This is a genomic window from Microlunatus parietis (assembly GCF_013407955.1).
Classification (GTDB): domain Bacteria; phylum Actinomycetota; class Actinomycetes; order Propionibacteriales; family Propionibacteriaceae; genus Microlunatus; species Microlunatus parietis.
Genome location: NZ_JACCBU010000001.1, coordinates 1 through 111,340, shown reverse-complemented (window position 1 = coordinate 111,340; position 111,340 = coordinate 1). Strand labels below are relative to the sequence as shown.

Annotated in this window: 114 protein-coding genes, 4 tRNA genes, 1 riboswitch and 1 other annotated feature; of the genes, 71 read left to right on the top strand and 47 right to left on the bottom strand. The window is 69.0% G+C overall.

Annotation, left to right across the window (positions count from 1 at the left end):
* Positions 1–33: 33 nt before the first annotated feature.
* The 9 genes from BKA15_RS00580 (at position 34) to BKA15_RS00540 (ending at position 7,248) form a co-directional block, all read left to right on the top strand.
* Positions 34–513: a fluoride efflux transporter FluC gene (locus tag BKA15_RS00580; RefSeq protein ID WP_179747664.1), complete on the top strand. Its 480-nt coding sequence runs from the start codon at positions 34–36 to the stop codon at positions 511–513.
* The gene (gene crcB, locus BKA15_RS00575) at positions 510–896 is read left to right on the top strand and encodes a fluoride efflux transporter CrcB (protein WP_179747663.1); all 387 of its coding nucleotides are present in this window, start codon (positions 510–512) and stop codon (positions 894–896) included. Before BKA15_RS00580 ends, crcB begins: the two co-directional genes overlap by 4 nt.
* Positions 897–1,032: 136 nt before the next feature.
* Positions 1,033–1,392: an SPW repeat protein gene (locus BKA15_RS00570; RefSeq protein WP_179747662.1), complete on the top strand. Its 360-nt coding sequence runs from the start codon at positions 1,033–1,035 to the stop codon at positions 1,390–1,392.
* Between the two features lie 100 nt (positions 1,393–1,492).
* On the top strand, positions 1,493–2,056 hold the full coding sequence (locus BKA15_RS00565) for a TetR/AcrR family transcriptional regulator (RefSeq protein WP_179747661.1): 564 nt from the start codon (positions 1,493–1,495) through the stop codon (positions 2,054–2,056).
* A 20-nt stretch (positions 2,057–2,076) separates the two neighbouring features.
* Positions 2,077–2,796, top strand: a complete 720-nt coding sequence (locus BKA15_RS00560) for a dihydrofolate reductase family protein (RefSeq protein ID WP_246322234.1) — start codon at positions 2,077–2,079, stop codon at positions 2,794–2,796.
* Positions 2,781–3,953: an ABC transporter substrate-binding protein gene (locus BKA15_RS00555; RefSeq protein WP_179747660.1), complete on the top strand. Its 1,173-nt coding sequence runs from the start codon at positions 2,781–2,783 to the stop codon at positions 3,951–3,953. Before BKA15_RS00560 ends, BKA15_RS00555 begins: the two co-directional genes overlap by 16 nt.
* 10 nt (positions 3,954–3,963) lie before the next feature.
* Positions 3,964–4,839 (top strand): branched-chain amino acid ABC transporter permease, encoded by an 876-nt coding sequence (locus tag BKA15_RS00550; RefSeq protein WP_179747659.1) that lies wholly within the window; start codon positions 3,964–3,966, stop codon positions 4,837–4,839.
* Positions 4,840–4,847: 8 nt separating this feature from the next.
* Positions 4,848–6,527 carry a branched-chain amino acid ABC transporter ATP-binding protein/permease gene (locus BKA15_RS00545; protein ID WP_179747658.1) on the top strand — a complete coding sequence of 560 codons (1,680 nt, stop codon included), beginning with the start codon at positions 4,848–4,850 and terminating at the stop codon, positions 6,525–6,527.
* Positions 6,520–7,248, top strand: a complete 729-nt coding sequence (locus BKA15_RS00540) for an ABC transporter ATP-binding protein (protein ID WP_179747657.1) — start codon at positions 6,520–6,522, stop codon at positions 7,246–7,248. The genes BKA15_RS00545 and BKA15_RS00540 overlap by 8 nt, the downstream gene beginning before the upstream one ends.
* A 3-nt stretch (positions 7,249–7,251) precedes the next feature.
* On the opposite strand, the gene BKA15_RS00535 is transcribed toward BKA15_RS00540, so the two are convergent.
* From BKA15_RS00535 to BKA15_RS00520, 4 genes are all read right to left on the bottom strand, one after another.
* Complete coding sequence (locus BKA15_RS00535; RefSeq protein ID WP_312878778.1) at positions 7,252–7,542, bottom strand: VOC family protein; 291 nt, start codon at positions 7,540–7,542, stop codon at positions 7,252–7,254.
* A 79-nt stretch (positions 7,543–7,621) separates the two neighbouring features.
* Positions 7,622–8,464, bottom strand: a complete 843-nt coding sequence (locus BKA15_RS00530; RefSeq protein WP_179747655.1) for a class I SAM-dependent methyltransferase — start codon at positions 8,462–8,464, stop codon at positions 7,622–7,624.
* 12 nt (positions 8,465–8,476) lie between these two features.
* Positions 8,477–9,136: a Type 1 glutamine amidotransferase-like domain-containing protein gene (locus BKA15_RS00525; RefSeq protein ID WP_179747654.1), complete on the bottom strand. Its 660-nt coding sequence runs from the start codon at positions 9,134–9,136 to the stop codon at positions 8,477–8,479.
* Between the two features lie 44 nt (positions 9,137–9,180).
* A complete protein-coding gene (locus tag BKA15_RS00520) occupies positions 9,181–9,909 on the bottom strand; it encodes an AraC family transcriptional regulator (protein ID WP_179747653.1) in 729 nt (242 codons plus the stop codon).
* A gap of 29 nt (positions 9,910–9,938) precedes the next feature.
* On the opposite strand from BKA15_RS00520, the gene BKA15_RS00515 reads away from it, so the two are divergent.
* A complete protein-coding gene (locus BKA15_RS00515) occupies positions 9,939–10,640 on the top strand; it encodes a dihydrofolate reductase family protein (RefSeq protein WP_312879659.1) in 702 nt (233 codons plus the stop codon).
* Between the two features lie 86 nt (positions 10,641–10,726).
* On the opposite strand, the gene BKA15_RS00510 is transcribed toward BKA15_RS00515, so the two are convergent.
* A tRNA-Val gene (locus tag BKA15_RS00510) sits at positions 10,727–10,798 on the bottom strand.
* A 167-nt stretch (positions 10,799–10,965) separates the two neighbouring features.
* Here BKA15_RS00510 and BKA15_RS00505 point away from each other — a divergent pair.
* Positions 10,966–11,874, top strand: coding sequence for a DMT family transporter (locus tag BKA15_RS00505; protein WP_179747651.1), 909 nt, complete (start codon positions 10,966–10,968; stop codon positions 11,872–11,874).
* Here the strand turns inward: BKA15_RS00505 and BKA15_RS00500 are convergent.
* Positions 11,871–12,737 (bottom strand): aminotransferase class IV, encoded by an 867-nt coding sequence (locus BKA15_RS00500; RefSeq protein ID WP_246322233.1) that lies wholly within the window; start codon positions 12,735–12,737, stop codon positions 11,871–11,873. The two genes, BKA15_RS00505 and BKA15_RS00500, sit on opposite strands and share 4 nt — an antisense overlap.
* A gap of 105 nt (positions 12,738–12,842) precedes the next feature.
* On the opposite strand from BKA15_RS00500, the gene BKA15_RS00495 reads away from it, so the two are divergent.
* From BKA15_RS00495 to BKA15_RS00485, 3 genes are all read left to right on the top strand, one after another.
* Positions 12,843–12,914: transfer RNA gene (locus BKA15_RS00495), tRNA-Gly, on the top strand.
* A 42-nt stretch (positions 12,915–12,956) separates the two neighbouring features.
* Positions 12,957–13,027: transfer RNA gene (locus BKA15_RS00490), tRNA-Cys, on the top strand.
* A 1-nt stretch (position 13,028) separates the two neighbouring features.
* Positions 13,029–13,100 (top strand) — tRNA-Val (locus BKA15_RS00485).
* 711 nt (positions 13,101–13,811) lie between these two features.
* Here the strand turns inward: BKA15_RS00485 and BKA15_RS00480 are convergent.
* Positions 13,812–14,078: a hypothetical protein gene (locus BKA15_RS00480; RefSeq protein WP_218870999.1), complete on the bottom strand. Its 267-nt coding sequence runs from the start codon at positions 14,076–14,078 to the stop codon at positions 13,812–13,814.
* 57 nt (positions 14,079–14,135) lie between these two features.
* Here BKA15_RS00480 and BKA15_RS00475 point away from each other — a divergent pair, with 57 nt between their 5' ends.
* From BKA15_RS00475 to BKA15_RS00465, 3 genes are read left to right on the top strand one after another with little or no spacing between them, the layout of a single operon-like run.
* Positions 14,136–14,639 carry an NUDIX hydrolase gene (locus BKA15_RS00475; RefSeq protein ID WP_179747650.1) on the top strand — a complete coding sequence of 168 codons (504 nt, stop codon included), beginning with the start codon at positions 14,136–14,138 and terminating at the stop codon, positions 14,637–14,639.
* Positions 14,636–15,103 (top strand): P-loop nucleotide/nucleoside kinase family protein, encoded by a 468-nt coding sequence (locus tag BKA15_RS00470; protein ID WP_179747649.1) that lies wholly within the window; start codon positions 14,636–14,638, stop codon positions 15,101–15,103. The genes BKA15_RS00475 and BKA15_RS00470 overlap by 4 nt, the downstream gene beginning before the upstream one ends.
* 33 nt (positions 15,104–15,136) lie before the next feature.
* Complete coding sequence (locus tag BKA15_RS00465; RefSeq protein WP_179747648.1) at positions 15,137–16,534, top strand: exopolysaccharide biosynthesis polyprenyl glycosylphosphotransferase; 1,398 nt, start codon at positions 15,137–15,139, stop codon at positions 16,532–16,534.
* Here BKA15_RS00465 and BKA15_RS36185 read toward each other — a convergent pair.
* Together BKA15_RS36185 and BKA15_RS36180 are read right to left on the bottom strand one after the other, a co-directional pair.
* A complete protein-coding gene (locus BKA15_RS36185; protein ID WP_179747647.1) occupies positions 16,469–17,152 on the bottom strand; it encodes a carboxylesterase family protein in 684 nt (227 codons plus the stop codon). The genes BKA15_RS00465 and BKA15_RS36185 overlap by 66 nt on opposite strands.
* Positions 17,043–18,050 (bottom strand): carboxylesterase family protein, encoded by a 1,008-nt coding sequence (locus BKA15_RS36180; protein ID WP_179747646.1) that lies wholly within the window; start codon positions 18,048–18,050, stop codon positions 17,043–17,045. Before BKA15_RS36180 ends, BKA15_RS36185 begins: the two co-directional genes overlap by 110 nt.
* A gap of 91 nt (positions 18,051–18,141) precedes the next feature.
* Here BKA15_RS36180 and thrS (BKA15_RS00450) point away from each other — a divergent pair, with 91 nt between their 5' ends.
* From thrS (BKA15_RS00450) to BKA15_RS00430, 5 genes are all read left to right on the top strand, one after another.
* Positions 18,142–20,142, top strand: a complete 2,001-nt coding sequence (gene thrS, locus BKA15_RS00450; RefSeq protein WP_312878777.1) for a threonine--tRNA ligase — start codon at positions 18,142–18,144, stop codon at positions 20,140–20,142.
* Between the two features lie 94 nt (positions 20,143–20,236).
* Positions 20,237–20,809, top strand: a complete 573-nt coding sequence (locus BKA15_RS00445) for an HIT family protein (RefSeq protein ID WP_312879658.1) — start codon at positions 20,237–20,239, stop codon at positions 20,807–20,809.
* A 7-nt stretch (positions 20,810–20,816) separates the two neighbouring features.
* Positions 20,817–21,485, top strand: coding sequence for a phosphatidylinositol phosphate synthase (pgsA, locus tag BKA15_RS00440; protein WP_179747644.1), 669 nt, complete (start codon positions 20,817–20,819; stop codon positions 21,483–21,485).
* The gene (locus tag BKA15_RS00435; RefSeq protein WP_179747643.1) at positions 21,469–22,365 is read left to right on the top strand and encodes a phosphatidylinositol mannoside acyltransferase; all 897 of its coding nucleotides are present in this window, start codon (positions 21,469–21,471) and stop codon (positions 22,363–22,365) included. Before pgsA ends, BKA15_RS00435 begins: the two co-directional genes overlap by 17 nt.
* Positions 22,362–23,549 carry a glycosyltransferase family 4 protein gene (locus BKA15_RS00430; RefSeq protein WP_179747642.1) on the top strand — a complete coding sequence of 396 codons (1,188 nt, stop codon included), beginning with the start codon at positions 22,362–22,364 and terminating at the stop codon, positions 23,547–23,549. The genes BKA15_RS00435 and BKA15_RS00430 overlap by 4 nt, the downstream gene beginning before the upstream one ends.
* Positions 23,550–23,594: 45 nt before the next feature.
* On the opposite strand, the gene BKA15_RS00425 is transcribed toward BKA15_RS00430, so the two are convergent.
* Entirely contained in the window at positions 23,595–23,762 is a 168-nt protein-coding gene (locus BKA15_RS00425) for a hypothetical protein (RefSeq protein ID WP_179747641.1), read from the bottom strand.
* A gap of 268 nt (positions 23,763–24,030) precedes the next feature.
* On the opposite strand from BKA15_RS00425, the gene BKA15_RS00420 reads away from it, so the two are divergent.
* The 9 genes from BKA15_RS00420 (at position 24,031) to BKA15_RS00380 (ending at position 29,832) form a co-directional block, all read left to right on the top strand.
* Positions 24,031–24,807 carry a DUF881 domain-containing protein gene (locus tag BKA15_RS00420; RefSeq protein ID WP_179747640.1) on the top strand — a complete coding sequence of 259 codons (777 nt, stop codon included), beginning with the start codon at positions 24,031–24,033 and terminating at the stop codon, positions 24,805–24,807.
* A complete protein-coding gene (locus BKA15_RS00415) occupies positions 24,804–25,136 on the top strand; it encodes a small basic family protein (RefSeq protein ID WP_179747639.1) in 333 nt (110 codons plus the stop codon). The genes BKA15_RS00420 and BKA15_RS00415 overlap by 4 nt, the downstream gene beginning before the upstream one ends.
* On the top strand, positions 25,129–25,947 hold the full coding sequence (locus BKA15_RS00410) for a DUF881 domain-containing protein (RefSeq protein ID WP_179747638.1): 819 nt from the start codon (positions 25,129–25,131) through the stop codon (positions 25,945–25,947). The genes BKA15_RS00415 and BKA15_RS00410 overlap by 8 nt, the downstream gene beginning before the upstream one ends.
* 66 nt (positions 25,948–26,013) lie before the next feature.
* Entirely contained in the window at positions 26,014–26,409 is a 396-nt protein-coding gene (gene gcvH, locus BKA15_RS00405) for a glycine cleavage system protein GcvH (RefSeq protein ID WP_179747637.1), read from the top strand.
* A gap of 125 nt (positions 26,410–26,534) precedes the next feature.
* Positions 26,535–27,047, top strand: a complete 513-nt coding sequence (locus BKA15_RS00400; protein ID WP_179747636.1) for a double zinc ribbon and FHA domain-containing protein — start codon at positions 26,535–26,537, stop codon at positions 27,045–27,047.
* Positions 27,048–27,109: 62 nt separating this feature from the next.
* Positions 27,110–27,853 carry a transcriptional regulator FtsR gene (gene ftsR / locus BKA15_RS00395; RefSeq protein WP_446685535.1) on the top strand — a complete coding sequence of 248 codons (744 nt, stop codon included), beginning with the start codon at positions 27,110–27,112 and terminating at the stop codon, positions 27,851–27,853.
* Between the two features lie 62 nt (positions 27,854–27,915).
* Positions 27,916–28,398 carry a bifunctional nuclease family protein gene (locus BKA15_RS00390; protein ID WP_152363846.1) on the top strand — a complete coding sequence of 161 codons (483 nt, stop codon included), beginning with the start codon at positions 27,916–27,918 and terminating at the stop codon, positions 28,396–28,398.
* Positions 28,399–28,494: 96 nt separating this feature from the next.
* Positions 28,495–29,058 carry a dihydrofolate reductase family protein gene (locus tag BKA15_RS00385; protein WP_179747634.1) on the top strand — a complete coding sequence of 188 codons (564 nt, stop codon included), beginning with the start codon at positions 28,495–28,497 and terminating at the stop codon, positions 29,056–29,058.
* 240 nt (positions 29,059–29,298) lie between these two features.
* A complete protein-coding gene (locus BKA15_RS00380; protein WP_218871700.1) occupies positions 29,299–29,832 on the top strand; it encodes a MerR family transcriptional regulator in 534 nt (177 codons plus the stop codon).
* Positions 29,833–29,906: 74 nt separating this feature from the next.
* On the opposite strand, the gene BKA15_RS00375 is transcribed toward BKA15_RS00380, so the two are convergent.
* Positions 29,907–30,734 carry an LLM class flavin-dependent oxidoreductase gene (locus tag BKA15_RS00375; RefSeq protein ID WP_179747632.1) on the bottom strand — a complete coding sequence of 276 codons (828 nt, stop codon included), beginning with the start codon at positions 30,732–30,734 and terminating at the stop codon, positions 29,907–29,909.
* A gap of 45 nt (positions 30,735–30,779) precedes the next feature.
* A complete protein-coding gene (locus BKA15_RS00370) occupies positions 30,780–32,696 on the bottom strand; it encodes a YncE family protein (RefSeq protein WP_179747631.1) in 1,917 nt (638 codons plus the stop codon).
* A 161-nt stretch (positions 32,697–32,857) separates the two neighbouring features.
* A riboswitch (glycine riboswitch) is annotated at positions 32,858–32,958 on the top strand.
* Positions 32,959–33,049: 91 nt separating this feature from the next.
* Between BKA15_RS00370 and gcvP the strand changes: the two genes are divergently transcribed.
* Positions 33,050–35,944 (top strand): aminomethyl-transferring glycine dehydrogenase, encoded by a 2,895-nt coding sequence (gene gcvP / locus BKA15_RS00365; protein ID WP_179747630.1) that lies wholly within the window; start codon positions 33,050–33,052, stop codon positions 35,942–35,944.
* A 1-nt stretch (position 35,945) separates the two neighbouring features.
* On the opposite strand, the gene BKA15_RS00360 is transcribed toward gcvP, so the two are convergent.
* Entirely contained in the window at positions 35,946–36,230 is a 285-nt protein-coding gene (locus BKA15_RS00360) for a 4a-hydroxytetrahydrobiopterin dehydratase (protein ID WP_179747629.1), read from the bottom strand.
* A 134-nt stretch (positions 36,231–36,364) separates the two neighbouring features.
* On the opposite strand from BKA15_RS00360, the gene BKA15_RS00355 reads away from it, so the two are divergent.
* Positions 36,365–37,459: a YhjD/YihY/BrkB family envelope integrity protein gene (locus BKA15_RS00355; protein WP_179747628.1), complete on the top strand. Its 1,095-nt coding sequence runs from the start codon at positions 36,365–36,367 to the stop codon at positions 37,457–37,459.
* Between the two features lie 562 nt (positions 37,460–38,021).
* Here the strand turns inward: BKA15_RS00355 and BKA15_RS00350 are convergent.
* The 5 genes from BKA15_RS00350 to BKA15_RS00330 all read right to left on the bottom strand — a co-directional run bounded on the left by BKA15_RS00350 (position 38,022) and on the right by BKA15_RS00330 (position 44,296).
* Positions 38,022–39,242 carry a pyrophosphate--fructose-6-phosphate 1-phosphotransferase gene (locus tag BKA15_RS00350; RefSeq protein WP_179747627.1) on the bottom strand — a complete coding sequence of 407 codons (1,221 nt, stop codon included), beginning with the start codon at positions 39,240–39,242 and terminating at the stop codon, positions 38,022–38,024.
* Positions 39,243–39,339: 97 nt separating this feature from the next.
* The gene (gene soxR / locus BKA15_RS00345) at positions 39,340–39,810 is read right to left on the bottom strand and encodes a redox-sensitive transcriptional activator SoxR (protein WP_179747626.1); all 471 of its coding nucleotides are present in this window, start codon (positions 39,808–39,810) and stop codon (positions 39,340–39,342) included.
* Positions 39,811–39,842: 32 nt separating this feature from the next.
* On the bottom strand, positions 39,843–40,496 hold the full coding sequence (locus BKA15_RS00340) for an HAD family hydrolase (RefSeq protein WP_179747625.1): 654 nt from the start codon (positions 40,494–40,496) through the stop codon (positions 39,843–39,845).
* A gap of 1,235 nt (positions 40,497–41,731) precedes the next feature.
* Positions 41,732–43,213 carry a methionine--tRNA ligase gene (gene metG / locus BKA15_RS00335; RefSeq protein ID WP_179747624.1) on the bottom strand — a complete coding sequence of 494 codons (1,482 nt, stop codon included), beginning with the start codon at positions 43,211–43,213 and terminating at the stop codon, positions 41,732–41,734.
* Between the two features lie 177 nt (positions 43,214–43,390).
* On the bottom strand, positions 43,391–44,296 hold the full coding sequence (locus tag BKA15_RS00330; RefSeq protein WP_179747623.1) for an aminoglycoside phosphotransferase family protein: 906 nt from the start codon (positions 44,294–44,296) through the stop codon (positions 43,391–43,393).
* Between the two features lie 92 nt (positions 44,297–44,388).
* Here BKA15_RS00330 and BKA15_RS00325 point away from each other — a divergent pair, with 92 nt between their 5' ends.
* The 3 genes from BKA15_RS00325 (at position 44,389) to ku (ending at position 46,861) form a co-directional block, all read left to right on the top strand.
* Entirely contained in the window at positions 44,389–45,234 is an 846-nt protein-coding gene (locus BKA15_RS00325) for a PP2C family protein-serine/threonine phosphatase (protein ID WP_312878776.1), read from the top strand.
* A gap of 63 nt (positions 45,235–45,297) precedes the next feature.
* A complete protein-coding gene (locus BKA15_RS00320) occupies positions 45,298–45,918 on the top strand; it encodes an L-threonylcarbamoyladenylate synthase (protein ID WP_179747621.1) in 621 nt (206 codons plus the stop codon).
* Between the two features lie 10 nt (positions 45,919–45,928).
* Positions 45,929–46,861, top strand: coding sequence for a non-homologous end joining protein Ku (gene ku, locus BKA15_RS00315; RefSeq protein WP_179747620.1), 933 nt, complete (start codon positions 45,929–45,931; stop codon positions 46,859–46,861).
* 277 nt (positions 46,862–47,138) lie between these two features.
* On the opposite strand, the gene BKA15_RS00310 is transcribed toward ku, so the two are convergent.
* The gene (locus BKA15_RS00310; protein WP_179747619.1) at positions 47,139–48,164 is read right to left on the bottom strand and encodes an IS30 family transposase; all 1,026 of its coding nucleotides are present in this window, start codon (positions 48,162–48,164) and stop codon (positions 47,139–47,141) included.
* Between the two features lie 18 nt (positions 48,165–48,182).
* Between BKA15_RS00310 and BKA15_RS00305 the strand changes: the two genes are divergently transcribed.
* Positions 48,183–49,426 (top strand): IS3 family transposase gene (locus tag BKA15_RS00305; protein WP_179747618.1). Its coding sequence is split into 2 segments (ribosomal slippage): positions 48,183–48,471 and positions 48,471–49,426, totalling 1,245 coding nucleotides; the frame shifts between segments, so codons are not numbered across the junction.
* Positions 48,470–48,598: a sequence feature (AL1L pseudoknot), on the top strand. (Overlaps the previous gene by 129 nt.)
* Here the strand turns inward: BKA15_RS00305 and BKA15_RS37170 are convergent.
* The 3 genes from BKA15_RS37170 to BKA15_RS00290 form a co-directional block, all read right to left on the bottom strand.
* Positions 49,390–49,686, bottom strand: a complete 297-nt coding sequence (locus tag BKA15_RS37170) for a helix-turn-helix domain-containing protein (RefSeq protein ID WP_376766823.1) — start codon at positions 49,684–49,686, stop codon at positions 49,390–49,392. The two genes, BKA15_RS00305 and BKA15_RS37170, sit on opposite strands and share 37 nt — an antisense overlap.
* Before the next feature lie 212 nt (positions 49,687–49,898).
* Entirely contained in the window at positions 49,899–50,660 is a 762-nt protein-coding gene (locus BKA15_RS00295) for a TrmH family RNA methyltransferase (protein ID WP_179747616.1), read from the bottom strand.
* Positions 50,661–50,682: 22 nt separating this feature from the next.
* Complete coding sequence (locus BKA15_RS00290; RefSeq protein ID WP_179747615.1) at positions 50,683–51,423, bottom strand: nucleotidyltransferase domain-containing protein; 741 nt, start codon at positions 51,421–51,423, stop codon at positions 50,683–50,685.
* A gap of 212 nt (positions 51,424–51,635) precedes the next feature.
* Between BKA15_RS00290 and mraY the strand changes: the two genes are divergently transcribed.
* Entirely contained in the window at positions 51,636–52,730 is a 1,095-nt protein-coding gene (gene mraY / locus BKA15_RS00285; RefSeq protein ID WP_179747614.1) for a phospho-N-acetylmuramoyl-pentapeptide-transferase, read from the top strand.
* A gap of 10 nt (positions 52,731–52,740) precedes the next feature.
* Here the strand turns inward: mraY and BKA15_RS00280 are convergent, their stop codons facing one another.
* The 3 genes from BKA15_RS00280 to BKA15_RS34655 are packed head-to-tail and all read right to left on the bottom strand — an operon-like array spanning position 52,741 to position 54,753.
* Positions 52,741–53,910, bottom strand: coding sequence for an anhydro-N-acetylmuramic acid kinase (locus BKA15_RS00280; protein WP_312878775.1), 1,170 nt, complete (start codon positions 53,908–53,910; stop codon positions 52,741–52,743).
* A gap of 34 nt (positions 53,911–53,944) precedes the next feature.
* Complete coding sequence (locus BKA15_RS34660; protein ID WP_218870998.1) at positions 53,945–54,196, bottom strand: hypothetical protein; 252 nt, start codon at positions 54,194–54,196, stop codon at positions 53,945–53,947.
* On the bottom strand, positions 54,193–54,753 hold the full coding sequence (locus tag BKA15_RS34655) for a serine hydrolase domain-containing protein (RefSeq protein ID WP_218870997.1): 561 nt from the start codon (positions 54,751–54,753) through the stop codon (positions 54,193–54,195). Before BKA15_RS34655 ends, BKA15_RS34660 begins: the two co-directional genes overlap by 4 nt.
* A gap of 101 nt (positions 54,754–54,854) precedes the next feature.
* Here BKA15_RS34655 and BKA15_RS00270 point away from each other — a divergent pair, with 101 nt between their 5' ends.
* From BKA15_RS00270 to BKA15_RS00245, 6 genes are read left to right on the top strand one after another with little or no spacing between them, the layout of a single operon-like run.
* A complete protein-coding gene (locus BKA15_RS00270; protein ID WP_179747613.1) occupies positions 54,855–57,284 on the top strand; it encodes a polysaccharide lyase 8 family protein in 2,430 nt (809 codons plus the stop codon).
* A gap of 44 nt (positions 57,285–57,328) precedes the next feature.
* Positions 57,329–57,880: an NUDIX hydrolase gene (locus BKA15_RS00265; RefSeq protein WP_179747612.1), complete on the top strand. Its 552-nt coding sequence runs from the start codon at positions 57,329–57,331 to the stop codon at positions 57,878–57,880.
* 21 nt (positions 57,881–57,901) lie between these two features.
* The gene (locus tag BKA15_RS00260; RefSeq protein ID WP_179747611.1) at positions 57,902–60,286 is read left to right on the top strand and encodes a S8 family serine peptidase; all 2,385 of its coding nucleotides are present in this window, start codon (positions 57,902–57,904) and stop codon (positions 60,284–60,286) included.
* Positions 60,287–60,306: 20 nt separating this feature from the next.
* Positions 60,307–62,637: a S8 family peptidase gene (locus BKA15_RS00255; RefSeq protein ID WP_179747610.1), complete on the top strand. Its 2,331-nt coding sequence runs from the start codon at positions 60,307–60,309 to the stop codon at positions 62,635–62,637.
* A 59-nt stretch (positions 62,638–62,696) separates the two neighbouring features.
* Positions 62,697–64,523, top strand: a complete 1,827-nt coding sequence (locus BKA15_RS00250; protein WP_179747609.1) for a S8 family peptidase — start codon at positions 62,697–62,699, stop codon at positions 64,521–64,523.
* Positions 64,490–65,071, top strand: coding sequence for a hypothetical protein (locus tag BKA15_RS00245; protein WP_179747608.1), 582 nt, complete (start codon positions 64,490–64,492; stop codon positions 65,069–65,071). Before BKA15_RS00250 ends, BKA15_RS00245 begins: the two co-directional genes overlap by 34 nt.
* Here the strand turns inward: BKA15_RS00245 and thrS (BKA15_RS00240) are convergent, their stop codons facing one another.
* Complete coding sequence (gene thrS, locus BKA15_RS00240; RefSeq protein ID WP_179747607.1) at positions 65,072–66,316, bottom strand: threonine--tRNA ligase; 1,245 nt, start codon at positions 66,314–66,316, stop codon at positions 65,072–65,074.
* A 259-nt stretch (positions 66,317–66,575) separates the two neighbouring features.
* Here thrS (BKA15_RS00240) and BKA15_RS00235 point away from each other — a divergent pair, with 259 nt between their 5' ends.
* Positions 66,576–67,649, top strand: coding sequence for a DUF222 domain-containing protein (locus tag BKA15_RS00235; RefSeq protein ID WP_179747606.1), 1,074 nt, complete (start codon positions 66,576–66,578; stop codon positions 67,647–67,649).
* 38 nt (positions 67,650–67,687) lie between these two features.
* Positions 67,688–68,071, top strand: coding sequence for a hypothetical protein (locus BKA15_RS00230; RefSeq protein ID WP_179747605.1), 384 nt, complete (start codon positions 67,688–67,690; stop codon positions 68,069–68,071).
* Between the two features lie 37 nt (positions 68,072–68,108).
* Here BKA15_RS00230 and BKA15_RS00225 read toward each other — a convergent pair whose 3' ends face one another.
* On the bottom strand, positions 68,109–69,131 hold the full coding sequence (locus BKA15_RS00225) for a LacI family DNA-binding transcriptional regulator (protein WP_179747604.1): 1,023 nt from the start codon (positions 69,129–69,131) through the stop codon (positions 68,109–68,111).
* 17 nt (positions 69,132–69,148) lie between these two features.
* Between BKA15_RS00225 and BKA15_RS00220 the strand changes: the two genes are divergently transcribed.
* Positions 69,149–70,324: an enolase C-terminal domain-like protein gene (locus BKA15_RS00220; protein ID WP_179747603.1), complete on the top strand. Its 1,176-nt coding sequence runs from the start codon at positions 69,149–69,151 to the stop codon at positions 70,322–70,324.
* 121 nt (positions 70,325–70,445) lie between these two features.
* Positions 70,446–71,369, top strand: coding sequence for a dihydrodipicolinate synthase family protein (locus BKA15_RS00215; RefSeq protein ID WP_179747602.1), 924 nt, complete (start codon positions 70,446–70,448; stop codon positions 71,367–71,369).
* Positions 71,370–71,372: 3 nt separating this feature from the next.
* On the opposite strand, the gene BKA15_RS00210 is transcribed toward BKA15_RS00215, so the two are convergent.
* Positions 71,373–72,296 (bottom strand): alpha/beta hydrolase family protein, encoded by a 924-nt coding sequence (locus tag BKA15_RS00210; protein WP_179747601.1) that lies wholly within the window; start codon positions 72,294–72,296, stop codon positions 71,373–71,375.
* A gap of 105 nt (positions 72,297–72,401) precedes the next feature.
* Between BKA15_RS00210 and BKA15_RS00205 the strand changes: the two genes are divergently transcribed.
* Complete coding sequence (locus BKA15_RS00205; RefSeq protein WP_179747600.1) at positions 72,402–72,974, top strand: TetR/AcrR family transcriptional regulator; 573 nt, start codon at positions 72,402–72,404, stop codon at positions 72,972–72,974.
* On the opposite strand, the gene BKA15_RS00200 is transcribed toward BKA15_RS00205, so the two are convergent.
* Positions 72,975–73,763, bottom strand: a complete 789-nt coding sequence (locus tag BKA15_RS00200) for an aldo/keto reductase (RefSeq protein WP_218870996.1) — start codon at positions 73,761–73,763, stop codon at positions 72,975–72,977.
* A 107-nt stretch (positions 73,764–73,870) separates the two neighbouring features.
* Here BKA15_RS00200 and BKA15_RS00195 point away from each other — a divergent pair, with 107 nt between their 5' ends.
* Positions 73,871–75,553, top strand: coding sequence for a DUF4091 domain-containing protein (locus tag BKA15_RS00195; protein ID WP_179747599.1), 1,683 nt, complete (start codon positions 73,871–73,873; stop codon positions 75,551–75,553).
* 7 nt (positions 75,554–75,560) lie between these two features.
* On the opposite strand, the gene BKA15_RS00190 is transcribed toward BKA15_RS00195, so the two are convergent.
* The 6 genes from BKA15_RS00190 to BKA15_RS00165 all read right to left on the bottom strand — a co-directional run bounded on the left by BKA15_RS00190 (position 75,561) and on the right by BKA15_RS00165 (position 79,124).
* On the bottom strand, positions 75,561–75,953 hold the full coding sequence (locus tag BKA15_RS00190; protein WP_218870995.1) for a VOC family protein: 393 nt from the start codon (positions 75,951–75,953) through the stop codon (positions 75,561–75,563).
* A gap of 16 nt (positions 75,954–75,969) precedes the next feature.
* Positions 75,970–77,091: a ScyD/ScyE family protein gene (locus BKA15_RS00185; protein WP_179747598.1), complete on the bottom strand. Its 1,122-nt coding sequence runs from the start codon at positions 77,089–77,091 to the stop codon at positions 75,970–75,972.
* A gap of 107 nt (positions 77,092–77,198) precedes the next feature.
* Complete coding sequence (locus BKA15_RS00180; protein ID WP_179747597.1) at positions 77,199–77,906, bottom strand: cation efflux transmembrane domain-containing protein; 708 nt, start codon at positions 77,904–77,906, stop codon at positions 77,199–77,201.
* A complete protein-coding gene (locus BKA15_RS00175) occupies positions 77,906–78,241 on the bottom strand; it encodes an ArsR/SmtB family transcription factor (RefSeq protein WP_179747596.1) in 336 nt (111 codons plus the stop codon). The genes BKA15_RS00180 and BKA15_RS00175 overlap by 1 nt, the downstream gene beginning before the upstream one ends.
* A gap of 44 nt (positions 78,242–78,285) precedes the next feature.
* A complete protein-coding gene (locus BKA15_RS00170; RefSeq protein WP_179747595.1) occupies positions 78,286–78,810 on the bottom strand; it encodes a dihydrofolate reductase family protein in 525 nt (174 codons plus the stop codon).
* An 11-nt stretch (positions 78,811–78,821) separates the two neighbouring features.
* Positions 78,822–79,124, bottom strand: coding sequence for a DUF1905 domain-containing protein (locus BKA15_RS00165; RefSeq protein WP_246322230.1), 303 nt, complete (start codon positions 79,122–79,124; stop codon positions 78,822–78,824).
* Between the two features lie 65 nt (positions 79,125–79,189).
* On the opposite strand from BKA15_RS00165, the gene BKA15_RS00160 reads away from it, so the two are divergent.
* Entirely contained in the window at positions 79,190–81,541 is a 2,352-nt protein-coding gene (locus tag BKA15_RS00160) for a glycosyl hydrolase family 95 catalytic domain-containing protein (RefSeq protein ID WP_179747594.1), read from the top strand.
* Between the two features lie 84 nt (positions 81,542–81,625).
* On the opposite strand, the gene BKA15_RS00155 is transcribed toward BKA15_RS00160, so the two are convergent.
* The gene (locus BKA15_RS00155) at positions 81,626–81,994 is read right to left on the bottom strand and encodes a nuclear transport factor 2 family protein (RefSeq protein ID WP_179747593.1); all 369 of its coding nucleotides are present in this window, start codon (positions 81,992–81,994) and stop codon (positions 81,626–81,628) included.
* Between the two features lie 267 nt (positions 81,995–82,261).
* On the opposite strand from BKA15_RS00155, the gene BKA15_RS00150 reads away from it, so the two are divergent.
* From BKA15_RS00150 to BKA15_RS00135, 4 genes are read left to right on the top strand one after another with little or no spacing between them, the layout of a single operon-like run.
* Positions 82,262–83,284, top strand: coding sequence for an acyltransferase domain-containing protein (locus tag BKA15_RS00150; protein ID WP_179747592.1), 1,023 nt, complete (start codon positions 82,262–82,264; stop codon positions 83,282–83,284).
* Positions 83,281–84,078 (top strand): sugar phosphate isomerase/epimerase family protein, encoded by a 798-nt coding sequence (locus tag BKA15_RS00145; RefSeq protein WP_179747591.1) that lies wholly within the window; start codon positions 83,281–83,283, stop codon positions 84,076–84,078. Before BKA15_RS00150 ends, BKA15_RS00145 begins: the two co-directional genes overlap by 4 nt.
* Positions 84,079–84,111: 33 nt before the next feature.
* Positions 84,112–84,714 carry an SGNH/GDSL hydrolase family protein gene (locus BKA15_RS00140; RefSeq protein ID WP_179747590.1) on the top strand — a complete coding sequence of 201 codons (603 nt, stop codon included), beginning with the start codon at positions 84,112–84,114 and terminating at the stop codon, positions 84,712–84,714.
* A 35-nt stretch (positions 84,715–84,749) separates the two neighbouring features.
* Positions 84,750–86,240 (top strand): B12-binding domain-containing radical SAM protein, encoded by a 1,491-nt coding sequence (locus BKA15_RS00135; protein ID WP_179747589.1) that lies wholly within the window; start codon positions 84,750–84,752, stop codon positions 86,238–86,240.
* A 72-nt stretch (positions 86,241–86,312) separates the two neighbouring features.
* Here the strand turns inward: BKA15_RS00135 and BKA15_RS00130 are convergent, their stop codons facing one another.
* A complete protein-coding gene (locus tag BKA15_RS00130) occupies positions 86,313–87,242 on the bottom strand; it encodes a hypothetical protein (RefSeq protein ID WP_179747588.1) in 930 nt (309 codons plus the stop codon).
* A gap of 70 nt (positions 87,243–87,312) precedes the next feature.
* Positions 87,313–88,287 (bottom strand): hypothetical protein, encoded by a 975-nt coding sequence (locus tag BKA15_RS00125; RefSeq protein ID WP_179747587.1) that lies wholly within the window; start codon positions 88,285–88,287, stop codon positions 87,313–87,315.
* Between the two features lie 67 nt (positions 88,288–88,354).
* Here BKA15_RS00125 and BKA15_RS00120 point away from each other — a divergent pair, with 67 nt between their 5' ends.
* Positions 88,355–89,047 (top strand): IMP cyclohydrolase, encoded by a 693-nt coding sequence (locus tag BKA15_RS00120; protein WP_179747586.1) that lies wholly within the window; start codon positions 88,355–88,357, stop codon positions 89,045–89,047.
* A 9-nt stretch (positions 89,048–89,056) separates the two neighbouring features.
* Here the strand turns inward: BKA15_RS00120 and BKA15_RS00115 are convergent, their stop codons facing one another.
* Positions 89,057–89,959, bottom strand: a complete 903-nt coding sequence (locus BKA15_RS00115; protein ID WP_179747585.1) for a phosphotransferase family protein — start codon at positions 89,957–89,959, stop codon at positions 89,057–89,059.
* Positions 89,960–90,043: 84 nt separating this feature from the next.
* On the opposite strand from BKA15_RS00115, the gene BKA15_RS00110 reads away from it, so the two are divergent.
* Entirely contained in the window at positions 90,044–91,066 is a 1,023-nt protein-coding gene (locus BKA15_RS00110) for an NAD(P)/FAD-dependent oxidoreductase (protein ID WP_179747584.1), read from the top strand.
* Positions 91,067–91,092: 26 nt separating this feature from the next.
* On the opposite strand, the gene BKA15_RS00105 is transcribed toward BKA15_RS00110, so the two are convergent.
* Complete coding sequence (locus tag BKA15_RS00105; protein WP_281385179.1) at positions 91,093–92,181, bottom strand: sensor histidine kinase; 1,089 nt, start codon at positions 92,179–92,181, stop codon at positions 91,093–91,095.
* 122 nt (positions 92,182–92,303) lie between these two features.
* Here BKA15_RS00105 and BKA15_RS00100 point away from each other — a divergent pair, with 122 nt between their 5' ends.
* Positions 92,304–93,410, top strand: coding sequence for a hypothetical protein (locus BKA15_RS00100; RefSeq protein ID WP_179747583.1), 1,107 nt, complete (start codon positions 92,304–92,306; stop codon positions 93,408–93,410).
* On the opposite strand, the gene BKA15_RS00095 is transcribed toward BKA15_RS00100, so the two are convergent.
* Positions 93,411–93,983, bottom strand: coding sequence for a DinB family protein (locus BKA15_RS00095; protein ID WP_179747582.1), 573 nt, complete (start codon positions 93,981–93,983; stop codon positions 93,411–93,413).
* Positions 93,984–94,087: 104 nt separating this feature from the next.
* Between BKA15_RS00095 and BKA15_RS00090 the strand changes: the two genes are divergently transcribed.
* Positions 94,088–94,918: a class I SAM-dependent methyltransferase gene (locus BKA15_RS00090; RefSeq protein ID WP_179747581.1), complete on the top strand. Its 831-nt coding sequence runs from the start codon at positions 94,088–94,090 to the stop codon at positions 94,916–94,918.
* Here BKA15_RS00090 and BKA15_RS00085 read toward each other — a convergent pair.
* On the bottom strand, positions 94,893–95,711 hold the full coding sequence (locus BKA15_RS00085; RefSeq protein ID WP_179747580.1) for an oxidoreductase: 819 nt from the start codon (positions 95,709–95,711) through the stop codon (positions 94,893–94,895). The two genes, BKA15_RS00090 and BKA15_RS00085, sit on opposite strands and share 26 nt — an antisense overlap.
* 73 nt (positions 95,712–95,784) lie before the next feature.
* Between BKA15_RS00085 and BKA15_RS00080 the strand changes: the two genes are divergently transcribed.
* Positions 95,785–96,366, top strand: coding sequence for a TetR/AcrR family transcriptional regulator (locus BKA15_RS00080; protein WP_179747579.1), 582 nt, complete (start codon positions 95,785–95,787; stop codon positions 96,364–96,366).
* Here the strand turns inward: BKA15_RS00080 and BKA15_RS00075 are convergent.
* On the bottom strand, positions 96,346–97,392 hold the full coding sequence (locus BKA15_RS00075) for a phosphotransferase enzyme family protein (RefSeq protein WP_179747578.1): 1,047 nt from the start codon (positions 97,390–97,392) through the stop codon (positions 96,346–96,348). The two genes, BKA15_RS00080 and BKA15_RS00075, sit on opposite strands and share 21 nt — an antisense overlap.
* Between BKA15_RS00075 and BKA15_RS00070 the strand changes: the two genes are divergently transcribed.
* Positions 97,373–97,990, top strand: a complete 618-nt coding sequence (locus tag BKA15_RS00070; protein ID WP_179747577.1) for a DEAD/DEAH box helicase family protein — start codon at positions 97,373–97,375, stop codon at positions 97,988–97,990. The genes BKA15_RS00075 and BKA15_RS00070 overlap by 20 nt on opposite strands.
* A 262-nt stretch (positions 97,991–98,252) precedes the next feature.
* Positions 98,253–99,206: a phosphotransferase gene (locus BKA15_RS00065; protein ID WP_179747576.1), complete on the top strand. Its 954-nt coding sequence runs from the start codon at positions 98,253–98,255 to the stop codon at positions 99,204–99,206.
* A 15-nt stretch (positions 99,207–99,221) separates the two neighbouring features.
* On the opposite strand, the gene BKA15_RS00060 is transcribed toward BKA15_RS00065, so the two are convergent.
* The gene (locus BKA15_RS00060; RefSeq protein ID WP_179747575.1) at positions 99,222–99,764 is read right to left on the bottom strand and encodes an SGNH/GDSL hydrolase family protein; all 543 of its coding nucleotides are present in this window, start codon (positions 99,762–99,764) and stop codon (positions 99,222–99,224) included.
* Between the two features lie 102 nt (positions 99,765–99,866).
* Between BKA15_RS00060 and BKA15_RS00055 the strand changes: the two genes are divergently transcribed.
* Entirely contained in the window at positions 99,867–100,592 is a 726-nt protein-coding gene (locus tag BKA15_RS00055; RefSeq protein WP_179747574.1) for a class I SAM-dependent methyltransferase, read from the top strand.
* 52 nt (positions 100,593–100,644) lie between these two features.
* Here the strand turns inward: BKA15_RS00055 and BKA15_RS00050 are convergent, their stop codons facing one another.
* The 3 genes from BKA15_RS00050 to BKA15_RS35150 all read right to left on the bottom strand — a co-directional run bounded on the left by BKA15_RS00050 (position 100,645) and on the right by BKA15_RS35150 (position 103,102).
* Positions 100,645–101,610, bottom strand: a complete 966-nt coding sequence (locus BKA15_RS00050; RefSeq protein WP_179747573.1) for an SDR family NAD(P)-dependent oxidoreductase — start codon at positions 101,608–101,610, stop codon at positions 100,645–100,647.
* 135 nt (positions 101,611–101,745) lie between these two features.
* The gene (locus tag BKA15_RS35155; protein ID WP_312878774.1) at positions 101,746–102,360 is read right to left on the bottom strand and encodes a GNAT family N-acetyltransferase; all 615 of its coding nucleotides are present in this window, start codon (positions 102,358–102,360) and stop codon (positions 101,746–101,748) included.
* 73 nt (positions 102,361–102,433) lie between these two features.
* The gene (locus tag BKA15_RS35150) at positions 102,434–103,102 is read right to left on the bottom strand and encodes a hypothetical protein (RefSeq protein WP_246322229.1); all 669 of its coding nucleotides are present in this window, start codon (positions 103,100–103,102) and stop codon (positions 102,434–102,436) included.
* Between the two features lie 321 nt (positions 103,103–103,423).
* Here BKA15_RS35150 and BKA15_RS00040 point away from each other — a divergent pair, with 321 nt between their 5' ends.
* The 8 genes from BKA15_RS00040 (at position 103,424) to BKA15_RS00005 (ending at position 111,022) form a co-directional block, all read left to right on the top strand.
* Entirely contained in the window at positions 103,424–103,924 is a 501-nt protein-coding gene (locus tag BKA15_RS00040) for a class I SAM-dependent methyltransferase (protein WP_218871695.1), read from the top strand.
* Between the two features lie 348 nt (positions 103,925–104,272).
* Positions 104,273–104,806: an AAA family ATPase gene (locus tag BKA15_RS00035; RefSeq protein WP_179747571.1), complete on the top strand. Its 534-nt coding sequence runs from the start codon at positions 104,273–104,275 to the stop codon at positions 104,804–104,806.
* A 255-nt stretch (positions 104,807–105,061) separates the two neighbouring features.
* Entirely contained in the window at positions 105,062–105,565 is a 504-nt protein-coding gene (locus tag BKA15_RS00030; RefSeq protein ID WP_179747570.1) for an NUDIX domain-containing protein, read from the top strand.
* A 344-nt stretch (positions 105,566–105,909) separates the two neighbouring features.
* Positions 105,910–106,914, top strand: a complete 1,005-nt coding sequence (locus tag BKA15_RS00025; RefSeq protein WP_179747569.1) for a phosphotransferase family protein — start codon at positions 105,910–105,912, stop codon at positions 106,912–106,914.
* 220 nt (positions 106,915–107,134) lie between these two features.
* A complete protein-coding gene (locus tag BKA15_RS00020) occupies positions 107,135–107,737 on the top strand; it encodes an ATP-binding protein (protein ID WP_179747568.1) in 603 nt (200 codons plus the stop codon).
* A gap of 199 nt (positions 107,738–107,936) precedes the next feature.
* On the top strand, positions 107,937–108,866 hold the full coding sequence (locus BKA15_RS00015) for a phosphotransferase family protein (protein ID WP_179747567.1): 930 nt from the start codon (positions 107,937–107,939) through the stop codon (positions 108,864–108,866).
* A 125-nt stretch (positions 108,867–108,991) separates the two neighbouring features.
* Positions 108,992–109,834: an alpha/beta hydrolase gene (locus BKA15_RS00010; RefSeq protein WP_246322228.1), complete on the top strand. Its 843-nt coding sequence runs from the start codon at positions 108,992–108,994 to the stop codon at positions 109,832–109,834.
* Between the two features lie 297 nt (positions 109,835–110,131).
* The gene (locus tag BKA15_RS00005; RefSeq protein WP_179747565.1) at positions 110,132–111,022 is read left to right on the top strand and encodes a phosphotransferase; all 891 of its coding nucleotides are present in this window, start codon (positions 110,132–110,134) and stop codon (positions 111,020–111,022) included.
* Positions 111,023–111,340 lie beyond the last annotated feature (318 nt).

The window sequence follows — 111,340 nt, the reverse complement described above, 5'->3', positions numbered from 1 at the left end:
CCAGACCTCGGCCTGCCCGGAGATAGGAGCACCATGCCCGAGTTCGATCACGAACAGGCGGCCGAGCCGGTCGATCCCGACCTCGCGCCGGCCCACCCGCCGGCGGTGTCGGTCGCCCTTGTCGCCCTCGGCGGCACCCTCGGCACCGCGGCCCGGGCGCTGATCGCCGAGGCCGTGCCGCAGTCCGCCGGGATCCCGCTCGGCATCCTGGCGATCAACCTCGGCGGCGCCTACCTGCTCGGCCTGTTGCTGGCCGTGCTGCACCGGTTGGGGCCCGACGTCGGCCGGCGCCGGGCGGTCCGGCTGCTCTGCGGTACGGGCGTGCTCGGCGGCTTCACCACCTACAGTGCGCTGGCCACCGACTCGGGACTGTTGCTCCTGTCCGGGGATCTGTTGCCGGCGCTCGGCTACGCCCTGGTCACGGTGCTGGCCGGCGCCCTCTGCAGTTGGGCTGGGCTGGCCACCGGCAGTCTGGTCCGGGTGCCGGCTGCCGATCCGGGGGAGCCCCGGTGACGCCCGGCCTGCCGCTCCTGGTGGCGATCGCCGGCGGGGTCGGGTCCGCTCTGCGCTACCTGGTCGACACCGCGGTCCAGGCCAGGATCGACGGTCCGGGTGCGTACCCGGTGGGCACCACGGTGATCAACCTGACCGGGTCCCTGCTGCTCGGCCTGCTCACCGGCTACGCCGCCGCGCACGCCCCGGGCGCGCCCTGGCTGACCATCGCCGGGACCGGCCTGCTCGGCGGCTACACCACCTTCAGCACGGCCAGCGTGGAGACCGTACGACTGCTGCTCCGGCGGCGATACGGAGCCGCCCTGCTGAACGGCCTCGGCCTGCTGGCCGGCTGCCTCCTGGCGGCCTGCGCCGGCCTGGTCATCGGCCAGTCCGTGCCCTGAGCCGTCGGTGGTTCAGGGAGCGTTGTGGCCCGGCATCACAAGGTCTTGACCGGGCGGTCAATCAAGGATCTACACTGAGGGTGACAGTGATCCGCCGGAGGTCGACGGATCTCCTCATCAGAAGGAGAGATCTCCCATGCGCAAGTGGAATCGATGGCAGGACTGGGCGGCCGTGGTGATCGGCGTCTACGCCTTCCTCTCGCCGATCTGGACGCAGACCACGATGATGGCCACCACGTCGATGATCATCCTCGGGGTGCTGCTCGCGGCCAACGCCCTGTGGTCGCTGGCCATGCCGGGTGCCATCGCTTCGGAGTACGTGCACGCCGGACTCGGACTGTTGATGTTCGTGTCGCCGTGGGTGCTCGGCTTCGCCGGAGTGATGCCGATGGCCTTGACTGCCTGGATTGCCGGCCTGCTCGCGCTGGCCACCGGAATCTGGGCGATCCCGTACAGCATGAGGGCCCATCACGATCGGACGGTGCCGCAGGGCTGATCCGGGAACCGCCGAGCGGGAAGGAGCAGGTCGACTTGCGGGCCGGATCCCCGGCCCGCAAGATCATTCCCACCGAAACCCGTCGCGGGAGGAGCCGAGCATGGAGCCGGACCGGAGCGAGGCCCGGAAACGCATCCTCGACGCGGCCGAGGAACTGTTCGCCGGCGGCGGCTTCGACGCGACGCCGACAGCCAAGATCGCCGGCGAGGCGGGCATCCCGAAGGGCCTGCTGTTCTACTACTTCCCGAAGAAGATCGACATCCTGACCACCCTGTTCGCGGAACGGATGCCGGCCCAGCCGCTCTGCGAGGCCGCCGAGGTGGCCCGGCGCGGTGACGTGGCGGGCTCGCTGCGCCGGCTGGCGGCGCGGCTCGACCTCGGCCGGCACGAGTCGGTGCTGCTGCGGACCGTGCTGATGCGGGAGATCGACACCCACCCGGAGGTTCGCGGCCACCTGCGCCAGCTCACCGACTCCCTGATCCGGCTGACCGAGGCCGTGCTGGACGCGGCGGCGCCGGTGGCCCTGGCCGCGCGGCGGCGCCGGGACGCGGCCCGTACCTTCGTCTCGGTGATGCTGTTCGATGCGAACCACCGGCGGTTCGACGGCGGCCAGCCGGACCTGGCGCCGGCCGCGCGCGTGATCGCCGCCAGCCTGGCCGACTGAGTCGGCGCTATCCTGCGGCGATGGGATCCATCGTCGTGATCAACTTCATGTCGCTGGACGGCGTCGTCCAGGCCCCGCTGCGGGCCGACGAGGACACCGACGGAGGATTCCGCCACGGCGGCTGGACCGATCCGTACCAGGACGAGACGGTCGGCGCGTTCATGGGCGGTGCGACGACGCGGGCGGCCGGCCTGCTGCTCGGCCGGCGGACGTACGAGAACTTCGTCACCGACTGGATGCAACCGGACGCGACCGAACCCGCGATCGTCGCGATGAACCGGATGCCGAAGTATCTGGTGTCGCAGACCCTGACCGATCCCGTGTGGCAGAACACGATCCGGCTCGGCGCCGATCTGCCGGCCGAGGTGGCGCGGCTGCGCGCCGAGGTGGACGGGGAGATCGTCGTCTTCGGCAGCACCGAGCTGGTCCGGGCCCTGCACCGGGCCGACCTGGTGGGACGAGTACCGGCTGTTGATCTTCCCGCTGCTGCTCGGCGGCGGCAAGCGGATGTTCGACGACGGCGCCGGCCTGGCCCGGTTCGAGCTCGTCGACAGCGTGATCACCGACTCGGGCGTGACGATCAACAGCTACCGGCGGGACCGAACCGACTCCCGGTGATGCGGGCATTGTCGTTGGCTATGGCCTGGAGCGGGGTCGGTTGTTGCCGCGTCCCGGGCCGTGGCCCATACTCAGACGGATCATTCACCTGGACCGGAGGAGTTCCATGCGCAGCCGTCTGACCGTCATCGCCGCCGCCGCGGCGGCCGCGGCCCTCGTCCTCGCCTCGTGCGGGACGACCGGGCAGACCGGCGGTGGTGGCGGGAACCTCACCGGCGAGGGCACCGGCGACACCTGCACGATCGAGGGTCCGGTCAAGATCGGTGCCGCGCTCAGCCTGACCGGCGGGGCCGCCAGCTACGGCGCCTCCCAGCAGAAGGGTCTCGATCTCGCCGCGGAACACCTGAAGCAGAAGGGCGGCGTCAACTACGAGCTCAAGGTCGAGGACGACGCGACCGATCCGCGGCAGGGGATCACCGTCTTCGAGAAGTTGATCGACGATCAGGTCAGCGTGATCATCGGCCCGACCCTGTCCAACGGGGCGTTCCAGGCGCAGCCGATCGCGCAGGAGGAGAAGGTGCCGGTGCTGGCGATCTCCAACACCGCCGAGGGGATCACCGCGCAGGGCGACTACATCTTCCGCGACTCGCTGACCGAGGGCCAGGTGATCCCGCAGACGATCGCGACCGCCAAGGAGCAGTACGACCTGAAGCGCGTGGTCGTCATGTACAGCAATGACGACGCGTTCACCGAGTCCGGCTACAAGGTGTTCGCCAGTTCGCTGGACCAGGAGGGCGTCGAGGTGGCCGACACCCTCACGTTCTCCAAGGCAGACACGGATTTCCGGGCCCTGCTGACCGAGGCGAAGGGGCTCAATCCCGATGCGATCGTGGTGTCCGGGCTGATCGAGGCGGCCGTGCCGCTGGTCACCCAGGCCCGGGAACTCGGCATCGAGGTGCCGATCATCGGCGGCAACGGCTTCAACAACCCGGCGCTGATGAAGCAGGCCGGCGCGGCAGCGGAGGGTGTCGTCGTCGGCGCGGCCTGGAACTCGGCGTCGGATAACCCGGAGAACACCGCCTTCCTGCAGGCGTTCCAGGGCAAGTACCAGGCGGCGCCGGACCAGTTCGCGGCCCAGGCCTATGCCGGGATGACGATCATCGACGCCGCCGTACGGTCGGCCTGCAACGGCGAGCGGGAGGCGATCAAGACCGGTTTCGGCACGATCGACGACCTGCCCACCGTGCTCGGCGAGGTCACGCTGAACGATCAGCGCGACGCCGAGCACGACGCCGTGGTGCAGGTCGTCAAGGACGGCAAGTTCACCGTGCTCGAGTGACCCGCCGGCCATGCAGCAACTCCTCAACGGCCTGTTCATCGGCTCGATCTACGCGCTGTTCGCGATCGGGTTCACCTTGGTGTTCGGCATCCTGGACCGGCTGAACCTGGCCCATCCGGCGGTCTTCGCGGCATCGGCGTTCGTCGGCATCGAGCTGGTCGAACGCGGCGGCCTGTCGATCTGGCTGGCGTTGCCGCTGGTGTTCGTGATCGGCGGCATCCTCGGCTTGATCATCGAACGGGTGGCGTTCCGGCCGCTGAAGGACAGACCGGACGCGCACTTCGCCGGCCTGATCTCCTCGATCGCCCTGTCCGGGGTGTTCATAGCCCTGCTGCAGGCGAGGTACGGGCCGGACACCCGGCGCTTCCCGGCCGGATCCTTCCCGGACACCCGGTTCGAGATCCTCGGCGCGCAGGTCACCCTGGTCCAGGTCGTGATCACCGCCGTCTCCGTCCTGCTGATGGTCGGGCTGACCTGGCTGGTGTCGAAGTCCCGGCTCGGCCGCGGGATGCGCGCGGTCGCCGAGAATCCCACCGCGGCCCGGGTGCTCGGTCTCAACGTGGACCGGATCACCGCGATCACGTTCGCGATCTCCTCGGCGCTCGGCGCCGTCGCCGGCGTCCTGTTCGCGATGAACGTGAACAGCGCCCAGCTCACCATGGGCACCGCGATCGAGCTGAAGGGGCTGGCGGTGATCATCGTCGGCGGCATGGGCTCGCTGCCCGGCGCCCTGATCGGCGGGCTGATCCTCGGCCTGACCGAGGTGTTCGCGGTGCAGTACATCGGCTCGTCCTGGCGCGACCTGATCGCGTTCGGCCTGCTGTTCGTGATCTTGCTGATCCGGCCGCAGGGGCTGTTCGGCAAGCGCCGCGCCCGCGAGGTCTGAGTCCGTCCATGATCACCGACTCCACGCTGGTCTTCATCGCCCTCGGGGCGATCTTCGCGTTCTCCTTCTACGCGGTGCTGGTGGCCGGTCAGCTGTCCCTCGGCCAGGCCGGGTTCGCTTCGCTGGCGGCGTTCACGGCAGCGGCCCTGACCCCGGACCCGGACCAGATCGGCGACCTGCCGGCGCTGCTGATCGCGATTGTGATCGGGATGGCCGTCGGGTCTGCGGCGGCGTTGCTGCTCGGCCTGCCGACCATGCACCTGCGCAGGGTGTTCCTGGCGATCGCCACCCTCGGGTTCGCCGAGGCGGTCCGGATCGTGATCTTGAACCAGTCCTGGACCGGCGGCGCGAACGGGATGAACGTGCCCAAGATCCTGACTCCGGGCATCGCCTGGGTGATCTTAGTCGTGGTCGCCTACTGGTTCTGGCGGATGGCGCCGTCGCGGTACGGGCGCGCCCTGGTCGCGATCCGCGAGGACGAGCTGGCGGCGCGGGCAATGGGCGTCGACGTCGGCCGGCACCGGCTGTCCGCCTTCGTCACGGCCGGCGCGGTGGCCGGGCTGTACGGCGTGCTGTGGGCCTTCTTCGTCCGGCTGATCGCGCCGGAGGACTTCAACTTCGCCGCCGCGATCGACGGCCTGGTCACCGCGGTGGTGGGTGGCTCGACCCTGTTCGTCGGGCCGTTGCTGGGCAGCGGCTTCCAGACCCTGCTGCCGGAGGTGCAGCGCTGGCTCGGCATCGAAGCCGGCTGGATCCGGCCGTTCCTGTCCGGGCTGTTGCTGCTGGTGGTGATCATCTTCCTGCCCGGCGGCCTGGCCAGCCTGATCCCGCGCCGGCGGTTGGTCCCCGAGCCTGCCGAAGGGCCTTCCACCCTGGGCCGGCGGCGGCATCCCGAGCGCGGGGACGTCGTCGCGACCCTGGCCGGCGTCAGCAAGGAGTACGGCGGCGTGCATGCCGTCGAGGGCGTCGATCTGCAGCTGCACAGTGGCGACGTGCTCGGCCTGATCGGGCCGAACGGCGCCGGCAAGACCACCCTGATCAACCTGATCACCGGCCTGGTGCCGCCGTCGTCCGGGACGATCACCGTGCTCGGCGTGGACGTGGGCCGGACTCCGGTGCACCGGGTGGCGGCCGCCGGCGTGAGCCGTACCTTCCAGCACTCCAAGCTGTTCGGCCGGATGACGGCACTGGAGAACGTGCTCGTCGGCGCCCACCAGGTGACCCGGCCGACGTTCCTGCGCCGGCTGTTCTGGCTGCCCTCGGCGCGCCGGGACGAGCGGCGTGCGCTGCAGCACGCGGCCTCCTGCCTGGCCCGGGTCGGGCTGGCGGAGCGCGGCTCGGCGCGGGCCTCGGCGCTGTCGTACGGTGATCAACGGCGGCTCGAGATCGCCCGCGCGCTGGCCTCGGACCCGACGCTGTTGATCTTGGACGAACCGGCCGCCGGGATGAACCATGTCGAGGCGGACGCGCTGTCGGAGTTGATCACGTCGCTGGCCGCGGACGGTCTGACCATCCTCTTGATCGAGCACAATGTGGGGATGGTCCTGCGGACCTGCGACCGGATCGTCGTCCTCAACTTCGGCGAGGTGCTGGCCACCGGCACACCGGCCGAGGTCTCCGGGAACGCCGCCGTGGTGGAGGCCTACCTGGGTCGGCGGGACGTGGACGGGGCTGATGATCATGGCTGACCCGATCCTCGAGGTCCGCGACCTGACGGTGAGCTACGGCCGCGTCGAGGCGGTCCGGAACGTGTCGTTCAGCGTCGAGGAGGGCTCCCTGGTGACGCTGGTCGGGGCCAACGGCGCCGGCAAGTCGTCGATCATCAACGCCGTCTCGGGCATCCTGCGCCCACGCTCGGGCAAGATCAACTTCGCCGGCCGCGACATCACCAGGACGCCCGCGCACCGGCTGGTCGGCAGCGGCCTGGTCCAGGTGCCGGAGGGCCGGCAGATCCTGGCCACGCTCACCGTGGAGGAGAACCTGCGGCTGGGCGGCTGGCATCGAGGCCGTACCACCGCGGCGTCGATCGGCGAGATGTACGGCCGGTTCCCGGTGCTCGCCGAACGGCGGTCGCTGCCCGCCGGCACCCTGTCCGGCGGCGAGCAGCAGATGCTCACCATCGCCCGCGCGCTGGTGGCCCGGCCGAAGCTGCTGCTGATGGACGAGCCGTCGATGGGCCTGGCGCCCAAGATCGTCGACGAGGTGTTCGACGTGATCCACGAGATCCGCGCCTCCGGCACTACCGTGCTGCTGGTCGAGCAGAACGCCCGCCGGGCCCTGCGCGCGGCCGACCACGGCTACGTGCTGGCCTCGGGCGAGATCGTCGCCGAGGGCCCGGCCGTCGAGCTGCTGGCCGACGACGCGATCGTCCAGGCCTACCTCGGCATCGAGCGCCCGAACCTGGAGTGAGCCTCAGGTGCCGATGACGCAGAAGAGATTGCCCTCGGTGTCGGCGAGGACTACGAAGTCGGCGCCCTCCGGGTAGGTCCACTCGACCCGGGTGGCGCCGAGCGCGACCAGCCGCTCCGCCTCCGCTTCCCGCTGACCCTCGTCGGCCCACAGGTCGAGGTGGGTCCGGTCGGTGCCGTCCAGGTGCAGCCGGACCCCTTCGCCGCTGGCGTCGAAGAGGAAGTCGGGATTCTCGTCCTGTTGGTAGCCGAGCGCGCTGGTCCAGAAGGACGCCGCCCGGGATTGATCCGCCACGTTCCACACGATCGATCCGATTCTGAGCATGTTCCACGGTTGCACACCGTGGAACCCGGCCACCAGGTTTCCGCGAGCCTCAGGTGTGGGCCGGTTCTGCGCTGGCGGTGACGAGGCACCACCGGGCCGGCTCCCGCGGGCCGGGCACGACGCGCTGCACGGCGAGCTCGAGCGCCCGCCGCTGCTGCGGGTACGGCAGCCCCGGGCAGACGTTGTCGGCGAAGATCGGCACCTCGAGCCAGGCCTGGATCAACTCGGGCGGATCGTCGTACTCGACGTCCTCGGCGGCCAGCTGGCGGAACCCGGCCCGTTCGAGTTCGGTCCGGATGCCGTCCGGGGTCAGTGGTTGCCGGCGCCGCGGCAGCGGCTGCGGCTGGTAGCCGAACTCCTCGATCGCCGCCTGCCGCATCAGCGCGACCACGTTGGCGGTCTCGGGCGGGAGCTCGCGGGGCTGCTGGCCCGGGTACCGGAGGAACTGCGACCCGATGTTGAACACGAACCGCCCGCCCGGCCGCAGTACCCGGCGCACCGCCGCGAACGTCACCGGAAGCTCGGTCTGCCAGATCGCCGAGTTGCAGACGACCGCGTCCACCAGCGGAGCGGCTGCTGCCCGGCACCGGTCGACCTCCTCCGCGGCGGAGCGGATCCAGGTCACCCGCGGATCGGCCGTCTCGGCCTTGGCGACGTCGATCATGGCCGGTGACCCGTCGACCGCCCAGACCTGGGCCCGGTCCGGCAGCCGGGGGAGCAGGACCCGCGTCGTGGCGCCCGTACCGCAGCAGAGATCGAGCACGCCGTCGGCCGCCGAGACGTCCGCCCGCTCGACCACATCGCGGCTGGTGTCGGCGTACATGGGAAAGCGGTGGGTGAACGCCGCATAGGCCTCGGCGTTCTCCGTCTCGTTCCAGCGGCTTGCTCTCACAGGATCACTCCTTCAGTGGCGGGCTCGGGGGAGCAGCGCCCGGTTGTCGTCGGTGATGAGCAGGACATCGCCGTCCCGCAGCTCGATCAGCGTCCGGCCCGCGCCGCGGAGCTCGTCCGCGACCGAGGTGAGCACCGCCGATTCGGGGTGCTCGGGGGAGTCGAGATGCGGCACCACCGTCCCGTCGAGGATCCCGAGACCGTCGATCACCGGCTCCGCGCCGGGCGCCACCTGTTCCAGGTCGGCGAGCGGGTCACAGGCCTCGAGACCGGCCAGCGTGGTGCCCAGCACGCAGACACCGGCGCTGTAGCCGCCGACCACGTACCGATCCGCGCCGAGCACCTCGAGCAACAACTGATCGAACCCGGACTCGGCCAGCCGGTGGCGGAGCACGAACACGTTCCCGCCCCGCAGCCACACGATCCCTACACCGTCCAGCGCCTCCCGCAGCGAACCCGGCCGGCCGGAGAACCGCCGCAGGTCCAGCTCGTACGGCTCGAGCCCGACCTCCCGCAGCCTGCCCAGCTCCTCCTCGACCCGCGCTGTCCTGACCTCGGCTGGCAGGTGGTCGATCGCGTTGGCGATCATGGCGGTCCGGCGGTGATCACCGGCCAGCTTGATCAAGATCTCGGGATGATCACCGATCCGGAACGACGACAGATAAAGGCGCACGGGAAGCAGCATCGCAGAGTGCCGGACCTCCCGGGCCGAGTTGATCAGGTCGGGTAGAGCAGCGACAGCGGTTCGGGATGATCACCGAGCCGGAGTTGGGTCGGGGTACGGCCCAGGTAGCGGCGCAACGCCCGGACCAGGTGCGAGTGGTCGTAGAAGTCGAGTTCTGCGACGACCTCGGCGGGAGCAGCACCGGCCTCGAGTCGTACGGCTGCGTTGCGGGCCCGATCGATCTGGCGGGCGACCGACCGGGGAAGCCCGGTGGCACTGAGGAAGCGACGCTGCACGGTCCGCGTGGAGAGGTCGGTGGTGGCTCCGCGGTGGACCTCCGCCACGAGCCGGTCCCGGACCAGGATCTCCTCGCGCACCAGGCCGGCGACGAACGCCTCGGCGTTGTCGAACGTCGGCAGTGACCAGGACGTCCCGGCGAGCCGGACCTTGCGGCGGCTCACGTCGGGCAGCCGGAGGATGCCGTCGACCTGCCGGGTGGCCGGCAGCTGACCGAGCACGGTGCCGAACGCGAAGTTGATGCCGAACGTCTCGCTGGCGTCCGGGATCGGCACCCGGCGCGGTCGGGCGGAGGGACCGACCACGGAGCCACACAGTTCGCCGCGTTCCTCCCAGAACACCAGATCCCACCGGGACTCGGCGATGGCGAGCATCTCCTCGGCCACGCGTGCTCCGGTCGTACGCCAGACGCAGGCGATGTAGGCCGATTCGGACGACCGGTGCTCGACCGGGAGCCGCGCGCCGCGATCCCGAGTGGGTGTCATGGGCCCATCCTGGTGGCGGGCCGGTGCCGATGGCATCCGTCGCGCGACGTCACTCCGCGTACGTCGGCCTGCGTATCGGCTGTCGCGTCCGTCCAAGACAGGGCCCGGGCGGGGTCCCTACGATCCCCGCCATGCGAGTCAAGGTGAGTGAATTCATGAGCATGGATGGCGTCGTGCAGGCGCCTGGCGGGGCCGACGAAGATCCCAGCGGCAACTTCCGGCACGGTGGCTGGTCGATGCCGTACTTCGACCCCGAGGTGATGGCCCCGGCCCTGATGTCGGACCTGCAGCAGACCGAGGCGTCCCTGTCCGGGCGCGTGACGTACCAGATCTCGGCGGCGTCCTGGCCCGAGCGGACCGACGAGGACGACCCGTTCACCAGCACCCTCAGCCGGATCCACAAGTACGTGGTGTCGGGCACCCTGTCCGAGGCCGACCTGACCTGGGGCCCGGCCACCCTGGTCCGTCCGGGCGACCTGATCGAGACCGTATCCGAGCTGAGGAGCCGGCCCGGCGACAAGTACCTCTCCGTGAGCGGCAGTACCGAGGTCACTCGAGCCCTGCTGGCCGCCGGCCTGGTCGACGAACTGTCGCTCTACGTGGAACCGATCGTCCTCGGCGGCGGGAAGTCGATCTTCCCCGCCGACGGCGTCAAGCACCGTTTTGAACTGGTCTCGTCGCAACCGGCCAAGACCGGCGTTGTGATCAATCGGTACCGCCGGGCGGACTGATGTCGTCCCGAGAGGAGGCCGAGGAGGATCTGGCCGTCCCCGAGACTTCGTCATGGGGACGCCGAAGGCGACGAGCATGCAGCGGGTGGGCGATACTGGGTTCGAACCAGTGACCTCTTCGGTGTGAACGAAGCGCGCTACCACTGCGCCAATCGCCCGTCGAACCTGAATCCTCCGGAGGTGGATCCCGGCCAACGCGGTGATCAGGATAGCGCATCGGTACGGCGAACGACGACTCGGTTCCGGAGCGTCGAAGCTCCGTGCCGGCGGTAATCCGGCCCGCAGTGTCGGAGGCCGGTGTTAGCGTCGGGCTCGTGATGCTGCGATGACGCGGCGCGGCTGGATCCTGTTCGCTGCGCTCAGCTTGTTCTGGGGGATTCCGTACCTGTTCATTCGGGTGGCGGTGGTGGAGATCGATCCGCTGCTGCTCGCGTTCGGGCGGACGTTCCTCGGTGCCCTCCTGCTGCTGCCGATCGCCCTGCGCCAAGGGGCGTTCCGGTCGCTGCTCAAGCACTGGCGCTGGATTTTGCTCTTCACGGTGATCGAGATCGTGGTGCCGTGGTTCATGCTCGGCACGGCGGAGACGCGGCTGAACAGCTCGACGACCGGACTCTTCATCGCGGTCGTTCCGCTGATCACGGCGATCCTGCTGGGCGTGCTCGGCCATGATCGTTTCGACGCGCGCCGGATCACCGGCCTGCTGCTCGGCTTCGCCGGTGCCGCGCTGTTGGTCGGCCTGGACGTGCACGTCGACGATCTGCTGGCCGTCGGGGCGCTGGGACTCGTGACCATCGGGTACGCGATCGGCCCGATCATCATCAGCCGGAAGCTCGATGATCTTCCGCCGCTCGGCGTGATCACGGCCTCGCTGTTCCTCGCGGCGGCCGTCTACGCGCCGTTCACCCCGCTGGTCTGGCCGGACCGGATGGTGTCCGCGCAGGCGATCAGCTCGGTCGTCGTGCTGGCCGTGGTCTGCACGGCCGGCGCGTTCCTGGTCATGTTCGCGTTGATCAAGGAGGTCGGGCCGAGCCGGATGACCTTCATCACCTACATCAACCCGGCGATCGCGATCATCCTCGGCGCCGCGATCCTGCACGAACCGCTGACGATCGGGCTGGCGATCGGCTTCCCGCTGGTGATCATCGGCTCGATCCTCGGCACCTGGAAGTCCAAGCCGGCGCCGCCCGAAGCCGTCGCAACCGGACCCGACCTGGCGGAGGAGCGGGGCTCCTAAGGCTCCAGATCGGCTGCCGAGCGCTCGGCGAAGATCTTGGCCAACTCGGCCGACCGGGTCGTCGGGTATTCCTTGTCGTCCCAGCGGTGCACGCCCTGGACGTCGCGCAGCGACGATGTGATGAACACCTCATCGGCAGCCCGGGCCTCGACCTCGGTCAGGTCGGCTTCCCGGACACCACACCATTCGATCACCAGCGCGCGGGTGATTCCGGCCAGCGGACCCGCCTCCAGGGTGGGCGTGACGAGGTCGTCGCCGAACACGAAGAAGATGTTGGAGCCGGTGCCCTCGCAGACGTGACCGGCGTTGTTGATCAAGATCGCCTCGGTCCCGCCACGCTCGGCGGCGTACGCCAGCGCCCGCACGTTCTCGGCATACGAGATCGACTTCACGCCGGCCAGGGCGCCGCGTTCGTTGCGGGTCCAGGGCGCGGTGACGATCGCCGTCGTCGGCTCCAGCGGCTCGATCGAGTCGGCCGCGACGACGAGCGTCGGCGGGCCGAACGGAGCCTGCGAGCCGAGCGGCCCGCGGCCGCCCGTGTACGTGATCCTGATCTTGCCGAGCTCGTACGCACGATCGGCCAGCACCGCGTCGATCGCTTCCCGTGCCTGGTCATGATCGGGATCGGGCAACCCGAGCAGCCGGGCCGACCTGGTCAGCCGGTCCAGGTGGCGGCCCACCGTGAACGGTCCTGCGGGCAACACCTTGAGCGTCTCGAAGACACCGTCGCCGACCACCAGGCCGTGATCGGCAGCGCCGATCGTCGCCGCTGAAGGGTCGTCGTAGAGGGTTCCGTTGACCCAGATCCGCAGGTCGCCGGAGGCCGCTGCCGTCGCTGAGGGGTCGGCGCTCGTGGTCGTCATGCAGCCACGATAGTGCGCCGGAAACGACACCGGTGGAACCCAGTTGGACTCGCGCCTGCGGCTAGGCTAAAGTTCCTGAACGCACCGCCCCTCCGGGAGCGGCGCGCGGACGTGGCTCAGGGGTAGAGCATCACCTTGCCAAGGTGAGGGTCGCGGGTTCGAATCCCGTCGTCCGCTCGGAGCGGGTCCTACTTTCGGGTAGGGTTCGCCACGCTCCTCGGTGGAGTGGCCGAGAGGCGAGGCAACGGACTGCAAATCCGTGTACACGGGTTCGAATCCCGTCTCCACCTCGGGCGATTGGCGCAGCGGTAGCGCGCTTCCCTGACACGGAAGAGGTCACTGGTTCGAACCCAGTATCGCCCACCCCCGAACCTCCGCCGACCCCTGCTCGTTGCCCTGTCGGGCGACTTCGCGAGTCGGTTCGGTTGTGTCTGTTGGGGGACCGAGTCCCCCAAACCCCCTGCGTTCCTGATGGTCGCGTTCCTGCGTGGTGGCGTTGGGGGGACCGAGCCTTCCAAGCCCTGGTCGTTGTGTTCCTGTCCGGAACGCTCAGACGTCTGGACGACCGTTCAGCCCGAACCGAAACGGCTAAGCCGGGTTCCCGACGAACCGCGCCCGTCGTGTGCCAGTTCACTGAGCGGACTACTTGACCTCACTTTCGGCTCGTTCTGCCGGTCAAGCGGTCCGTTCGGCGATGTCGAGGCTGCGATGGTGATGCGACGGGCGTGTCGCGATTTCTCTTCGCACCAAAGGCTGCAACGTTGTACCGGTCTGTTGCGGTCGATGCCAAGAGGTTTCGCGACATCACCCGGGCAGGAACAGCGGCCGGTGGTCCGAGGCCGGCAGCGACTGGTAACGGTGGATTCGGGTTCAGGGTCAGTTGCGTCCCGATCTGGGCAGATCGGCATAACCTTCTGGATCGATTCGTCGCGTAGGTCGTCGTCTCGTCCATGATTGATCATGGGTATCGGTCGGGCCGCGCTTCGAAAGCTACTGGGATCGGATGACGAGCAGGTGCGGCTCAATGCTGCGGTTCGGCTCGCATACTTGGGCTGCGCCATCCCGAGGCTGCGATCAGGCGGGGTGAGGGGAGCTCTTCGCTGCGCGGCGTTTGTTCAGATAGGGGAGGGCGAAGAGGTAGAGGCCGGTGATCAGTTGCAGGGCCAGCGGCAGCAGCGGCGCGTAGACGAGGGCGAACGGCAGGACCGGCTGGGTGACGGTCGCGATGAACGCGATGATCACGGTGACCGTGAAGATGATCGACAGCCAGCGGTGGAACTGTCGGATGCGCTTGCTGGCCTTCATGGTTGAGCCCTTTCTCGGAATGATCTTGGTGAGCATCACGCTAGGGCGGGCACGGCGGGCGGGGCTTCTCGATTCCTGATCTATTCTTCGGCCATGCGTGGATACGCGGGTGTCGTGGTGATCGCCGGCGACGGCGTCCTGATGATCCGGGAACCGGACTTCTTCACCCGCGAGCCGATCTGGTCGGTGCCGAGCGGGAAGATCGAGGCGGGGGAGTCGCCCGATCAGGCGGCGGTACGGGAGCTGGCCGAGGAGGCCGGCTGCCGGCTCGAGTGCACCGACCTGGAACTGATCGCGACGACGACCGTGGCCCACCGGGGCGAACAGCTGTCGACCAGCTGGACCTTCACGGCCGCGGTCGACCCGGGCACGGCCCTGCAGCCCGCGGACCCGGACGAGTTGATCTTGGAGGCTCGGTGGATTCCGCGGGACGAGGCGATGATCAGGTTGACTCGGCGGTCCTACGCTCCGCTGCGCGAGCCCGCGTTGCGTTATCTGCGGACGGGTGAACTCGGGCTGGCCTGGACGTTCGAGCTGATCGATCCGGCGGCCGCCATCCCGTCCTTCCGCTGGGCCGAACCGGAGCTGGCCGGATGACGCTCCATCTGATCTGCGGGCTGCCGGGAGCCGGGAAGACGACGCTGGCCAAGAAGCTGGCCGCGGTGACCGGGGCGGTGCGGCTCTGCCCGGACGAGTGGCTGGCCGACCTCGAGATCGACCTGTACGACGAGCCCGCCCGGGACCGGCTGGAACGACGGCTGGTCCGGCTGGCCACCGAGCTGCTGACCGCCGGGCTCAGCGTGATCTTGGAGTACGGGTTCTGGTCCCGGCTTGAGCGGGACCGGCTGCGCGACCTCGCCCGGGAGCTCGGCGTCCGGGTCGAACTGCACGCGATCGTGCTACCGGTCGACGAGCTGTGGTCGCGGATCGAGCGGCGCAACACCTCCGGCGAGTGGCGGGCGGCGCCGATCACGCGCGCGCACCTGGACGCGTGGGCCAGGTTGTTCGAGGCTCCGACCGCCGACGAGCTGGCCCTCTACGACGCACCGACACCTCACTGACCGCGTGCGGGGGCGGGTGCAATCATGGGCCGCATGACTGTGCCGGCGCACGACGGAACCCCTGACCGCGCCCTCCTCCCGACCGGTGCCAGAGCCCGGGCCCAGGTGGTCGTGGTACGGGCCATGAACCGGCGCGGCATCCGGTTGCTGCACGTGGCCGACCTGGTCCTGGTCTACGCCCTGCTGCTGTTGATCAGCGCCGGCATGGGCGTCCTGCGGCCCAACTTCAAGGCGTTCGCCCACTTCGACGAGTACGTCTGGAAGTACGCCCTGGTCGCCGTGATCAGCCTGGCCGTCTTCTCGATCGGCGGGCTCTACGACCGGGAACGACGGGTGGTGGTCCGGCCGGCGCTGCCGAGGATGGTGACCCTGGTCTGGACCGCGTCACTGATCGTCGGCCTGATCAGCTGGCTGCTCGGCGACTTCCTGATCCCGCGGAGTGTCCTGCTGGGGTACGCGATCATCGGCCCGATCGCCCTGTCCGCGACCCGGCGGATCTCCCGGTCGCTCCGGGAACGGATCGAGGGCCCGCCGCGGGTCCTGCTGGTCGGCTCGGCGGAGGCGACGGCGCTGGCCGAACGGCACCTGACCGAGGCGTCGGCCGTCGCGGTGGCCGGCCGGGTCGGCGGTGTCACCGGCCTGGAACGGCAGGTGATCGAGTACGCGGCGACCGACGTGCTGCTGCTGGACGGGGACGCGCTGCGCGACCTGTACGCGGATTCCCTGTCCCGGTTGGAGAACGACGGCGTCGAAGTCCTGCAGTTGGTCCGGCCGCACGACTCGCTGCTCGGGCTGCGGACGGTGGGGGAGATCGGCGGGATGCCGGTGGTGTCGCTGTCGGCGCACGTACTGACCCGGTCGCAGCAGCGGCTCAAACGCTGGATGGACGTGGTCGTCTTGTTGATCACCGCGCCGATCACGATCCCGCTGACGATCATGACGGCGATCCTGGTCGCAGTCCGGGCCGGCCGGCCGTTGCTGTTCATCCAGGACCGGGTCGGCCGTGGCGAGGCGTCCTTCCCGATGCTCAAGTTCCGCACCATGCGCCCCGACGCCGAAGCCGGCACCGGCCCGGTCCAGGCCGCGACGAACGACCCGCGGGTGATCAAGGGACTCGGCTGGCTGCGCAGCACCCGGCTGGACGAGCTGCCGCAGTTGATCAACGTCCTGTTCGGCCAGATGACGATCGTCGGGCCGCGGCCGGAGCGGCCGGAGGAGATGGAGGAGTACGAGCGGCTGATCCCCGGCTATCGCCGGCGGCACCAGATCGAGCCGGGCATCACCGGCCTGGCCCAGGTGTACGGCCGCTACCACACCCACCCGGAGTTCAAGCTGGGTCACGACCTGCAGTACCTGGCGAACTGGTCACCGATGGTCGACCTGCAGATCATGGTCCGGACCGCCTGGGTGATCTTGACCCGCCGCCTCTAGGCAGCCGAGCCCCAAGGGCGCGTCGTGGGCGAGCAGGGTCCGGAGTTCGCCGCGCGGATCGCCGACCACCTCGAGCCGGTCGCCGATGATCATGGTCTTCCGATCCTCGATCCGATACTGCGGCCAGTCCGGGCCGTCCGGCAGCACGGGTCGGCCGGTCGCCGCGAAGGATGTCCAGGCCGCCGACAGCGCGTCGGCCAGCCACTCGGGCGGCTTCGGCCCCAGCACCTCGGTGACCTGAGGATGATCTTGGTGCCGGAACAGGAACGAGACCTCGCCACCGTGCACGGCGCCGACCCGCGGCCGCGCCTCCCGCGGCTCCCAGCGGAACAGGTAGCCGTACGTGGCCCCGGTCGCCAAGGAACGGGCGGCCAGCAGCCGGTTGGACGGTTGCCGATAAGTCCGGTCGGTCAGATAGCCGCCGACGACCTCGGCCTGGCTGGCGCCCGGCGCCGCAACCTCGAAGGCCTTCCGGTAGTCGGCCGCGAGTCCCGGCCGGTCGGGGAAGTCATCGGCGATCAAGTCCTCCAGCCGCTCGGGCAGCGCCGCGACCTCGGCGTCGGACCACGCCAGCGGTACGCCGAGCCCGGCGAACTCGTGCTCGTTGGTGCCGACCATCACGTCGACACCGGCGTTCGTCCCGCCCGCCCACCGACCGGTACGGCAGCGTGGTCAGCAGCCGGCCGTCGATCGTCGGCTGGAACGCGAACACGGGCGCCAGCCGCCCCTCACTGCGCCGCTCGATCAGTCGGGTCTGCGCCCGCACGATCGTCTCGACCGGCAGCTCCAGCAACCGCTCCGCCTCGGCTTCCGGAAGGCCGAGCAGGTCCAGCAGTTCGGCGGTCCGCTCGAGCCCGAACGACGGCGGCTGGGCCCGTTCGGCCGTACCGCTCTGCACGATCGCCCGCCGGAACAGCCCCTCGGTGGCCGGCATCCCGAGCAGGGTCGAGACCGCCGCACCGCCCGCGGACTGGCCGAACACGGTGACCCGGTCCGGGTCGCCGCCCAGCTCGAGAGCATGATCACGAATCCAGCGCAGCCCGGTGATCAGATCGAGCAGCGCCAGGTTCGGCGAGTCCCGGAACTCCTGCCCCAGCAGGTGTTCCAGGGACAGGAAGCCGAGCGCGCCGAGCCGGTAGCCGACACTGATCACGATCACCCCGTGCCGCGCCGCCAGCCTGTCGCCCGCCGTGATCGGGTCGGTGGCCGATCCGCCGACGTACCCGCCGCCGTGGATCCAGACCATGATCGGCAACCCGGCGGCACCGACCGGCCGCCACACGTTCAGCGCCAGACAGTCCTCGCTGCCGACCACCCCATCGTCGCCGACCTGAGGTGCCGCCGGCGCGCCCGCCCGAGCCTCCCGGATCCCGGTCCAGGGCGGCACGTCTACGCCGAGCCGGAACCGCTCCGCCACCGCGTACGGCACCCCGAGGAACTCCTCGATCTCACCGTCCGCGGTGTCCCGTCGTACCCCGCTCACGATGCCGGCCGACGTCACCACTTCAAGCCCCATGTCCCCATCCTTGCGCGATCCGCGGGGTGACCTGGGACTAGTCTTTACCTTCGGCCGCAGCCCAAGGCCGATCAACACCGAAAGGAACACCGTGTCTACCACGTCGACCACGAGCCCCGGCAGCAGCGAGTCCCGGGTGGTCGACGGCACGACTACCGGTCTCGACCTGTACGGCGACGACCGGACCATCGTCGCGGTCCGGGTGGACGGCGAGACGTGGGACCTGCACCGGGAGCTCCCGGCCGGGGCGTCGGTCGAGCCGGTCATGATCGACTCCGAGGAGGGCCTGGCGATCCTGCGGCACTCGGCGGCCCACGTCGCGGCTCAGGCGGTCCAGGCGCTGCACGCCGACGCCAAGCTCGGCATCGGCCCGCCGATCACGGACGGGTTCTACTACGACTTCGACGTCGCGGAGCCGTTCACGCCGGAGGATCTGAAGGCCATCGAGAAGCAGATGACCAAGATCATCAAGGAGCGGCAGCGGTTCCGTCGCCGCCCGGTCAGCGACGACGAGGCCAGGGCGGAGCTGGCCGCGGAGCCGTACAAGCTGGAGTTGATCAGCGACAAGGGCGGAGCCACCGCCGACGACGGGGCCAGCGTCGAGGTCGGCGCGGGCGAACTGACCATCTACGACAACCTGCGCCGCGACGACTCGGTCGCCTGGAAGGACCTGTGCCGCGGCCCGCACGTGCCGCACACCGGCTACATCCCGGCCTACGCGCTGATGCGGACGTCGGCCGCGTACTGGCGCGGCAACCAGGCAAATCAATCCCTGCAACGGCTGTACGGCACCGCGTGGCCGAGCCGGGACGACCTGAAGGCGTACCAGACCCGGCTGGAGGAGGCCGCCAAGCGCGACCACCGCAAGCTGGGCCGGGAGCTGGACCTGTTCTCGTTCCCGGACGAGATCGGCTCCGGCCTCGCCGTGTTCCACCCCAAGGGCGGCATCCTGCGCACGGTGATGGAGGACTACTCCCGGAAGCGCCACCTCGAGGCCGGGTACGACTTCGTCAACACGCCGCACGTCACCAAGGCGGAACTGTTCGACATCTCCGGCCACCTCGGCTTCTACGCCGACGGCATGTTCCCGCCGATGCACCTGGACGAGGAACTCCATGAGGACGGCACGGTCAAGCGGCAGGGCCAGGACTACTACCTGAAGCCGATGAACTGCCCGATGCACTGCTTGATCTTCCGCTCCCGCGGCCGGTCCTACCGGGAGCTGCCGCTGCGGATGTTCGAGTTCGGCAGCGTCTACCGCTACGAGATGTCCGGGGTGGTGCACGGCCTGACCCGGGTCCGCGGGATGACCCAGGACGACGCGCACATCTACTGCACCGAGGACCAGGCGCAGGACGAGCTGATCTCGCTGTTGAAGTTCGTCCTCGAACTGCTCGCCGACTACGGCCTGGACGACTACTACCTCGAGCTGTCCACCCGGGACCCGGAGAAATCGATCGGCAGCGACGAGGACTGGGACCGGGCCACCGAGATGCTGCGCAAGGCCGCCGAGGCGTCCGGGCTCGACCTGGTGCTCGATCCGGGCGGCGCGGCGTTCTACGCGCCGAAGATCTCGGTCCAGACCCGGGACGCCATCGGCCGTACCTGGCAGATGTCGACGATCCAGGTCGACCTGATGCTGCCGGACCGGTTCGGGCTGGAGATCACCGCGCCGGACGGCACCCGGCAGCGGCCGATGATGATCCACCGGGCCCTGTTCGGTTCGATCGAGCGGTTCATCGGTGTCCTGACCGAGCACTACGCCGGCGCCTTCCCACCCTGGCTGTCGCCGGTCCAGGTGATCGGCATCCCGGTCGCCGACGAGTACAACGACTACCTGGGCCGGATCGCCGGCAAGCTCCGTGCGCAGGGCGTACGGGTCGAGGTGGACACCTCGGACGACCGGATGCAGAAGAAGATCCGCAACGCCAGCAAGGAGAAGGTGCCCTACGTGCTGATCGCGGGCGGGGAGGACGCCGCCGCCGACGCGGTCTCGTTCCGCTACCGGGACGGCACCCAGAAGAACGGGGTACCGATCGACGACGCGGTGGCCGAGATCGTCACCGCGATCGCCGAACGCCGCCAGGTGTAGGAGGGTGGCGTACGACGCGCACTGAGCCTGTCGAAGTGCCAAGTCACATCGGGCCTGCCCTTCGACAGGCTCAGGGAACGAGTCGGGCCGGACGATAGGGAGGGACCGAGTGGAGCAGGCCGAGGAGCTGCCCGGCGTGCCGGACGCGTTCCAGCGGCTCTGGACGCCGCACCGGATGGTCTACATCCGCGGCGAGAACAGGCCTGAGTCGGACACCGCGCCGGCCTGCCCGTTCTGCCGGATCCCGTCGCGGACCGACGCCGACGGGCTGATCGTGCACCGCGGCGAGCACGCCTACGTGGTGCTCAACCTCTATCCGTACTCGCCGGGGCATCTGCTCGTCTGCCCGTACCGGCACATCGCCGACTACACCGACCTGACCGCCGACGAGGGACGTGAGTTGACCGAGCTGACCCAGGACGCGATGCGGGCCCTGCGCTCCGCGAGCAGCCCGGACGGGTTCAACCTGGGCGTCAACCAGGGTTCGATCGCCGGCGCCGGGATCGCCGCCCACCTGCACCAGCACGTGGTGCCGCGCTGGGCCGGCGACGCGAACTTCCTGCCCGTGGTCGGCCAGACCAAGGCCCTGCCGCAACTCCTCGGCGACACCCGGGAACTCGTCAGCCAGGCCTGGCGCGAGCTTCGGACCACCACGAGCCCGGACTGATCACGCCGTGCTGGAACGATTTCGCGGGCTCGCCGCTGCCGCCCTCACCCCGGCGGCACGGTTCCTGCTGCGGATCGGCGCCACCCCGGACCTGATCACCTGCATCGGCACCCTCGGGGTGCTGCTCGGCGCGTTGATCTTCTTCCCCAACGGCTGGTTCCTGCCCGGCGTGATCATCGTCACCTTCTTCGTCCTGTTCGACATGCTGGACGGCCAGATGGCCAAGATCAGCGGCCGGACCACCCGCTGGGGCGCGTTCCTCGACTCGAGCCTGGACCGGATCGGCGACGGCGCCGTCTTCGGCGGCGTGGTGCTCTATTTCGTCGGCCGTGATCAACCGTTGATCTGGCCGGTGATCGCGGTCTGGGCCCTGGTGGCCGGCCAGTTGACCTCCTACGTCAAGGCCAGGGCGGAGAGCCTCGGCTTCAGCGCACCGGGCGGTCTGGCGGCGCGCGCGGACCGGCTGCTGGTGATCTTGATCGCGTTGTTCCTGGCCGGCTTCGGGATTCCGTACGTGCTCGAGGTCGGGCTCACCGTGCTCGCCGTGATCAACACCGTCACCGTGGTGCAGCGGATGCTGCTGGTCCGCAACCAGGCCCGGCAGGACGGCGATCTTGATCAGCGGAATGATCATGATCCATCCTCAGGTGGGGAGCCGGATGCGCCGACGTCCTGACCGGTCGATGGTGGACAGCCTGCTTCGCGGTGTGTACGCCCTCGGCTGGCGGGTCGCGGCCCGGATCCCGGACCGCGTCGCCGAGGTGATCATCGCGGCCGGGGCCAGGCTGGCCACGGCGGCGGGTTCCGCGGCACTGGCCACCTGGCGGCACAATGTCACCGTGCTGACGAGCCGCCCCTGCCCGGACGACCTGGTGCGCCGTGGCGTCGCCTCCTACCTGCGCAACTTCCACCAGGTGCTCGCCCTGGCCCGCTGGAGCCGCGCCGAGATCGATCGCCGAGTGGTGCTGATCAACGACGCCGCGCTGCGGGCCGCGCTGGACGCCGACGGCGCGGTGGTGGTGCTGCCGCACAGCGGCAACTGGGACCTGGCCGGCGCCTGGGCCTGCCTCAACCTGCGGCCGGTCAGCACGGTCGCCGAGGAGCTGGGGGAGGGCGAGTTCGCCGCCTTCGTGAAGTTCCGCGAGGGCCTCGGCATGGAGGTCATCGCGCACACCGACCCGAACGCCCTGTCGACGTTGATCGCCGCGGTGAAGGCGGGCCGGCTGGTCTGCCTGATCGGCGACCGGGACCTGGCCGGGAGCGGCGTCGAGGTCACCTGGCGGCTGCCGTACGGGAAGACGGCGACGACCAGGATGCCCGCCGGGCCAGCGGTGGTGGCCCGCCGGACCGGCGCCGCCCTGATTCCGGCCGTGACCCGGTTCGCCGGCCGCGGCCTGGAGGTCGTGCTCGGCGATCCGGTGGAGCACCGGCCCGGCCGCGACGGGTTGGTGGCGATGACCCAGCAGGTCTGCGACTTCTTCGCCGCCGAACTGCCCCAGCAGCCCGAGGACTGGCACCTGTTCCAGCCCTTCTTCCCGGCCGAGGCGGCTGCGTGAGCCACGGCACTCCGAGGATCGGCCTGGTCTGTCCCTATTCCTTCGACCAGCCCGGCGGTGTGCAGAACCACGTCGTCGGACTGGCCGGCTTCCTGGCCCGCAACGGGTACCGGCCGAGCATCCTCGGGCCCGGCCGGCCGGACGCGCTGATCGCGTCCAGCCTGGCCGAGGCCGGGCTGCCGCCCGAGACGTTCACCTCGGCCGGTCCGGCGGTGCCGGTCCCGTACAACGGCTCGGTGGCCCGGGTGAACTTCGGCCCGTTCAGCGCGGCCCGGGTCCGCGGCTGGCTCCGCGACGGCCGGTTCGACCTGCTGCACCTGCACGAGCCGATCACCCCGAGCGTTTCGATGCTGGCCCTGTGGGCCGGTTCGGTGCCGGTGGTGGCGACCTTCCACACCGCGACCCCGCGGTCCCGCTCGATGCGGATCGCCGGCGGCCTGCTGCGCGGCTCGATCGGCAAGATCAACACCGGCATCGCGGTCTCCGAGTCGGCCCGCGAGGTGGTCGTCCGCTACCTGGGCCGGGACGCCGTCGTCGTACCCAACGGGTTCAGTCACGCCGAGTTCACCGCCGACCTCGGCCGGACCCCGACCCGGACCGGCGCCTGGCGCGGCGGCGACCGGCCGCGGCTCGCGTTCCTGGGCCGGCTGGACGAGCCGCGCAAGGGCCTCGACGTGCTGCTCGCCGCGCTGCCCAAGATCAGATCCGGGGCCCGGGAGCTCGGCATCGGCGAACTGGAAGTGGTGATCGCCGGCCAGGGCGACCGCGGACTGCCCCGGGACTGCCGCGGCGTCGGCATGATCAGCAACGCCGAACGAGCGCGGCTGCTCGGCACCACCGACGTGTTCGTCGCGCCGCACCGGGCCCGGGAGAGCTTCGGCATCGTGCTGCTGGAGGCGATGGCCAGCGGGGCGCCGATCGTGGCCTCCGACCTGCCCGCCTTCGTCGATCTGCTCCGCGACGGCGACAGCGACCAGCTCGGCGCGCTGTTCCCGGCCGGCGACCCGGAGCGGCTGGCGGCCGCCGTGATCGCGACCCTGGCCGACCGCTCGGCGGTACGGCAGCGCGCCGGCCGGGCCCGCGCCGCGAGCCGCGGCTACGACTGGGCCATGGTCGGCCCGCGGCTGGCCGACATCTACCAGAGCACCCTGGCCGGTGAGCGGATCCCCAGCCTGACCGGCTGACGCCGCGGTGCCGTTCCGGGGTCGACCCAACCAACTGGCGACCAACTAGCGGGGCCCACAGCGGCAGGGCGGTTCGGTCCGCCGCGACAGCTCCGGCACGACCTGGTCGGCCTGGGCCACCGGTGCCGGCGGTTGCGGTGCGGGAGGATCAACGGGCATCAGCAGGGCGACCACGGTCGCCGGGTAGGCCAGGACCTTGATCAACGCGCTCATGGCCGTCACCGTGTGAACACCACGTCGTCTTCACCCTCCCGCTCCCGCGACCCTCGCCGGTCTCGGGGATTCTCTCGCTCGAGCGCGCCGGGCGTAAAGCCCGGACCCTCCGAGCCGGTCGTCAGGATCGCCCGTGACCGGGTACTAACCTGGTGCGATGCCGTCGCCCGGAACCGAACCACGGGGCGGTCGGGCGCCCAAGCCACGACCGTCGCAAGCGATCGTGCCGCCGCACGCGCGCCGTTATGTTCAGGATCCCAGGGCGAGCATGGACCTGCTGCTGCAGATCGTCAAGGAACCCGTCGACCCCGGTTACGCCGAAGCGGCGGCCGCCGGCCGCACGGACCGGCCGCGCTGGCGGCTCGGCTTTGCCGTAGTCGCGATCTTGATCGGGATCATGGTCAGCGTCTCGGTGGTGAAGAACTCCCAGGCCGCGCCGGAGATCGCCGACGAGCGCCGCGAGTTGATCACCCGGATCGCCCAGGCCGAGGCCGAGCAAGATCAACTCCGGGCGCGGGCCGACGCTCTGGACGCCGAGATCGAAGGCCTGCGGGCGAGTGTGCTCGGCGGTGACGCCGAGGCCAAGGAACTGGAGCGGCGGATTGCCCTGGCCGACGCGGCCAACGGCGCCGCGCCGGTGACCGGGCCCGGCCTGACCGTCGTGGTCGACGACGCGCCGGGCGACAGCGAGGACTCCCGCGACCGGGTGCTCGACCTGGACCTGCAGATCCTGGTCAACGGACTCTGGCAGGTCGGCGCGGAGGCGGTTGCGGTGAACGGGCACCGGCTGTCGGCGCTGACCTCGATCCGCGGGGCCGGCGAGGCGATCACCGTCGACTACCGGTCGATCACGAGGCCGTACCGGGTGGAGGCGATCACCGATCCCGAGGTCTCCCAGCAACGCTTCGTGCAGACCCACGCCGGCGTCTGGTGGAACGAACTGGCGAAGAGCCGTGGAATGCGGTACGAACTGAGCACCGTGAAGGAGATCACCATGGACGCCGACCCCGGCATCAACCTGCGTCACGCACGGGGGACCGGATGATCCCGGTCATCGGCCTGCTGCTCGGCATCATCGCCGGCCTGCTGCTGGAGCCGACCCTGCCGCAGGTGCTGCAGCCGTACCTGCCGATCGCGATCGTCGCCGCGATGGACGCGATCTTCGGAGCGTTCCGGGCCTATCTGGACGGCACGTTCACCGACCGGGTGTTCGTCGTCTCGTTCATCTCGAACGTCCTGATTGCCGCGTTGATCGTCTTCGTCGGCGACCAGATCGGCGTCGGCTCCCAGCTGTCGACGGCGGTCGTCGTCGTGCTCGGCATCCGCATCTTCACCAACGCTGCGGCGATCCGGCGGGCGCTGCTCCATGCCTGAGTCGAAGAGCCGAGGCCCGGAGGAGCCGGACGAGGCTCCGGTGCCGAAGCGCTCCCGACCCGCCGAACCGGAGGAGGCGCCGCTGCGCCGGCTCGGCAGGGCCATGATCAGACCGGGCAAGGCGCAGTTGATCGCGGCCGTGATGCTGTTCCTGGTCGGGCTCGGCGCGGTGATGCAGATCCGGGCCAACTCGGCCGACGACACGTACCGCAACCTGAACCGCGAGCAGCTGTTCATCCTGCTCGACGGACTGGGCCAGAAGTCCAAGCAGTACGAGGCCGAGATCGCCGACCTGGAACAGAAGAAGAAGGACCTGGCGTCCGGCGCCGACAGCTCCAAGAAGGCGCGGGAACAGCTGGAGCAGAACCTCGAGAAGGCCTCGATCCTGGCCGGCACCATCCCGGCGCAGGGCCCCGGCATCCGGATGACGATCGAGGACCCGCAGAACAAGGTGGACGGCGACGTCCTGCTCAGCGCGATCGAGGAGCTGCGAGACGCCGGCGCCGAGGTGATCGAGATCAACAACTCGATCCGTGTGGTCGCGTCGACCTGGTTCGCCGGCGGCGGCGACCAGCTCGTCGCGGACGGCCGGCCGATCAGCCGGCCGATCACGATCAGCGTCATCGGCGACCCGCACAGCCTCGAGGAGGCGTCCCGGTTCCGCGGCGGGATCGTGAGCGAGATCACCGGCCCCCAGATCGGCGGCACGGTGGAGATCTCGCAGCTGAGCAGGCTGGTGATCAGTTCCTTGCATCGGGCCGAACCGAATCAGTACGCTCGCCCCGCGTCGAGTCCGCCGACCCCACGCTGATCATCCCGCGCACGAGCCCGTACCGGCCCGCGGGCCACCACCCGAGAACCACCAAAGGAGTGCGGAATGCCCACCTTCCCGGAGGACCTGAAGTACAGCACCGAACACGAGTGGGTGCGCACCGGCAACTCGTCGACGGTCCGGGTCGGGATCACCGATTACGCCGCCGAGCAGTTGGGCGACATCGTCTATGTCTCGCTGCCCGAGGTCGGCGCGACGGTCGCCGCCGGTGACGCGTGCGGCGAACTGGACTCGACCAAGAGCGTGTCCGATGTCTTCGCGCCGGTCAGCGGCGTGGTCAGCGCGGTGAACCAGTCCCTGGACGGCGCCCCGGAGCTGCTCAACTCGGACCCGTACGGCGACGGGTGGCTGTTCGAGGTCGAGGTCGAGTCCGACAACGAACTGGACGACCTGCTCGACGCGGACGGTTACGCCGAGTTGACCGAACAAGGCAACCAGTAGCTCATCGCCTGCCGAAACGGTTCGCCGACGGGCCGGGGAACGGAGTTGTTTCCGGGGCGTCGTGCCCTAAACTCTCCATGAATCCTTGAGCACTCTCAGGGGAAGACCGAGCCGATTGAGGTTTCATGCCGTACTGCACCAACTGTGGCCACGACAACCCCGAGGGGAGCAACTTCTGTGGCCAGTGCGGTACCCCGCTCACGTCGGTGACCGCACCCGTCGTCGACCGTACGTCGGCCTCGGACACCACGAAGACGATGCCGGCCGCGATCGACGACCGCGACGGCGAGTCGCTCACCGCTGAGGACGAGGCCGCCGTCAAGGCGCTGCCGCGCGGTTCGGCCCTGCTCGTCGTCCGGCGCGGCTCCAACGCGGGCAGCCGGTACCTGCTGAACACCGACGTGGTGACCGCCGGCCGGCACCAGGATTCCGACATCTTCCTCGACGACATCTCCGTCTCCCGCCGGCACGCCGAGTTCACCCGGTCCGCCGAGGGCATCACGATCAAGGATCTGGGCAGCCTGAACGGGACCTACGTCAACCGCGAACTGGTCGAGCAGCGGCTGCTGGCCCAGGGCGACGAGGTGCAGATCGGCAAGTTCCGTCTGGTCTTCTTCACGGGGCAGGACACGGCCTAGGCCGTACGGGATCGATGGCGGACCAACCGCAGCCCGCGAGAACTCCGGACCACGTCTCCCCGGTGAGGGGTGGCGGGTCGGGAGGCCAGCGACTCCGCAGCATCGGGCAGGCCTTGAACGCGCTTCGCCCGGAATTCCCCGACATCTCGATCTCCAAGATCCGGTTCCTGGAGAGCGAGGGCCTGATCGCGCCGGTCCGGTCGCCGTCGTCGGGTTACCGGCGCTACTCCGAGTCCGACATCGAGCGGCTGCGCTACATCCTGTCCGTGCAGCGGGACCACTACCTGCCGCTGAAGGTGATCCGGGAGCACCTGGAGAAGCTCGACCAGGGCGAGCCGCCGCCGTCCGTACCGACGCTGGCCGAGCCCGCCCCGGGCGACTCGAAGCAGACGCCGAACGCGAACCCGGCCGGCGTGAACAACGCCGCCGCGCAGCAGCAACAACAGCAACGGCAGTCGATCCGGCTGACCCGGTCCCAGCTGCTCGAGGCCAGCGGCCTGTCCGAGCCGGCCCTGACCGAGCTGGAGCGGATGCTCATCGTGCAACCGCGGCGGGGCACCGCGCACTACGGCCGGGACGCACTGACAATCGCGATCGCGGCCCGTCGGATGTCGGAGTTCGGGATCGACACCCGGCACCTGCGGGCGTTCAAGATGTCGGTCGACCGCGAGGTCGGCCTGGTCGAGCAGGCGATCGCGCCGCACGTCCGGCGGGGCGGCGGGAACAACGAGGTGTCGAAGGAGATCACCCAGCTCGTGATCAGCTTCCACGCGGCACTGGTCCGAACCGCGATGGAACAGCGCTGACACGCATCCGTGGACGGCCCCCGAACCTTTGGGCGGACAGCCGAGAGAAGTAGTGTGGAGTTATGCGTGAACTCGAGGTCGTCGGCGTCCGGGTGGAGATGCCGTCGAATCAGCCGATCCTCCTGCTCCGAGAGGTCGGCGGGACCCGTGCGCTGCCGATCTTCATCGGTGCGAGCGAGGCCTCGGCGATCGCCAGCGCCCAGGAAGGGCTGGAGCCGCCGCGGCCGATGACGCACGACCTGATGGTGAACGTGCTGGAGGCGTTGAACCACCGGCTCACCGAGGTCCAGATCACCGAGGTCGACGACGGGACGTACTACGCGGTCCTGCTGATCGACGGCGTCGAGATCAGCGCCCGGCCGTCCGACTCGGTCGCTCTCGCGGTACGGATCGGCTGCGACATCTACTGCGCCGAGGAGGTCCTCGACGAGGCCGGGATCGAATGGCCGGAGGCCGAGGAGGACGAGGTGGAGAAGTTCCGCGAGTTCCTCGACCAGGTCAATCCGGACGACTTCGTCACCGGAGAGGGCCCCAAGCAGCCCTGATCCCGCCGGGCCGGGTTTCCGCGGTCCGGCCGATGAGTTTCCGGTGCGTGCGGGGTCTGCCTTCTGGACGAAGTCCCGTTCACCAGGAGGCACGCCATGTCCGGCAGCAAGCTCGTCGTCGCCCAGAACATCACCGCCAACGGAGTCATCGAGTTCGTCGAGCCCTGGTTCGATCCGGGCGAGCAGGACGACACCGACGACCTGGTCGCGGTCATGCAGGACCACATGCGGCGCGAGGAGGCGCTGCTGCTGGGTCGGCAGACGTTCGAGGACTTCCGCGGCTACTGGCCGCACCAGACCGCCGACAGCACCGGCATCACCGAGCACCTGAACCGCGTGCCGAAGTACGTCGTGTCCTCGACCCTGACCGATCCCGCCTGGGAGCACAGCACGGTCCTGTCCGGGCCGCTGACGGAGCAGGTGGCCGCGCTCAAGGCCGGGGGTTCGGGCGGGGACCTGGGCGTCACCGGCAGCATCAGCGTGGTCCACGAACTCATCCGCGCCGACCTGGTCGACGAGTACCGGCTGTTCGTCTTTCCGGTGATCACCAGCCGGGGCCGGACGCTGGTGCCCGACGGTGTGACCCTCCGCAACCTGACCCTGGCCGAGGCCGTACCGTTCAGATCGGGCGTCGTCCTGCAGGTCTACACCACGCGTTGAGGACAGCCCGCCGAGAACTCTCAGGCTGGTCTTGAGAGCTGGTCCGCATTCGGCCCGCCTATCGGCGTGTCGTTGACCCTCGGCGGAAGCGGCCCGTAAATTCATCTGAGTAATGCCATGCCTGGGATTCGTCCCGGGCCCGCCCGACTTCCCCAAGCTGACTGGCATCCGGAGGCAGACGTGAGCACAACCGAGCAGCATCAGGCACCAGGAAACGATGCCGAGCCGCGTCCCGGCGAGCTGCAGGAACTGCTGTTCGACGGCGACTTCTCGCCGATGCCGGCCGACCTCGGGTTCCGCGGCCCGGTGGCCTGCAACGCCGCCGGCATCACCTACCGGCAGCTCGACTACTGGGCCCGTACCGGCCTGGTTACCCCGGAGATCCGCGGCGCCAAGGGCTCCGGCAGCCAGCGGCTGTACAGCTTCCGGGACATCCTGATCCTCAAGGTGATCAAGAGGCTGCTCGACGCCGGCATCTCGCTGAACCAGATCCGCACCGCGATCGAGCACCTGCGGGCCCGCGGCGTCGAGGACCTGACCGAGGTCACCCTGATGAGCGACGGCGTCAGCGTCTTCGAGTGCACCTCCGACGACGAGGTGATCGACCTGCTGCGCGGCGGCCAGGGCGTCTTCGGCATCGCCCTCGGCGGCGTCTGGCGCGACATCGAAGGCACCCTCTCCGCTCTCCCGGCCGAGCGCGCCGAGGAGGAGGTCGCGGCACCGACCGTCGACGACGAACTCTCCCGCCGTCGCCGCGCCCGCGCCGTCAGCTGACCGACCCGTACCGAACTCCAAGACGCGACCGGGATCTCCGGTCGCGTTTTGCATGCCCTGACCTGGGTCCGGGTTCATGGAGCAGGCCGGAGCGGGCCGCCCTCGATCCTGCTCCGCGCCTCCTCGTACGCCAGCTTCGGCGGAACGTACTCGACGAACCAGTCGGCCCCGGCCGAGCGGAGACCGGCCAGATAGCGCAGGTCGGCCGCCCGGTCGTCGGCCCGCTGCCGCCCGCCGACCGCGATCGTGAAGCCGGGCTTGCCCAGCGCCTCGGCGTCGGAGCGGAGTGCGGCGACGTCGGCCGGGGTCACGTCCTCCCAGCCGGAGCCGGGCGGGACGCGGTAGAGGCACGAGCCGTCCCAGCGCAGCGCGCGGGCCCGCGGCCCGCGCCGGGTGATCGCGCCACCGACCCAGATCGGGATCCGCGGCCGCTGCACCGGCGGCGGCCGGAGCGCCGGGCCGTCGGCGCCGTCCGACCAGAGCCGGTCGATCCGGTCCAGATCGCGGTCCAGCTGCTGCGCCCGTTCCTTCGCCGCCGGCGCCGGCTCCACCAGGGTGGCGTCGAAGTCGTTGTCGGCGCCGATCCCGACGCTCAGCACGGCCCGGCCGCCGGACAGGTGGTCGAGCGTCGTCGCCTGACCCGCCACGGTCGCCGCCCGGCGCCAGGGCAGCGGCGTCACCATCGTGCCCAGGGTCACTCGCTCGGTCGCCTGGGCGACCAGGGCCAGGGTCAGCCAGACGTCATGACAGCCCAGGTCGTCGTAGAAGACCAGATAGTCCTCGCAGAAGACCCCGTCCCAACCGCTCCGCTCGGCCAGCGCCGCCAGCTCGGCGATCCGGCCCGGTTGCCCCCACGGCCCGGCCGGTGAGATCGCGAGCCCGTACCTCATCGTGTCGGTCATGCCAGCATCAGAGCATCCGGCACTGACAGCCGCCCGCGGAACGGCTCAGAGCCTGACCTGGAGCAGGTTCCGGCCGGTGATCGTGTAGAGACTGCTGTTGTCCTCGTCGAAGCCGAGCATCGGGAAGCTGGTCGGATCCGTGGCCAGCCCGTCGACGACGACCTCCGCCTCGAGGGTGGTCCGGGCGACCCGGAGCAGCCGCTGGTGACTGACGGCGTACAACCGGTCCCGCGCGGCCACCAGGTCGACCCGGCCGGTGCCGAGGGTGGCCCGCCGGAGCACCTTCTGGGTGCGCACGTCGAGGGCGAAGATCACGCCGGCGTTCGTGGTGCCGTACAGCACGTCACCGACGACCAGCAGGTGCGGGATCGCCACGGCGCCGGGCACCGGCACCACCGTGCCGACCACCTTCCGGGAAGCCAGGTCGAAGATCGCCACCGTCGCCGAGCCGGCGGCCGTCGGGCGCTCGCTGCCGGCGAAGGCGAGCCCCAGTCCACCGTGCGCGGCGGTGCCGACGATCGGGTGTCCGTCGACGATGTTGCGATGGACATCCAGCCGGCCCGACCTGAGGTCGAAGATCGACAACGCGCCGCCGATCTTGCCGTAGTCGGGGCTCGAGCCGATCAGGATCAGTCCCCGGCGGGGCTCGACGGTGAGGTCGTTGGGCCGGTTCTGTCCGTTGCCGATTGCCGCAAGAGTCCGGAATTCTCGGGTGGCCGGGTCGAGCCGGACCAGGGTCGCGGACGGATACATCGCCAGGTAGAGGTGCCGGCCGTGCGCCTGGATCGACTTGGCCTCGCCGCTGAGCTTGAGCCGCCGGGTGGCGCCGGGTTCGGCCAGGTCGTGCACCTCGATGCCACCGTGGCCGCCGACGTAGACCCAGTCGCCGCCTCGCCCGCAGATCGACTGCGGCAACTCGGGTGCCGGCGGCATCCCGGCCGCCCGGAAGTCGAACTCGGCCAGCTGCTTCGTCGCGAGGTCGTACGTCCACAGGGTGGCCGTGTTGCCGAACATCGCGACCGTGTCGCCGCGGACGTGCAGCGAGGCGGCGAAGCCGCCGACCAGCTGCTGGGTCAGTTGGGCCAGTTCGCCGCTGGCCACGGTCAGTCGCCACAGTCCCGTGCCGGCGGCGAAGAACACCTCGTCGGCGGTCCGGGCGGCGAGCTTGCCGATCGTGATCACGCCCTCGGGATGGACGACCCGGCAGTCGGCCGGGTCATTCTTGGCGATGATCGCGAGTTTGCCGTTGCCGTGGGTGCCGGCGATCACGTGGGTCTCGGTCTGGGTCAGCTGATAGACGAAGGACTCGCCCGCGAACTCGGCGGGGGTCAGGTCGCGGCGCTCGCCGGTGGCCCGGTCGATCGCGATCAGGCCGGCGCGGTTGCCGACGCCGGCGTACACGGTGGTGTCGTCGGCGACGATGCTCCGGACGTACGTCTGGCCGGTCTTGGCGACGCCGAGATCGCGCAGCGCCCCGGTCGCCGGGTCGTACTCCCAGACCTTGCCGTCCGGATAGGTGCCCAGGAAGAGCTTCCCGTCGGAGGTCTTGCTGATGTCCCAGATGTACGTCGCGCCGGGCAGCGAGTGCAGCCGGGTCAGCTCCCCGGACGCGGTGTCCCAGCGGTACAGGTCGGCCACCGTGTGCGTCCCGATGTAGATCAGGTCGCCGTCGGTGACGCTGGCCCAGGCGCCGCCGCCGGTGGGCAGGTCGGCGAGGGCGGCGAGTCGGGTGACGCCAGCGTCGAAGAGGCCGACCCGTGCCGGCTGCAGCAGATGGGACACGATGTAGGGCCGGTCACCGACGAAACCGCCGCTCAGCGTGTTGCAGGCCATCGAGGCCGGGCCCAGGTCCACCGTCGCCTGGGCGGTCTCGGCGCTGGCGGGCAGCGCGCCGCCCAGCAACCCGCCGCCGAGAACGGGTGCGGTGACGGCGGCGGTTCGAAGCAGGGTACGGCGGTCCATGCGGGGCTCCTCTGCGGCACGTACTCTGTGCGAACGTGGGACTTTCGCCTGTCCGGAACCTAGGTACCAGCGTGTCCGTATGTCAACGTCGCTGTCCGGCTGGTGATCGGCCTGTCCGTTCGCCGATCCCGGACCGGGAGCGTTAGGCTGGGCCCTGCCGCAACAGCAGTGCGGGAGAGTCCGTCGGGATCAAGGCCGGCCCGGCGGCGCCGAAGGGGCAACCTCCCCGGAACCTCTCAGGCACCCAGACCGCACTGTGCTGGCAACTCTGGAGCCGGAGGGGCGACAGAGGGGGAGTGCACCGGACGAGTCCGGGCACCACCCGACGGAAGAGAGCCCCATCCATGGCCGTCATGACTGATCACAGCACCGTCGCCGGCACGGGCGACCCGGACCGCCCGTTCCGGGACCGGCACATCGGGCCGGACCAGGCGGAGAGCGCGGTGATGCTCGCCGCGATCGGGCAGCCCAGCCTGGACGCCCTGGTCGCCGCGTCGCTGCCGGAGTCGATCCGGGAGCGCGCGCCGCTGGACCTCCCGCCGGCCCTCAGCGAGGCCGAGGTTGCGGTACGACTGCGTACCCTCGCCGAGCAGAACCAGCCGCTCACGGCCATGATCGGCTTGGGCTACCACGGCACCGTGACCCCGCCGGTGATCCGGCGCAACGTGCTCGAGGATCCGGCCTGGTACACCGCCTACACGCCCTACCAGCCGGAGATCAGCCAGGGCCGGCTGGAGGCCTTGATCAACTTCCAGACCGCGGTGGCCGACCTGACCGGGCTGGCGACCGCCGGGGCCAGCCTGCTGGACGAGGGCACCGCCGTCGCCGAGGCGATCACGCTGGCCCGTCGCACCAATCGGTCCGGCTCCGTGGTGATCTTGGACGCGGACACCCTGCCGCAGACGATCGCCGTGGTCCGGACCCGGGCCGAGGCGGCCGGCCTGGACGTCGTCGTGGCCGAAGCTGATCTTGCTGCGGCGATCGCGGCGCACGACCCGTTCGCTGTGGTGGTGCAGACGCCGGGGGCCTCGGGACGGCTTGCGGACACCGAGGAACTGCGGGCGCTGGCCGACGCCGCGCATGCCGCGGGGGCGCAGGTGATCGCCGCCTGCGACCTGCTCGCGCTGACCTTGATCACGCCGCCCGGCGAGTGGGGTGCCGACATCGCGGTCGGCTCCAGCCAGCGGTTCGGCGTTCCGTTGTTCTACGGCGGCCCGCACGCCGGGTTCATGGCGGTCCGGTCCGGGTTGGAACGGCAGCTGCCCGGGCGGCTGGTCGGACTCTCCAAGGACACCGCCGGTACGTCCGCGTACCGCCTCGCGCTGCAGACCCGGGAGCAGCACATCCGCCGCGAGAAGGCCACCTCCAACATCTGCACCGCGCAGGTGCTGCTGGCCGTCGTGGCCGGGATGTACGCCGTCTACCACGGTCCGGACGGCCTGCGGTCGATCGCCGGCACCGTGCACCGCAACGCCGCCGCGCTGGCCGACGACCTCGGCCGGGCCGGCTTCGAGGTGGTGCACCGGTCGTTCTTCGACACGGTCCTGGTCCGGGTGCCCGGCCATGCCGCCCGCGTGGTCGAGGCGGCCCGCCGGCACGGTGTGCACCTGCGGCTGGTCGACCATGATCAGGTCGGGATCTCGGTCGGCGAGGACGCCGACACCGGCGCCCTGCGGGCCGTCCGGACGGCGTTCGGGCTCGACAACGCGCCGGGTCAGACCGGGCCGGACCGGCTGGCCGGCAGCCACCGGACCAGCGACTTCCTGACCCACCCGGTGTTCCACAGCTCGCACAGCGAGACCGGGATGCTGCGCTACCTGCGGGCGCTGTCGGACCGGGACTTCGCGCTGGACCGGGGCATGATCCCGCTCGGCTCTTGCACGATGAAGCTCAACGCGACGGCCGAGATGGAGCCGATCTCGCTGCCCGGGTTCGCGAACCTGCACCCGTTCGCGCCGGTCGCCGACGCGCAGGGCTACGCGACCATGATCAACGAGCTGGAGACCTGGCTCGCCGAGATCACCGGCTATGCGAAGGTCTCGGTCCAGCCGAACGCCGGCAGCCAGGGCGAGCTGGCCGGGCTGCTCACCATCCGGGCCTACCACGATGCCCGCGGTGATCATGATCGCCGGGTCTGCCTGATCCCGTCCTCGGCACACGGCACCAACGCCGCTTCGGCCGCGATGGCCGGGATGAAGGTGGTCGTCGTCGGCGCCACCACGGACGGCTCGGTGGACCTGAACGACCTGCGGACCAAGATCGACAAGCACCGTGATCAACTCGCGGCGATCATGGTCACCTACCCGTCCACGCACGGCGTCTTCGAGGAGGGCATCGCCGAGCTGTGCGCGCTGGTGCACGACGCCGGCGGCCAGGTGTACGTCGACGGCGCCAACCTCAACGCCCTGCTCGGGCTCGCTCGGCCGGGCCGGTTCGGTGCCGACGTGAGTCATCTCAACCTGCACAAGACGTTCTGCATCCCACACGGCGGCGGCGGTCCGGGCGTCGGGCCGATCGGCGTCGGTGCCCACCTGGTCCCGTACCTGCCGACCCATCCCTTGTCCGAGGTCGGCGGTGATCATGGCATCGGCCCGATATCCGCCGCCCCGTACGGCTCGGCCGGGATCCTGCCGATCAGCTACGCCTACATCGCCATGATGGGCGCCGACGGCCTGACCTCGGCCACCCAGCATGCGCTGCTGGCGGCCAACTACGTGGCGGCCCGGCTCCATGATCATTACCCGGTGCTCTACACCGGCCGCGGCGGGCTGGTCGCGCACGAGTGCATCATCGACCTGCGGCCGCTGACCAAGGCGAGCAAGATCACCGTCGACGACGTGGCGAAGCGCCTGATCGACTACGGCTTCCACGCGCCGACGATGAGCTTCCCGGTCGCCGGCACCCTGATGGTCGAGCCGACCGAGTCGGAGGACCTGGCCGAACTGGACCGGTTCTGCCAGGCCATGATCGACATCCGGGCCGAGATCGCCCGGGTCGAGGCGGGGGAGTGGCCGGCCGACGACAACCCGCTGGTGAACGCCCCGCACACCCAGGGCGCGGTGATCGACGACGAGTGGACGCATCCGTACTCGCGGAAGACCGCGGCGTTCCCGGCCGGGCTGCACGGCGGCCCGATCGGCGGCGGCGGCCGGGACAAGTACTGGCCGCCGGTCGGCCGGATCGACGGCGGCTACGGCGACCGGAACCTGGTCTGCTCCTGCCCGCCGCCGGAGGCGTACGAGGACTGAGTCAGAGGGCGGCGATCTGGTGGGCCAGCTCGACGTCGGCCTGGGTCAGGCCGCCCTCGGAATGGGTGGACAGGGTCAGCGTGACCTTGTTCCACCGGATGTCGATGTCCGGATGGTGGTTGGCGGCCTCGGCCAGGTCGCCCACCTTGTTCACGTACGCCAGCGCGGCCGCGAAATCGGCCAGCTCGGTCGTGGTACGGATCGCCGGCTCGCCCTCAACCCTGGACCAGTCGTCCAGGTCCGCCAGCTGGGTGTCCACTTCGTCGTCGGTGAGCAGTCGGGTCATGCCTGCCAGCCTTGACCGGCCGCCCGGGCCTGTCAAGGATCCTCGGGTCAGGTCGACTCGGCGATGCCGAGCCGGTTGGCCGTCGCCGTCGCGTTGCTCGCCGTCATCGGGGCGCCAGTCGCTACCCTGACCGGGTGAAGGAGTGGATCGAACGCGTCAAGGCACGTCCAGGCATCGCCCACCTGCTGCGGACCGGTGAGCGGTACACGACCCGGCTCGGCGACCAGTTCGGGGCGGCGATCACGTACTTCTCCGTGCTCGCGCTGGTGCCGATCCTCATGTTCGCGTTCTCGATCACCGGGTTCGTGCTGAGCAGCCGCGAGGATCTGATGCAGGCCGTCGTCGAGGCGGCGACCGCCGCTGTCGGTGCCACCGGCGGCGAGAGTGGCCAGAAGATCGCCGACATGATCGAAGAATTCCTGCGCAACTGGCCCGCCGTCGGCGCGGTCGGTCTGCTATCGGCCATGTATTCCGGCTCGGGCTGGATCGGCAACCTCAAGCAGGCCGTCCAGGGCCAGATGCGGGAGAACTTCGACTACGCGGAGAAGAAGGAGAACTTCCTGATCAAGCTCGGGGTCAACCTGTTGATCTTGATCGGCCTGCTGATCCTGATCGCGCTGACCTTCTCGCTGGCCAGCCTGTCCACCTCATTGAGCGGCACCGTAATCGGCTGGCTCGGGCTGGACGACCTGCCGTGGCTCCGCCCGGTGCTGTCACTGGTCCCGGTGATCATCTCGGTGGGTGCCGGTTGGGTGCTGTTCATGTATCTCTACACCGTGCTGCCGGAGTACCGGTTCCCGTGGCGTACGGTCCGCCGCGGCGCCCTGATCGGGTCGATCGGGCTCGGCGTGCTGCAGTATCTGACGAGTTTCCTGGTCGGCATCTTCACCGGGAACGCGGCGGCCGCCCTGTTCGGGCCGGTGATCGCCCTGATGCTCTTCTTCAACCTGTTCGCCCGGCTGATCCTCTTCGTCGCCGCCTGGATCGCGACCGCGCACCAGCCGGCGATCGCCCCGGTCCAGGTGGAGGAACGGGTACGGTTCGCGCTGCACTCCGAGCCCGCCGAGCCGGAACCGGTCCTGGTCCCGCAGGAGGTCGCGGTCCGCTCGGTCCGAGTCGGCATGGGCGCCGGCTACGTCACCGGCGCCGCGACCGGAGTCGGTATCGGCGCCGTGATCGCCGCCCTCGCCGCCCGCCTGGCCCGCCGCCGAGCCGACAAGAGTTCGTAACCGCGGCCGGCCGCAGTAACCCGCGAGCCTCCGCGCCCGGATCGGGACAGTTGGGGCCGCACCACTCGGACGAAGATCCGCCGTGTGGCCGACTCCACCACACGGTCAACTCCCGCACTCACTGAGTGGGAATGGCACGGAAGTCGCCTCCCGCCGTCCAGCTGATGGCGTCCACCTCACGATTCGACCGCAGTGGATCTCCGTCGTGACTGGAGCCCGTTGCAGCTTCGCACGGCGACGGGCTGCGTCGGCGCCCGCACCCGGACGGCGCCGACCTGAACCCTGCGCGTCCCGTGCGGTTCGCACCCGTGCAGGCAGGAGGTGGTGACACAAATCTGCAACGCAACCATCGCTCGTAGGCTGTGAAATCGATTGCGGGGACTGTTCCATTGCAGATTTGTGTCACCTGGCCAATACGAGGCCTGACCATCCACGCTCGACGGCGGGCCGCCCGGCACCGGGCCGCCCTTGCAACTCGGTGCCGCTCCGGCCGCTGTCCGCAGCAGCCAGTGAGCAGAATTGGAGCAGGTGCCGGGGGCTGGCTGCACCCTCTGCCGCGCGGTCAGTGCGCCGCGGCGGGTTGCGGGGCGGCCTGGCCGATGCCGGCAAGGAGATCGGTGAACCAGGGCTGGGCGATGTCGAACGGCTTGCCGCCCTTGATCCGCTCGAACTCGATCGCCCGCAGTTCGTCGCCGCGCTCCTCGTCCTGGCCGATCACGCCCGGCTCGCCGCGCAGGGCGGAGTCGACCGCGAGGTCGGTCATCGACTTGATCAGATCGAGGTCGCGCTGGTTGGCGGCGGCGGAGCGGGAGAAGTAGCCGGACTTCTGCACCATCACCTTCTCGGCGCCGATCTTCTCGGCGAACTTCGCGGCGAACCAGGCGCCCGGGTTGATCGTGTCGATCTTGACGTGGCCGAACGGGTCCCGCTCGACCTCCTCGCCGGAGCGCTCCAACTCGGCGACGATCGTGTCCAGGCCGGCGCCCTCGGACAGGAAGATGGTCACGTTGCCGACCTCGTCCATGATCGACCTCAACCGGACCGATTCCGCGTCGAGATCGATCACGGCCTCGGGAACGTACACGCCGTGCACCTCCCAGGCCGCCCGGCTGAGCCCGATCTCGGGCAGCCACTCGCGGGTGTCCAGCCAGTCCCGGTACGCCTGCGCGGTGGCCGCGGTGAGCCAGCCGCAGTGCCGGCCCATCACCTCGTGCACGATCAGCATCCGGGAGGCGGAGTTGTGCTCGCCGACGATGTTCTCGGCGAACCGGGCGCCCTGCTCGGCCGCGGTCCAGGCACCGAGCGACTGGCGGATCGGCACCACGTCGTTGTCGATCGTCTTCGGCAGCCCGACCACGGTGAGCGGGTAGTCGTGCTCGGCCAGATAGGCGGCCAGGTCGGCCGCGGTGGTGTTGGTGTCGTCGCCGCCGATGGTGTGCAGCACGTCCACGCCGTCGGAGGTCAGCCGCTCGGCCGCCGCCTGCAGCGGATCGACGCCCTCGGCCACCAGCCCGCGCTTCACCAGGTCCTTCGCGTTGGTCAGCTTGACCCGCGAGTTGCCGATGGGGGAGCCGCCGTACTCGTGCAGCAGGCCGGCCTTGGCCCGGACCTCGGGCGTGACGACGAGCGAGTCACCGGACAGCAGCCCCTGGTAGCCGTGCCGGTAGGCGATGATCTCGACCTCGGGGGCGAGTTCGGTGTAGCGCTGAATCAGCCCGCCGATGGCGGAGGAGAGGCACGGGGCGAACCCGCCGGCGGTGAGCAGTGCGACCTTCTTGACCATGGCGGTCATCCTAGGGTCCCCGGTCGTCGGTACGGTGACGACCCCGGACGCCGCGCGTCTCGGCCGGCGGGCTGCCGCAGCGGTCCGCGCGGAGTGATCAGGCGGGCTCGCAGAGCCGGGAGCTGCCCGGCTCGAGGTAGACCGCGCCGGGCCCGTCCGCGGCGACGGTGTCGTTCGGGTTCTGCAGGGAGCAGCGCTTCAGGCTGAGGCAGCCACAGCCGATGCAGTTGTCCAGTTCGTCCCGGAGTTTGATCAACCGGGCGATCTGCGCGTCGATCCGGGGCCGCCAGTCCCGGGACAGCCGCGCCCAGTCGGCCCGGGTCGGCGTCCGGTTGTCCGGCAGGCTGTCCATCGCCTCGGTGATCTCGGTCAGTGACAGGCCGACGCGCTGTGCCGACCGGATGAACGCGATCCGGCGCAGCATCGCCCGTTCGTAACGGCGCTGGTTGCCGGTGGTTCGACTCGCGGTGATCAAACCTTGCGATTCGTAGTAGCGCAGGGCCGACGGTGCCACCCCGGACCGGGCCGCCAGATCGCCGATGGTCAGCTGATCGCTCTTGTGCAGCATGATCACCAGACTAGTTCAAGCTGAAGCAAGCTTTAAGAGTGGTACGGATGACGGACAGAGATGGCGGCCTCGATCACTGCCGGGGCGGTGACGGCCTGGACGGTGGGCGGGTCGTCGCCCAGCCAGCGACGGCCCCGATCGACCCAGCCCGTCCGCAGGCCGACCCGTGCGGCACCTCGTACGTCCGCGTCGGGGTGATCACCGATCATCCAGGCTTCGCCGGGCGTCGGCGACCGGTCGAGGGCGATCCGGAAGATCTCTGGGTCGGGCTTCTTGCAGCCGACCGCCTCGGAGATGATCACGTCGTCCACCAGGTCGGCCAGCCCGGTCACCCGGAGCTTGCGCTGCTGCTGCCACTCGCTGCCGTTGCTGACCACCACCCGCCGGACGCCCTGCTCACCCAGCGAGGCGAGCTGCTCGGGGACCCCGGGAATCGGCGCGATCTCCTCGACGTGCTCGCGGAGCAGCCGTTCGACCAGCCGATCCCGGCTCTCCGCCAGCCCGAACCGCTCCCGGAGCGCCGCCGCGACCCGGTCCCGCGCGGTGTAGCCGTCCGCGTCAAGCTCGATCAACCAGTCCACGTCGCCCGGCCCGCCGCCCCGCTCGGCGACGAACCGACCGGCCCACGCCGAGAAGGCGGCCTCCCGGTCGACCAACGTGTTGTCGAGATCCATCAACAAGAGCACCCCCGAACCCTCCCCAACCCGCCGACCAGTCACAACCGCAGCCGTACTGTCGGCGTGTCGCTGCAGAAATGACCTGTCGGTGGGGCGCCGGAGTCTGAGGTCGGCGGAGTGCTGGCGAGGTCGGTTGGGCGGTGGCCGAGAGGCAGGGGTCGGGTCCGCTGGGAGGTGGCCGGGCCGGAGGTCGCGAGACGGGCTGGCATGGCCGCGCCGGAGATCGGGAGACGCTGGGAAAGGGTCGAGCGCGAGGGGTCGGCTCGATAGCTGGGAGATGGCCGCGGCGGAGGTCGAAGGCGGTTGGAATGGTCGAGAGACCCAGGGTTGACCGAGTGGCTGGGTGATGGCCCGGCGGCCGGGGTCAGGCTCGGTTGGGCGGCGGCCGAGCAGCCGGGCCAGGGGGAGGGCCCGGTGATGGCCGAGCGCCGGAGTTGGGGACGGTCGGGCGAGGGCCGAGTCCAGGGACGAGGGACGCCCGGGGACGGCCTGGCTGGAGGTCGGGGTCAGCTGGGTTGGCTGCGCCAGGGTCGGGGACGGCTGGCATGGCCGGGCGGGGACGGCTGGGTCAGGCCAGGTGCAGGCGGAGGAGGCGCAGGGAGGAACGGGGATTGTCAGTCGGCGGATGCGGAACTGTTGGTGGCCGAGCGACGGGGTCCGCTGGGAGGTGGTCGGACCGGAAGTCGGGGTCGGCGGGGAGGTGTCGGATCGGAGGTCGGAAGTAGGCGGAGAGGTTGAGGTCGGGGGTCGGCTGTGAATGGTCGAGCGCCTGGGGTCGGCTGGATGGTGGGAATGACCGCGTCGGGGGGAGGGTCGGTTGGCTCGTCGAGCGCTCGGTTCGGGGTCGGTTGGTTGGGAGTTGGCCCGGGGTTCGGGCGCGTACGGCCGCACGGCGCGGCCAGTTGCCGAATGCCGGCAATCCCCGGGCACGACCGAAGATTCTTCGGCTTCGACCCAACGGCCCGTTACCCAGGCCGAACGCGGTTTGTCGAGTGGCGACATAACGACCCATCTGGCGCGAATCGCGGTCGTAAACGTCACTCTCGATGAACCCCAAGAACCGCCACGGACACGGTGCGGGTAGCGGACGCGAAATCTTGCGGTTTGGCCCACTGCGATCCGGATTCGGCAGCCACCTCCGGGCTGCGGAGGCGGGGAGCGGTCGCGGATCCAGCGCGGACACCGTAGGAACCCCGGTTGGGGCTGAGCAGGCGGGATGCGCGGGCTGAGGGCGCTGTCCGGGGTCAGTCGGCGAGTTGGGGGAAGGCGGCTTCGGGGGTGCCGACGGTGTGGCCGGTGCCGAGTTGGCGATGGAGGCGATCGGCGCCGTCCGGGACGAACGGGGTCAGTTCGGTGGCCAGGGTCCGACAGACCGTGAGGGCGGTGGCCAGGATGAGGTCCAGGTTCGGGTCGGGCTCCGGAAGTCGCCAGGGTTCGGTCTGCTGGAGATACCGGTTGGCGGTACGGGCGACGTCGATCAGCGCCGTGGTCGCCGCTCGCAGGTCGAAGCGGGCGAGCGCCGCGTCGATCTTGCCGGGCAGGGCTTCGGCTCCGGCCAGCAGGTTGCTTCCGGCGGGACCCGGATCCGGGTCCAAACTGCCCAGCCGGCAGGACCGCCGCCGATTGATCAGAGTGACGGTTCGGTTGACCAGGTTGCCCACGCCGTTGGCGAGGTCGGAGTCGTGCCGCTCGATCAGGGCTCGTTCGGTGAAGTCGGTGTCGCCGATCCGGGCCACCCCGGCGGCCAACCACCAACGCACCGCGTCAGCTCCGTACGAATCAACGACCGCTGCGGGATCGGCCGAACCGCCGGTGGACTTGGAGATCTTGGCGCCGTCCACGGTGAGGTAGTCGTGGACGAAGATCGCGGTCGGCAGCGGCAGTCCCGCGGACAGCAGTTGGCCGAGCCAGGTCAGCGCGTGGAACCGGACGATGCCCTTGCCGATCACGTGGATCCGTTCGGCAGAGCTCTGCCACCAGCGCCGGTAGTCCGGGCCGTCGTCGGCATACCCGAGTGAGGTCAGGTAGTTGGCCAGGGCGTCCCACCAGACGTAGATCACCTGACCCGGATCACCGGGCACGCCGATGCCCCAGCCGTCGGCGCGCGCGGCCGGGCGGGACACGCTGACGTCGGGCAGCCCGGCGTCGATCAGGCCGAGGATCTCGTTGCGCCGCGGCTCGGGCTCGATCCGCACCTCGCCCGAGCTGATCAAGGTCCGGATCGCCGCCGCGTACCGACTCAGGGCGAAGAACCAGTTCTCCTCCTCGACCGGCTCCGGCTCGACGCCGTGTTCGGGGCAGCGGCCGTCGACAAGATCATCGTCGACGTAGAACTGCTCGCAGCCGGCGCAATACAGACCGCGGTACGTGCGCCGGGTGAAATCGCCGGCCTCGGCACAGCGGCGCCAGATCCGTTGCACGCCCGGCGCGTGCCGGGGATCGCTGCCGGTCCGGATGAAATCGTCCAGGCTCAGCCCGAGCGGCTCGGCCAGCCGTTGGAAGGCGTCCGCGTTCTCGGCGACGAAGGTGGCCGGGTCCACGCCGGCCTGGCGGGCGGCGGTGACGTTCTTCAGGGCGTTGTCGTCGGTCCCGCTGAGCAGGCGTACGGAACGGCCGCGGTGGCGGTGGTGCCGGGCGAGCACGTCGGCCTGGACGAACTCCAGGGCGTGGCCGAGATGGGGCCGCGCGTTGACGTACGGAATCGAGGTGGTCAGGTAAACAGTCATCGTGAACTCCCGGAAGGTGGCGACACCTCGGAGTTCGGCCACCCCGCGATGCCGCGGGGTGGATGGGCGCAGGCCGGATTACCCCGTGGGCGGGGTCATCATGATCGGCGTGCGGAACATGTCGACCAGCCTAACCAGGTCGCACCCGCAGCCGCCCACCCTTTTCCGCCGGTACGGTCAGCGCAGCCGCTCCGCCGACGCGAGGAACCGGCGGCCCAGCTCCGGCGCGCCGTAGCGCAGGCAGTACAGACCGGTTGACACGCGCTCCAGGAAGCCCCACTCCCAGATCACCTCGGCGTCGACCCCGGCTCGCCGCGCCAGCAAGCGGCAGTACCCGCGGAGCAGCGCGTCCGGATCGTCCGTCCCGGCCAGCTCGGGGAGCCAGTCCCGCAGCACCACGCCGAGGTCGTAGCCGGGATCGGCGAGGAAGCCGTCCGGGTCGACGAACACGTATCCGTCGCCACGGCGGAGCAGCGCGTTGGCCGGATGCGGATCGCCGTGCACCACGACCGAGCGGTCCGGGTCGTACGCGGCCGCGCGCCGCTCCGCGTACCCCAGAGCCGTCTCGATCACCCGCTCCGGACCCGGCCGCCCGAGCGCCGGCCAGGCCTCGCCGATGAACGCACCCAAGGAGGCGGCCTTCTCCGGCGCGCCCGGCGGAGCGGCCGGCCGGGGCACCAGCCAGGCCTCCCGCAGCAGGGCGCAGAGCACCTCGATGGTGCGCTCCGGCGATGACCCGGCCGTTTCCAGCGACGGCCCGAGACCTTCCACCAGCAAGGCGTTCCGGGCCTCGTCGAAGCGTTGCAGCCGGGCGTAGCCGCGACCGCCGGCCCGGCGCAGCGTGTCGGCCTGCTCGGCCAGCGGGCCGTCCGGCTGCCCGAGCTTCAGCACCACCGGCTCACCGTTTCCGTCCGTCGCCCGCAGCACCAGCGACGCGCTGCCACCGGACAGCGGTTCGCCGATGGTGAGTGCCCAGTCGGCGGCCAGTCCGGCCACCAGGTCTGGCAGCCCGGCCAACCAGGCGGCGCCGCTCGGCCCGAGCGAACACGCCCGGTCGCGGACCCGGTCCGGCAAGGTGAACATGAGCCGAAGACTAAGCGAGTGCGATCATCGTCACAGTGTCTTAACGCGCCGACGCGGCGACAGTCTCGATCAACGCCGCCGGGCGGGTTAGTATGCCGCTCATGACGGAGGCGGACCGCTTGAGGTTCAGGTACGCCGCCCGAACCGATGTCGGTCTGGTCCGCCCGCATAACGAGGATTCCGGCTTTGCCGGCCCGTATCTGCTTCTGGTCGCCGACGGCGTGGGCGGCGCTGCAGCCGGGGAGATCGCATCGGCGAGCACGGCATTTGCTTTGAGTTCGGCTGCGATCGTTCATGATCATCCCGATCTGACCGGTTTCCTGGCCGAGGTGATCGAGGTCGCCCACCGGCAACTGCGCGACGACGCCGAGTTGCATCCGGAGCGTCGCGGGATGTCCACGACGCTGACCGCGATCATGTCCGACGGCGAAACCTGCGCCATGGCACACGTCGGGGACTCGAGGGCTTACCTGCTCCGGGACGGCTTCCTGACCCAGCTCAGTCATGATCACACGCTCGTGCAGCGGTTGATCGACACCGGCGAGCTGACCGAGGAGGAGGCGCTGAGCTACCCGTACCGAAGCGTGGTGCTGCAGGCGGTCGACGACCGGCAGCCGCCGGTGCCCGACCTGTGCGAGCTGGAGCTGATGGTGGGGGACCGGCTGCTGATCTGCAGCGACGGCCTGAGCGACCTGGTCGACGATCAGCAGATCGCCGACCTGCTCTACATCCACGACCTGGACGACGCGGCGAAGGCGTTGATCGCGGCGGCAGTGGACCGCGGCGGGCGGGACAACATCACCTGCGTGATCGGCGAGGTCGAGACCGGTCCACTGATCCGCCGGCACGGTCACTTCGTCGGCGCCTGCGGCCCGGACAACCTGATCGATCCGACGCCGGTCCGGCTGTCCTCAGCGCCGGTTCGGATGGGCGCCTAGCCAGGTCGCGCGGCCGAACCGGTCGCCATTCCCGCGCGCCGGCTTTTCTACTAGGGTCGGACGATGGCGAAGTACTTCGATGTGCACCCGGACAATCCCCAGCCCCGCGCCATCGGACAGGTCGTCGACCTGGTACGCGACGGCGCGCTGATCGCCTATCCGACGGACTCCTGCTACGCGCTCGGCTGCCAGCTCGGCAACCGGGACGGGCTGGAGCGGATCCGGCGGATCCGGCAGTTGGACGACAAACACCATTTCACGCTGGTCTGTCGGGAGTTCGCCCAGCTGGGCCAGTTCGTCCACATCGACAACGCCGTGTTCCGCAGCATCAAGGCGGTCACGCCGGGCAGTTACACGTTCATCCTGCCGGCCACCAAGGAGGTGCCGCGGCAGATGCTGCACCAGAAGAAGAAGACCGTCGGGGTACGGATTCCGGACCACACCACCACCCAGGCGCTGCTCGCCGCCCTGGGCGAGCCGATGCTGTCCAGCACCCTGCTGCTGCCCGGCGAGGAGGACCCGCTGACCCAGGGCTGGGAGATCAAGGACCGGCTGGACCCCGACCTGGACGCGGTCGTGGACTCCGGTGACTGCGGCGCCGAGCCGACGACGGTGATCGACTTCTCCGACGGAGCGCCGGAGGTGGTCCGGGTCGGGGCGGGCAACCCGGCCCCGTTCGAGTGAGGAGGCCGCGATGCGGTCGATCTGGAAGGGCGCGATCTCGTTCGGTCTGGTCAATGTGCCGGTCAAGCTGTACAGCGCGACCGAGGACCACGACCTGTCGCTGCACCAGGTGCACGACGCCGACGGCGGCCGGATCCGCTATCAGCGGCGCTGCGAGGTGTGCGGCAAGATCGTCGAGTACGAGAACATCGACAAGGCCTACGACGACGGCAGCACCACCATCGTCCTGACCGAAGATGATCTTGCCTCGCTGCCGGAGGAGCGGAGCAAATCGATCGACGTGTCGCAGTTCGTGCCGAGTGATCAACTCGATCCGATCACCTTCGACCGGAGCTATTTCCTCGAGCCGGACAAGGCTGCCGTGAAGCCGTACAAGCTGCTCCGGGACGCGCTCGCCGAATCGGACCGGACCGCGATCGTCACCTTCGCGCTACGGCAGAAGACGCGGCTCGCCGCGCTGCGGGTCCGGGACAAGGTGATCATGCTGCAGACCCTGCTCTGGGACGACGAGGTACGCGAAGCCGACTTCGACGTGCTGTCGTCGAGCGCCTCGGTGACCAAGCAGGAGAAGAAGATGGCCTCGTCGTTGATCGACAGCCTGTCCGGCGATTTCCGCCCGGACGCGTTCACCGACGAGTACCAGGAGCAGCTGCGGATCCTGATCGAGGCGAAGAAGGCCGAGGGTGAGGCCCTGGACACGGCGGCCACGTTCGGCGTCGAGGAGGGCGAGGGCGAGCCCGGCGCCGAGGTGATCGACCTGGTCGAGGCGCTCCGGCGCAGCGTCGAGTCGGTCGGCGGTCGCCGTACCGGGAAGAAGGCGGCCAAGAAGACGACCGGCAAGAAGACGACTGCCAAGAAGTCGTCGGCGAAGAAGAGCAGCAAGAAGACGGCTGCCAAGAAGTCCTCAGCCAAGAAGCCGGCGGCGAAGAAGAAGGCCAGCTGACGAACGTTCCCTGAGCCGAATCCAACCGAACCCCGCCGAAGCGGCTGGGCCGAAGTCGCGGCTGTCGCGGCAAGGTGCGGGCGCGCGGCTCGCCGAGCGGACGATGGGACCTCGATTCCGGGCGAGGTTCCCCGGTCAAGCAGTCCGCTCGGTGCTGCAGGGGCTCCGAGCGTGACGCAACGGGCGCGGTGAACGGGAGTGATGCGCGCACGGCCGGGCCGGAGTGTCGCGATTTCTCTTCGCATCGGGGAGTGCAACGTTGCATCGGGCGGCGGATTCAAGCTGCTGTCGCAACAGTGAGTAGTTGATCAAGCTTCTCAGCGGGGGTCTGGTAGTTCAAGACTTTGCGGGGGCGTGTGTTGAGCAGGCGCTCGACTTCGGCGACTTGCTGGTCGGTGATCTTGGTGAAGTCGGTGCCTTTGGGGAAGAATTCTCGGATCAGTCCGTTGCCGTTCTCGTTGGTCGGGCGTTGCCAGGGCGAGTGGGGATCGCAGAAGAACACGGGGCAACCGGTCGCGATGGTGAACCGGGCATGTTCGGCCATCTCCACGCCCTGGTCCCAGGTCAACGATCGCCACAACGCTGCGGGGAGCCGGGCGGCCATCTCGGTGAGCCGGTCGGTCACGGTCGCGGCGTCATGGACGGTGATGCGGCTGATCAGGCAGAACCGGGTGTTGCGTTCGAACAGGGTGATCAGCGCCGAGCGCTGGTCACCGCCGATGATCAGATCGCCTTCCCAGTGGCCGGGCACGGCCCGGTCAGCGGCCTCGGCTGGTCGGGCCGTGATCTTGGCCTCGCCGATCCAGGACCGGTTGGACCGTGGTCCGAGTTTGGACCGGGGACGGCGGCTGGTCCGGCCCGACCGCAACGCCTTCTCCACGGCCAGCTCGTGCCGCAACGCTCCGGCGCCCTGGACATACAGGGCCTGGTAGATCGTTTCGTGGCTCACCTGCATAGCGTCACGCCCGGCGAAGTCTCGGGCCAGCCTGCCGGCGATCTGCTCGGGTGACTGCTTGGCGTTCAACCGGGCGATCACCTCGTCCCACAGCTCGGTCCCGGGCCTGAGCTTGACCCGGTCCGACTTCGGCCGCCGCCGCCGCTCGTCGGCCCGCCGCTGAGCGATCTTGCACCGGTAACGACCGTCCACGCTGCCGGCCTCGACCTCACGCTTCACCGTCGACCGGTGCACCCCCAGCTCTCGGGCGATCGCAGCATGCCGCCGGCGTTCCCGGAGCCGGATCGCGATCACCACCCGCCCGGCCAGCGTCAACCTGAACCGCCCCGGGGTGTCGGGAGGCTTCATTAGTTGGAGGATGAAGTCATGGCACGTCCGTCGAAGTATCCCCGCGAGGTGCGGGAGCGTGCGGTCCGGCTGGTCGCTGAGGCGCTGGAGCGCGGCGCTTACCCGTCCGAGTTCGAAGCGATCCGCACGATCGCGGACCAGCTCGGGATCGGGTCGGCCGAGACCGTCCGGAAGTGGGTCCGCCGGGCCGAAGTTGATCATGGTCAGCGGCCGGGCAAGACCAGCGAGGAAATCGCTGAGATCAAGGCGTTGAAGAAGGAGAACGCCGAGTTGCGCCGAGCGAACGAGATCCTCAAGAGCGCGTCGGCTTTCTTCGCGGCGGAGCTCGACCGCCCACCCAGGTACTGATCGTGTTCATCGACGAACACCGGGACCGGTTCGGGGTCGAGCCGATCTGTCGCGTGCTGACCGAGCACGGGATCAAGATCGCCCCGTCCACCTACTACGAGGCCCGTAACCGGCCGCCATCTCGGCGGGCGTTACGAGACACCGAGATCGTCGAGTTGATCAAGACCGCCCGGCAGCAGCGGTTCGTCGACGGGTTCGGTGCTCGGAAGCTGTGGCTGTATCTGCGCCGACAGGGCCACGACGTGGCCCGGTGCACGGTCGAGCGGTTGATGGCACAAAACGGCTGGCACGGCGCACTCAGGGGCAAGCAGGTGCGAACCACGATCGCCGACCCCAAGCAAGCCCGAGCGGCTGATCTGGTCGACCGGGACTTCACCGCGCCGGCGCCGAACCGGCTCTGGGTCGCCGACTTCACCTACGTGCCGACCTGGGCCGGCACCGTCTACGTCGCGTTCATCATCGACGTCTACTCCCGGATGATCGTCGGCTGGCGAGCCGCCACCACCATGACCACCGAACTCGTCCTGGACACCCTCGAACACGCGCTCTGGACCCGCCATCAAGCCGGGATCACCGACCTCACCGGCCTGGTCCACCACACCGACGCCGGCTCCCAATACACCTCGTTCGCCTTCACCAGCAGGCTGATCGAGGCCGGCGTCGACCCCTCCGTCGGTTCAGTGGGCGACGCCTACGACAACGCCCTCGCCGAGTCCCAGATCGGCCTCTACAAGAGCGAAATGATCCGACGCTGCGGGCCTTGGCGCAATGTTGATCATGTCGAGATCGAGACCCTGCACTGGGTCCACTGGTTCAACCACGAACGCACCCACGAAGCCATCGACGACCTCACACCCATCGAGGTCGAAACCGCGTACTACGCTGCAAGAAACCGTCTCAGCCCGACCGGGTAGAGACACAACCCGAAGCGTCCGGAAAACCCGGGGCGGTTCAACCGGCCGTTCTCATCCAGATAGTCACCCTCGGGCAGCACCCGCGGCTGCCGCGACCGCGGCGACCGCCGAAACGCACTGACCCCAGGGATCCCACCGATCCGACCCGGCTGCAACTCCATGCCCGCCAGATTGGCCCACCGCATCGCGCTCCGCCGGTTAACACCGACCCGGCGCGCCGCCTCCGAGCACGACTCGCCCGCCGCCACCAACTCCAACACCCGCGCCCGCAAACCAGCATCGACCGCCACAACAACCTCCAAGATCGTTGTTGCGACGACCGTCTGAGCCCGCCGGCCGTTGCGGTCGATGCCAAGAGAAATCGCGACATCTCACGAACGGGGTCGGTGGATCCGGGCTGAGCAAGGCGGAAAGGCCAGGCCGGATGTGCCCTGGCCCTTCGACAGGCTCAGGGCAGGGTGGTGGGTTGGCTTCAGGGCGCGGTTGAGCGGCGGACGAGTTCGAAGCAGGCGACGGCTGCCGCGCTGGCGACGTTGAGCGACTCCACGGGGCCGGGCATCGGGATGGTGACCCAGTCGGTGATCAATTCGGCGACGTGCGGGGTGACGCCGTCGGTCTCGCTGCCGAGAACGAGCGCGACGGCCGGACCGAGTTCCACGGTGAAGATCGAATGATCACCGGACGCGGCGAGGCCGACCAGTTGGAAGCCGGCGTCGCGGAGCTGCCGGGCCGCCTCGGCCGCGGTGCCCGACCGCAGCACGGGTGCCCGGAACGCGACGCCGGCGGAGGCCTTGATCACCAGCGGGTCGATGCTGGCGACGCCGCGGTGCGGGACGACGATGCCGTCCAGGCCGGCGGCGGTCGCGGTGCGCAGGATCATGCCGACGTTGCTCGGCGTACGCACTCCGTCCAGCAGCAAGATCCGGCTCGGCCGGTCCGGTCCGTCCAAAGCGGCGGCCAGTGTCCGCATGCCGGGGGCGATGACGTCGGCGAGCACCCCGTTGTCGTGCTTGCCGTTGCCGGACAGCAGCTTGATCCGGTGCGCCGGGGCCCGCTGCACCTCGACGCCGCGGTCGCGGGCGGTCGACTCGATCTGGCGGGCCGCCGGGCCGCGCTCGCCGTCGGCGATCATCACCTTGTCGATGGCCAGGCCGGGGTCGTCCAGGGCCGCCTGCACGGGCCGATGGCCGTACACGGTGATGAAGCGGTCCTTCGGTGAGTCGGCCCTGGGCATGGCGGAGAGCCTACGCCGGGGCTCAGAAGGACGCGGGCGGGATCCTCGCCTCGGCCCGGTAGCCCTCGAACAAGGGGCCGCCGAACTGGTCCAGGATCTGCTCCGCCAGCTTGGCGATCGGGCCGGGGTCGCCGGTCCAGGCGGACCGTGCGGCGCCGAGCAGGTCGTCCTGCCAGCGGCTGCCGGTCTCGGCGTCGAACCGCTCCAACTCGGTCACCAGCGCCTTGCCGCGGCCGACCCAGCGCTTCGAGCCCGCCAGCAGCAGGTCGGCCGAGGATTCCAGCAGACCGGTGCCGATCATCCCGATCCGGTCCTGGTCCGTGGCGCCGCGCAGGTCGTCCAGCAGGTCGGTGATCCGGTACCGGCGGGAGTCCAACTCGGACTGGCTGAGCGGCTCGGGGCCGGTCCGCAACCAGTCCAGGCAGCGCCGCTGCCAGATGGCGCCGGAGCCGTCGCTGTCGGCGAGGACGATCGACTCGCCTATCAACCGGATCGTGGACGGCCGACGGCTCTCCAGACTCTGCTCACAGAAGTACGTCAGCGAGTCCTCGGTCTGGACGAAGAACTCGACCGGATAACCCTCGTACCGCTCGGCGGAGCGATAGGGGGCCGGCGGACCGGGCAGCAACACGGTCAGGTCGAGGTCGGAGGTGGGCGTCGCGGTTTCGGACACGAAGCTCCCGCCCAGCCAGGCGGCCCGGAGGTTGGGGAAGCGATCCCGGACCAGCGCGCGGGCGAGGTCGACGAGCTGGAAGTCGATCACCCGGTACATTCTGCGGCCTTTTCGTGATTTTGGTACCGGAAATCGTGATTCCGTCTCATTGGACACGCCTCTGAGCAGGGCGGATCGTCGGTTTCCGGGTGCGGCGTCATCCGTCCGCCGTCGGGTACCACTAACATCGGCGCAATGACGTCCTGGCCCGGTCTGCCGCTCAGCAAGTTCGCCGCTACGACGGTCCGGGTGGTCGCCTCCGCATGATCGCTCTGCTCTCGGCCGGCGCTGTCGGCCTGCTGTTCAGCCTGCTGGTCACGCCGGTCGCGATGCGGCTGTACGCCCGCTGGGGCTGGGGCCAGCCGATCCGGGTGGACGGCCCGACGACCCACGAGGTGAAGCGCGGCACGCCGACCATGGGCGGGCTCGTCTTCATCACCGGGTCGCTGGTGGGCTACTTCATCGGGCACCTGGTCGGCCCGGGCGTGCCGATCTCGCCGAGCGCCCTGCTGGTGATCCTGATGCTGGTCGGCCACGGCATCGTCGGCTTCCTGGACGACTTCACCAAGACCCGGCTGCAGCGCAGTCTGGGCCTGACCGGCTGGCAGAAGATCGCCGGCCAGGTGACGGTCAGCACCCTGTTCGCGATCCTGGCGTTGCAGTTCGCCGACCCGCTGACCGGGCTGACGCCGGCGTCGACGGCGATCTCGTTCACCCGGGACATCCCGTGGCTCAACCTGGCCGGGCTCGGCCTGGTCGGCGTCGTGCTGGTGCTGATCTGGATCAACCTGCTGGCGGTCGCGACCTCGAACGGGGTCAACGTCACCGACGGTCAGGACGGCCTGGCCACCGGCTCGACGATCCTGGCCCTGTCGGCGTTCATCTTCATCGGCTTCTTCCAGTCCAGCCAGGCCTGCCAGAGCGCGACCAGGTCGCTGGAGCACGCCTGCTTCCAGGTCCGGGACCCGCTCGACCTGGCGATCGTCGCGACGGCCCTGTCCGGCAGCCTGATCGGCTTCCTCTGGTGGAACGCGCCGCCGGCCAAGATCATTATGGGCGACACCGGCGCCCTCGGCCTCGGCGGCGCACTCGCCGCGCTGGCCGTGCTGAGCCGGACCGAGCTGCTGCTGATCATCATCGGCGGACTGTTCTGCGTGATCACCGGCTCGGTGATCGTGCAGCGGGCGTACTTCAAACTGACCAAGGGCAAGCGGATCTTCCTGATGAGTCCGTTGCACCACCACTTCGAGCTCAAGGGCTGGGCCGAGGTGACGATCACGATCCGGTTCTGGATCATCGCCGGCGTCTTCATGATCATCGGCGTCGGCATCTTCTACGTCAGCTGGCTCGGCACCTGAGCCTGGCCGGTCAGGACGCCGGCCGGATCTCGAGCGCGCGGGGCGGCACCGGCTCGGCGAGCGTACGCAGCGGTCGGCGGCCCGGGGTGATCGAGCCGAGGACGGACGGGTGCCGGGCTCCGGTCGTCGACGGCAGGGTGCCGGGCAGCCCGTGCACGGTGAGGAAGCCGAGCAGCGCGAACAGGATCGCCTCCTTGGCCGCCGACGGCAGCCCGAGCTCGTCGGCGGACCGCAGCGGCACCGGGCCCAGCAGCGCCGCCAGCCGGCCGGCCAGCGTCGGGTTGCGCAGCCCGCCGCCGGCCGCGACCACCTCGGTCGGGTCGTGCCGCAGGATCGCCTCGGCCACGGTGCGCGCGGTCAGTTCGGTCAGCGTCGCCAGCGCGTCGTCCAGGGAGTCCTCGTCCAGGCTGAGGATGCCGTCGAGATGGCCGAGGTGGAACAGTTCCTTGCCGGTCGACTTCGGCGGTAGCCGGCGATAGTACGGCGCCGCGAGCAACCGGTGCAGCGCCTCCGGCAGCACCCGGCCGCGGGCCGCCCGGGCCCCGTCGCGGTCATACGGTTCGCCGGTGACGGCCCGGACCGCCGCGTCGAGCAGGGCGTTGGCCGGCCCGGTGTCGTACGCCAGCGGACGGTCGGTGCCGAGGTCGACGGTGATGTTCGCGATCCCGCCGAGGTTGAGCGCGACCGGGTTGCCGGGCCGGGACCGCAGCCACAGCACGTCGAGCAGCCCGACCAGCGGAGCGCCCTGGCCGCCGGCGGCGATGTCGCGGGTCCGGAAGTCGGCCACCACGGGCAGCCCGGTCCGTTCCGCGATCCAGGCCGGCTGGCCGATTTGCAGGGTGCCGCGGGCGGCGCCGTCCTCGACCCAGTGGTAGACGGTCTGCCCGTGCGACGCGACCAGGTCGGCCCGGCCGTCGCACAACTCGTCGACGGCCGCGGCGGCGACGTCGGCGAAGCACCGGCCGATCTCGGTGTCCAGCCGGCAGACCGTCTCCAGGTCGACCGGGTGCGGCGGCAGTGCGGCGGTGATCGCCGCCCGGAGCGGTTCCGGGTACGGACGGGAGATCAGCCCGAGCGGCCGCAGCACGATCACGTCCCCGTCGAACGCAAGCTCGACCGCTGCGGCGTCGACCGCGTCGAACGAGGTCCCCGACATCATCCCGATCACCCGTAGCGGCACTGAGTCACCGTAACCGACAAACCTGCCGGCCCTCCTAGGCGACGTCGGGCCGGGTCAGCAAGGGCGCCCGCAGGTGCAGGATCAGGTCGGGGCTGGTCAGCGGCACGGTGCTCCAGGTCGCGGTCGCCCGACCGTCCCGGATCGGCGGTGCCGACACCATCGGGAACGCCAGCCGGCCCAGCCGATCGTCGTCCGCGGCGTCGTCCGGGTGATCGATGCCGGGCAGCAGGCAGTCGTGGACGGCGGCGGTCGTCGTCCCGTCCGGCCCGTCGCCGGCGGTCGTCACGACGACCAGGTCGTGCTCCGGATAGACCAGGTGGAACCGAACGCGGCGCCGCCGGCCACCCGGTCCCACTCGGCGTGGTCGATGCCCAACGGCCGGAACAGCCGCGCGTTCAGGAACTCCGGCAGGCCGCGGCCGGTCACGCGTTCCACCATCCGGGCCAGCACGTAGGTGGTCGCGTTGAGGCTGTCGTCCGGGTGCCCGGCCGTCATCGACAGCAGATGGTGAACGGTGAGCCGGCGGCCCTGGTCGGCCATCTCCGCCGGAACGTGATCGGGCAGGACGTCCACCACTCGGTCGTCCAACGACAACAGCCCGTCGGCGATCGCGAGCCCCACCGCCGTCGAGGTGAACGACTTCGTCAGCGAATACAACAGGTGCGGACGATCGGCCGAGTACGGTGCCCACCAGCCTTCGGCGACCACGTGGCCGCGGCGGACGATCATGATCGAATGAGCTTCGACAGCTCCGTCGTCGAGCCGGTCGAGCAGCTCGGCGATCGACCGGGAGGACACGCCGCACGCTGCCGGCGTCGACCGTGGCAACAGGGCTGGCAACACGGCGTCACGGTAGCCGACGACGGCAACTGCTTTTAGCCTTGGACGGGTGCGCCCGCCGACGTACAGCCCGTGACAGTGATGTCAGAGAAGGAGCTCCGTCCATGATCAACGACACTCCGCAGAACCATCCGGACGTCTGGTCCCGGCGCCGGGTGCTGGCCCTCGCCGGTACGGGTTTCGCCGGTACCGCCTGGCTGGCGGCCCGCCCGCTGGACCCGCTCACCGCGGCCGCCGCGACCGGCTTCGAGGCACTCCGTGATCGCTTCCGCGCGCTGCATCTCGGCCCGCCGTTCGACGCGACCGCCGAACCGTTCAAGTCCGCACTGGCGACCATGATCACCACGGCGTCGGGCTACGCCGACACGTTCGCGCCACGCCCCGGAGCGCTCTGGCCGGACCTCGACTACGCTGATCCGAAGCCGGACACGGACCCGGAGTCGTTCGGCTACTCGGCCCGGGTCACCAGCTCCTACACGCGGCTGCTCACGCTCGCCGAGGCCTATGTCAGGTCGGGCACGACGATGTCGGGCGACGCGGCCGTGCTGGGCAAGATCATCGCCGGGCTCGATCAGCTGGACGCGGAGGTGTACGGCGCCGACCGGCCCAGGTTCGGCAACTGGTGGGACTTCCAGATCGGTTCGCCGCAACGGCTCGCGAGCACCGCGGCGTTGATCTTCGACCAGCTGACCGCTGATCAACGAGCCCGCTACGCCGCGGCGATCAAACGCTACGTTCCCGATGACGCTGTCGCCCACTACACCGGCACCAGCACCGGGGCGAACCGGGTCGACCTGTGCCGGGCGATCATCGGCGGCGCCCTGCTCACCGATGACGCGGCCCGGATGGCCGTCGCGCGGGACGCGTTCTCGCCCGTGTTCCCGTACGTGATCACGGGGGACGGCTATTACGCCGACGGCTCGTTCATCCAGCACACCACCGTTCCCTACATCGGCGGTTACGGCTCCGTGCTGATCGCCGGGCTGGGCTGGGCGTTCGCGCTGCTGTCCGGGTCGGAGTGGGAGATCGTCGACCCGAACCGGGAGCTGTTCCTGGCCACGATCGACACGGCGACGGCGCCGTTGATCTTCAACGGGCTGATGATGGACAACGTGTCCGGCCGCGGGATCAGCCGCAGCGGGAGCAGCGAGTTCGGCCGCGGCACTCCGGTGCTCGGAGCGATCGCGGTGATCGCGGACGGCGTCGACGCGGAGCGGGCCGCCCGGTGGCGTTCCATGATCAAAGGCTGGCTGGACCGCAACGACGTCGCCCCGCCGCTGACCGATCCGCGCCAGCCGCTGGTCCGGTTGAGCAACCTGAAGTCGATCATGGACGACGCGGCGATCACGCCGGCGCCGGAGCCGGTCGAGCACCGGGTCTTCGGCAGCATGGACCGGGTGACGCACCGCCGGCCGGGGTGGGCGGCGGCGATCTCGATGTCGTCCCGCCGGATCTCGTACTACGAGGTGGGCAACGGGGAGAATCTGCGCGGTTACCACACCGGCTCGGGCTGGCTGCAGTGGTGGACCGACGCGACGATCGGCCAGTTCTCCGACGCCTTCTGGCCGACCGTCGACCCGTACCGGCTGGCCGGGACGACCACGTCGCTGAAGCCGCTGCCGGACGGCGCCGGCGGGAATTGGGGCGCGGCGAAACCGGACACCGCCTGGGCCGGCGGCTGCACCGACGGCGAGTTCGGGGTGGCCGGCCAGGAGGTCCGTGGGCTGGAGTCGACGATGCGGGCCCGGAAGTCCTGGTTCAGCCTGGACGAAGGAATCGTCTGCCTCGGCGCCGGCATCGAGGCCGGCGACGGCCACGAGGTCGACTCCGTGATCGAGAACCGGCAGGTCGACGACGACGCCGGACTGGTCGTCGACGGCGAACGGCTGGCGCTCTCCGACGGGGTGCCGGCCCGGCTGCGCCGGCCCCGCTGGGCCCATCTCGACGGCCACGCCGGCTACGTGTTCCCGGCGCCGGTCCGGGTCACCGCCCTCGACCAGCGGCGGACCGGGCGGTGGCGGGACATCAACAACGGCGGGCCGACCGACGCGATCACCCGGCGGTATCTCGCTCTCTATGTCGATCATGGGGTCGACCCGGCCGGTGCCGACTACGCGTACCTGATCTTGCCCGGTGCCACGGCGAAGCGCACCGCGGAACTGGCCGGTCCGGCGCAGCGTGGCCGGATCAAGATCATGGCGAATTCGGCTGCGGCTCAGGGGATCGAGGTCGCTCACCTCGGCCTGACCGCGGCGAACTTCTGGGCGGCGGCCCGGGTCGGATCGCTCGCCTCGTCCGGGCCGGCCTCGGTCATGGTCCGGGGCGGCGACGATCGGACGGCGCTGATCTGCGTCTCGGATCCGACCCGGTCCGGCACCGGCCTGACGATCACCTGGGACCGGCCGGTGGCCGCGGTGATCGACCAGCCCGAGACGGTGACCAAGATCAGCACCGGTGGTCGGCTGGTGATCGAGTTCGCCTCGCTGGCGGACCGGGCCGGCGGCACCCAACGGATCCGGGTCCGGCTGCCCTGACGGTGCCGGGCCCGCCGCCGGGCGGGCGTGAGAGCATGCGGTCCATGACCGTACGACCTGCGCCGGAGGAGTTGGCCGCCCGGTTGCCGCGCTTGTTCGCGCCGAGCCGGATCGACTACGCCAACTGCGAGATCACGTTCACCGTCGATCCGGTCCCGGACGACGCGATCAACCGGCTGCACCTGTTGGCGATCACCGCGGACGGCGGCGTCGTCGTCTGCGAGAGCGTGGAGGGGTGGCGGTTCCTGCCCGGCGGCCGCCGTGAGCCGGGGGAGTCGGTCGACGAGCTGGCCCACCGGGAGGCGATGGAGGAGGCCGGCCTGCGGCTGGACGGCCCGCCGGTCGTGTTCGGGGCGCACGTCGCGGTCAGCGGTGACCCGGTGCCGCATCGTGATCATTTCGCGCATCCGCTCGGCTACTGGGCGTACGCGCACGCGCCGGCCACCGTCGTCGCGGCTCCGACCAGCCCGCCGGACGCCGAGCAGATCACCGGCGTGCACACGCTGCCGGCCGACCGGGCGATCGACTTCTTGGAGCAGCACGACCCCGACCACGCCGACGTGGTACGGCTTGCCGTGTTGACCGGGATCCTCTGAGGCCTGACAGACTGAGCGGCCGTGAAGCGTCCTTGGGTGATCGGAGCGGTCGCGCTCGGCGTGGTGATCATGGTCGTCGCCGTGATCGCGGTGGTCGGGGTCGTCGGCGACCAGCCGGCGGCGCAGCCGGACCGGCCGGACCTCCCGGTGAACAGCGCACTGATCGAGCAGGCGCATCCCGATCCGGGCTGCGCGAAGGTGCCGCGGCCGAAGCCGTCCGGAGCGGGAGACGTGCGCCTCGGGGTGATCCGGCTGCGCGGTCATTGTCTGGTGTCGGAGACCGTGCTGGTCGCCGCTGCGGACGCGGAGCCGAAGTTGGCCGAGCTGCGCCAGCAGCCCGACGTGGTGGCGGCCGACCGGGTGCAGTCCGCGCTGCCGCCGCCGCGGCGGCCGGAGGACCCGCATCCCGCCGTCGACGGGCAACCGGAGCGGCAGTGGGGCCTGGACAGCCTGGGTGGCGCGGCGGCACTCCGGGACCTCTGGCCCGACGACGCACCGGAGATCCGGGTCGGCGTCGTCGACAGCGGGATCGACGCCGGGCATGCCGAGTTCGGCGACCGGGTGATCAAGGTCAAGGACACCGAACTCGGCACCGACGACTACGCCTCCCACGGAACGACCGTGGCGGGCGTGATCGGGGCCGCCGACGACGGCACCGGTGTCACCGGGGTGGCACCGAACGTGAAGTTCCTCGATGCGCAGTACTGGCGCAACGGTGACGATGTCGGCGAGGTGGGCATCCACGACGAGATCATCTGGGCGGTCGATCAGGGCGCCCGGGTGATCAATGCCTCGGCCGGCGCCCACGACGACTCGCTGCTTCGCTCCGCCTACGCGTACGCGGAGCTGAGCCGGGTGGTGATCATCCCGGCCGCCGGCAACTGCGGCGGCACCGGCCGGCGGATCACACTGCCCTGGGAGCGCGAGTACGACCGCAAGAACTGTGCCCGGCCGAACGCGGTGTCCGGCCAGGCCGACCAGCCGACCGCGCTCGCCGTCGGCGCGCACACCGAGGACGGCGAGCGGGCCGATTTCTCCACCGCGAACCGGACCGTGATGATCAGCGCGCCCGGCCAGGACATCCTGTCCGCCTGCGTCACCACGGAGGCGGGGCCACGCACCCTGTGTACGGATACGGGCACCTCGTTCGCCGCGCCGTTCGTGGCCGGTGCGGCGGCGATCCTGCTGGCCAGGCATCCGGAAGCCCGGCCGGCCGACGTCCGGCAGGCGTTGATCATGACCGCTGACCCGGTCGGCACCGAACGCGGCCAGCGCAACGATGAGTACGGCTACGGCAAGCTCAACGTGATCGCCGCCGCGAAGTACCTCGATGATCATCCGCCGGAGCCGCTGCCCGAGCCGCCGGTGATCACCGCGGCCCAGATCACCGGGATCGAGTCCGCCGCTCACCGTACCGAATTGATCTTGGACTCGGGCAAGAAGATCGCGGTGCAGCAGCTGGATCCGGAAGGCGCGACGCCGGACCTCGCGTTCAGCGCGGACGGCGCCTGGTTCGCCGCCGTCGACGGGAAGAGGTTGACCGTCGTCGACGCGTACACCGGACGGCAGCAGTCGACCGCCTGCGACTGTGGCGGGGTCGCGTTCAACACGAAGAACCAGGTGCTCACCGCCCAGGTCGGCGGCGGCTCGGTCAAGGTCGCCCAGTACGACCCGCTGACCACCGACTGGACCGGTACCACGTACGCGCCCGAGCTCCACCCGAGCGAGAGCGGGGCCGCCAAGATCGTCGGGGCCGCCGGGGACGTCGCCCTGCTGGCCGTCGGACCTGAGCAGGTCAATCTCGACGAGCTCGTGGCGGTCTGGCCGGACAGCACGACCATCAGACTGCTCAGCACGCAGGAGGGCATCGGCAGGGTTGCCGCCTCACCCGACGGCCGGTACGTGGTCGCCGCCGGAATGCCGTACTGCTACAACGATCCGCGCCAGTTCCGGCTGATCGATCTGGAGCGGAGCAGGGCGGCTGGCCGGGCGTACGCGAAGTGGCTGACGCCGTCGGCGATCTTGTCCTGCGCGGCGACTTCACTGCACTTCGAGGGCAACAAGCTCTACGCCGCCTGGATCGCCGCCACGGACGGCGTACGGGACAGCTGCCCGAAGCCGAGCAAGGACAACCTGGGCAGCGAGCCGGTCGCTTCGCACCTCGAGATCGGCGAGTTCGAGGCGTCCGACGCCTACACCAACGATCCGTGGGCGAAGCTCACCTGCGGGTCAGCCGGCGTCTGGCACCTGTCCAACGGCGAGCAGCTCCGGCTGGAGCCGGGCCCGCTGATGCCGTCCACCGACCGGACGCCGTACAACTACCGGCTGGTCCGGGTCCAGCCGGGCGGCAAGCCCGACCGGGAGCTGGCCGAGCGCGCCGAGGTCATCGTCGTCCGACCGCGCTGAGCCTGGCAGACTGACCCGACGTGAAGCGTCTCTGGTTGATCGGAGCGATCGCGCTCGGTGTCGTGATCGTCGTCGTCGCCGTGATCGCGGTGGTGGGAATTGTCGGTGATCAGCCGACGGCACAACCGGACCGGGAGGAGCTTCCGGTCAACATCGAGTTGATCAAGCAGGCCCGGCCCGAGCCCGGCTGTGCGAAGGTTCCGCGGCCGAAGCCCGCCGGTTCGGGCGACGTCGAGCTCGGCGTGATCCGGCTCCGCGGCCACTGCCTGATCTCGGAGACCGTCGTGGTCGCGGAAGCCGATGCCGCGGCCAGGCTGGCCGAGTTGCGGCAGCAGCAGGACGTCGTCGCCGCCGATCGCGCGGACGTGCCGCAGCCGCCGGCCGAGCCCAGAGATATCCGTCCCGCAGTGGACGGGGTCGAGGAGAAGCAGTGGGGGCTGGACGCGCTCGGCGGTGCCGCGGCGCTCCATGACCTGTGGCCGGCAGACGCACCGGAGATCAAGATCGGCGTCGTCGACAGCGGGATCGACCCGAAGCAGGCCGAGTTCGGGGACCGGGTGATCGCGATCAGGGACACCGTGCTCGGCAGTGACAGGTACGAGTCCCACGGGACCGCGGTCGCCGGCATCATCGCGTCCGCCGCAGACGGCACGGGGGTGACGGGCCTGGTGCCGAAGGCGAAGCTGCTCGACGCCCAGTACTGGCGCGACGGGGTGGCGGTGGGTGAGTCCGGGATCCATGACGAGATCATCTGGGCCGTCGACCAGGGTGCAAGGGTGATCAACCTGTCCTCTGGGGCCAACGACAGTTCGCTGCTCCGGGCCGCGTACGAGTACGCCGAGTTGAGCAGCGTCGTTCTGGTCCCGGCCGTCGGCAATTGCGGGCATTGGACGGTGAGCGTGCCGGATCCCCCGGGCACGGCGCCGGATCCGCTGGATCCCTGCAAGCGCGGCCGCAACCAGATTGCCGGTCAGGCCGACCAGCCCACCGTGCTCGGGGTGGGCGCGCTGAACGAGGAGCACCGCAAAGCCGGCTTCTCGTCCAAGAACCGCACCGTGATGATCATGGCCCCCGGCGAGGCGATCCTGTCCACGTGTGTCACCCGAACGGCCGGTCCACGATCGCTGTGCGTGAACGACGGCACGTCGTTCGCGGCACCGTTCGTGACCGGTGCGGTGGCGATCCTGCTGGCCCGGCATCCGGAAGCGAGCCCGGCCGATATCCGCCAGGCCTTGATCACGACCACCGACCCGATCGAGACCGTACGCGGGCAGCGCAATGACGCGTTCGGCTACGGCAAGCTCAATGTGATCGCCGCCGCGAAGTATCTCGATGATCATCCGCCGCAGCCGCAGCCGGAGCAGCCGGTGATCACCGCGGCGGCCCGAACCGGTAGCAAGGTCGAATTGATCATGGACAACGGCAAGAAGCTCGCCGTCCAGCAGCTCGGCCAGGGCGGGACCCCGGCGTTCGCGTTCAGCGCCGACGGAGCCTGGTTCGCTGCCGCCGACGGGAAGACGTTGACCGTCGTCGACGCGTACACGGGACGGCAGCAGTCGACCGAATGCGGCTGCAGCGGCGTCGCGTTCAACACAAAGGGCCAGGTGCTCGCCGCCCAGACGCACGGCGGGCTCAAGATCGCCCAGTACGACCCGATGACCGCCGACTGGACCGGCACCACCTACGCCCCGAAGCTGTCCGGGGGACTGGACTCGGCCAAGCTCGTCGGTGCCGCGGGCGACGTGGCGCTGGTGACGCTGAGCCAGGGCGAGTACGCCAACCGGCTGGTCGGGGTCTGGCCGGACAGCACCGCGACCGAGCTGGACGGCGGCGGGCTGGCGTACACCATGGTGGCGGCCTCGGCCACGGGCCGGTTCGTCGTCGCATCCAGTCCCCAGTCCTGTCCGCGCGTGATCGACGTGGAGAAGACCCGGTCGACCGGCAAACCCTGGACGAAGTGGCTGTGGTACGACGACATCTTCTGTGCCACCTCGATGCTGGCGCACTTCGACGGCGACAAGGCCCTCCACCTCGGTTGGCTCGGCTCCCAAAACATGCAACGAAAGCCCGCCTGCCTGAAGCCCGGCCAGGAGCGCGAGGTGCCGGTCACGGGCCGGTTGCCGATCGGCGAGTTCACGCCGAGCCGGGACCCCGTCGACCTGCCCTGGAAGGATCTCGACTGCACGGCCTCGGGAGTCTGGCCGCTGAAGAACGGCGCGCAGGTCCGGGCCCGGGGCAGCCTGGGCTCGGCCCTGCCGCTGAAGTACACGCTGGTCCTGCTGAAGCCGAACGGCGAGGGCGAGCAGAATCTCGCCGAGCAGGCGGACGAGATCGCCGTCCGGACTCGCTGAATCCCTGTGCTGAGGCGAATCCTGGCCGGTAGCGGACGAATGCGGCAGACTCATCGCCCGTGAACGAGCAGCGAACCGGCCGCCGCGGCCGGTTGATCGCGATCTTGGCGGGCGGGGTGGCGCTGTCGGTGATCGCCGCGGCCGCAGTGGTGATCATGGGTGACGGTGCCGCTCCGCCTCCGCCGCCGCGCCAGGAACGCCCGTTCCGCAAGGAACTCGTCGAACGGGCCCATCCCGACCCTGCGTGTGCCGAGCGTCCGGCGCCGCGGCCCGACGGCTCCGGCGAGGTCGCCATCGGCGTGCTCCGGCTGCAGGAACGGTGCCTGGTCTCGGCGACCGTAGCCACGACGGAGACCGAGGCCGACCGCGTGATCGCCGAGCTGCGGGCCGAGCCTGACGTGGTCGCCGCCGACCGGGTGCGGCAGACCGCGCCGCCGGGTTACGGGAGGTACGAGAGCGGCGAGGGCCGGTCCTTCGAACAGGAGGCACGAGAGTCGCTGGGCGGGGAGCGGCTGCTCGACCTGTGGCCCGAGGGCGCCCCGGAGATCCGGGTCGCCATGATCGACGCGGGAGTCGACGCGTCGCATCCCGAGCTGGCCGGCCGAGTGGTCGCAACCCGGGACACGGTGCTCGGCGCGAAGGACCACCGGGACCACGGCACCTTCAACGCCGGGATCGTCGCCGCGGCCGCGGACGGGCAGGGGATCACCGGGATCACCCCGAACGCCAAGCTGCTGGACGTCCAGTACTACCGCGACGGAGAGGGCTGGCCGCCGAACCAGCCCGGCATCCACGACGAGATCATCTGGTCGGTCGACCACGGCGCCCGGGTGCTCAGCGTCTCCGCCACCGATCATGGTTCCTCGATGCTGGACGCGGCCTACGCCTACGCGGAACTGAACGGGGTGGTGGCGGTCGCCGCGGTCGGCAACTGCGGCAGCTGGCTCCTCCGGGACGACTACTGCGGACGCCGCCACGACGTGCTCGGCCAGGCCGACCAACCGACGGTGCTCGGCGTCGGTGCCACCACCGACGGCGACCGGGCCGGCTATTCGCCGATCAACCGGACGGTGCAGCTGGTGGCGCCGGGCGGGGCCGGCGACGACGGGCCGGTGCCGGGCGACCCGCGACTCGTCTCGACCTGCATCAATGATCAGGAACGGCCGCGGACGCATTGCCGGAGCCACGGCACGTCGTTCGCGGAGCCGTACGTGGCCGCGGCGGCGGCGCTGCTGGCCGCACGGCACCCGGACGCGTCGCCGGCAGAGATCAGGATCGCCTTGATCATGAGCGCGAACCAGGCCGGCCTCGACCTCGAGCCTGGTCAGCGCAACGACGAGTACGGCTACGGACGGCTGGACATCCTGGCCGCAGCCAAGTATCTCGATGATCATCCGCCGGCGCCGCCGCCGGGCGAGAAGCCGGTGATCGCCGCGGCGACGATCACCGAGGAGGGCGGGAGCCATCGGACCGACCTGGTGCTGACCGACGGCTTGTCGATCGAGGTCCAGGCGCTCGGGGCGACCAGGCCGGAGCTGGCGTTCAGTGCCGACGGCGACTGGTTCGCGGCGACCGACGGCAAGGTGCTGACCGTCGCCGACGCGCGCACCGGCAAGCAGCAGTCGACCGGCTGCACCTGCCTCGGGGTCGCCTTCAACAGCAAGGGCGAACTGCTCACGCTGCAGGGTGCCGGCGGCATCGAGATCCTCCGGTACGACGCCCGAAGCCTCAAGATCAACGGCTCCACGTCCGGGACCGGGCTCGACTCGGCCGACATCGGACCGGCCAAGATCGTCGGCGCGGCCGGCGACAGCGCCTTGATCACCATGAACGTCGGCGGCACGGACGCCCAGTGGTGCACGCGGTCCGTCCCGACGGCCGGGTGATCAAACTGCGGCTGGAAGCGGACGGGATCGGCCAGGTCGCCGCCTCCGCCGACGGCCGCTGGGTCGCCCTGTCCGGCTCCGTACAGTGCCGGCAGCACCTCGCCTTCTGGCTGATCGACCTGACCCGGGCGGCGGCCGGCCGCACTCCGTGGTCTCAGGCGCTCGCGCCGGGCGGCGGAATGTCCTGCGCGACCACCTCGCTGCACTTCGAGGGCGCCGACCTCGCGGCGGGCTGGATGATCACCGGCCAGACCAGGCCGCCCGGGTGCCCGCAGCGCGGCGGTCCGGTCGCGCTGTCGACCCGGCTGCCCAAGGCGGAGTTCCGGCCCAGCGACACGGCCGGCCGGACGCCGTGGGTCGACCACACGTGCCTGGCCGGGGTCTGGAGCCCGGCCGACGGGGAGCAGCTCCAGCTGCTGGCAGGTCCGCTCGACAAGGGATCCCGGCCGATGCCGAGCGGCTACTCGCTGGTCCGGAAACGGCCGGCCGGGCACGGCGAGGTGGTGCTCGCCGAGGACGTCGCCGCCGTCGTGGTCCGGCCCCGCTGATCACGCGAGCAGCACCCGCCGGCCTCGCCGCCCGACCGCTTCCATGATCAACTCGGCCAGCCGGGCGATCTTGAGCCGCGCCCGGGAACCGGAGGCAGGGTCGTCCACCATGATCTCGCCGGCTCCGGCCTCACTCGCGCCGATCACGCCGATCAGCGCGTCCCGCCGTGATCGTGACTCCTGGATCCGCCGGCCGAGGCTGCCGTCGGGCTCGACCCGGACCCGGACCCCGGCGGCGCGGAGCAACCGGACGGCGTCGTCGGCGGCGTCGCGCTGAGCTGCGGAGATCGGCAGCAGACAGAGCTGGACCGGCGCCAGCCAGAGCGGCAGTCGCCCGTCGTACGCCTCGAGCAGGAACGCCGCCATCCGCTCCATCGACCCGATGATGCCGCGGTGGATCATCAGCACCCGGTGCGCGGCGCCGTCCTCGCCGATGTAGCTCAGGTCGAACCGCTCCGGCTGGTTGAAGTCCAGCTGTACGGTCGCGATCGACTCCTCCTTGCCGGCTGCGTCGAGCACCTGGACGTCGATCTTGGGCCCGTAGAACGCCGCCTCGCCCGGAGCCTCGCGCCAGTCCAGCCCGCGTCCGGACACGACGGCCCGCAGTTCGTCCTCGGCCTGCCGCCACTGGTCGGCCGAGCCGAGATAGCCGGGACCGTCGTCCCGGCAGGACAACCGGAGGTATTCCACGTCGATGCCGAGCACCGCGAACGCGTCCAGCAGCGCGTCGAGTGCCAGCACCACCTCGTCCCGCAGCTGGTCCGGCCGGCAGAACACGTGGGTGTCGTCGAGGTCGATCTGGCGGACCCGGCTCAGCCCGCTCAGCGAGCCGGACGGTTCGGAGCGGAACATCGGCGCCAACTCGTTGTAGCGCACCGGCAGCTCGCGATAGCTGTGCTGCTCGGCGGCGTAGATCATCGCGTGGTGCGGACAGTTGGCCGGCCGCAGCACGAGTTGATCACCGCCGACCGGCATCGGCGGGAACATGTCGTCGCTGAACTTCTCCCAGTGCCCGGACCGTTCGAACAGGGCCCGCTTGCCGAGCACCGGCGAATAGACCGGCTGGCAGCCCGACGCCAGCGCCACCTCCCGGGCGAACTGCTCCAACTCGTGCCGGATCACTGCGCCGGCCGGCAGCCAGAGCGGCAGCCCGGCACCAACGTCCGGATGACCGGCGAACACGCCCATCGCGCGGCCGATCTCGCGATGGTCGCGGACCGCCGGTCTCGCGTCGTTGTCGATCATGATCATGCTCCTCGGGTTCGGTGGAGCCGCCCGGGCATGAAAAATGCCCCGGAGCAAGCTCCGGGGCTTCGATGCTGAGAGCGGTCAGCGAGCGCGCCGGAGGTCGTCCGGCGTCGTGGTGTTCAGTGACCGCTGATCCATGCTGCTCACCGTACCCGCGCCAGGAGGCCAGCGCAACAGGAAGAACTGAAGGCGCTCGGCGGGCAGATTTCCCTTGTTTTGGTGGTGTTTGGGGGATTCCAGGGGTAGAATAGTACACATGTTCGAGTCGTTGGAGGAGCGGGTTGTCGGGTACGGGACCGACGACATCCTCAAGGGTGCCGCGGAGGCGGTGCGTGCTCGTGTGGAAGCCGAGAACGTGCTGCTGGCGTGGACCGCTGCGTGGGCGGAGGCGAACTCGGCTGCTTCGATCCATCCCGACGAACTGAAGTTGACTGGCGGTCCGCGTGGGGTGCGGCCCGGCGGTGAGGGTACGCCGGAAGTCCATGATCTTGCTCTGGAGGTGTTGGCGGTCAAGATCAAGAAGAGCGACTTCGCGTGCAGCCGGTTCGTGGGTGAAGTCCTCGATCTGCGTCACCGGCTCCCGCTGTTGTGGGAGAAGGTGATGAGGTGTGAGGTCGAGGGCTGGCAGGCCCGTGGGATTGCCCGTCAGACCCACCACCTCTCCCTGGAGCTGGCGCGGCAGGTCGATGAGGACCTGGCCGGGGCTGCCGGGGTGGTCGCGCAGCGGAAACTGCAGAACCTGACCGAAGCCGCGATCGCCCGGGTCGACGGCCCGCGGCTGGAGCGAGAAGCTGCGGAACGGAAGAAGCAACTCGGCGTGTGGCTGTCCCAAACCAACGACGAAGGATTGAAGGGCCTGTTCGCCAGGTTGGAGCCGCCGGACGCGGTCCGCCTGTTCGGCCGGATCCAAGAACTGGCTGACGCGTTGCCGCCAGATGATCGGACGCCGGACGAGCGGCGGGCCGCCGGCTTGGCGTTGCTGGCCAACGAACTGGAAGCGACTCGGGTGTTGGCCGAATATCGCCAGCCGGACCTGTTCGGTGAGGAGTTCGCTGCGGCGTCGAGCCGATCGTGGGTGAGGAAGACGAGCCGGTCGAGGAATCCGAGCTTCATCCGTCCCTGCGGGACAAGCCGGCCAAGATCATCGACACCGACGACCTTAAGGCCGCTGTGTTCAGGGCCGCGGTCGAGCAGATCGTGGCCAAGCTCGATCCGGCCCGGCTGGTGCCGACCTCGACCCTGGTCGTGCACATTGCCGCCGAGACGCTGGAGTCAGGGCAGGGGATCTGCCGGGTGCCGGGGATCGGCCCCACCCTCAAGAGTGTGGTGAAGGATTGGCTCGGTCACGACCGGGTCAAAGTGGTGCCGGTGATCGATCTGAACGACACTCCGGCCCCGGTGGACGGCTACGAGATCCCGGACCGGCACAAACGGTATCTGCGGTTCGCCCGGCCCGGCTCACGGTTCCCCTGGTCCACCGCGACCGGACGACTCGAATTCGATCACACCCAGCCCTACCAGGCCGACGGTCCGCCCGGCCAGACCGCTGTGGCCAAGCTGACCCCGCTGGCGAAGCGGGAGCACCGGGCGGTCACGTTCGGCGGCTGGCAGCGGCGACAACCCGAGCCGGACACGATGATCTTCAAATCACCCCACGGCGACATTCAGATCACGAACTACTCCGGCACTTTCGATCTTGGTCAAGGCCTCTTCGCGCACGCCGTCTGGACCGCCGCCGACCCCAACACCTGAACACCCGGAGCCCTGTCGGGGGAGCGCCCTGCAACGTTCAAGATCGGGACCGAGGGCGGCGTCGTCCGGTGGAGCCGCGGATGATCAACTCCGCCGGGAACACCTCGCGGCGCGGCGGCAGCTCCGGCTCGGCCAGCCGGCCGCCGAGCAATTCGACCGAGCGGGCCGCCATCGCGGCCAGCGGCTGGTCGACGGTGGTCAGGTCGATCGACTTCCAGCCCGACTGCAGCGTGTTGTCGAACCCGACCACCGAGACGTCCTCCGGTACCCGCAGCCCGCGTTCCTTGATCACGTTGAGTGCGGCGAAGGCCAGCAGGTCGTTGTGACAGAAGATCGCCGACGGGGGATAGCGGCGGTCCAGTAGCCGTTCGGTGCCCGTGAATGCTTGTTCGTAACGGAAATCGGTCCGGACCCGGAACTCGTCCTTAAGCTCGATGCCATGATCGGCGAGCCGGCCCAGGAAGCCGGCGGTCCGCTGTGTCGCGGTGCTCGTCCCGGCCGTCCCCTCGATCATGGCGAACCGCCGGTGGCCGAGCCCGTACAGATGATCGACGACCGCCGCCGCGCCGGCAGCGTTGTCGCCCTCGACGGAGTCGCAGGCCAGGTCGACGGTACGGTTCGCCAGCACCAGCGGGAAGCGGCGCCGGACCAGGTCGCGCAGGATGCCGAGACCCGGCGTCGCCGCGGTCAGGATGATCCCGTCCACCCGCTGCTGCAGCAGCAGCTCGACCGCCTCCTGTTGATCACCGGCGTGCCCGTTCTGCAGCAGCATCTGCTGGCCGCGGTCGGCGAGCGTCCGCCCGATCTCCTCCAGGAACTCGGGATAGAACGGATTCGTGATGTCGGAGACGACCACGCCGACCAGCCCGGTCCGGCTGGTGACCAGGCCGCGGGCGACCGCGTTCGGCGAATAGCCGAGCGACTTGCTGATCTGGAGGATCCGGGCCCGGGTCTCGTCGGAGACGACGCCGCCGTTCAGCGCCCGGGACACGGTGGCCTGGGAGATGCCGGCGGCCCGCGCGATGTCCACGCTGGTCGGCGCCTTCCGCCTCTCGCTCATGATCTAGTGTCCCTCCCGTGCGAATCCTCGACATCCGCCACCTCACCGTACCCATCGAATCGGAGATGGCGAACGCGTACATCAGCTTTGCCAGCATGGATGTCAGCGTGCTGGCCATCGTGACCGATCAGGTCCGCGACGGCGAGCCGGTGATCGGGTTCGGGTTCAACTCCAACGGCCGCTACGCCCAGCCCGGGATTCTCGACCACCGGATCATCCCGCGGGTCCTCGGCGCCGAGCCGGACAGTCTGATCGACCCCGACACCGGCCACCTCGCCCCGGACCGGATCTGGCACGCCGCCATGATCAACGAGAAGCCGGGCGGGCACGGCGACCGCGCGGTCGCCGTCGGCATCCTTGACATGGCCGCCTGGGATCTCGCCGCGAAGCTGGCCGGGCGGCCGGTGCAGCACCTGATGGCCGAACGCGCAGCCTCCGGAACCGGCACACCGCTGGAGCGGGTCTGGGTCTACGCGGCCGGCGGCTACTACTACCCGGACCGGGGCACTGCGGCGCTGCTGGACGAGTTGCGCGGCTACCTCGACCTCGGCTACCGGACCGTCAAGCTCAAGATCGGCGGGGCGCCGCTGGCCGAGGACCTGGCCCGGATCGAGGCCGTCCTGGCGATGCTCCCGGACGGCGCCGACCTGGCCGTTGACGCGAACGGCCGGTTCGACACGGCCACGGCGATCACCTACGCGGAGGCACTGCGGGATCTGCCGCTGCGCTGGTACGAGGAGCCGGTCGACCCGCTCGACTACCAGGCGCTCAGCGAGGTCGCCGAGGTCTACCCGGGACCGCTGGCGACGGGGGAGAACCTGCTGTCCCGGCAGGAGGCGGTCAACCTGGTCCGCTACGGCGGCCTGCGGCCGGACCGCGACGTGCTGCAGATGGACTCGGCATTGAGCTACGGCTTCACCGAGTACGACCGGACCCTCGCTGCACTGGCCGAGCACGGCTGGTCGCCCGGCCGGTGTGTGCCGCACGGCGGGCACCAGTTCAACCTGGCGATCGCCGCAGCATGCGGGCTGGCCGGCGCGGAGTCGTACCCGGGGATCTTCGAGCCGTTCGGCGGCTTCGCCGACGCGGACCCGGTGGTGGACGGCTACGTCACGCTGCCGCAGGTCCCCGGCATCGGGCTGGAACAGAAGTCGTCCCTGGTGCCGGTGCTGGATCGGCTGCGCGATCGCTGACCCTGGTGCGTTTCCCAGCAGTTGAGCGATAACGCCCGTACCCTTGCTCGCTATCCTCCGATTATTGTAATAATCTTCGGTATATCGAAGTGATCGCAAGGTCTGCGGAAGGACGGGGCGGATGACCGAGCGGACAGGGCCGGCCGGGCTGGGCGGAGTGATCAGCGTCGTCCAGACGCCGTTCGACGACGCCGACGAGATCGACCCGGCGGCGCACCGGCGGCAGGTGGATTGGCTGTTCGCCGAGGGCACGGACGGCGTGGTGACCGGGATGGTCTCCGAGGTGCTGCGACTGACCGCCGACGAGCGGGACCGGCTGGCGAGCCTGACCTGCGAGGCCGCCGACGGGCGCGGTCCGGTGATCGTCAGCGTCGGCGCGGAGTCGACCCATACGGCGGTCCGGCACGCCAAGCATGCCGCGCGGGCCGGCGCGGCTGCGGTGATGGCCGTGCCGCCGGCGCTCACCGCGGTCGGGGACGACGAGTTGTTCGGCTACTTCGCGACGATCGCGGAGTCGTCCGGGCTGCCGGTCGTGGTCCAGGACGCGTCCGGCTACGTCGGCCGGTCGCTTTCCCTCGAACTGCAGGCCCGGCTGTTCTGGGAGCTGGGCGACCTGGCCCTGTTCAAGCCGGAATCGCCGCCGATCGGGCCGAAGGTGTCCGCGCTGCGCAAGGCCACCGACGGCGGCGCCAGGATCTTCGAGGGCACCGGCGGCCTGCACTTGATCGACAGTTTTCGCCGCGGTGCGATCGGCACCATGCCGGCCGGCGACCTGGTCTGGGCGATGGTGCCGCTGTGGCGGGCGCTGTGCGCGGGCGACTACGAGCGGGCGTACGAGATCGGCGGCCCGCTCGCCCTGGTGATCACCCACCAGTCCAGCCTGGACACGTTCGTGTCGGTGGAGAAGCACAACCTGGTCCGCCAGGGCGTCCTGCCGTCGGTCCGGATGCGCGGCCCGGTCGGCGCGATCGGCGACGAGGACACCCTGGCCGAGGTGGACCGGCTGGTCGACCGGCTCCGGGCCGTCGTCCGGTCGGGTGGGTGAGCCCTACTTCTCCTCGACCGAGCCGACGTCGGCCAACTCGGCGCGAGCCTTGGCCCACGCGTCGTCGGCGGCGTCGAACCCGCTGCGCAGATAGGCCGCCGTCAGCCGGGTGAGGGCGGCGACCATGGCCGGGTTCTCGTCGGTGGTCTCGGTCGCGTCGTAGCCGGAGATGCCGCCGAAGATGTGCTCGGCGCCGAACACGGTGAGCAGCGACTTCGGCCCCGGCGCCAGCCGGTACGGGTCCGCGTGCCAGTCGGGCCCGAGGTCGGTGAAGTGCCGCGAGTCGTCCCGGTCGCCGGCGACGATCAAGGCCGGCGTGATCATGGTCGAGAAGTCGATCGTCCGGAAGTACGGCACCTGGTCGGCCATCGGGCCGTTCAGCACGTCGCCGCGGCCGGGCGTGCCGAACAGCACGCCGTTGCCGATCCGGGGATCGCGCAGGTCCGGCGTCGCGCCGGCCTCGGTGACCTGGGCGCCGAGCAGCAGGCTCGCGGTGAAGCCGCCGAGCGAGTGCCCGGCGACCGCGATCCGGCCGCGGTCCAGTCGGCTGGCCAGCGCGGGAACGGCGTGCTCGACCTGGTCCAGCGCATCGATCAGCCGGCTCATGTCCGCGGCCCGGGAACGCCAGAAGTACGGCGCGTCGGGCTCGTCGGCGAGCCGGTCCCGCAGCGTGGCCGAGCTCAGGTGGGTCGGCTGCAGCACGGCGAACCCGAGGGCCGCCCAGAGATTGGCCAGCGGGGCATAGCCGTTCAGTGAGGAGAGGTTGTTGCTGCGGCCGTGACCGTGGGACAGCAGGATGATCGGCAGGTCGGTCCCGGTGGCCGGGAAGGTGGCCCGGACGTGCAGGTCGACCGGCCGGCCGGGCACCGGAATCACGATCGGGGCGTACGAGAGCACGGGCACGTCGAGCAGGGTGTCGGTGGGCATGACGGATCCTTTCGCAGAAGGTGGGCTATGCTCGACCAAGAAACGGAGCATTGCTCCAGATCATAATCGGAACATTGCTCCGTTTTCAAGACGGGAGGTCGACGGGTGCCGGAAGCGGGCGCGGAACGACGGGTGCGGGCCGATGTGGCGCGGAATCAGCGCAAGCTGCTGGCCGCGGCGGCCGAGGTGTTCGTGGAAGCAGGCGTGGACGCCCCGATCCGGGAGATCGCGGCCCGGGCGGGCGTCGGGATGGGCACCGTCTATCGGCATTTCCCGACCCGGGCCGACCTCGTCGCGGCCGTGTTCCAGCACCAGCTGGAGGAGTGCGCCGAGGCCGGACCGCGGCTACTGGCGGAGTCGGACTCACCGCGCGAGGCGCTGCGCCGTTGGATCGACCTCTTCGTCGATTTCCTGGTCACCAAGCACGGGCTCGCGGACGCGCTGCGGTCCGACAGCGGCCGCTTTGCCACCCTGCACGGGCAGTTTCTGGACCGGCTGCTGCCGGTCTGCGCCGAGTTGCTGGACGCCGCCGTCGCCGCCGGCGAGCTGCGGGCGGAGCTGGAGCCGTACGAGCTGATGCGGGGGATCGGCAACCTCTGCATCGGCGGCGACGCCGACCCCCGCTACGATCCGCGCCGCCTGATCGACCTCCTACTCCGCGGCCTCACTTGTTCTTGATCAAGAAGCGAGGGCGTCGATCCGGGCGACCTCGTCGTCGCTGAGTTCGATCTTGGCGCCCGCCGCGTTGGCGACGATCCGCTCGGGCTGGGTGGACTTCGGGATCACGACGAAGCCGTGCTTGACGTGCCAGGCGACGATCACCTGGGCCGTGGTCGCGTCATGATCAGCAGCGATGGCGAGGAGCGTCGGATCGTCCAGATTCGAAGCCCGGAAGGGGCTGTAGCCCTCCAGCACGACTCCGCGCTCGGCCAGCCCGCCGGCGATCGCGGGATCGTAGAGCGACGGTCCCCACTTGATCTGGTTCACCGCCGGCGCGACGCCGGTGGCGGTGATCAACTCGTCGATCTGGTCCAGCGAGTAGTTGCTGACGCCGATCGAGGTGGCCAACCCATCGGCCTGCGCCGCGATGAACTGCTCCCAGGCGGCCGGGGTGGCCTGCTTGTTCGGCGGCCAGTGGACCAGCCAGAGGTCGACCCGGTCCAGGCCGAGCTTGGTCAGGCTCTCCTCCAGAGTCCGGCGCTCCCGGCCGACGTGATCGGGCGGCATCTTGGTGGTGACGAAGATCGAGTCGCGGGGCAGCCCGGCCTCGGCCAGGGCCTGCCCGATGCCGGCCTCGTTGCCGTACCCGGTGGCGGTGTCGATGTGCCGGTAACCGGCCTCCAGTGCGGCGCTGGTCGCGGCCGGCGCCTCGGCGTCGGGGATCTGCCAGGTGCCGAACCCGAGCAGCGGCATGGTCGGTCCGTTGCTGAGCGTGGCGGTCGGCTGGGAGTAGTCGGCGGTCGTCATGGCCCCAGTTTGTCGCTCCGGTCCGCGATCCGGTGACCCGGAGACCAGTGGGTGGGACGTTCCTGTTTAGGGTTGGTGCACTCGCCGTCCAGTCAACGGAGCTGATCATGACCCGCGCTTGGCAATTCGTCCTGACCGATTCCCTGGAGACCGTGCTTCCGTCCGCCCAGCCGCGGCCGCACGCGGAGACCGGTGGGCCGCGCGGCGGCGGTTCGGTCTTCCTCGGCGAGCCGTACTCGGTGCAGGTCGCGTTCCGGCCGCCGCCCGAGGGCCGGGTCGGCAGCCATGCGGTCGACTTCACGCTGTCCGGTACGGCAGCGGAGCACGCGTCGATCTTCGCCGTCGACCTGGTCCCGGCGCCGATGCCGGCGTTTCCCGATCATGACGACAACTACCTGATCACCGAGCCCGCGCTGGCCCCGGACGTCCTCCGGCCGGTGCCGGACGGCCGGGTGGAGCCGATCGTCGGCTGCTGGCGCAGCGTCTGGATCGACGTCCTGGTGGACCCGGCGAACGCCCCGGCGGGCGTCGCCGAGCTGGAGCTGGAGCTGAGGATCACTGCGCGGCGGGCCGGCACCCAGGAGGAGCTGTTCGCCGAGACCGTACCGGTGACGGTGATCAACCAGGTGCTGCCCGAGCTCGACATCGTCAACACGCAATGGCTGCACGCGGACTGCCTGGTCGACTACTACGGCGGCACGGCGTTCGACGAGGGGCACTGGGCCGCGCTTGATCAGTTCGTGGCCAGCGCCGCCCGGATGGGCATCACCGGTCTGCTCACGCCGCTCTGGACGCCGCCGCTGGACACCGCGATCGGGCTCCGGCGGACCCCGGTGCAACTGCTCGACATCACCCGGGACGGCGGCGGCTACCGGTTCGGGTTCGACAAGCTCGGCCGCTGGCTGGACCTGTTCCGCAAGCACGGGATCGCCTATCTGGAACTGTCCCACCTGTTCACCCAGTGGGGCGCCAAGGCGACGCCGGCGATCGACGCGGTGGTGGACGGCGAACCGACCCAGCTGTTCGGCTGGGACGTGCCCGCGACCGATCCGGAGTACCGCCGTTTCCTGGAGGCCCTGCTGCCGCAGCTGCGCGAGTTCCTCGGCCGGCACTGGGATCCGTCCAAGATCATCTTCCACATCTCCGACGAGCCGCACCATGATCAACTGGAGTCCTACCAGGCGGCCCGGAAGGTGGTGGCCGACCTGCTCGAGGGCTGTCTGGTCGTCGACGCGCTGAGCGACTACGCGTTCTACACCAGCGGTGTGGTGGCGAATCCGGTGGTGGCGACGAACCACGTCGAGCCGTTCCTGGAGGCGAAGGTCGAGCGGCTCTGGGTCTACTACTGCGTCAGCCAGAACAAGATCGTCGCGAACCGCTTCATCGGCATGCCCGCGGCCCGGCACCGGGTGCTCGGCCACCAGCTGTTCGCGGCCGACGCCGGCGGCTTCCTGCACTGGGGCTTCAACTTCTACAACGGCCAGCACTCCCGGACCAGGCTCAACCCGTTCACCGACACCACGTCCGGCGGCGCGTTCCCGGCCGGCGACCCGTTCATCGTCTACCCGGGGCCGGACCGGACCGTGTGGGAGTCCACCCGGCACCGGGTCGCCGCCCAGGCCATGAACGATCACCGGGCGATGCAGCTGCTCCGGGACCGGGCCGGCCGCGAGGCCGTACTGGAGATCATCGACCCCGACGGCACGGTGACGTTCTCGAACTACCCGCGCGACCCGGCCCATTTCCTGCAGACCCGGGAACGGATCAACGCCGCGATCCGCGCGAGCTGATCGGCCGTCAGGCCTGGTTGATCTTGGCGACGAGTTCGATCAGGTTGCCGTCCGGGTCGCGGACCAGGGCGTTGCGGTTGCCGTTGCCGGAGTCGTGCGGCGGCTGCAGCACCGGCACGCCGTGTGCCGCCAGGTCCGCGTAGGCGCCGTCCACGTCGTCGGTCCAGATCACCAGCGCGAAGCCGGGCGTCCCCGGCGACGCGTCGACACCGTGCACGCGGCGCGCGGCGTCGACGTCGCCGAGGCCGAGGGTGACGCCGTCGAGTCGCAGTTCGACGTGTTCCGGCACCCCCTCGGCCGGCGTCCGGAACGTCTCGGTGAACCCGAGCCGATCCCGGTAGAACCGCAGGGCGGTCTCGATCCTGGCGGTGTAGAGATTGATCATCGGGTTCCGGTACACGACCTCACCGTAGCGGTCAGGGCGCGGGTTCGAAGGCCCTCCGGTTCACCGTGACGACCTGCCCGGCGTCGGGCATGCCGAGGAACGAGGCGATCGCCCAGGCCGAGGACCACAGGGAACCGTGGTACATGAGCAGCCCGCTCGGCATCGTCACCTGCGCGTACGTCCGCGGACCCCAGCGTGGCACCCGGACGATCTGGCCCACCGTGCTCGGGTCGAAGCCGGGCGGCGGGGGAGCGTTCGGTGGCGGCGATCCCTCGAGCAGCTCGGACACGTAGACGGTGCCCCAATGGTCGACCGCGACCCCGGTCGGCGAGGTGAAGCCCTTGATCACCTTGATGATCTTGCCCTTCGAGTTGATCACGTAGACCCGGCCCTCGCCCGGCATCTCGGCGGTCAGGGCGGAGACGTACAGCAGACCGTCGGGGCCGTACGCCAGCCCGGTCGGCACCGCGTCGCAGCCGACCCCACTGGTGGTGTTGTTCGGCGCGGTCGTGCAGTCGCCGGTGGTGACCGTCGGCGGCGTGAAGAAGTTCTTGATCTTGCCGTGCCGGTCGACCTTGAGCACCGTGTTGGCGCCGGCGTCGGCGACCAGCAGGAACCCGTGCCGGCTCCGGTCCCGGAGCACGAAGTACGGATTCGACAGCGCGTCGAGCGGTTGCCCGTCGGGGCCGAACTGGATCTGGCCGTCCGGGTTGTTGGCGAGCTCGAACGCGGTCAGGTCGGCGAACATCCGGGCCTCCCCGCCCGGCCGGGCCACCATCAGCCCCGACGGCGGCGCACCGCTCGGATCGGAGCCGGGCGCCTGCTCGCCGGTCGCGATGTAGAGCTTGCCGCCGACCTCGGCGACCCCCTGCGGGAGGAACAGGTCCCGGACCAGGACCTTGGTCCGCCCGGTCCTGGGGTCGACGGCCGTGATCAGGCCGGCATCGGACTCGGCGACGAGCAGCCGGCCGAAGCCGGTGCTGAGCTGCCGCGGCCCGTTGAGTCCGTCGGCGACGACCTTGATCGGCTCGGACGGACGAGGGTGGGCGGCGGCAGGTGCCGTCGTGCCCGCGGCGATGGTGAGAGTAGCGGTGAGTCCGGCGGCCAGGGCGAGCCAGCGTCGCCGGGCGCGGACGAAGGAATGAGCAGGCATGGGTTGTCTTCCCGGATGGGGGCGGGTCCCCGTTGGCCCGCCCGCTGTGATCCGTACTACACCCGGTTCCTTGACACCGCAACGAGATCCGCCGAATTCGGCCCCGATCAGCGCTTCGAGCAGCAGGCGCAGCCGTCCGCGCACCCGGATCCGCCGTCCGGGCCGACCGCCAGGGCGAGCCCGGTCGGCGCGCAGCAGCCGTCGCCCCGCCAGGCCCGGACCCCTTCCCGGACCGCCAATCCCGCAATCACGAGGGCGACGACCGGGTCCGCCCAGCTCCAGCCGAGGGTGGCGTTGAGCAGCAGCCCGACCAGCAGGACGGCGGACAGGTAGGTGCAGATCAGGGTCTGCCGCGAGTCCGCGACGGCCGACGCCGACCCGAGCTCCCGTCCGGCCCGACGCTGGGCGTACGAGAGGAAGGGCATGATCACCACCGACAGCGCGGCGAGCGCGATCCCGGGTATGGAGGTCTCGGCCTCGCCGGTGCCGGTGAGCGCGAGGATCGAGTGCACGGTGACGTACCCGGCGAGGGCGAAGAAGGACAGCGCAATCACCCGCAGGGCGCGCCGTTCCCGGGCCTCCCGGATCGCGTGATCGCGGGCGCTGAACTGCCAGGCCACCGCCGCGGCCGACGACACCTCGATCACCGAGTCGAGGCCGAAGCCGATCAGCGCGCTGGACGACGCGATCGTGCCGGCGGTGATCGCGACGACCGCCTCGATCACGTTGTAGCCGATCGTCGCGGCGACCAGCAGCCGGATCCGGCCGGTGAGCACACTCCGCCGCTGCTCGGTCAGCACCGTCGGGACCGCCATCAGCAGCAGCCCTCGGTTGCGGCGTCGGGGCAGCCGGGCTCGCCGGCGACGGCCAACACGGCGGTCCGGACGTCGTCGATCGCGTGCCCGAGCCGATGGTCGGCGAGTTCGTAGCGCTGCCGGCGGCCGTCCGGGATGGCGACCACCAGACCGCAGTCGCGCAGGCAGGCCAGATGGTTGGACAGCCGGGAACGGCTGATACCGAGCGTGTCGGCCAGGTCCGCGGGATGGGCGGGCCCGTCCCGCAGCAGCAGGAGCAGGCGGCACCGGATCGGGTCGGCCAGCGCCCTCCCGAACCTGGTCATCGCCTCGATGTCGGTCGCGATCGTCAGCACACCGGCGACGATACAGGATGTCCTGAACTCAGAGAATCCTGAACTCAATCCTTGATCACCCGGTACCAGTGCTCCGTCGTGCCGGGCAGCCGCTCCAGGCCCACCTCTTTGGCGCCGTCGTACGCTCGCGTACCGCCGCCGAGCAGGACCGGCACGACGAAGATCAGGATCTCGTCGAGCAGCCCGGCCTCCAGGCAGCTTCGCGCGACGCCGGCTCCGAGGACGTTGACGTACCGGTCGCTGGCCAGGTCCTTCGCCCGGGCCACCGCCTCCGGGAGATCGGTGTGGAACTCGACGCCGGGCACCGGCCGCTCGGGCGGCTGCCTGGTCAGCACCAGGGTCGGCCCCTCGTACTGCCCGGCGAAGGCGCCCTCCTCCTCGGTCCCGCGGTTCGGATCGTCGCCGCGAAACGTGGTGCCGCCGATCAGCACGCTGCCGATCCGGTCGGCCAGCCCGGCGGCGACCTCGCTCGGCTCGATCGGGTGGCGGTTCAGCCAGGACATGTCGCCGCCGGGGCCGGCGATGAAGCCGTCCAGCGACATCGCCGCCGAGTACAGCAGTTTCGACAACGTGGTTCCTCTCAGGGTGACCGGGTCGGTTCCATGATCACGGACACCACCGACCCTTCGGCGAGTTGCTCGGCGCGCCGCACCGCGTCCTTGACCGGCAGTGCATAGCCGTCGTCCCTCGGGAACAGCGACGTGGTCCACTCGGTGTCGCCGATCCGGGCCCGCACCGGGATCACGCCCCAGCCGTAGCTGAGCGCGGCGGACAGGTCGCGGAGCTGGGCACTGGCATCCTCCGGCACGGTGATGAAGTGGTACGGCGCGGGCCCGCGCCAGTGCCAGATGTCGCCGGTGAACTCGAACGTCAAGCCCTCCATCGCAACTCCTTTCCGCCACGACACCCTAGCCGCGGCAGCCGACAGCCGCTTGACAGAATGCGTCCATGATCGACGGGGACCTGATCGACGGCGAGCACCGGCTCTGGTACGACGCGCCGGCACCGGACTGGCTGGCGGCGCTGCCGCTCGGCGACGGCCGGCTCGCGGCGATGATGTTCGGCGGCGTACGGGAGCAGCGGATCCAGCTCAACCACGGCTCGGCCTGGTCCGGCTCCCCGCGCAGCGGGGACCAAGATCATTCCGGTCAGCCGGAGACCCTGGCCGAGCTCCGGGAGGCGCTCGCGGCGGGTGATCATGCGGCGGCCGAGGCTGCCGCGGTCCGGCTGCAGGACGCGGACAGCCAGTCCTACCTTCCGTTCGTCGATCTCTTCCTGGAGCAGGACGGGCTCGCCGAGCCGCTGTCGTACCGGCGCGAACTCGAGCTGCCCACCGCCACCCACACCGAGTTGATCGAGACCCAGGATCGACCCATCCAGCGGGCCGCGTTCATCGCCGCCGATCCGTCCGTCCTGGTGATCTTGGTCGAGTCCGGGCAGCCGACCGACCTGCGGCTCCGCCTCGAGACCCCGCTGCGCCTGCTCGGCACCCGGCGCGAGTCGACCATGATCACCGCGGACCTGCAGTTGCCGAGCGACGTCGACCTGCGGCGGGACACGATCAGCTGGGACGACGATCCGACTGCCGCCCTGCGCGCCGCCGTCGCCGTACGGTGGCAGCACGACGGCACCGACGCCGAGAGCGAGGACGAGCTGCGGGCGACCGGCGTACGCCGCTGCGTGATCATGATCACTGCCGCCACCGGGCACCCCGGGCTGGCCGCACTCGCCGCGGGCCGGACCGAGCTCGGCGACCTCGACAGCTGCCGCCGCGACGCCGTGGAACGGCTCGGCCGGGCCGTCCGGTTGGGCGCGGATTCCTTGCAGGCAAGCCATCGCGAGGACTTCGCGCGGCAGTATGACAGGGTCGAGCTGAGCATCGGCAAGGCACAGCAGCGGGGGAGTGAGCTGCCGACCGATCGCCGCCTGGACCGGGCCAACGCCGACCCCCGCGGCCCGCTGACCGCGGATCCCGGGCTGGCCGAGCTGCTGTTCAACTACGGCCGCTATCTCTTGATCAGCTCGTCCCGGCCCGGCGGCCATCCGGCCAACCTGCAGGGGATCTGGAACGACCGGCTGCCGGCGCCGTGGCGGTCCAACTACACGATCAACATCAATCTGCAGATGAACTACTGGGCGGCCGAAGCGATCGGGCTGACCGAGTGCCTGGAGCCGCTGTACGACCTGATCGACGTGCTCCGGGTCCGCGGCGAGAAGACCGCACGGGAGAAGTACGGCCTGCCCGGCTGGCTGGCCCACCACAACACCGACGGCTGGGGCTACTCGGCGATGCCCGGGGCCGCCGTCGGCCAACCGCGCTGGTCGATGTGGCCGCTGGGCGGCCTGTGGCTGGTCCGGCACTTGGTCGAGCGGCTGAACCATCGCTGGGACGAGTCGTTCGCCCGGGAGCGGGTCTGGCCGGCGCTCCGCGGCGCCGCCGAGTTCGGCCTGGCCTGGCTGGGCGAGGCCGGCGACGGAACCCTCGGCACCGCGCCGTCGACCTCACCCGAGAACGCCTTCCTGATCGACGGAACGGCCTACGGCGTCGGCGTCTCCTCGACCATGGACCTGACCTTGATCAGCGACACCCTGCGGCAGCTGACCCGGCTGGCCGGCCGGCTCGGCGTCGACGACGATCCGGTGGTCGCGGCGTCGGAGGCTGCCCTGCCGCGGATCCCGGCGCCGAGTATCGGCCGGGACGGGTTGATCAAGGAATGGCTGAGCGACCCGGAGCAGGCCGAGCCGCACCACCGGCACGTGTCGCACCTGTATTTCTGCTACCCGGGTGATCATGACAACGAAGACTTGGCCGATGGCGTCCGGGCCAGCCTGGACGCCCGCGGCGACGAGTCGACCGGCTGGTCGCTGGCCTGGAAGCTCGCCCTGCGGGCCCGCCTCGGCCAGGCCGACAAGGTCTCCGACCTGCTGAAGTTGATCTTCCGCGACATGTCCACCGACCGTGGCGGCCAGAGCGGCGGCCTCTACCCGAACCTGTTCGCCGCCCACCCGCCGTACCAGATCGACGGCAACTTCGGTTACCTCGCCGGCCTGCTGGAATCCCTGCTGCACAGCCACGACGGCACCCTCCGCCTGCTACCCGCCCTGCCCGCCGAACTCCCCGACGGGAGCCTGACCGGCATCCGCGCCCGCGGCGGCCTCACCGTGTCCCTGAACTGGGCCGGCGGAGTCCTCACCGAGGCCCAGGTGACCGCCGACGCAGACCGCACCCTCGACGTGACCTGGCCGACCGGCCGAACCACGCTCCGCCTCACCCGAAATACCCCCACCCCCATCCGCTGACCAGTCACCAAAGCAGCTGTTTTGGCGGCGTGTCGCTGCAGAAGTGACCAGTCGGCAAGGGGAAGAGGGCAGGGTCCTACGAGGTCAGCGCCAGGTTCCGCGCCAGTCGTACAGCGGCGCGGTGGTCTGGTATTCGCGAAGCTCGGCGATCAGCCCGTCCTTGACGCGCGCCACCGTCGCCCCATCGAACACGCTCCGCTCGCCCGCCCAGGTGCACTCGAAGGTCCACTGCGCCACCTCGCGATCCTCGGCACTGAAGTGATCACCGGCATCCCACCGATGCACCACTCCACCCGCACCGAACCACGCCTCGGCCCAGTGCCGAACCAACTCCCGCCCGCGATACACCGGTCCGTAGCACTCGATGATCACGCAGTCCTCCGTCACCGCGGCGGCGATCCGCTCGACGTCGGCGGCGATCCAGGCGTCCATGTATTCGGCGAGCACACTCATCCGCACACGGTATCCACGGGGTCCCATCGGCGTGACACAAATCTGCAACGGAACCGCCCTTGCAATCGGTTGCAGGCGGTTCGGCGGTGGTTGCATTGCAGATTTGTGACACGGCCTCCCAACGAAGCAGGTGAACGGGACAGGATTCTCAGAACGTCGAGACATCTCGAAACAGCCCTACGGCGCTGGCGGACAGGACCAGAGTGACGATTGATCAGATTGTCCGAGTTGCTTGCGCACCATGATCACAGGCGTCAAGCTTGTTTCGTGACTCCGAACGATAGTTCGCGATATCGAAATGATCTTCCGGAGATCGAGCGGTTGATCGCCGAGTTGGGCCTGCCGCCGTCCGCCGTCCTCAAGCTGTACGAGCTCGCCCAGCACCCGCCCCAGGACGAGGTACGGCTGCCCGACGAAGCCGAGTCAGCGGAGCTGCTGGATCGGCTCGGCATCTCGGCCGCCGACCGCATCGACTTGGCCGAGGCCAGGCCGGACCTGCGGGCCACGCCCGAACTGTGGTGGCTGCTGGAACGCTGCGTCACGCTGCTCCGCGAGCGCCAGGGGAGTGTCGCCCCGCTGGCCCCGTGGCCGGACCTGCCGGACGAGCTCGGGCCGGTCGGCCGTTATCTCTATGTCTGGGTGATGCTCACGGTCGTCGCGGACGTCAGGCGATTCCACCGGTCCCGCGGGATTTCGGATGATCATTCCTGGGCGGCGCTCGGCGTGCTCGCCGGCCAGTTGAACAACCGGCGCGCCCTACACGGCCAGGGCGGGCTGCACACCCAGAACTGGGTCACCCACCACTACCGGGGCGCGATCTATCCGCTCGGCCGGCTGCATTTCGAGCGGACCATGATCACGTTCGATCCCGGACCGGCTCCCGACGCGCCGCGGTGCGGTGCACCGGCCCTGGGCCTGCACATCCCGGAAGGGAGATTGACCCCGGAATCCTGCGACGACGCGCTGGCCCTGGCCGCCAGGTTCTTCGCCGAACACTTTCCCGACGAGCCCTACCGCTACGCGACCTGCGCGTCCTGGGTGCTGGACCCGCAGCTCAAGGAGTATCTGGCGCCGGACAGCAACATCATCCGATTCCAGGAACGGTTCACGCTGACCCCGGACACCGGACCGGACTCGAACCCGACCGTGGTCGAGTTCATCTTCAAACGCCCCATCGCCGAGCTTGATCAACTGCCCCGGGAGACGTCGCTCCAGCGCGGCATCGTCGATCACATCAGGTCCGGCCGGTCCTGGCACTTCCGGACCGGCTGGCTAGTGTTCCCATCATGAAAGCCGTCTCCAGCTGGTCCCTGCACCGCACGCTCGGCTCGTACCACTCGGGCTCGGCAGCCCCGGCGGACCCTGAGCAGTTCACGCCGCAGGCCTCCGGCTTGTCGCTCCTCGATCTTCCGGCAGCGTTGCGCCGGCACGGCTACGACACGGTCCAGCTCTGCCATTTTCACCTGCCCAGCAGGGATCCTGGCTACTTGGCCGAGCTCCGGTCGGCCCTCGCGGACGCGTCGATCACGCTCGACGCGCTGCTGGTCGACGACGGTGACCTGGTCGATCCGGTCGCGGCCGACGCACACCAGGAGTGGATCTCCGGCTGGATCGGCGATGCCGTCGCCCTCGGCGCGACCAGGGCCCGGGTGATCGCCGGCCGTCAGTCGCCGACTCCGGACCGGTTGGCCGAGAGCGGCCGCCGGCTTGCCGAACTGGCCGATCGTCATCCGGACATCAGAATCGTCACCGAGAACTGGCTGGACCTCACGCCCGGACCGGACGAGGTGGAAACGATCTTGGACGCCGCGGGCGGCAGGGTCGGCTTGTTGATCGATCTCGGGAACTGGGCCGCGCCGGACAAGTACGACTGGCTGGGCCGGATCGCCAGGCGGGCCGAGACCTGCCACGCGAAGTGCCACTTCGACGGCGACCGTCCGGATCGCGACGACTTCGCCGCATCGATCCGGGTGATCAACCAGGCGGGCTATGCCGGGCCGCTCGCCCTGGTCTACGACGGTACGGAACCGGGGGAGTGGGAGGCCCTGGAGACCGTACACGAGATCGCCGGCGCTGGTCGCTGATCACCGGCGGTCCGATCCCGTACGATTCTGATCATGGGACAACGTCTGGTCTTGGTCGGGGATTCGGTGACCGATTGCGGTCGGGATCGGGAGGACGCCGGGTCGCTCGGCAGCGGCTGGGTATCCGTCGTCGGCGCCGAGCTGCCGGACGTGACGGTGATCAACCGCGGGATCTCCGGCAACCGGGTCCGTGATCTGGTCGCCCGCTGGGACGCCGACGTGCTCGCCGCGGGGCCGGACACGGTCGGGATCATGATCGGGATCAACGACACCTGGCGCCGCTACGACCGCGACGATCCGACCAGTACCGAGGCGTTTGCTGCCGGCTACGGTGAACTGCTGGACCGGACCGCCGCGGCCGGTGTGGCGCGGGTGATCCTGCTGGAGCCCGTACTGACTCCGATCGACGATCCGCAGTGGGCCTGGCGGGAGGATCTCGACCCCAAGATCAGTGCGGTACGCCGGCTGGCGCAGCGGTACGGGCACGAACTGGTGCCCACCGACGCCGTGATGAACGCGACCGCCGCCACCCGCCCGCTCGGCGAACTGGCTCCCGACGGGGTGCACCCGTCCGCAGCCGGGCATCGGGTGATCGCCGAGACGTTCCTGCAGACCTATCGCGACGGCTCCGCATAGGCTCGGGCGGCACCCGGCGGCAGTAGGGTGCCACCATGCCGGAGATCAGGAAGGTCCGGTTCCTGGAACCGGGCAACCGGCCCTACCGGCCGGCCCTGCGCAACCACTTCACCTACGACCGCTACCTCCGCAACCCGTCACTTGGCCTGACCCTGCTGGCGACGATCGTCAAGCGGCGGGTGCCGGACACGTTGTTCTACTCGGAGTCGATCGCCAAGATTCGTTGGGATGACGTTCTCGACGCGGACATCGTGTTCATCGGGATGTTCACCTTCGCCGCTCCGCGCGGCTACGAACTTGCCCGTTACGTCAAGGAGCATTCCGACGCGACGGTGGTGCTCGGCGGGCTGCACGCGTCGCTCAACTACGAGGAGGCGGCCCGGCAGGGCGATTACGTCCTGCTCGGCGAGGCGGACGACAGCATCGTCGACTTCCTGGAGGCGTACGAACACGACCGCCCGATCGACTTTTCCGGCGTCGCACGGCAGACGCCGGACGGCACGGTGATCAAGACCGCCGAGCGGGCGGCGCCGACCGAGATCGACACCATCCCGGACCACAGTCTGGTGTACCGGTTCGCCGACATGGTCGGGCACAACACCCTGTGGCCGCAGGTGATCGCCTCCCGCGGCTGTCCGTTCCGTTGCGACTACTGCGCTGTCGTACGGCACTGGGGACAGAAGATGCGCGGCCGGGACCCGCAGAACATCGTCGAGGACATCCGGCAGACGATCGCGTTCTTCGATCAAGGCCGGCTGCCGCGGCTGAACCGGGCGATGTGGATCGTGGACGACAACATCTTCGCGCTGCGGCCGTGGTCGAAGCAGGTGCTGCAGGCGATCATCGACAGCGACATCGACTACCGATTCACTGCGCAGGCGAGATTTGAAGTCGGCTTCGACGACGAGATCTTGGAACTGTTGAAGAAGGCTGGCTTCTTCGAATTGGCGCTCGGCATCGAATTCCTGGAGAACGAGTCCTTCGACGCGTACAACAAGACGTGCACGTCGGAGGAGGTGATCAAGTCCATCCGCAACATCCAGGCCCACGGGATCAACGTGCGTGGCTTGTTCATCCTCGGCGCCGACACCCACACGCCCGGGGTGGGGGAGCGGCTGGCGCGGTTCGTGATCGACAACGGGCTGCGCGGCATGCTCGTCCAGTCGATGTATTTCGTGCCCGGCACGCCGGTCTGGAAGACGCACCAAGATCGACTGATCCACACCGACTGGTCCAAGTACACCGGGCATGTCGTGCACCATCCGACCCTGATGACCCCGAGCGAGCTGAACCGGGAGCTCGTCCACGTGAGTCGCCGGGTGTATTCGTACCGGAGGCTGTTGCAGAGTTTGATCTTCGATCGCGGCTTGAACCGGCTGCTGTTCCTGGGCGAGTTCTTCTGGCAGCGCAGCGTCGCGGCGGACCGGGAACGCGAAGGGCGCAAGCTGGCCGGCCTACCAGCGGCCGGGCCCAAGCCGCGGCACCTGCCGCTGATCACCCTGGACCCGCCTACCGATCCCGGCTGAATCACCTCAGGGGCGTTGCGGCTCGTAACTGCGTTGACCCCCGGCGGCGCATGTGACCCGGTTCCCTGGACTTCAGGGATGGTCACCCGTGATCTTGGTGAACCGCCTCGCGTGCTCGGCGTTCCACTCGTCCATGTTCCAGGCCCGGCCCGGTTCGTCATGAAGCCGAACGAACGACTCGCCGTCAGGATCGTCGCCATAGATTCGGTCGGTCTGAAGCCTGGAGACGAGCTCCTCGAGTGCCGATCGCAGGGCGGCCGCGCGCCTCGAGTAGGCGGCGAAGTCGTGCCCATCGGTCGCGATGAGCGAGGGCACGTTGTTCGTGAATCCCTGGGGAAGCCACTCCAGATTCTGCAGTCCTCGCAGTTCTCGGCTACGCCAGGGTCGCCATTTCCCGTGGTAGGCGAAGATCGCGCGCGTGAGCTCCTGGTAGCCCGCCTGCAACCGATCAAATGCCTCGGGGCCGCCGAGCTTCTGCCAATGGAGTTCGGCATCGCCGTTGGGAATCACCGCTATGGCCTGGCCGATCGTCTGGTCCAAGATCGCGAGCCTATCGACGTCCGGCATCATGGTCCGAGCTTTGATCAGGGCGGCGATCTCACCCGTGGGATCGTAGGCAATCCATCCGTCCGCGAGTTCGGCTCGCCGAGGCTCCGGCCAAATGAAATCAGCCGAGCGCCAGATCGCGAGATCAAACCGGTCCAGATCGAACTGGACACCGACGCGGTCGAGTTCCGGGTCGTCGGAGATGATCGAGTGATACGTGTTGTCGGCTCGGCGCCAGACGAATTCGGCCGGCAGCAGATAGGGGTCGAGCGGCTCCATGAACACGACCGCATCGATATCGGAGCCGGGCACGGTAGCGTCACCTTCGCGCGCCAGCCCCAACGCGACACTGCCGGTCGCCACCACACCTCGCACAGCCTCATGCTGTGCGAGTTGACTCATGGTGAAGTCCAAGAGTTGTTCGCGCTTGCGGTCCGACGGCGACGCGTTTCCCATGCCGTGCACGATTCCAGGGATGCCGTCGGGCGTGCAATTCCGTTTCGCAACCTTGTCCCCGGTTTGCCGGTCAAAAGCTACCCAAGCGGGAGTCGCCGAGGTCTCCGGCGAGCCTGGCGATCGCGTGCTGTGGTGTTTCGATGCCGATCGTCCCGGCCATGGTGATCAACCAGGGTAGGGATTCGAAGGTGCGGATGATACGAAGGGTACGCATTCTGCTCCAGGCCAGGCGCTGATCCGTCGTCTCGTCGGTTCGATGGGCCAGCTTCGCCAGGTACGAACGGAACAGGTCATCTTCGGTTCGTCCGGTCTGGTTCGCCAATGAGGGCAGCATGCCCGCGAGGTCGGTGTACAGCGGTCGCAGCGACATGGTCTCAAGATCAAAGACGACGAGCCGCCTCCGATCGCCAGGTCCCTGATCAAGCCACCCCACCTGTTGGAAACTCAGCTCGTTGTGATTGAGGGCCAGCGGTATCGCGTCGGCGGCGACGATCGCCTCCTGATAGGCGTCGAACCAGCGCCGCGCCTCTTCGGCGGTTGGCAGAAAGTCGATCAACACCTCACGGATCCGTTCGCCGTATCCCGGAGTTCCCTGAGGCGGCCGAAACAGCTCTGCAGCCGGATCCCGGATGCTGTTGATCTCGGCCACGAGGCCGAGGAGGTCGTCGGCCTCCTCGGCGGTTGTGCCGATGGTGGGCAGGAACGGGAAGATCATGATCTCGCCCGCCGCGGTGGTCGCCGTCCCGAGCGGAGGGGACACCGGGGCGCCGCGCTCCAGCAGGTAGCGGTACTTGGCGACCTCCGGCCGAGCCGGATTGCCGAGCTTCAGGAAGATCGTTCGGGCCTGCTGTCGTCCGTCACGATCTTCGTACCGCAGCAGCAGGATCTGCGACCGACCCGACTGGTGCAGCCCTCGGATCTCGTGGGTTCGAAACACGCCGAGGGGCAGACGCAGCTCCGGGATCGCGCCGCGAAGATCGTCCCATTGCAAGCCCCAGGGAAGCTCGACCTGGGCCGGCGCCTCGATCCGGATCGGTGAGTACACCGTCTCTTGATAACAGATCTCGTACGGATGATCATCCGCAATTCCGGCCGTATGACACGATGCCTCCGTGCAGATCTCGGTACGGCAGGTGCTGGCGGACAACGACTATCCCGGGCGTGGTCTCCTGGTGGCCCGGACTCCCGCGGACGGCCTCTGCATCGTGTACTTCATGACCGGCCGCAGCGCCGCGAGTCGTGAGCGGACCCTGGTGCTGGACGGCGCTTCGCTCTATGCGCGGCCGCGGGGCGTGACCGAGCACGATCCGTTGCGCCACTACCGTGCGGCGACGATCGGGCCCGCATGGTGCGTCGTCGGCAACGGCGACCAGGTCGACACCGTGATCACTCGGCTCGCCACGATGGAGCCGGCGACGGCTGTACAAGGGATCGCGTACGAGCCCGATCCGCCGCTCCGGACCCCGCGGATCACCGTGGTGGCGTCGCGTACGGCGGGAGGCCCGATGCTCATCGCGGGTTCGCGGGCGAGCGTGCTGGCGCCGGAGCAGACGTACGTGAGCACGCTGACCGTGGGCGACGTGGCGGTCGGATCAGGGATCCTGACGACGACGTACCTCTCCCAAGATCGACACGTCGTGTCGACCCATCAGCCGCCGTCGGAGGTGACCGTCGCCGCGACCGACGCAGAGACCCTGCTGGAACTCGTCTGGTCCTCGCTCGCTGATGATCTTCGCGTCGCCGCTGCGGTAGTCCTGCCGACCGCAGCCGAACCCCTGGTCGCCGACCTTCTGCGATCGGCCTGAGTCCGAAGATCAGTTGCCCGTGTAGCGGTTGATCAACTCCACGCAGCGGCGGAACTGTGCCGGCGTGGCTGGGTTCTGCCACGCCAGCATCTCGAGCATCCAATCGATGGCGAAGGCGGGCAGCAGGCCGGCCTCGGCCTGGTCGGGATCGGCGACCCGGGCGTACCCGCGGCGGACCAGATCCAAACGGTCGTTGAAGGGCCGGCCGGCCGACACCTCCCACCGGGCCAGGTCGAAAGCCGGCGGGGCAGCGCCGGCGAACTCCCAGTCGATCACCCCGACCACGGCCCCGTCGTGCACCAGGAGGTTCTTCGGCAGGAAGTCGCCCTGCGCCAAGCACAGCGGGGGAGTCGGTCGGGTCGAGATCTCCCGGCGGAGGAACTCCGCGCCGCGCACGACGGTCGCGGCTGCCGCCGGGTCGAGCACCTCGCTCACAGTCCGCGCGATCCTGCTGGCCTGATCATCGTCGGGCCGGCGCAGCTCGTGCCGGATTCCGCGATCTTCGGCCGGTACGACGCTGTGCACCCGCGCCATGATTTCCCCGGCATCGACGACCAGCCGTTCAAGATCAACAGCGGGGAGTTCATCGACCTGGTCCATCAGCGAACGGCCCGGCAGGAACTGCTGAACCGAGAAGGACAGCAGCTCGCCCTCATGATCATGATGAACCAGGCCGAGCACCTCGGCCGTCGGTACGCCGATCGTACGTGCCCGTGTCATCAGGTGGGCCTCGTCGATGAACCACGGCGTCGGCTGGCGGGCGATCCGGACCACAACGGTGCCCGCGTCGCCGAGCTCCACCCGGTATGTCTCGTTCATTCCGCCACCGGCCAGCGGAGCGAGGTGCTCGATGCTACGGCCGCAGACGGACCGCACCACCGAGTCGATGATCGGGAGGGGCGTTGTCACCATGACCCCGCAGTCTGGCTCAACGGGCTGCCGCCGGCCATCGCAATTCCGGAGACAACGATGCCGGCAGACGGTAGCTTCGTGACAATGTCGAACCAGACCATGATCAAGGACCTCGTGGTCGTCGGCGCGGGCATCGTCGGCGCGTCGGTCGCCTATCACACTGCGCGGGCGGGTGCCGCCGTGACCCTGGTCGAGGCAGGCCGGCCGGGTGGCGGGGTGACCCGCGACTCGTTCGCCTGGATCGGGTCCGCCGGTGTCCGTACCGGCGTCGCTGCTGAACTGCGGATGGCGGCGACGGACGAATACCGCCGGCTCGAGGCCGAGTTGCCCGGGCTTCCGGTGACCTGGTCCGGCTCGCTGTCGTGGCGTTCGAGCGGCAGCGCGCCGGAGGCCGGGCCGGGGGAGGAGATCGTCGGCGGGGACGTCGCAGCGAAGCTCGAACCGAACCTGCGGCAACCTCCGGACTGGGCCGTCTGGGCCTCCGCCGACGGTTCCGTCGACGCCGTCGGCGTGATCGAGCGGCTGATCACGGGCGCCCGTGATCACGGGGCGCAGGTCCACCTGGACACGCCGGTCACCGCCCTCCGTCGCGACGCCACGGGTCGGGTCAGCGGGGTGGAGACCGCTGCCGGTTCGCTCACCGGCGACGCCGTCGTCCTGGCTGCCGCCGTGGCCACGGCCGAGCTGGCCGCGCCAGTCGGAATCGAGGTCCCGGTCAGCCCTTCGCCCGCGACGCTCTTCCGATTCCGTGCACCGGCCGGTCTGGTCCACCGGGTTGTCAACACCGAGCATTTCGATCTCCGGCAGGTCGCGCCGGATCGACTCGTCGCCGCGGCGGATGCGGCGGAGCCGACGCTCGCCGCGATCCGGTCGACGTTCCGCGGTGCCGACACGGTCGAACTGCTCAGTGCCCGGGTGGGTGAGCGTCCGATGCCCGCGGACGGCGAGCCGATCATCGGCCCGGTCGCCGAGTCACCGGGCCTGTATCTGGCGGTGATGCACGCCGCCGTCACGCTCGGCCCGGCGGTGGGCCGGCTGGTCGCGCAGGAGCTGGTCGGCGGCACCAACGAGCCATTGCTCGCGGGTTGCCGATTCGACCGTTTCTGACACCCGGGTACGGATCCGGGCCAGCATCAGTCCTCGGCGTCGGGAGGAGCCGCCGGCAGCTGCACGGTGGCGCGCAGACCGCCTTCGGGGCGGCCGGTCAAGGTCAGCGTCCCGTCGTGCGCCTGGGCGATGCTCTTGACGATGGCCAGGCCGAGGCCGACTCCCGAGTGATCGGTACGCACCCGCTGGGTGCCGCGCTGGAACGGCTCAGCCAGCGTGGCCACCAGCGACGGCGCGAGCTTCGCACCGGTGTTCTCCACCGTGATCAACACGGACTCGGGAAGGACCCGCGTCGTGATCCAGATCGAACCCTGGTCGGGCAGATTGTGCACGATCGCGTTGTGGACGAGGTTCGTCGTCAGCTGCAGCAGCAACGGGTGCGAACCCAGCGTCGGCGCGATATCGCCGGAGGTCATGATCGTCACCCCGCTCTGCTCCGCCAGCGGCAGCAGCGTCTCGGTGGCTTCCTCGGCGATCAAGGACAGATCGACCGCTTCCTTGGTGAACGACCGCTGGTCGGCCCGGCTGAGCAGGAGCAGCGCCTCGGTGAGGTCGATGGCTCGCGTGTTGACGTGCCGGAGCCGTTCCACGAGCTCGCGGTTGTCGTGGTCGGGATCCTGGTGCGCGACGTCGAGCAGCGTCTGGGTGATCGCCAGCGGCGTACGCAACTCGTGCGAGGCGTTGGCGGCGAACCGCTGCTGCTCGATCGCATGCGTCTCGAGCCGGGCGAGCATGGTGTCGAACGCGTCGGCGAGTTCGCGGAGCTCGTCGCCGCGGCCCTCCAGGTGGATCCGGTGGGAGAGCGAGCCGTTCGCGGCCAGCCGAGTCGCATGAGTGATGCGGTTCAGCGGCGCGAGCATGCTGCCGGCGAGGATCCAGCCGCCGACCAGTCCGAAGATCAGCAGGAAGATCACGGCACCGATCGCCGGTGGGGTGAACGCACGGATCAGGTCGGACTGGTTCGGTACGGCAGGAGTCCGTCCGCCCGAGCCGGGAACCATCACCACCTCGGGTACGTACCGCAGCAGAAACACCCAGACCACCGTCAGGAGCACGCCGCCGGTGGCCATGATGCAGGCGGCGTAGCTGAGCGTCAGCTTGAGCCGAACACTCAACCCGGGTGGTCTCGACACAGGCATGGGCCCAGTACACAGGATCCGAGCTTTCGCCGGCCTATCGACACCGGCCGAGAGCCGCTCCTGAGTTTGTTGGCGGAGAACTGCCCTAGGCTCGTCCGGTGCGCGAGGACCGATGGGTGGTGGCGGAGCGGCTGCTGGCCGCGGCGTTCGGCGAGAACGTACGCATCGTCGGCGCAGTCGATCTTGGTGACGACTGGGCCCCGGTCCAGCGACTCAGCCTCGACAACGGCACCACCGTCGTGGTCAAGACCAGGCGTGAGGTCGCCGGCCCCTGGGGCGACGACGCGGCGGCCCTGGACAACGAGCGGCGCGGGATTGCGCTGGTGACCGAGCTCGGCGTCGACATCGCCCCGCGGCTGCTGGCCGCCGACGAAAGCCACATCCTGATGACCGACGTGGGTACGGGCCCGTCGGTGCAGGATGTCCTGCTGGGCGGCACCACCGCCGACGCCACCGACGGCCTGGTCGCGTTGGCCCGCTCTGCAGGCATCCTGCATGCGACCTCCGTGGGACTGGAACCGCCGTGGCGGAACCGGACGACCTTTCTCGACCGGGCCTTCGAATACTGGCCGGAGTTGCGGCAGGCGGCCGCCGGGCTCGATTTCCCTGCCCCGCTGGGGGTCTCGGCCGATCTGGAGGCCTTGGACTCGGCACTGGCCGACCCACGCTTCCGCGTCTTCGTGCAGGGCGACCTCGGCCCGAACAACGCCGTACTTTCCGGCGGACGTGCGCGCCTGGTCGATTTCGAGGGTTCCGGGTTCCGGCATTTCGGGCTCGAGGCAGCCAATCTGCGCCTGCCGTTCCCTGCCTACGGGCATTGGGCCGTCCTGCCCGCCGCCGTGATCGCGGCGATGGACGAGGCCTATCGCGCCGAATTGGCGGTCGGGTGGCCGGGCGCGCTGGACGACCGGACGTACGAGACCGGAATCGCTACGGGGTGCGCGGTCTGGGCCATCATCCGCGCGCACCGCCTGCCCGTGATCGCCCTGCCTGGGCAGGATCCCGACCTCGCCCTACGCCGCCGTACCCAGATCGTCCAGACGCTCACCTCCTGCGCGGAGATCGCCTCGCGAGCCGGGTGTTACCGGGCGCTGGCAGGCTGGTTCCTCGCGATCGCCGACGCGATGCGGGAACGCTGGGACAACGCGAGGCAGCCTCCGCGAACCTTCCCGGCGTTCGCGGGCACGCTGGCGGTCGACGCCTGACTATTCGCCGGCCCAGGGGACACCTCGAGTCACCAGGAACGTACGAAGCTGTGCCGTGTGCAGCTGCAGGTGGACCAGGCCGGTGACGAGCATCTCGCCGAGCGGGGTCCCGCGGTGGCGATGCGTGTCGGCGACGGGCTCTTCCGCTCGGGCATCGGTCAGGGTGGCGAAGAGTTCGTCGACCTTGTGCAGGCAGTGATCGGCGTACCCCAGCAGGAATTCGCGGGAATGGGTGGGCGGTACGACGTCCGCGTCCTCGTCGCGCGGTGACATCGGTGGCGGCGGCGCCCAATCCCGCTCCGTCGCCGAGAGTTCGGCGTCGGTATAGAACAGGATGTGCGCCGCGGTCCGCCACACCGCTCCCTGCGCTCGCCGCTTCTGCTCGGCGACCGCCTCGTCCTCGAACGGCTGACCCGTCGGGTCGAGGGGAGTCCAGGTCGCGGGCTCGGCCGGATCGATCGGATAAAGACTCTCCTCCCACTGCTCGTCCGGGCAGGTCCGAAGACCGATCGCCAGGTCTTCGAGGGTTCCCCGGTAGCGGGCTGCGACGGAGGTGAGCCAGATCGTTGCCATGGTCACACCGTACGAGCGAGCACTGACAACCCGGCCGCGTTCGGGAAGTACGCCACGGGCAGAAGAAGCGTCGGTTCGCGGACGTTTGGAGGCATGCTGGCCCGATGGACCTGGGCTTCGGCGGCGAGATCTCCGACCTGTATCACCGTTTCCGGCGGGGCTATCCGCCGGAGTTGTTCCGAGCCATCGCCGTGGCCTTCTCGCTGCGGGACGACGACCTGGTTGTTGATCTTGGGTGCGGCACCGGACAGCTGGCCGCACCGATGGCTCAGCACGTCCGTGCCGTGCTGGCGGTCGACCCTGAACCCGACATGCTGGCTCGCGCGCGCACGGCGGCCACGGAGCAGGGCATCACCAACATCGGCTGGCTGGTCGGCCGGGACAGTGATCTTCCGCTTCTGCGCACCGTGCTCGGTGATCAATCAGTGGCTGCAGTGACGATCGGACAGGCCCTGCACTGGATGGATCATGCGACGCTGTTCACTGCGGTCGGCCCGCTGCTTCGTCCTGGCGGCGGGATCGTCGTCGTCTCCAACGGAATCCCTTTGTGGCTTCAGGATTCGGACTGGTCGCGAGCCTTGCGCGGCTGGCTGCAGAACTGGTTCGGAACACGTCCCGCGAACAGCTGCGGCACCGACGAGCTCACCCGGCAGCGGTACCGCGAGAGCTTGATCGCCAACGGCTTCGACGTCAGTCAGGTCGAGCTCGACTACACCGACGAACTCGATTTCGATCACCTGATCGGCGGGATCTACAGCGCGCTGCCGGTCGACCGGCTGCCACCGCCTCCGGAACGGGCCCGGTTCGCGGCGAGCCTGCGGGAGGCGCTTGATCCCTTCCAGCCGTACCTCGAGTACGTCCCCGTGCGGGCGATCTTTGGAACCAAGATCACCGCGGATCCTGTTTCCGTCACCGTGCAGCCGGCAGCCGATTGAGCTTGCGGACCTGGTGATCGAACGCCGCGGCGGGCACGTACCGGCGCAGCAGAGAGACCTGCCGGGCCGAGGGCCCGGCCGGGTTGCGCAGCCGCGGCCGGTTGGTGGTGGCCGCGGCGACGATGGCGGCGGCGACGACGGTCGGGGCATCGCCGTTCTCGACCCCGCTTGCCGTGATCCGCCGTGCCGCGGCCCGGCGATCTTCGTACAGGGCCAGCGGCCGGTCCGGATTCACTGCGTTGGCCTCGAAGGCTGTCCGGGTATAGAAGGGCTCGACGAGCAGGACGCGGACGCCGTGCTCCCGTACCTCGTGATCAAGCGACTCGCTGTACCCCTCGAGCGCGTGCTTCGTCGCCGCGTACAACGCCATGAACGGGGCCGGCATGAGGCCGAGCACCGACGAGACGTTGATCACCCGCCCGGAGCCCTGCCGGCGCAGCTGCGGCAGCACGGCGTTGATCATCCTGATCGTTCCGAAGACGTTGACGTCGAAGATGTGCTGGGCCTGCTCGATCGAGCTCTCCTCGGCGGCCCCGGCCGACCCAATGCCGGCGTTGTTGACCAACACGTCGATCCGGCCGTGTTCGGCGATCACGCCGGCGACGACCCGGGCCACGGACTCGTCGCTGGCGACGTCGAGGTCGACCATGCTGACTCCCGGGACCGGGGTAGCCCTGGCGGCGTTGCGACTCGTGCCGACCACCACGAAACCCTTCGCCGCAAGAGCGGTAGCCGCGGCGGCACCGATTCCGCCGGCGGCTCCCGTGACGATGGCGACTGGTTGAACACGCATGGTGACTCCTGACTCAGATAGATTATGATCGTAATACAAAACTAACACGGTTGGGCAAGGAGGAAGTAGCGCGATGGCTCGGTATGACAAGGACCACAAGCGGCAGACGCGGGAGCGCATCATCGAGGCGGCCGGTCGGAGGCTGAAGGCGGACGGTATCGACGGCTCCGGTGTCTCGACCCTGATGGCCGATGCCGGGCTGACCAACGGCGCCTTCTACGCCCACTTCGCTTCGAAGGAAGACCTCGTCGGGGCCGCGGTGACCGAAGAGTTGCGGCGCCAGACGGCGAGCTTCCTGAAGAGCGTCACCACGCGTGAGGACCTGGCCCAGTTCGTCAAGGACTACCTGTCGCCTGAGCACCGTGATCATCGCGTCGACGGCTGTCCCTCGGCCGCACTGCTCGATGAGCTGGGCCGCTGCGACACCGCGACCAGACGTGCCTACACGGCTGCCATGGGGGAGTTGCTCGCCAAGATCGCGGACGTGATCGGCGACCCGGGTCCGGCGACCCGGGTCAAGGTGTCGAGTGCGTACGCGCTGATGATCGGGACGATCCAGCTGTCCCGTACGCTGACCGACCCGAAGCTGGCAGACGACATCCTCGAAGAGGGCGTACGCAATGTTCTCCGCATTCTAGGTCTGAATTCCCCATGATTCGCGGGCGTGCCGAAGCCCCTGCTGGTTCTCTTCCGCCGAATTGATGCCGGTACGAATATCGTTGGCACAACGCCACGCGAAATAGCCGGCCTGCACGCATAACCGGACTCGCAAATAGGTGCCGAATCCCAGACGAACCTCATCGATCATGCCCGGCCGCGCGGCAAGATAACCGGCCACGAGGGATTCGCTACCGGACGCGGAGCCCGGGTGCTCGACGGCGCGGACGACGAATTCCGGACCGGCTTCATCGATCGAGCAGCCGAGATACATGGCCGCCGACGCGAGATCGTACAGAGCTGGGCCGAACATGGTCGCACCCCAATCGATCAGCCCGGTATCGTCGCCGCGCACCAGGAACGAGCTCGGCGAGGGATCACCGTGCAGGCCGACCCACGTCATCCTGGATCGCGCATGGAGCTCCCTCGTAGCCTCCAGGGTGTTCTCGACTGCGGGCCTGATCCACGGTTCGTAATCCAGATAATCGTCCCCGAACGGAAGGATCCGCAGCCAGGTCTCCAGGTCGTCTGGTTCGGTGGCTCCGGCCTCGTGCACCCGCGCCAGCATCGAACCCATGCGAGCACCGGATCGCGGGTCGGCAGCCGACAGCGGTTCCCCGTCGACCCAGCGGAGGAGCGCGACCGAACGGTCCGGGGTCCGCTCGAACAGGCTCCCGGCAACCGTTCTGATCGGAGCTCCGGTCGGGACACCCCGACGGTCCAGCGAAGCCGCCAATTCGAGGCCCCGGATGAAGCCGGCGTCGTGCGCCGGGACCGACTTCAGGACGTACCGGCCGGTAGCCGTGGTAACCGTCCAGGTCTCGGAGTTCAGGCCTCCGGTCAGCACCTCGATCCGGCGAACCGCCTGCGCCCAATGGGTTTCGACGAACTGAGGAAGATCCACGAAACCCAGCCTGTCAGTAGGAGCGGCGGCCTGCGACAGGATTTCGCTGCCGCGTGAACCTGGTTGCGGGGGAGCCGGCCGTCTGGGACTGTTGCCGATCATGAGGCTGCTGCTGATCATCGGACCACCGGCTGTCGGCAAGATGACCGTGGGCCGGGAGATTGCCGCACAGAGCGACTTCAGGCTGTTCCACAATCACCACACCATCGAGCCGCTGGTCGAGGTGTTCGGCTATGGCACCGAGCCGTTCAACATCTTGAACGTGGAATTCCGCCGGCGCGTGATCGAGGAAGCCGCACGGGCCAAGCTCGATGTGATCTTCAGCTACGTCTGGAATCTGCAGGAACCAGCTGACACTGCGTACGTCGAACAGCTCGTCACCCCTTTCGATCATGCCGACGGCGAAGTATGGGTGCTGGAACTGACCGCCGATCTCGAGACGCGACTGGTGCGCAATCGAGGCGAAAGCCGGCTGGCTGCGAAGCCGACCAAGCGTGACCTCGAATGGTCCGACGGCAACGTCCGTCGCATGGAGAAGTACCAACTCACCACCGATCCCACCGGGTCGACGCCGACTGCCGCCGACGGCTTCCTGACCCGGCACCCGCACCTTCGCATCGACACCCGAGGCCTGCCTGCCCATGAGGTCGCGCGGCTCGCCCTCGAATGGCTGAACCAGGGGAGAGGGAATGCTACGCAAGCTCGGCCTCGACCGTGAAACCGAGGGAGGGAGGTTCCCCGGTATCCACGCCGCGACCGAGCGTGTGTTCTGGCGACCCGGTCGAGAATCTTGACGCGAGCGGTGAGTGCGATGCCGGTTCATCGTGACCTTGACATGAGGTGGCGTCGCGCTGAGACTGAGGCGTGTTGCGGTAGGGCGCGTCGGGCCACCGAAGGGGCAATGCCCACCTACTCACCCCTTTGAAGATCTGCCCGTAAACGCGCCCTTTGTGTCGCTGACGTCGATTGGAAGCCGCACCATGAGATCGAGCAAGCCGATCAGCCACGAGCCGACAGCCGCCAACCTGACCAGAGACAGTCCGCCGACGCCCGCACTCCGCGAGTTGATCACAGCGGCATTGGATAAGGCCCCGGTTGCGTGGCACAAGCCTCACACGGGTCTCTCGGCGGCGTGCTTTGTCGTCACCTTCCATGACGGTTCGACTGCCTTCGTCAAATCGGCTGTCGATGATCAGAGCGCGAGTCTGATCCGCAACGAACACGAGGTCATCTCTACGGTCGGCAGCGACCTGGTGCCCAGCGAACTAGCTTGGCTGGACGACGGAGAGCGTCCTGTCCTGGTGATCGAGGACCTCAGCTCGGCGCACTGGCCGGCCGACCATGAACCGGTCAACTGGAAGCCCGGGCAATTCGATCTCATGTTCGCCGCCCTGAACCGGGTTGCCGAATTGCCTCCGCCGCCGTCGCTACCCTCGGCACCACCGCCGTCCGCACAGAACTGGCCGCTGATAACCGAGGACGTCGAGGCCTTTATGACGCTGGGATTGTGTAGCCGCAAGTGGTTCAACGCCGCGGTCAACGGGCTCGCCGCGGCCGAACGCGACGCAGACCAACGAGGAGAAGCTCTGGTCCACAACGACGTGCGCAGCGACAACCTGTGCTTCCTGGGACAGCGCGTGGTCTTGGTCGACTGGGCCCAGGCCTTTCGGGGAAACCCGGAATACGACGTTGCCACCGCAGCCTCCACCTTGCCACTGGAAGGCGGGCCAGATCCCCACGATGTGCTACCCGATGGAGGTCGCTGGGCCGCATTACTCGCAGGGCGTTACGTGCATCGCACACTCCGTGAACCAGAATTGCCGGACTGGTTCCGACGAGTCCTGCAGCGAATCGCCGTGATCTGCCTTAGCTGGGCTTCCCGATCCCTTGACCTGCCCCGCTGGGACGGTCCGACCTGGAACCAGATCCGTTGAACGACACAAGTTTGATCATGTTCGTTGGGCGACCGCCTCGACGGCCTTGGCGATTTCCGGTACGAGTTCCTCATAAGCTGCGCGCGTCAGGTGTACGCCGTCAGTGTCGTACGCCTCGGGCCCGAGGCTTCCCGTGATCGCACCGGTATCGAGTGCGATGCCTCCGGACGCGTTGATCATCTCGGCCAGGATCGCACGGTAGACGCGGATCAGGGCGTTGACTTCCTCGGTGGACTGGGCCGGATCAAGAGTCGCGGCGAGGCTGCGCGGTAGCAACGCGATCCAGCGACCACCCTGCGTCAATTCACGGGACAGGTTCTCGCGGAAGATCGTCGGCGAACTGTTCTTGGATGGGTGGCTGTCGCTACTTCCGATAGATACCACGATCGCGTCGTAGCCGGACGGCTTTCGCATACCGATCTGTTGTCGCAGGGAGCCGGACCACGCACCGCCGGCGGCGCGACACTCGGGATCGGCACCAAACGCGAGAGGTACCAGGTCAGGTTGGTTGTCGTACAGCTGAGCAAGATTGCTGTCACCGAGGAGGAGGACCGTCATGGTGAGCATCGTGCCCGAGGACGCTGACAGTTCGGGGGGAGTCGGGCGGGTCCCCCCGAATTGAGATTGACTGAGGGGTGGACAGGCTCGAGGCTCGCTCCCATGACCTACGACGACTGGCGGTTGGCCGCGATCTATGACGCGGACAACCCTGGCGGCCAGGACCACGTCTACTTCCGGGAGCTCGCTGACCGAAGCGAAGCCGACCGGATCATTGATCTTGGTTGTGGAACCGGCAGCCTGACCGTGACCCTGGCGCGGCCCGGCCGGAGCGTGGTCGGGATCGATCCAGCCGCGGCGATGCTGGCCTATGCCGCCGACCGCCCCGGCGGTGACCGAGTGGAGTGGCGTCTCGGCACCGCTGAGCGTATCGACACCGAGTCGGCGGACCTGATGATCATGAGCGCCAATGTTGCGATGCACATCGTCGGCTCTGATTGGGATCGAGCGCTCGACGACATCGCGCGAGGGCTGGTGCCCGGTGGCCGGCTCGTCTTCGAATCGCGCAATCCAGACGCGGAGGCATGGCGTACCTGGAATGGCCCGCTTGCCGTACGGCAGACGCCCATCGGTCGACTTCGGGAGTCGACCACGACGACTCCTCCAGATGCTGCGGGCGTCGTCACGATGTACTGCCACAACGATTTCCTCGACGCTGGCGGTGTCCTCGATGTAGAGCAGCGACTCCAGTTCCGGTCGATGCAGCAGATCGTTGCTGACCTGGAGCGAGCAGGCCTGGAACCGGGTCACGTGTGGAAAGACTGGGACCGCTCGCCGTTCACCGGAGGGACCGAACAGCGACTGATGATCTTTGAGGCCAGTCGCTAACGAGTGGAGGCACCCCGCCGCGACGAGGAGGCTGGCCTGTGAGCCCGGACAACTAGCTCGGCAATCGTCCATCGACGTCGGAGTATCCGTACTCCCGTGCCAAACTGCGAGTGCTGAGGGTCTGGCCAGATCTCGCTAAGAGGTCGTGGTCTGTCGCGAGGGCAGCAACGCCTCGGCCGGCGAGCTCAGTTGATTCTGTGCCTTGAAGTATCGGTTTCGTTTGCCAGCGCTGCGCGTCGGTGCCGACTTCTTCCATGATCGCCTCGGTGCGCATGAAGCCCGGTGAGAGCGCGATCATGGCCACCCGATGCCCGTTCCAGGCGAGGTCTTTGGCCATGTACAGCGTCATTTGATTGATCGCCAACTTCACCGTTCGGTAGAAGAGCGCGCACCCGGCATGGGTCTCGGATGGCGGCTTGTCCAAATCGGCGGGGCCTTCACCGATGAGCGCGCCGATGTCGCGAGCCAGGTCGCTGAACATCAACGTCGTGTTGACCACCAGTCCGCGGTCAGCCTCCAGTAGTAACGGAAGACCCAGACGGGTCGCCACCACGTTGGACCGGACGCCCACCGTCCACATCCGATCGAACCGGAGCATCGGTTGCAGCCAGAACGGCTCGTCCAACGTGCCGTCGTTGACGCTGTACCCGCCCCAAGCGTTGTTGACCAAGATGTCGAGTTTGCCCTGTTCATGCTGGACCTTCGTGAAGAGCACCTCGACCTCGGCGTCGACGGCGTGATCAACTTCGACCGCGATCCCGGTACCGCCGAGAGCGGAGACCATCCGGGCCGTTTCGGACAAACTCACGTCCTCGCCAGCCCTCGTCGAAGTGCGGCCAGCCCTGCTACGGCCGGTGACGTACACCGTCGCGCCACACTTCCCGAGCACTCGCGCGATACCGCGGCCGGCACCACGATTCGCGCCAGTCACAACGGCTACGAAACGCCTGAGATCCGGTGCCGCCCATCGATCCGCCCCGCTCACTGCACCTGGTGAGGTTGAAGCTTCGCCATCCATCTCAACGACCCATCCACATCGACGACAAGGTCTGCCCGCATGATAGGTGGCAGCTCAGACAACGTCGGGGCGTGAACGGAAGTCGCGCTCGCCGTCGGTCAGCGCGTGAGTGACGTGATCATGGTCCGGGTGTCGCTAAGGACCTGCTTTCCACGGCCTGGCTCTCCAGCCGTCAGCCAAGAGTGCGTAGGAGTAGCCGTCGAGCCATCCGAACTCCCGATGTAGCGAGTCCCTTACGGTGTGGGCTTCGCGCCGCATCCCGAGCCGTTCCATGAGGCGCCACGAAGACTCGTTACGGGCGAAGCACTGTGCGACCACGCGGCGCAGATGTAGTTCGGTGAAGCAGATCCGCAGCAGTTCTGAGACGGCCTCGGTGGCATATCCGCGGCCGGAGTACGCCGGGTCCAGGACCCAGCCGAGTTCGGCCTCGGAGTCGCGGCCATGCTCGGAGACTTCGGACTGCCCCCATGCGTTCTGCACTCGAACCATCAAGTCGCCGATCACTTTCTGGTCATGCTTGATGACCAGAGTGCGGGGGAGCCGGCGGCGCATGTGCGCGGTCCACTCGGAGCGATCGCCGGGCATCGACGACAACCAGCGGTGCACGGCCGGGAGGCTGCGGAAGGCCCAGACCGCGTCTGCGTCTTCCATTCGTGCGGGGCGAATGGTCAGCCTCGCGGTCCGTGCGGGCCAGCAGAGCCGGTGCAGCGAGCTGGCCTCCGACGCGTCGCCGGATTCGTTGACGGTCACGGCGCCATCATTCCGGGCCCCGGGCTCGTGTTCGTTCGAACTGGACGTCCGCAGATCGTCGCGGGATGCTGCATCAGCATGCGTCGTGTGCACTGATGACGGCGCGTAGCGTGCGAAGTAGCGGGGCAGCGTAGGACTGGGAGAAGTGTGGGATCTGCAACATGTAGCGGCGCTCGTCCGTCGGTACCAGCTTGCAGAACGACGGGTAGTCCGACTCCGCCATGCCATACAACTCCGCGCCGGCCAAGCCAAACGGGTCGACCAGCTTCAACTGGCCCTCGGAGTCGAGCAAGAAGTGAGCTGGTTTGACGTCCAACGAGCCCCACCACTGCACGTTTGCCTTGCAATCTGCGTAGGTGCGTTCCACGTCGGCCCGCACCGTGGCAAGGTCGGAGTCGTCGCTGGACCAGACCGGATCCGGATGGTCGTCATCGGGGATGTGCCTGGGTGTCAGCAGTTCCATCACCGTCAGATGCCCACCGCCAGCCAGATTTGTCGCGGCATGGATCGTGGGCAGCCATCGGTTGCCTGGGTGACGTCGGCAGAGCTCCACGAAGTACTGGTAAGCCCGTTCGAATGGGCTGATCCGGGCGGCATAGCGACCCGTCGGATCGCCGAGGACGACAGCCCAGTCGCCGGCAGCAACGAATCGCCAGCCGTCCCGCTCCAGTGCGTTCCGGACTCCGCAGTGATCAAGCAAGGACCAGTCATCGACATCGGCCGGCAGAAATACAGAGTCCACAGCGAAGAGTCTGTCGCCAGAAGAATGTTGCGATCAATCCAATTCTGGCCATCAGTCCTGTCCGTGTGACTCGGGCGGCAGCAGAGCGGACGAGCCAAACCGATTGACGTGACACCATCTGAGGATCTGGTTGATCGCGGGCCGACACGGAGGTTCTGGACGTGTGTGATGATCTCGGAGACGAAATGGAACGTGATTCGCTAGCAGGTCGGTCGCCGACCTTTCACGAACGGCTCACCGGAGAGTCGTGGGACCATTCATACCGCGATTCCAGGCCGCCTTGGGATGCCGGGCGCCCGCATTCGGCGGTAGTCCGGCTGGCTGAGGAAGGGCGCCTTTGCCGGACGAGTTCTTGACGCTGGATGCGGTACCGGCGAGAACGCGATCGAGGTGGCAACGCAAGGCTTGGAGGTCCTCGGCGTTGGCGTGGCGGCCACGGCGATCGAGGTGGCCAGGTCCAAGGCAGTCGCACATGGCGTCAACGTAGGTTTCCTCCTTCACGACGCTCTGCAGTTGGGTCGGTTGGGTCAGGTGTTCCAGGCGGTTCTGGATTGCGGGCTGTTCCACACCTTCGATGACCGGGAGCGGCGGAGGTATGTCGAGAGTCTGGCCGCAGTGACGGCGAGGGGCGGGTTGATCCACCTACTGTGCTTCAACGACACGACCCCGGGCAACGGCGGGCCGCGGCACGTGTCTCAGGCGGAGATTCGTTCCTCGTTCAGCAACGGCTGGCGGGTAGTACGAATCGACTCGGACCGCTACGAAACCAAGTTCGATAACCGTGGTTCCCCCGCCTGGCTTGCCAGAATTGAGCGTCTATAAGGGTGACGTTCTGGGCCGGGTGCGACGATCGCGGGGACCGGCCGTCGCAGGCGGCGAAGGCCGGAACCTTGGCCGCATCGAGGAGAGAACGCTCGCGCACTCGTCAGTTGCTGCTACCGGAAATTCTGCGTATCACCATCGTGCGCAATCCGTTGTCCGTACGTCGCACGCTGACCGGGCGGGGAGCCCGGGCGGGGTTCTACGGCCACTTCACCGCTTCACCGCGCCCCCGAGCTGACCCAAAGGTCAGAGTGGCCCGCTGGCGGAGCGGTCACCGGGCAGCTGTATCGCTGAAGAACGCGTGTCGCGCCAATCCACTGGAGGAGCAAGTTCGGGCAGAATCGGCGGGTGGCGAACCCAATCGCAGCTGGCGGTGTTGGCGCAGAGTCGACCCGCTTCATCACCTTTCGTGGGAACAGCGGTTCAGGGAAGTCAACGATCGCAGCAGCTGTCCGCGAGGCAAGGCCGGCCGGCACGTTGGCGATCATCGGACAGGACGTGATTCGACGCGAGATCCTGGGCAGTGGTGAGGACCTGGCTGGCCATCCGATGTCCCTCACGGACATGATCGCAAGACACCTCCTCAATCGTGGTGTCGATGTCATCGTCGAAGGCATCTTGAACGCGGCCTGGTACACCGACACGCTGGTCCAGCTGATGGCCGATCATCGTGGCGTGTCCCGGTCCTACATCTGGAAGTTGCCCTTCGAGGAGACTGTTCGTCGCACCGCGACCAAGCCGGCGGTGAAGGACTCTTGGGAACAGAACTTGCGCAAATGGTGGCGTGGTTTCCAACCCGTGTCCGGCCTGAACGAACAGATCATCGGCCCCGAGGAGAGTTTCGATTCGACTGTCGAGCGGGTTCTGTCGGAATGCTGGTGAGTCAGATTTCACGCCCCACGGGGTAGCGACATGTCCGGTCAGCGGTCCCGGCCAGTAGAGGTCGGATCGGCATCAGTACTACCGGACACTCTGCGTATCAAGGTCATGCGTATTCAGTTGTCCGCAGGTCACGGCATCGGGTAGGGGAGCCGGGTAGGTCAAACGGAGACCCAAGCGTCGCTGCAGGCTCAGCGGGGGTGCGGACCGGCGTCTCGTGCCGGGATCGGCGTCTCCAGGTGCAGATACGCTGCGGCGATGCCCACGATAGAACCGCCGCCTGGTCATTGGAGTCTCAAGCTGCCGCGCAAGCGCGAGGCGTCCGGCGCATTGTTCTTCGACGAGCACGCCCGGGTGTTGATTGTCGACCCCACCTATGTCGAGGGGTGGGACTATCCCGGCGGGATCGTCGAGCCTGGCGAGGCTCCCTATGCCGCGGCCTGCCGGGAGATCCGCGAGGAACTTGGCCTGACCAAGCAACTCGGTCAGTTGATCGCGGTGGACTGGGAGCCGCGCACCACGAACATCCCGATTGAAGGGCTCACCACCGTCTTCGACGGCGGCGTCCTCTCGCCCGAGGAGATCGCGTCGATCCTCCTGCCGCCGAACGAGTTGAAGGCATACAACTGGTGCCGAGTCGACCAGCTCGACGAACGACTTCCTGCTCCGTACGCACGCCGGATTCGTGCCGCCGTCGACGCCCGAGCCGAGGGAAGAGTCGCTTACCTCGAGAACGGATTTCCTGTCCCCGCAGGCGAGTAACGTGCCCCCCGGCAGGAACTCCGATCGATCCGCGGGGGCAGAGTACTACTGGAAGCCATGCGTCTTGAGCTCGCGTATTCGGTCCCAATCTGGAGTCCGTGGGTCGCCGTTGACCGGGTGGGGGAGTCGGGCGGTTAGTGCGGGCAGCTCGCCGCACCGCGTGCTCGATCGGCCAGCGCCCGGCCCGGTGGTGGAACCATCACCGGCCACTCTGACTCGCTCCTGAACCGCCCGGAGGGGAGTCGCTGGATGATCAACTCCTCGCGGATCGACACGCCGCTGCCACGGATCTGCCGGCCTTGTCTTGTTGCGGTCGTGTGGAGATCGCTGAAGACTGCGACCTCATGCCGGAGAGTGCGAATTCAGGGGAATCGATGATGATTGACGCGGTGGACGCGAACTCGTTCGAGTGCGCAGCGCGGGACGTCGCGAACCACTACGGCGTGAAGGTCGAAGACGTGGTCCCGGTGCCCGTTCAAGGACAGGTCAACTTCACCGCTTACCTCGGCAGCGAACTGGTCGTGCGCATCCCACGCACTCCGAAGGCGGCGGCGCAATTGTCGAAGGAAGCGCGCGTCATCGGGCTGGTTCGCGACGCAGGCATCCCGACTCCAGAACTCCTGCTCCATGACGAATCGCTCAGCGTGGCCGGCTTGCCATTTATGGTCCAGCAGCGGGCGCGTGGCGTGACCCTGGCCGTTCAACGCCCTGATCTTGTCGCCGTGCGGCGCACGTATGAGTCCCTCGGGCAGATTCTGACGAGCCTCCATCGGATCCGTCGCAGCAGCATCGGTCCGATCGAGTCGGTCCCGGAGCCGTACACGTTCTCCGTAACGGAGCTGGTCCGCGACCTTTCGGAGGCGGGTGAGATCGGAACGTTGCAACGCGACTGGCTCCTCGAGTCGTTCGAACTCCTCCAGCCGGGCGGCCCGTCGTCAGCCGACCCGGTCCTCCTTCACCGTGATGTGAGCGAGACGAACGTCATGGTCGATCGCGCCGGGACTGTCACGGCGTTGCTGGACTGGGGATGTGCCACGTGGGGCAATCCGGCCCGAGATCTCGTGGGCCTTCGGATCCATTCACTACCCGACGTGGTCTCCGGGTACCGTTCGGCGGCCGGAGATGCGCCTGCGGGAGATCCCGAACGCACGCTCGAGCGCGACGCGCTGTGGTATCACCGCTACCTGGCGCTGGCGCGACTCCTCAAGCGACCTTCCACTTCGGAAGACCGCAACTGGGCGGCGCCACGCAGCGCGTCGCTGGTTGACTTCCTCGAGTTCACGTCCAGTGCGGACGCGGAGCCATGGTCCAGCTTGCTCCGACCTTTCTCGCTGCACGACCAGTCATGATTTGAAAGTCGCCGAACAAGCGTCCCGGAAATGTCCTGCTGACTTCCAGCGAGCCAGAGTCGATTCGGCTGCGTCGAATGCCGATGCTGCACAAGAATCAAACTCGCGAGGAAGCCAGGACCATCTGGACTTACTACGAGTCTGTCGGGCAGTGAACGGCTATCGGGCGGCAAGGAAATACAATTCCACATCGGGGACGGCCTCGGGCAGACTGGCCACCGTGAGCGAAATGAAGCAGCACGGTCAGGCCATCCTGCTCACCGGCCCGCCGCTAGCAGGCAAGACCAGCACCGCCATGAAGTGGGCTGAACAACGTCCCCGCACAACCGCGCCGCTTGACTGGGACGAACTTCGCAGTGTTCTGTTCCGAGGACAAAGAGTCCAATCCTTGACCGACGTCAGCCTTCAGTACCGGTTCGCTGCCAAGATCGCGTCCGCAACCGCTGCTCATATCACCGCCTCCGGAATCGATTGTGTGATCGCGGGCCCACGAGTCCCAGCCAGTCCGACCGATCCGCCAGAGTGGGTGTCGGTGTGGGACGACCTCGACCAACTTGACCCGATCACCATCGTTCTCCTGCCCAGTCTTGAGGCGCGACTTGAACGTCGACGCATGGACACCAACCGACTCCACGGTCGCGACGCCATCACCGAAGAACAGGTACGGGAGAGCCACCGCTGGGCTTGGCAAGCTTGGGCCGAAAACCCTCGCGCGACCGTGCTCGACACCACCGACATGACACGTGAGGACGTCCTTAGCGCGGTCGAGCGCGCCGTCCTAGATATTTCGACAAGATCTCGGGTTAGCCAATCAGGTCAATGACCGCTCGCTGACCGGGCAGGGGAGACGGGCGGGTGAGTTCGGCGCCGGTGCCTTGTTCGACGATCTGGCCGGCATCGACTATGAGTTGCAGCGCTTGACCGAAGGGGGGAGGCGTGAAAACGTGATGGTGGGCGGGAGAGTTCTTACTTCTCGTCGTTCCCCCTTCACACACATTCACTGTTGAAGGGAACCTTCGAAGATGACTCATTCACCAGGTGAAGCCACGCTGGCTTGGGCGTGCGGTGCCCTGGGTGCCGGCAGGAGCCAGCTCTCCGTCGAAAGCCTGGGGCGCGGCAGCCACCGCTCTTCTGGCACGTTCCGCCTGAGAATCGAAGGGCCGGCGGACCGGGCCACGGACGTGATCTTGAAGGTGCCCGTCCGGGGCTGGATCGCCGCCGCGTGGCTGATCACGAACGCCCGAGCCCTTCAGCTGGCCGAGGCCCATGGCCTGTCCGCGCCGCGGCTGATCGCCGCCGATTTCGGCGGGAGGGGGAGCACCCTGGAGACCTTCCTGTCCGGCAGCGCCGATTTCCCGCCGACGGCTTCGGTCGCCCGGCTCCGGGAAGGAGGAGCCGCCCTTGCCAGGGTCCACGCTTTCACCATGGAGGCTCAGTCCGACCTGCCGTACCGTCCTCGGCCGTGCGCCGTTGACGACCGCGCCGGCGAACGCAGGCGAGGCTCGATGCCGACCACCCCTCTTCTGCGGCAGGCCGACGAGCGGGTCAGATCGCACGGTGTGCCCTCGTCCGCGTCGGTGTTCGTGCATGGCGACGTCTGGGCCGGCAACATGCTGTGGGAAGGGGATCGTTGCGTCGCGCTGATCGACTGGAAGACGGCCGGCGTCGGTGATCCGGGGGTCGATCTCGGCAGCCTACGGATGCAGATGGCCCTTCAGTACGGCCAGGAAGCGCCGGGCCATGTGTTGGAGGGCTGGCAGCGACAGGCCGGTCGGGCGGCAACGTCTGTGCCCTACTGGGATGCGGTGGCCGCGCTCAACACGCCTACCGTGATGCACGGCCTCCCGGGGTTCGCTGACGACGGTAGCCCGCTGGACGCAGCGGCCGTCACCGAACGCCGCGATGCGTTCCTCCGCGCCGCACTCGATCAGTTTTCCGTGCGAAGCAGCTGACTCGGGCAAGGCGAAAGGCCGTATGCGTGGTCACCTCGGCAGCGTCGATGCCGCAAGCTGTGACGAGGACTACGCAGATTTGAATGACCGGACCGCTGACTTGCGTCCAGATAGGGGGTTCTCGCTTGAGCATCAGTAAGCGCGATCAGTTGCAGCTTCAGGCTGCGGAGGCGAGCGACGAGCCCTATGAACTCGGCCCCGACTCGCTGCCTCAGCCGGGAACCCCTCGGGGCAGCGTCACCGAGTACCGACTCGACGACAGTGAGAGGTTCCCCGGAACGAAGCGCCGATACTGGGTGTACGTCCCCGCCCAGTACACGCCGGATCACCCGGCGAACCTCATGGTGTTCCAAGACGGCGATTGGTACCTGCGTCCGAATGTCAACGCCCACGTGGTCTTCGACAATCTCATCCATCGAGGCGAGCTGCCGGTCTGCATCGGTGTGTTCGTCGAGCCTGGCGACAACGGCCCCGGCAACCCGCTGTGGGGTGGCGACACGAACCGCAACGTCGAGTACGACACACTCAGTGACGCCTATGGGCAGTTCCTGCTCGATGACCTGATCCCACGCCTTCCGGTTGCCGTGACCGACTCTCCCACGCGTCGCGCAATCTGCGGCCACAGCTCGGGAGGGATCTGCGCGTTTACCGCCGCGTGGGAACGTCCCGATGCCTTTGGCAACGTCGTGAGCCATTGCGGCAGCTTCGTCAACATACGCGGGGGTCACGAGTACCCGAGCCTGATCCGCCGGACCGAACGCAAGCCGCTACGCGTGTTCCTGCAGACCGGTGAGCGAGACCTTGATGTCGTCTTCGGGAATTGGCCGATCGCCAACCGAGACATGGCGTCCGCGCTTGCCTACCGCGGCTACGAGTGTGAGTTGGTCATCGGCGAAGGTGGGCACACGCTCAAGCACGGCGGAGCCATCTTCCCGGACACGATGCGATGGTTGTGGGGGCGTACGTAAGACCCACATCCATGGAGAAGTCGCCAGGTGATCGCTCATGGCCCGTTGACCGGGAGGGGAGCCGATTGGGGGAGAGCGCTATCTCACGTCCTTCGGAGTCGATACTGACCCGTCGGCGCTCAATTCGATGGGGCCTCGACCAACTGCCGGTGGCCCAGGGGAGTGCGGCGCTGAAGCAGCCTGGCGTGGATGCGCAGAGACCGACGTCCTCGCGGTCGACTGCGATCACGATGTCGACCTCACGTTATCGTGAGCACGACCGCGCGATAGTTGCTTTCCTTGGGGAGAGGTCCACCGGTGCCCACGACGTTCGAACCCACGCAAGAGCTTGTGCGTCACATCAATCAGTCACACGGCCTTCGGTTCGTTCTTCGCGAGCGCTGCCCGGAGGGTCTTGCAGGAGCCTGGCTGTTGTCTGATGATGATGGTCGGCGCGCAATTTTGAAGATCAACACCGATATGGCGCACCGCATGGAGCAATTGCCCCGACTGGTCGACAGGGTTCGGGCCGCGGGATATCCGACCCCGCGGTGGCTCGCGGCTGGCGAAACCGCCGACGGCACCACCTATCATGTCGTGGACTTTGTATCAGGCGAGTCGATGTTGCGCTCCCGGTTGACCCTGCGCACGGTCGAGCACCTGATCGAGGTGATTGAACGTCAGGCCGGCCTCGATCCCGATCCGACGGAGAACTGGTCCGAGTACGTCTGGGAATGCGCGTTCGGTGACGGCGAGAACGATCCCCGGCCGATGACGCGTCGGCTCGGTCAGTCGGGTATCGAGCTGATCGCTCGTTTCGAAGCTCTGTTGGCACCGTACGTCGAACTCAAGTTGCCTCGTCATGACATGGTGCACGGTGACCTCAACAACAGCAATGTGATGTGCCAGAACGGCGAGATCACCGGCGTTATCGACGCCGAATCACTCGGCAGCGGCACCCGGGCACTGGACTACGCAACGCTGCTACCGAGGCTCCTACAGCAGGGAGCCAGCCCTGAGATCATCTCTGCCGTTCGGCGGGCAGGACGAGAGGTGGCCGGCCCTGGCGTATTTGCCGCCTGTGGGGCTGCCGTGGCCTTCGATTCAGTGCGCTCGATCTACTACCAGGGCCGAGACCAGGAGCCGGGTGTATTCGCAGGTGTTCTTGCGGACCTGCACCATTTCGCCACTGTACTGACGGATGCCTAGATGGCCGGTGATGCGTTCCCAGCGCCTGCGCCGAAGGTTTGACCGGGTGGCGGAGACGGGCGGGTGCCGTGAACGCTCCGGCGGTTGTCGGCGGGGTGGCGACTGTGATCCAGGTGATTGATTCATCTGATGCAATACGCAGTCGACTACCTGACATAATGTCGCTTATCGGACAGGCCTGGAAGTGCCTGCGGGGACGGGTCAGAGTTGCTTGCTCATCGTGTATTGCGCCACGACGCCGGCGGCCACGTCTTCGATGCGTCGCTTCAGGTCCCAGTCGACCGACCGGTCCTGGACCCACAGTTGCGGGTGTCCCTG

Coding starts and splice junctions, on each gene's coding strand:
- BKA15_RS00325 (WP_312878776.1), top strand. CDS start 44,389: ATGCCGCTCATGACGGAGGCGGACCGCTTGAGGTTCAGGTACGCCGCC.
- BKA15_RS00095 (WP_179747582.1), bottom strand. CDS start 93,983: ATGGCAACGATCTGGCTCACCTCCGTCGCAGCCCGCTACCGGGGAACC.
- BKA15_RS00080 (WP_179747579.1), top strand. CDS start 95,785: ATGGCTCGGTATGACAAGGACCACAAGCGGCAGACGCGGGAGCGCATC.
- BKA15_RS00385 (WP_179747634.1), top strand. CDS start 28,495: ATGTCCGGCAGCAAGCTCGTCGTCGCCCAGAACATCACCGCCAACGGA.
- BKA15_RS00565 (WP_179747661.1), top strand. CDS start 1,493: ATGGAGCCGGACCGGAGCGAGGCCCGGAAACGCATCCTCGACGCGGCC.
- BKA15_RS00375 (WP_179747632.1), bottom strand. CDS start 30,734: ATGACCGACACGATGAGGTACGGGCTCGCGATCTCACCGGCCGGGCCG.
- BKA15_RS00025 (WP_179747569.1), top strand. CDS start 105,910: ATGCCGGAGAGTGCGAATTCAGGGGAATCGATGATGATTGACGCGGTG.
- BKA15_RS00115 (WP_179747585.1), bottom strand. CDS start 89,959: ATGGTGACAACGCCCCTCCCGATCATCGACTCGGTGGTGCGGTCCGTC.
- BKA15_RS00465 (WP_179747648.1), top strand. CDS start 15,137: ATGACTGTGCCGGCGCACGACGGAACCCCTGACCGCGCCCTCCTCCCG.
- BKA15_RS00055 (WP_179747574.1), top strand. CDS start 99,867: ATGACCTACGACGACTGGCGGTTGGCCGCGATCTATGACGCGGACAAC.
- BKA15_RS00350 (WP_179747627.1), bottom strand. CDS start 39,242: ATGGTCAAGAAGGTCGCACTGCTCACCGCCGGCGGGTTCGCCCCGTGC.
- BKA15_RS00085 (WP_179747580.1), bottom strand. CDS start 95,711: ATGCGTGTTCAACCAGTCGCCATCGTCACGGGAGCCGCCGGCGGAATC.
- BKA15_RS00580 (WP_179747664.1), top strand. CDS start 34: ATGCCCGAGTTCGATCACGAACAGGCGGCCGAGCCGGTCGATCCCGAC.
- BKA15_RS00435 (WP_179747643.1), top strand. CDS start 21,469: ATGCGCCGACGTCCTGACCGGTCGATGGTGGACAGCCTGCTTCGCGGT.
- BKA15_RS00505 (WP_179747651.1), top strand. CDS start 10,966: ATGACGCGGCGCGGCTGGATCCTGTTCGCTGCGCTCAGCTTGTTCTGG.
- BKA15_RS00075 (WP_179747578.1), bottom strand. CDS start 97,392: ATGATCAGCAGCAGCCTCATGATCGGCAACAGTCCCAGACGGCCGGCT.
- BKA15_RS00060 (WP_179747575.1), bottom strand. CDS start 99,764: ATGACGGTCCTCCTCCTCGGTGACAGCAATCTTGCTCAGCTGTACGAC.
- BKA15_RS36180 (WP_179747646.1), bottom strand. CDS start 18,050: ATGGGGCTTGAAGTGGTGACGTCGGCCGGCATCGTGAGCGGGGTACGA.
- BKA15_RS00540 (WP_179747657.1), top strand. CDS start 6,520: ATGGCTGACCCGATCCTCGAGGTCCGCGACCTGACGGTGAGCTACGGC.
- metG (WP_179747624.1), bottom strand. CDS start 43,213: ATGACTGTTTACCTGACCACCTCGATTCCGTACGTCAACGCGCGGCCC.
- BKA15_RS00015 (WP_179747567.1), top strand. CDS start 107,937: ATGACTCATTCACCAGGTGAAGCCACGCTGGCTTGGGCGTGCGGTGCC.
- BKA15_RS00390 (WP_152363846.1), top strand. CDS start 27,916: ATGCGTGAACTCGAGGTCGTCGGCGTCCGGGTGGAGATGCCGTCGAAT.
- BKA15_RS00165 (WP_246322230.1), bottom strand. CDS start 79,124: ATGGAGGGCTTGACGTTCGAGTTCACCGGCGACATCTGGCACTGGCGC.
- BKA15_RS00545 (WP_179747658.1), top strand. CDS start 4,848: ATGATCACCGACTCCACGCTGGTCTTCATCGCCCTCGGGGCGATCTTC.
- ku (WP_179747620.1), top strand. CDS start 45,929: ATGCGGTCGATCTGGAAGGGCGCGATCTCGTTCGGTCTGGTCAATGTG.
- BKA15_RS00130 (WP_179747588.1), bottom strand. CDS start 87,242: ATGGGAAACGCGTCGCCGTCGGACCGCAAGCGCGAACAACTCTTGGAC.
- BKA15_RS00235 (WP_179747606.1), top strand. CDS start 66,576: ATGTTCGAGTCGTTGGAGGAGCGGGTTGTCGGGTACGGGACCGACGAC.
- BKA15_RS00295 (WP_179747616.1), bottom strand. CDS start 50,660: ATGCCCAGGGCCGACTCACCGAAGGACCGCTTCATCACCGTGTACGGC.
- gcvP (WP_179747630.1), top strand. CDS start 33,050: ATGACTGATCACAGCACCGTCGCCGGCACGGGCGACCCGGACCGCCCG.
- BKA15_RS00110 (WP_179747584.1), top strand. CDS start 90,044: ATGTCGAACCAGACCATGATCAAGGACCTCGTGGTCGTCGGCGCGGGC.
- BKA15_RS00135 (WP_179747589.1), top strand. CDS start 84,750: ATGCCGGAGATCAGGAAGGTCCGGTTCCTGGAACCGGGCAACCGGCCC.
- BKA15_RS00140 (WP_179747590.1), top strand. CDS start 84,112: ATGGGACAACGTCTGGTCTTGGTCGGGGATTCGGTGACCGATTGCGGT.
- BKA15_RS00265 (WP_179747612.1), top strand. CDS start 57,329: ATGACCGTACGACCTGCGCCGGAGGAGTTGGCCGCCCGGTTGCCGCGC.
- BKA15_RS00360 (WP_179747629.1), bottom strand. CDS start 36,230: ATGACCCGACTGCTCACCGACGACGAAGTGGACACCCAGCTGGCGGAC.
- BKA15_RS00210 (WP_179747601.1), bottom strand. CDS start 72,296: ATGCCCACCGACACCCTGCTCGACGTGCCCGTGCTCTCGTACGCCCCG.
- BKA15_RS00030 (WP_179747570.1), top strand. CDS start 105,062: ATGCCCACGATAGAACCGCCGCCTGGTCATTGGAGTCTCAAGCTGCCG.
- BKA15_RS00145 (WP_179747591.1), top strand. CDS start 83,281: ATGAAAGCCGTCTCCAGCTGGTCCCTGCACCGCACGCTCGGCTCGTAC.
- BKA15_RS00560 (WP_246322234.1), top strand. CDS start 2,077: ATGGGATCCATCGTCGTGATCAACTTCATGTCGCTGGACGGCGTCGTC.
- BKA15_RS00200 (WP_218870996.1), bottom strand. CDS start 73,763: ATGACGACCGCCGACTACTCCCAGCCGACCGCCACGCTCAGCAACGGA.
- BKA15_RS00480 (WP_218870999.1), bottom strand. CDS start 14,078: ATGCTCACCAAGATCATTCCGAGAAAGGGCTCAACCATGAAGGCCAGC.
- BKA15_RS00225 (WP_179747604.1), bottom strand. CDS start 69,131: ATGAGCGAGAGGCGGAAGGCGCCGACCAGCGTGGACATCGCGCGGGCC.
- BKA15_RS00410 (WP_179747638.1), top strand. CDS start 25,129: ATGCCTGAGTCGAAGAGCCGAGGCCCGGAGGAGCCGGACGAGGCTCCG.
- BKA15_RS00270 (WP_179747613.1), top strand. CDS start 54,855: ATGATCAACGACACTCCGCAGAACCATCCGGACGTCTGGTCCCGGCGC.
- BKA15_RS00500 (WP_246322233.1), bottom strand. CDS start 12,737: ATGACGACCACGAGCGCCGACCCCTCAGCGACGGCAGCGGCCTCCGGC.
- BKA15_RS00310 (WP_179747619.1), bottom strand. CDS start 48,164: ATGAAGCCTCCCGACACCCCGGGGCGGTTCAGGTTGACGCTGGCCGGG.
- BKA15_RS00330 (WP_179747623.1), bottom strand. CDS start 44,296: ATGTTCACCTTGCCGGACCGGGTCCGCGACCGGGCGTGTTCGCTCGGG.
- BKA15_RS00475 (WP_179747650.1), top strand. CDS start 14,136: ATGCGTGGATACGCGGGTGTCGTGGTGATCGCCGGCGACGGCGTCCTG.
- mraY (WP_179747614.1), top strand. CDS start 51,636: ATGATCGCTCTGCTCTCGGCCGGCGCTGTCGGCCTGCTGTTCAGCCTG.
- BKA15_RS00065 (WP_179747576.1), top strand. CDS start 98,253: ATGAGATCGAGCAAGCCGATCAGCCACGAGCCGACAGCCGCCAACCTG.
- BKA15_RS00550 (WP_179747659.1), top strand. CDS start 3,964: ATGCAGCAACTCCTCAACGGCCTGTTCATCGGCTCGATCTACGCGCTG.
- BKA15_RS00050 (WP_179747573.1), bottom strand. CDS start 101,610: ATGGATGGCGAAGCTTCAACCTCACCAGGTGCAGTGAGCGGGGCGGAT.
- BKA15_RS00415 (WP_179747639.1), top strand. CDS start 24,804: ATGATCCCGGTCATCGGCCTGCTGCTCGGCATCATCGCCGGCCTGCTG.
- BKA15_RS00370 (WP_179747631.1), bottom strand. CDS start 32,696: ATGGACCGCCGTACCCTGCTTCGAACCGCCGCCGTCACCGCACCCGTT.
- BKA15_RS00555 (WP_179747660.1), top strand. CDS start 2,781: ATGCGCAGCCGTCTGACCGTCATCGCCGCCGCCGCGGCGGCCGCGGCC.
- BKA15_RS00155 (WP_179747593.1), bottom strand. CDS start 81,994: ATGAGTGTGCTCGCCGAATACATGGACGCCTGGATCGCCGCCGACGTC.
- BKA15_RS00195 (WP_179747599.1), top strand. CDS start 73,871: ATGACCCGCGCTTGGCAATTCGTCCTGACCGATTCCCTGGAGACCGTG.
- BKA15_RS00070 (WP_179747577.1), top strand. CDS start 97,373: ATGAGGCTGCTGCTGATCATCGGACCACCGGCTGTCGGCAAGATGACC.
- BKA15_RS00420 (WP_179747640.1), top strand. CDS start 24,031: ATGGACCTGCTGCTGCAGATCGTCAAGGAACCCGTCGACCCCGGTTAC.
- BKA15_RS00160 (WP_179747594.1), top strand. CDS start 79,190: ATGATCGACGGGGACCTGATCGACGGCGAGCACCGGCTCTGGTACGAC.
- thrS (WP_179747607.1), bottom strand. CDS start 66,316: ATGATCGACAACGACGCGAGACCGGCGGTCCGCGACCATCGCGAGATC.
- BKA15_RS00185 (WP_179747598.1), bottom strand. CDS start 77,091: ATGCCTGCTCATTCCTTCGTCCGCGCCCGGCGACGCTGGCTCGCCCTG.
- BKA15_RS00520 (WP_179747653.1), bottom strand. CDS start 9,909: ATGACACCCACTCGGGATCGCGGCGCGCGGCTCCCGGTCGAGCACCGG.
- BKA15_RS00320 (WP_179747621.1), top strand. CDS start 45,298: ATGGCGAAGTACTTCGATGTGCACCCGGACAATCCCCAGCCCCGCGCC.
- BKA15_RS00470 (WP_179747649.1), top strand. CDS start 14,636: ATGACGCTCCATCTGATCTGCGGGCTGCCGGGAGCCGGGAAGACGACG.
- BKA15_RS00515 (WP_312879659.1), top strand. CDS start 9,939: ATGGCATCCGTCGCGCGACGTCACTCCGCGTACGTCGGCCTGCGTATC.
- BKA15_RS00215 (WP_179747602.1), top strand. CDS start 70,446: ATGACCGAGCGGACAGGGCCGGCCGGGCTGGGCGGAGTGATCAGCGTC.
- BKA15_RS00090 (WP_179747581.1), top strand. CDS start 94,088: ATGGACCTGGGCTTCGGCGGCGAGATCTCCGACCTGTATCACCGTTTC.
- BKA15_RS00425 (WP_179747641.1), bottom strand. CDS start 23,762: ATGAGCGCGTTGATCAAGGTCCTGGCCTACCCGGCGACCGTGGTCGCC.
- soxR (WP_179747626.1), bottom strand. CDS start 39,810: ATGCTGCACAAGAGCGATCAGCTGACCATCGGCGATCTGGCGGCCCGG.
- BKA15_RS00180 (WP_179747597.1), bottom strand. CDS start 77,906: ATGGCGGTCCCGACGGTGCTGACCGAGCAGCGGCGGAGTGTGCTCACC.
- BKA15_RS00570 (WP_179747662.1), top strand. CDS start 1,033: ATGCGCAAGTGGAATCGATGGCAGGACTGGGCGGCCGTGGTGATCGGC.
- BKA15_RS36185 (WP_179747647.1), bottom strand. CDS start 17,152: ATGGTCGGCACCAACGAGCACGAGTTCGCCGGGCTCGGCGTACCGCTG.
- BKA15_RS00400 (WP_179747636.1), top strand. CDS start 26,535: ATGCCGTACTGCACCAACTGTGGCCACGACAACCCCGAGGGGAGCAAC.
- gcvH (WP_179747637.1), top strand. CDS start 26,014: ATGCCCACCTTCCCGGAGGACCTGAAGTACAGCACCGAACACGAGTGG.